Origin of the sequence: Halioxenophilus sp. WMMB6 (assembly GCF_033283405.1) — a bacterium.
Taxonomy (GTDB): Bacteria; Pseudomonadota; Gammaproteobacteria; order Pseudomonadales; family Cellvibrionaceae; genus Halioxenophilus.
Window position 1 is genome coordinate 57,672 of record NZ_JAWMQR010000002.1, and the last position, 115,343, is coordinate 173,014.

Annotated in this window: 104 protein-coding genes (2 of these 104 cut by a window edge); 47 read left to right on the top strand and 57 right to left on the bottom strand. The window is 56.5% G+C overall.

Translation table 11 applies throughout. The features are described from left to right. Both SBL51_RS06030 and SBL51_RS06035 read left to right on the top strand, forming a co-directional pair. Positions 1–31, top strand: partial view of an alpha/beta hydrolase family protein gene (locus SBL51_RS06030; RefSeq protein ID WP_317929994.1) — the end only. The gene continues 2,009 nt to the left of window position 1, outside the view; 31 of the gene's 2,040 nt are visible here — the last part of the coding sequence; its start codon lies beyond the left edge, outside the window; it ends in the stop codon at positions 29–31. Between the two features lie 686 nt (positions 32–717). Continuing rightward, positions 718–2,658, top strand: a complete 1,941-nt coding sequence (locus tag SBL51_RS06035) for an alpha/beta hydrolase family protein (protein WP_317929995.1) — start codon at positions 718–720, stop codon at positions 2,656–2,658. Between the two features lie 67 nt (positions 2,659–2,725). Here the strand turns inward: SBL51_RS06035 and SBL51_RS06040 are convergent, their stop codons facing one another. Both SBL51_RS06040 and SBL51_RS06045 read right to left on the bottom strand, forming a co-directional pair. Beyond that, a complete protein-coding gene (locus tag SBL51_RS06040; protein ID WP_317929996.1) occupies positions 2,726–3,058 on the bottom strand; it encodes a NifB/NifX family molybdenum-iron cluster-binding protein in 333 nt (110 codons plus the stop codon). Between the two features lie 111 nt (positions 3,059–3,169). Continuing rightward, positions 3,170–3,724: a hypothetical protein gene (locus SBL51_RS06045; RefSeq protein ID WP_317929997.1), complete on the bottom strand. Its 555-nt coding sequence runs from the start codon at positions 3,722–3,724 to the stop codon at positions 3,170–3,172. A 346-nt stretch (positions 3,725–4,070) separates the two neighbouring features. Here SBL51_RS06045 and modB point away from each other — a divergent pair, with 346 nt between their 5' ends. From modB to cysE, 4 genes are all read left to right on the top strand, one after another. Next, a complete protein-coding gene (modB, locus tag SBL51_RS06050) occupies positions 4,071–4,784 on the top strand; it encodes a molybdate ABC transporter permease subunit (RefSeq protein WP_317929998.1) in 714 nt (237 codons plus the stop codon). Next, positions 4,777–5,850: a molybdenum ABC transporter ATP-binding protein gene (gene modC, locus SBL51_RS06055; protein WP_317929999.1), complete on the top strand. Its 1,074-nt coding sequence runs from the start codon at positions 4,777–4,779 to the stop codon at positions 5,848–5,850. Before modB ends, modC begins: the two co-directional genes overlap by 8 nt. 86 nt (positions 5,851–5,936) lie before the next feature. Beyond that, positions 5,937–6,923: a serine/threonine protein kinase gene (locus SBL51_RS06060; RefSeq protein WP_317930000.1), complete on the top strand. Its 987-nt coding sequence runs from the start codon at positions 5,937–5,939 to the stop codon at positions 6,921–6,923. A gap of 89 nt (positions 6,924–7,012) precedes the next feature. After that, the gene (cysE, locus tag SBL51_RS06065; RefSeq protein WP_317930001.1) at positions 7,013–7,819 is read left to right on the top strand and encodes a serine O-acetyltransferase; all 807 of its coding nucleotides are present in this window, start codon (positions 7,013–7,015) and stop codon (positions 7,817–7,819) included. 71 nt (positions 7,820–7,890) lie between these two features. On the opposite strand, the gene epmA is transcribed toward cysE, so the two are convergent. Beyond that, positions 7,891–8,850 carry an EF-P lysine aminoacylase EpmA gene (epmA, locus tag SBL51_RS06070; protein ID WP_317930002.1) on the bottom strand — a complete coding sequence of 320 codons (960 nt, stop codon included), beginning with the start codon at positions 8,848–8,850 and terminating at the stop codon, positions 7,891–7,893. A gap of 52 nt (positions 8,851–8,902) precedes the next feature. Further along, the gene (efp, locus tag SBL51_RS06075) at positions 8,903–9,475 is read right to left on the bottom strand and encodes an elongation factor P (RefSeq protein WP_317930003.1); all 573 of its coding nucleotides are present in this window, start codon (positions 9,473–9,475) and stop codon (positions 8,903–8,905) included. A 113-nt stretch (positions 9,476–9,588) separates the two neighbouring features. Between efp and epmB the strand changes: the two genes are divergently transcribed. The 3 genes from epmB (at position 9,589) to SBL51_RS06090 (ending at position 14,809) form a co-directional block, all read left to right on the top strand. Next, a complete protein-coding gene (epmB, locus tag SBL51_RS06080; protein ID WP_317930004.1) occupies positions 9,589–10,590 on the top strand; it encodes an EF-P beta-lysylation protein EpmB in 1,002 nt (333 codons plus the stop codon). A gap of 106 nt (positions 10,591–10,696) precedes the next feature. Then, entirely contained in the window at positions 10,697–12,322 is a 1,626-nt protein-coding gene (locus SBL51_RS06085) for a hypothetical protein (protein ID WP_317930005.1), read from the top strand. Positions 12,323–12,685: 363 nt separating this feature from the next. Continuing rightward, entirely contained in the window at positions 12,686–14,809 is a 2,124-nt protein-coding gene (locus tag SBL51_RS06090) for an EAL domain-containing protein (protein ID WP_317930006.1), read from the top strand. Here the strand turns inward: SBL51_RS06090 and serB are convergent. Further along, on the bottom strand, positions 14,806–16,008 hold the full coding sequence (gene serB, locus SBL51_RS06095) for a phosphoserine phosphatase SerB (RefSeq protein WP_317930007.1): 1,203 nt from the start codon (positions 16,006–16,008) through the stop codon (positions 14,806–14,808). The two genes, SBL51_RS06090 and serB, sit on opposite strands and share 4 nt — an antisense overlap. A gap of 148 nt (positions 16,009–16,156) precedes the next feature. Between serB and SBL51_RS06100 the strand changes: the two genes are divergently transcribed. Beyond that, positions 16,157–17,320, top strand: coding sequence for a hypothetical protein (locus tag SBL51_RS06100; protein WP_317930008.1), 1,164 nt, complete (start codon positions 16,157–16,159; stop codon positions 17,318–17,320). 187 nt (positions 17,321–17,507) lie between these two features. Beyond that, positions 17,508–19,205, top strand: a complete 1,698-nt coding sequence (locus tag SBL51_RS06105) for a lysophospholipid acyltransferase family protein (protein WP_317930009.1) — start codon at positions 17,508–17,510, stop codon at positions 19,203–19,205. 5 nt (positions 19,206–19,210) lie between these two features. Here SBL51_RS06105 and SBL51_RS06110 read toward each other — a convergent pair whose 3' ends face one another. From SBL51_RS06110 to SBL51_RS06120, 3 genes are all read right to left on the bottom strand, one after another. After that, positions 19,211–20,389 (bottom strand): cytochrome b/b6 domain-containing protein, encoded by a 1,179-nt coding sequence (locus SBL51_RS06110; protein ID WP_317930010.1) that lies wholly within the window; start codon positions 20,387–20,389, stop codon positions 19,211–19,213. A gap of 180 nt (positions 20,390–20,569) precedes the next feature. After that, positions 20,570–21,130 carry a YceI family protein gene (locus tag SBL51_RS06115; RefSeq protein ID WP_317930011.1) on the bottom strand — a complete coding sequence of 187 codons (561 nt, stop codon included), beginning with the start codon at positions 21,128–21,130 and terminating at the stop codon, positions 20,570–20,572. Positions 21,131–21,437: 307 nt separating this feature from the next. Continuing rightward, positions 21,438–22,211: a ferredoxin--NADP reductase gene (locus SBL51_RS06120; protein ID WP_317930012.1), complete on the bottom strand. Its 774-nt coding sequence runs from the start codon at positions 22,209–22,211 to the stop codon at positions 21,438–21,440. 109 nt (positions 22,212–22,320) lie between these two features. On the opposite strand from SBL51_RS06120, the gene SBL51_RS06125 reads away from it, so the two are divergent. Next, complete coding sequence (locus tag SBL51_RS06125; RefSeq protein WP_317930013.1) at positions 22,321–23,211, top strand: LysR substrate-binding domain-containing protein; 891 nt, start codon at positions 22,321–22,323, stop codon at positions 23,209–23,211. On the opposite strand, the gene SBL51_RS06130 is transcribed toward SBL51_RS06125, so the two are convergent. The 4 genes from SBL51_RS06130 to SBL51_RS06145 form a co-directional block, all read right to left on the bottom strand. Beyond that, positions 23,164–23,847: an alpha/beta hydrolase gene (locus SBL51_RS06130; protein WP_317930014.1), complete on the bottom strand. Its 684-nt coding sequence runs from the start codon at positions 23,845–23,847 to the stop codon at positions 23,164–23,166. The genes SBL51_RS06125 and SBL51_RS06130 overlap by 48 nt on opposite strands. Positions 23,848–23,899: 52 nt before the next feature. Further along, entirely contained in the window at positions 23,900–25,255 is a 1,356-nt protein-coding gene (gene ppnN / locus SBL51_RS06135) for a nucleotide 5'-monophosphate nucleosidase PpnN (RefSeq protein WP_317930571.1), read from the bottom strand. An 88-nt stretch (positions 25,256–25,343) separates the two neighbouring features. Continuing rightward, positions 25,344–25,907, bottom strand: a complete 564-nt coding sequence (locus SBL51_RS06140; RefSeq protein WP_317930015.1) for an NUDIX hydrolase — start codon at positions 25,905–25,907, stop codon at positions 25,344–25,346. 69 nt (positions 25,908–25,976) lie between these two features. Continuing rightward, positions 25,977–26,561, bottom strand: a complete 585-nt coding sequence (locus SBL51_RS06145) for a uracil-DNA glycosylase family protein (RefSeq protein WP_317930016.1) — start codon at positions 26,559–26,561, stop codon at positions 25,977–25,979. A gap of 127 nt (positions 26,562–26,688) precedes the next feature. Between SBL51_RS06145 and SBL51_RS06150 the strand changes: the two genes are divergently transcribed. Further along, positions 26,689–27,351: a glutathione S-transferase family protein gene (locus SBL51_RS06150; RefSeq protein ID WP_317930017.1), complete on the top strand. Its 663-nt coding sequence runs from the start codon at positions 26,689–26,691 to the stop codon at positions 27,349–27,351. An 11-nt stretch (positions 27,352–27,362) separates the two neighbouring features. Beyond that, complete coding sequence (locus SBL51_RS06155) at positions 27,363–27,746, top strand: MmcQ/YjbR family DNA-binding protein (protein WP_317930018.1); 384 nt, start codon at positions 27,363–27,365, stop codon at positions 27,744–27,746. A gap of 16 nt (positions 27,747–27,762) precedes the next feature. On the opposite strand, the gene amrS is transcribed toward SBL51_RS06155, so the two are convergent. Next, positions 27,763–28,860 (bottom strand): AmmeMemoRadiSam system radical SAM enzyme, encoded by a 1,098-nt coding sequence (gene amrS / locus SBL51_RS06160; RefSeq protein WP_317930019.1) that lies wholly within the window; start codon positions 28,858–28,860, stop codon positions 27,763–27,765. Positions 28,861–29,016: 156 nt separating this feature from the next. Here amrS and amrB point away from each other — a divergent pair, with 156 nt between their 5' ends. Genes amrB through SBL51_RS06175 form a run of 3 tightly spaced genes read left to right on the top strand, consistent with a single transcriptional unit; the run spans position 29,017 to position 31,356 of the window. Then, positions 29,017–29,811 carry an AmmeMemoRadiSam system protein B gene (gene amrB / locus SBL51_RS06165; protein WP_317930020.1) on the top strand — a complete coding sequence of 265 codons (795 nt, stop codon included), beginning with the start codon at positions 29,017–29,019 and terminating at the stop codon, positions 29,809–29,811. Between the two features lie 11 nt (positions 29,812–29,822). Further along, a complete protein-coding gene (amrA, locus tag SBL51_RS06170; RefSeq protein ID WP_317930021.1) occupies positions 29,823–30,374 on the top strand; it encodes an AmmeMemoRadiSam system protein A in 552 nt (183 codons plus the stop codon). A gap of 43 nt (positions 30,375–30,417) precedes the next feature. Further along, positions 30,418–31,356 (top strand): isopenicillin N synthase family dioxygenase, encoded by a 939-nt coding sequence (locus tag SBL51_RS06175; protein WP_317930022.1) that lies wholly within the window; start codon positions 30,418–30,420, stop codon positions 31,354–31,356. A 12-nt stretch (positions 31,357–31,368) separates the two neighbouring features. On the opposite strand, the gene SBL51_RS06180 is transcribed toward SBL51_RS06175, so the two are convergent. The 17 genes from SBL51_RS06180 to SBL51_RS06260 form a co-directional block, all read right to left on the bottom strand. Then, positions 31,369–32,037 (bottom strand): YoaK family protein, encoded by a 669-nt coding sequence (locus tag SBL51_RS06180; RefSeq protein ID WP_317930023.1) that lies wholly within the window; start codon positions 32,035–32,037, stop codon positions 31,369–31,371. 64 nt (positions 32,038–32,101) lie between these two features. Next, positions 32,102–32,446 carry an acylphosphatase gene (locus SBL51_RS06185; RefSeq protein ID WP_317930024.1) on the bottom strand — a complete coding sequence of 115 codons (345 nt, stop codon included), beginning with the start codon at positions 32,444–32,446 and terminating at the stop codon, positions 32,102–32,104. Positions 32,447–32,449: 3 nt separating this feature from the next. Next, positions 32,450–33,706 (bottom strand): sodium:proton antiporter NhaD, encoded by a 1,257-nt coding sequence (nhaD, locus tag SBL51_RS06190; RefSeq protein ID WP_317930025.1) that lies wholly within the window; start codon positions 33,704–33,706, stop codon positions 32,450–32,452. Between the two features lie 417 nt (positions 33,707–34,123). Next, positions 34,124–35,926, bottom strand: a complete 1,803-nt coding sequence (locus SBL51_RS06195) for a carboxylesterase/lipase family protein (protein ID WP_317930026.1) — start codon at positions 35,924–35,926, stop codon at positions 34,124–34,126. Between the two features lie 182 nt (positions 35,927–36,108). Further along, positions 36,109–37,014, bottom strand: a complete 906-nt coding sequence (locus SBL51_RS06200; RefSeq protein WP_317930027.1) for a helix-turn-helix transcriptional regulator — start codon at positions 37,012–37,014, stop codon at positions 36,109–36,111. Between the two features lie 6 nt (positions 37,015–37,020). After that, a complete protein-coding gene (gene smrA, locus SBL51_RS06205; RefSeq protein WP_317930028.1) occupies positions 37,021–37,611 on the bottom strand; it encodes a DNA endonuclease SmrA in 591 nt (196 codons plus the stop codon). A gap of 118 nt (positions 37,612–37,729) precedes the next feature. Beyond that, on the bottom strand, positions 37,730–39,670 hold the full coding sequence (acs, locus tag SBL51_RS06210) for an acetate--CoA ligase (protein WP_317930029.1): 1,941 nt from the start codon (positions 39,668–39,670) through the stop codon (positions 37,730–37,732). Between the two features lie 228 nt (positions 39,671–39,898). Beyond that, on the bottom strand, positions 39,899–40,279 hold the full coding sequence (panD, locus tag SBL51_RS06215; protein ID WP_317930030.1) for an aspartate 1-decarboxylase: 381 nt from the start codon (positions 40,277–40,279) through the stop codon (positions 39,899–39,901). Between the two features lie 40 nt (positions 40,280–40,319). Beyond that, a complete protein-coding gene (gene panC, locus SBL51_RS06220; protein ID WP_317930031.1) occupies positions 40,320–41,204 on the bottom strand; it encodes a pantoate--beta-alanine ligase in 885 nt (294 codons plus the stop codon). Positions 41,205–41,429: 225 nt separating this feature from the next. Next, positions 41,430–42,857, bottom strand: a complete 1,428-nt coding sequence (dnaB, locus tag SBL51_RS06225) for a replicative DNA helicase (RefSeq protein WP_317930032.1) — start codon at positions 42,855–42,857, stop codon at positions 41,430–41,432. A 328-nt stretch (positions 42,858–43,185) separates the two neighbouring features. Then, positions 43,186–43,635: a 50S ribosomal protein L9 gene (rplI, locus tag SBL51_RS06230; protein WP_317930033.1), complete on the bottom strand. Its 450-nt coding sequence runs from the start codon at positions 43,633–43,635 to the stop codon at positions 43,186–43,188. A gap of 43 nt (positions 43,636–43,678) precedes the next feature. Further along, entirely contained in the window at positions 43,679–44,596 is a 918-nt protein-coding gene (locus SBL51_RS06235) for a hypothetical protein (protein WP_317930034.1), read from the bottom strand. 61 nt (positions 44,597–44,657) lie between these two features. Then, positions 44,658–44,885, bottom strand: a complete 228-nt coding sequence (gene rpsR, locus SBL51_RS06240) for a 30S ribosomal protein S18 (RefSeq protein WP_317930035.1) — start codon at positions 44,883–44,885, stop codon at positions 44,658–44,660. Positions 44,886–44,896: 11 nt separating this feature from the next. Further along, positions 44,897–45,337, bottom strand: a complete 441-nt coding sequence (gene rpsF / locus SBL51_RS06245; protein WP_317930036.1) for a 30S ribosomal protein S6 — start codon at positions 45,335–45,337, stop codon at positions 44,897–44,899. A 227-nt stretch (positions 45,338–45,564) separates the two neighbouring features. Beyond that, positions 45,565–46,023 carry a RidA family protein gene (locus SBL51_RS06250; RefSeq protein WP_317930037.1) on the bottom strand — a complete coding sequence of 153 codons (459 nt, stop codon included), beginning with the start codon at positions 46,021–46,023 and terminating at the stop codon, positions 45,565–45,567. A gap of 34 nt (positions 46,024–46,057) precedes the next feature. Continuing rightward, entirely contained in the window at positions 46,058–46,567 is a 510-nt protein-coding gene (locus tag SBL51_RS06255; protein ID WP_317930038.1) for an O-acetyl-ADP-ribose deacetylase, read from the bottom strand. A gap of 3 nt (positions 46,568–46,570) precedes the next feature. Continuing rightward, on the bottom strand, positions 46,571–47,740 hold the full coding sequence (locus tag SBL51_RS06260) for a glycosyltransferase family 2 protein (RefSeq protein ID WP_317930039.1): 1,170 nt from the start codon (positions 47,738–47,740) through the stop codon (positions 46,571–46,573). A gap of 414 nt (positions 47,741–48,154) precedes the next feature. Between SBL51_RS06260 and SBL51_RS06265 the strand changes: the two genes are divergently transcribed. The 3 genes from SBL51_RS06265 (at position 48,155) to rimO (ending at position 52,155) form a co-directional block, all read left to right on the top strand. Continuing rightward, on the top strand, positions 48,155–49,369 hold the full coding sequence (locus SBL51_RS06265) for a glycosyltransferase family 4 protein (protein ID WP_317930040.1): 1,215 nt from the start codon (positions 48,155–48,157) through the stop codon (positions 49,367–49,369). A gap of 424 nt (positions 49,370–49,793) precedes the next feature. Then, on the top strand, positions 49,794–50,669 hold the full coding sequence (locus SBL51_RS06270) for an AraC family transcriptional regulator (protein WP_317930041.1): 876 nt from the start codon (positions 49,794–49,796) through the stop codon (positions 50,667–50,669). Between the two features lie 136 nt (positions 50,670–50,805). Next, complete coding sequence (gene rimO, locus SBL51_RS06275) at positions 50,806–52,155, top strand: 30S ribosomal protein S12 methylthiotransferase RimO (RefSeq protein WP_317930042.1); 1,350 nt, start codon at positions 50,806–50,808, stop codon at positions 52,153–52,155. 24 nt (positions 52,156–52,179) lie between these two features. Here rimO and SBL51_RS06280 read toward each other — a convergent pair whose 3' ends face one another. The 4 genes from SBL51_RS06280 to SBL51_RS06295 all read right to left on the bottom strand — a co-directional run bounded on the left by SBL51_RS06280 (position 52,180) and on the right by SBL51_RS06295 (position 58,891). Then, on the bottom strand, positions 52,180–52,791 hold the full coding sequence (locus tag SBL51_RS06280; protein ID WP_317930043.1) for a hypothetical protein: 612 nt from the start codon (positions 52,789–52,791) through the stop codon (positions 52,180–52,182). 100 nt (positions 52,792–52,891) lie between these two features. After that, positions 52,892–53,959 carry an efflux RND transporter periplasmic adaptor subunit gene (locus SBL51_RS06285; RefSeq protein WP_317930044.1) on the bottom strand — a complete coding sequence of 356 codons (1,068 nt, stop codon included), beginning with the start codon at positions 53,957–53,959 and terminating at the stop codon, positions 52,892–52,894. Positions 53,960–53,962: 3 nt separating this feature from the next. Then, a complete protein-coding gene (locus SBL51_RS06290) occupies positions 53,963–57,268 on the bottom strand; it encodes an efflux RND transporter permease subunit (protein WP_317930045.1) in 3,306 nt (1,101 codons plus the stop codon). 174 nt (positions 57,269–57,442) lie between these two features. Beyond that, positions 57,443–58,891 carry an adenosine deaminase gene (locus tag SBL51_RS06295; RefSeq protein WP_317930046.1) on the bottom strand — a complete coding sequence of 483 codons (1,449 nt, stop codon included), beginning with the start codon at positions 58,889–58,891 and terminating at the stop codon, positions 57,443–57,445. A 148-nt stretch (positions 58,892–59,039) separates the two neighbouring features. Between SBL51_RS06295 and SBL51_RS06300 the strand changes: the two genes are divergently transcribed. Next, positions 59,040–59,333, top strand: coding sequence for a DUF1330 domain-containing protein (locus SBL51_RS06300; protein ID WP_317930047.1), 294 nt, complete (start codon positions 59,040–59,042; stop codon positions 59,331–59,333). Positions 59,334–59,368: 35 nt separating this feature from the next. Here SBL51_RS06300 and SBL51_RS06305 read toward each other — a convergent pair whose 3' ends face one another. The 3 genes from SBL51_RS06305 to SBL51_RS06315 all read right to left on the bottom strand — a co-directional run bounded on the left by SBL51_RS06305 (position 59,369) and on the right by SBL51_RS06315 (position 62,338). Beyond that, a complete protein-coding gene (locus SBL51_RS06305; RefSeq protein ID WP_317930048.1) occupies positions 59,369–59,875 on the bottom strand; it encodes a nucleoside deaminase in 507 nt (168 codons plus the stop codon). A 23-nt stretch (positions 59,876–59,898) separates the two neighbouring features. After that, positions 59,899–60,888 (bottom strand): isopenicillin N synthase family dioxygenase, encoded by a 990-nt coding sequence (locus tag SBL51_RS06310; RefSeq protein ID WP_317930049.1) that lies wholly within the window; start codon positions 60,886–60,888, stop codon positions 59,899–59,901. Positions 60,889–61,840: 952 nt separating this feature from the next. Further along, positions 61,841–62,338, bottom strand: coding sequence for a DUF2165 domain-containing protein (locus SBL51_RS06315; protein ID WP_317930050.1), 498 nt, complete (start codon positions 62,336–62,338; stop codon positions 61,841–61,843). Between the two features lie 385 nt (positions 62,339–62,723). On the opposite strand from SBL51_RS06315, the gene SBL51_RS06320 reads away from it, so the two are divergent. From SBL51_RS06320 to SBL51_RS06350, 7 genes are all read left to right on the top strand, one after another. Then, a complete protein-coding gene (locus tag SBL51_RS06320) occupies positions 62,724–64,070 on the top strand; it encodes an FAD-binding oxidoreductase (protein WP_317930051.1) in 1,347 nt (448 codons plus the stop codon). Between the two features lie 24 nt (positions 64,071–64,094). Further along, positions 64,095–65,336 (top strand): amidohydrolase family protein, encoded by a 1,242-nt coding sequence (locus tag SBL51_RS06325; protein ID WP_317930052.1) that lies wholly within the window; start codon positions 64,095–64,097, stop codon positions 65,334–65,336. Between the two features lie 2 nt (positions 65,337–65,338). After that, a complete protein-coding gene (locus tag SBL51_RS06330; protein ID WP_317930053.1) occupies positions 65,339–66,010 on the top strand; it encodes a cysteine hydrolase in 672 nt (223 codons plus the stop codon). A gap of 7 nt (positions 66,011–66,017) precedes the next feature. Then, positions 66,018–67,595, top strand: a complete 1,578-nt coding sequence (locus tag SBL51_RS06335; protein ID WP_317930054.1) for a hypothetical protein — start codon at positions 66,018–66,020, stop codon at positions 67,593–67,595. Then, positions 67,588–67,785, top strand: a complete 198-nt coding sequence (locus tag SBL51_RS06340; RefSeq protein WP_317930055.1) for an AtzG-like protein — start codon at positions 67,588–67,590, stop codon at positions 67,783–67,785. Before SBL51_RS06335 ends, SBL51_RS06340 begins: the two co-directional genes overlap by 8 nt. Then, positions 67,786–69,195 (top strand): AtzE family amidohydrolase, encoded by a 1,410-nt coding sequence (locus SBL51_RS06345; RefSeq protein WP_317930056.1) that lies wholly within the window; start codon positions 67,786–67,788, stop codon positions 69,193–69,195. It abuts the gene before it with no gap. A 160-nt stretch (positions 69,196–69,355) separates the two neighbouring features. Beyond that, on the top strand, positions 69,356–70,693 hold the full coding sequence (locus SBL51_RS06350) for an MFS transporter (RefSeq protein WP_317930057.1): 1,338 nt from the start codon (positions 69,356–69,358) through the stop codon (positions 70,691–70,693). A gap of 44 nt (positions 70,694–70,737) precedes the next feature. Here the strand turns inward: SBL51_RS06350 and SBL51_RS06355 are convergent, their stop codons facing one another. The 3 genes from SBL51_RS06355 to SBL51_RS06365 all read right to left on the bottom strand — a co-directional run bounded on the left by SBL51_RS06355 (position 70,738) and on the right by SBL51_RS06365 (position 75,391). Further along, on the bottom strand, positions 70,738–72,180 hold the full coding sequence (locus SBL51_RS06355) for an amidohydrolase family protein (RefSeq protein ID WP_317930058.1): 1,443 nt from the start codon (positions 72,178–72,180) through the stop codon (positions 70,738–70,740). A gap of 92 nt (positions 72,181–72,272) precedes the next feature. Continuing rightward, positions 72,273–73,427, bottom strand: a complete 1,155-nt coding sequence (locus SBL51_RS06360) for a HupE/UreJ family protein (protein ID WP_317930059.1) — start codon at positions 73,425–73,427, stop codon at positions 72,273–72,275. A 47-nt stretch (positions 73,428–73,474) separates the two neighbouring features. Then, on the bottom strand, positions 73,475–75,391 hold the full coding sequence (locus SBL51_RS06365) for an adenine deaminase C-terminal domain-containing protein (RefSeq protein WP_317930060.1): 1,917 nt from the start codon (positions 75,389–75,391) through the stop codon (positions 73,475–73,477). 240 nt (positions 75,392–75,631) lie between these two features. On the opposite strand from SBL51_RS06365, the gene SBL51_RS06370 reads away from it, so the two are divergent. Continuing rightward, the gene (locus SBL51_RS06370; protein ID WP_317930061.1) at positions 75,632–77,014 is read left to right on the top strand and encodes an amidohydrolase family protein; all 1,383 of its coding nucleotides are present in this window, start codon (positions 75,632–75,634) and stop codon (positions 77,012–77,014) included. Between the two features lie 101 nt (positions 77,015–77,115). On the opposite strand, the gene SBL51_RS06375 is transcribed toward SBL51_RS06370, so the two are convergent. Continuing rightward, positions 77,116–77,922, bottom strand: a complete 807-nt coding sequence (locus SBL51_RS06375) for a creatininase family protein (protein WP_317930062.1) — start codon at positions 77,920–77,922, stop codon at positions 77,116–77,118. A gap of 18 nt (positions 77,923–77,940) precedes the next feature. Between SBL51_RS06375 and SBL51_RS06380 the strand changes: the two genes are divergently transcribed. From SBL51_RS06380 to SBL51_RS06405, 6 genes are all read left to right on the top strand, one after another. Beyond that, on the top strand, positions 77,941–78,336 hold the full coding sequence (locus SBL51_RS06380; protein ID WP_317930063.1) for a RidA family protein: 396 nt from the start codon (positions 77,941–77,943) through the stop codon (positions 78,334–78,336). 403 nt (positions 78,337–78,739) lie between these two features. Then, positions 78,740–81,190, top strand: a complete 2,451-nt coding sequence (locus SBL51_RS06385) for a TonB-dependent receptor (protein WP_317930064.1) — start codon at positions 78,740–78,742, stop codon at positions 81,188–81,190. A 53-nt stretch (positions 81,191–81,243) separates the two neighbouring features. Next, positions 81,244–82,011, top strand: a complete 768-nt coding sequence (locus tag SBL51_RS06390; RefSeq protein WP_317930065.1) for an ABC transporter ATP-binding protein — start codon at positions 81,244–81,246, stop codon at positions 82,009–82,011. A 1-nt stretch (position 82,012) separates the two neighbouring features. Beyond that, positions 82,013–82,819, top strand: a complete 807-nt coding sequence (locus SBL51_RS06395; protein WP_317930066.1) for an ABC transporter permease — start codon at positions 82,013–82,015, stop codon at positions 82,817–82,819. Between the two features lies 1 nt (position 82,820). Next, entirely contained in the window at positions 82,821–83,813 is a 993-nt protein-coding gene (locus SBL51_RS06400) for an ABC transporter substrate-binding protein (RefSeq protein WP_317930067.1), read from the top strand. Between the two features lie 39 nt (positions 83,814–83,852). Then, a complete protein-coding gene (locus tag SBL51_RS06405) occupies positions 83,853–85,202 on the top strand; it encodes an amidohydrolase family protein (protein WP_317930068.1) in 1,350 nt (449 codons plus the stop codon). Positions 85,203–85,286: 84 nt separating this feature from the next. Here the strand turns inward: SBL51_RS06405 and add are convergent, their stop codons facing one another. The 3 genes from add to SBL51_RS06420 are packed head-to-tail and all read right to left on the bottom strand — an operon-like array spanning position 85,287 to position 89,432. Then, positions 85,287–86,276, bottom strand: a complete 990-nt coding sequence (gene add / locus SBL51_RS06410) for an adenosine deaminase (protein ID WP_317930069.1) — start codon at positions 86,274–86,276, stop codon at positions 85,287–85,289. Next, positions 86,273–87,514, bottom strand: coding sequence for an acyl-CoA dehydrogenase family protein (locus SBL51_RS06415; RefSeq protein ID WP_317930070.1), 1,242 nt, complete (start codon positions 87,512–87,514; stop codon positions 86,273–86,275). The genes add and SBL51_RS06415 overlap by 4 nt, the downstream gene beginning before the upstream one ends. A gap of 58 nt (positions 87,515–87,572) precedes the next feature. Next, the gene (locus tag SBL51_RS06420; protein ID WP_317930071.1) at positions 87,573–89,432 is read right to left on the bottom strand and encodes an adenine deaminase; all 1,860 of its coding nucleotides are present in this window, start codon (positions 89,430–89,432) and stop codon (positions 87,573–87,575) included. Positions 89,433–89,746: 314 nt separating this feature from the next. Between SBL51_RS06420 and SBL51_RS06425 the strand changes: the two genes are divergently transcribed. Then, positions 89,747–91,060 (top strand): NCS2 family permease, encoded by a 1,314-nt coding sequence (locus SBL51_RS06425; protein WP_317930072.1) that lies wholly within the window; start codon positions 89,747–89,749, stop codon positions 91,058–91,060. 150 nt (positions 91,061–91,210) lie between these two features. On the opposite strand, the gene SBL51_RS06430 is transcribed toward SBL51_RS06425, so the two are convergent. Continuing rightward, a complete protein-coding gene (locus SBL51_RS06430) occupies positions 91,211–91,903 on the bottom strand; it encodes a TetR/AcrR family transcriptional regulator (RefSeq protein ID WP_317930073.1) in 693 nt (230 codons plus the stop codon). Between the two features lie 523 nt (positions 91,904–92,426). Here SBL51_RS06430 and SBL51_RS06435 point away from each other — a divergent pair. Continuing rightward, positions 92,427–93,062, top strand: coding sequence for a hypothetical protein (locus SBL51_RS06435; RefSeq protein ID WP_317930074.1), 636 nt, complete (start codon positions 92,427–92,429; stop codon positions 93,060–93,062). 65 nt (positions 93,063–93,127) lie between these two features. On the opposite strand, the gene SBL51_RS06440 is transcribed toward SBL51_RS06435, so the two are convergent. From SBL51_RS06440 to SBL51_RS06455, 4 genes are read right to left on the bottom strand one after another with little or no spacing between them, the layout of a single operon-like run. After that, positions 93,128–94,219: a BMP family ABC transporter substrate-binding protein gene (locus tag SBL51_RS06440; protein WP_317930075.1), complete on the bottom strand. Its 1,092-nt coding sequence runs from the start codon at positions 94,217–94,219 to the stop codon at positions 93,128–93,130. Positions 94,220–94,232: 13 nt separating this feature from the next. Continuing rightward, positions 94,233–95,162: an ABC transporter permease gene (locus SBL51_RS06445; protein WP_317930076.1), complete on the bottom strand. Its 930-nt coding sequence runs from the start codon at positions 95,160–95,162 to the stop codon at positions 94,233–94,235. Then, positions 95,159–96,199 (bottom strand): ABC transporter permease, encoded by a 1,041-nt coding sequence (locus SBL51_RS06450; protein ID WP_317930077.1) that lies wholly within the window; start codon positions 96,197–96,199, stop codon positions 95,159–95,161. The genes SBL51_RS06445 and SBL51_RS06450 overlap by 4 nt, the downstream gene beginning before the upstream one ends. 14 nt (positions 96,200–96,213) lie before the next feature. Then, positions 96,214–97,743, bottom strand: coding sequence for an ABC transporter ATP-binding protein (locus tag SBL51_RS06455; protein WP_317930078.1), 1,530 nt, complete (start codon positions 97,741–97,743; stop codon positions 96,214–96,216). A 393-nt stretch (positions 97,744–98,136) separates the two neighbouring features. On the opposite strand from SBL51_RS06455, the gene SBL51_RS06460 reads away from it, so the two are divergent. The 8 genes from SBL51_RS06460 (at position 98,137) to SBL51_RS06495 (ending at position 105,854) form a co-directional block, all read left to right on the top strand. Next, positions 98,137–99,060: an isopenicillin N synthase family dioxygenase gene (locus SBL51_RS06460; protein ID WP_317930079.1), complete on the top strand. Its 924-nt coding sequence runs from the start codon at positions 98,137–98,139 to the stop codon at positions 99,058–99,060. Between the two features lie 10 nt (positions 99,061–99,070). Then, the gene (locus tag SBL51_RS06465; RefSeq protein WP_317930080.1) at positions 99,071–100,063 is read left to right on the top strand and encodes an ABC transporter substrate-binding protein; all 993 of its coding nucleotides are present in this window, start codon (positions 99,071–99,073) and stop codon (positions 100,061–100,063) included. Between the two features lie 17 nt (positions 100,064–100,080). Then, positions 100,081–100,863, top strand: coding sequence for an ABC transporter ATP-binding protein (locus tag SBL51_RS06470; protein ID WP_317930081.1), 783 nt, complete (start codon positions 100,081–100,083; stop codon positions 100,861–100,863). After that, positions 100,863–101,618, top strand: coding sequence for an ABC transporter permease (locus tag SBL51_RS06475; protein WP_317930082.1), 756 nt, complete (start codon positions 100,863–100,865; stop codon positions 101,616–101,618). Before SBL51_RS06470 ends, SBL51_RS06475 begins: the two co-directional genes overlap by 1 nt. A gap of 2 nt (positions 101,619–101,620) precedes the next feature. Beyond that, positions 101,621–102,982, top strand: coding sequence for an amidohydrolase (locus tag SBL51_RS06480; protein ID WP_317930083.1), 1,362 nt, complete (start codon positions 101,621–101,623; stop codon positions 102,980–102,982). Positions 102,983–103,102: 120 nt separating this feature from the next. Next, positions 103,103–104,107 carry an alpha/beta hydrolase gene (locus tag SBL51_RS06485; RefSeq protein ID WP_317930084.1) on the top strand — a complete coding sequence of 335 codons (1,005 nt, stop codon included), beginning with the start codon at positions 103,103–103,105 and terminating at the stop codon, positions 104,105–104,107. A gap of 60 nt (positions 104,108–104,167) precedes the next feature. After that, the gene (locus tag SBL51_RS06490) at positions 104,168–104,785 is read left to right on the top strand and encodes a class I SAM-dependent methyltransferase (RefSeq protein ID WP_317930085.1); all 618 of its coding nucleotides are present in this window, start codon (positions 104,168–104,170) and stop codon (positions 104,783–104,785) included. A gap of 97 nt (positions 104,786–104,882) precedes the next feature. Next, complete coding sequence (locus SBL51_RS06495; protein ID WP_317930086.1) at positions 104,883–105,854, top strand: sensor domain-containing diguanylate cyclase; 972 nt, start codon at positions 104,883–104,885, stop codon at positions 105,852–105,854. Positions 105,855–106,039: 185 nt separating this feature from the next. Here the strand turns inward: SBL51_RS06495 and SBL51_RS06500 are convergent, their stop codons facing one another. From SBL51_RS06500 to SBL51_RS06520, 5 genes are all read right to left on the bottom strand, one after another. Then, positions 106,040–106,651, bottom strand: coding sequence for a hypothetical protein (locus SBL51_RS06500; protein ID WP_317930087.1), 612 nt, complete (start codon positions 106,649–106,651; stop codon positions 106,040–106,042). A 217-nt stretch (positions 106,652–106,868) separates the two neighbouring features. Continuing rightward, a complete protein-coding gene (locus SBL51_RS06505) occupies positions 106,869–107,330 on the bottom strand; it encodes a YHS domain-containing (seleno)protein (protein ID WP_317930088.1) in 462 nt (153 codons plus the stop codon). A 326-nt stretch (positions 107,331–107,656) separates the two neighbouring features. Next, entirely contained in the window at positions 107,657–108,988 is a 1,332-nt protein-coding gene (locus SBL51_RS06510; protein WP_317930089.1) for a GntP family permease, read from the bottom strand. A gap of 221 nt (positions 108,989–109,209) precedes the next feature. After that, positions 109,210–110,067 (bottom strand): stomatin-like protein, encoded by an 858-nt coding sequence (locus SBL51_RS06515; RefSeq protein WP_317930090.1) that lies wholly within the window; start codon positions 110,065–110,067, stop codon positions 109,210–109,212. A 61-nt stretch (positions 110,068–110,128) separates the two neighbouring features. Then, entirely contained in the window at positions 110,129–110,767 is a 639-nt protein-coding gene (locus SBL51_RS06520) for an NfeD family protein (protein WP_317930091.1), read from the bottom strand. A gap of 114 nt (positions 110,768–110,881) precedes the next feature. Between SBL51_RS06520 and rdgC the strand changes: the two genes are divergently transcribed. Beyond that, entirely contained in the window at positions 110,882–111,808 is a 927-nt protein-coding gene (gene rdgC / locus SBL51_RS06525) for a recombination-associated protein RdgC (protein WP_317930092.1), read from the top strand. 8 nt (positions 111,809–111,816) lie between these two features. On the opposite strand, the gene SBL51_RS06530 is transcribed toward rdgC, so the two are convergent. The 3 genes from SBL51_RS06530 to SBL51_RS06540 form a co-directional block, all read right to left on the bottom strand. Beyond that, positions 111,817–112,254, bottom strand: a complete 438-nt coding sequence (locus tag SBL51_RS06530) for a DUF4124 domain-containing protein (RefSeq protein ID WP_317930093.1) — start codon at positions 112,252–112,254, stop codon at positions 111,817–111,819. A gap of 79 nt (positions 112,255–112,333) precedes the next feature. Then, the gene (locus SBL51_RS06535; protein WP_317930094.1) at positions 112,334–113,482 is read right to left on the bottom strand and encodes a sterol desaturase family protein; all 1,149 of its coding nucleotides are present in this window, start codon (positions 113,480–113,482) and stop codon (positions 112,334–112,336) included. Positions 113,483–113,692: 210 nt separating this feature from the next. Further along, a complete protein-coding gene (locus tag SBL51_RS06540) occupies positions 113,693–114,928 on the bottom strand; it encodes an MFS transporter (protein ID WP_317930095.1) in 1,236 nt (411 codons plus the stop codon). A 203-nt stretch (positions 114,929–115,131) separates the two neighbouring features. Here SBL51_RS06540 and SBL51_RS06545 point away from each other — a divergent pair, with 203 nt between their 5' ends. Continuing rightward, on the top strand, positions 115,132–115,343 hold the 5' portion of the coding sequence (locus SBL51_RS06545) for an EthD domain-containing protein (protein ID WP_317930096.1). Its footprint extends 148 nt past the window's final position; the window shows 212 of its 360 coding nt (coding positions 1–212); it begins with the start codon at positions 115,132–115,134; the stop codon falls past the right edge of the window.

Sequence of the window (115,343 nt, forward strand, 5' to 3'; positions counted from 1 at the left end):
TACAACCACCGATAAAATTGGAGCCAAATAAAACCCGGTTCATCAATATCGCGGATTAACATTCAATGGCTTTACCGTTGGGATAATTGCAAACGGCGCTCAATTAGCGTCGTTTTAGTTAACAGCCAAGATTCCACGATACCAGCTGGACTTCATAAATAGCATTCACCCCCATGCAGGCCTGTGTAGCAGCCAATCCAAGGCGTTCTGCGTTCTGCGTTCTGCGTTCTGCGTTCTGCGTTCTGCGTTCTGCGTTCTGCGTTCTGCGTTCTGCGTTCTGCCAGGCAGCCTAACAACGTTGATTACAGGAAATCAATCAACAAACACAGAACCAACAAACAGGGACACTCTGTTGATTAGCAGATCTGAAATATCCTCCACAATCACTTTTCATGGTTGCGTCAACAGCCATTTCCAAGCAACTCGCAACATGGGCTCCGAGGCCATCCGTGTAACACATCCCCTGTTTTAATGTGAATCTCTTACTGGCTTAATTTTCAGCCATACCAAAACCTGACACTTCTTACACCAAGAATCATTTTATCGCCATCATTTCTTTATTAAACTCTCCACCTCAATGATTTACGCGATACAGGGAGTTTTCCGATGCGTTCGATTGGCCATCCCGGGCAATTCACTATTGCAATTGCAGCACTATTCAATTGTGTAACCACAACCATAAGCCGCTGCCAGCCCAATTGGCTTTGCCGGCTTTTATTGATAGCAGCGCTTTGCAATATTACCTTTGCCAATGCCGCCGATTTAAAGGATTTTGGCAGCCTGCCGGTAATCACCTCAATGGCCGTATCCCCAGATGGCAGCCGCTTTGCCTGGGTGCAAAATATCGATAGCAAAGCGTTAATGGTGGTGTACGACACCAAGACCAAAACGCTGAAAAGTGGCGCACGCTTGTCAGACGACATTAAAGCCCGCGACATTCAATTTGCCACCAACAATCACGTAATTCTAAAAGCCTCTGAAACCCGGCATATCCTCGGCTATCGCGGTCGCCTGGAATATTCAGGCGCCTTCGCCTACAACATTGATAAAGAAAAAATTGTGCAACTGTTCCAGGAACCAGACGGCATCCATGAACGCTGGTCGGAGACCAGCGGTTTCTATCGCGCACAGAGTGGCTTAGGCAAGGTGGTTGGTGTCGATTCAGAAAAAGGCTACGCATTCATGCCCGCCCTAGATGACAGCTACCCACCAAGCCGCAATCTCTATCGTGTTAGTTTAAGCAATGGTCGGCCACGCCTGCTCAGCAACGGCCATACAGATACCATGGACTGGTATGTAAACCAGAAAGGAGAGGTTCTTGCCCGTGAGGACTTTGATCCCGAGAAAAAACAGCATATCTTTTACTCGTATCTGAGTGGTAAAGCCAAGGAGATTTACCGCTATGAAACAGCACTGCCCAGCATCAGTGTTCAGGCCGTGGCCTGGGATGAAAAGGCATTACTATTTATTGGCAAACATAACGACAGCGAAGGAATTTATTCGCTTAGTTTGGTAGATGGCACTATTTCCGGCCCACTGTTTGAGAAGACAGGCAAAGAGATCGATTATCTGATTACCGATATCAATCGAAAATTATTAGCGGTGAAATACAGCGGCTTTCTACCGGAGTACCAGTTTCAAAATAGCGATTTAAACGCAGTATTCGAAGAGCTAGTGGCAAGTTACCCCGGCAGCTCTGTGCATCTGCTCGACATGGATAAACGCCAGGAGAATATGGTTATCCTGGTGGGTGGCAACATCAAACCTCACTCCTATCAAATGTTCAACAGCAAGAACAATACACTGGCATCACTCACCAGTGGCTACCCCAATATCAAGGCCGATGATCTCGGCGAAGTAATCGCCTTTCGCTATAGCGCAAGAGACGATGAGAAAATCCCAGCGGTGCTAACTTGGCCGGCCAATAGCAGTAAGGGTGCAACACGTAAAGGCCTTCCTATGATTGTCATGCCGCACGGTGGGCCAGACAGCTACGACCGGGTGGATTTTGACTGGCTGGCTCAATACCTGGCGCATTTGGGTTATCTGGTTCTACAGCCAAACTTTCGCGGGTCCACCGGCTTTGGCCGAGATTTCCATCAGGCCGGAAAAATGGGCTGGGGGCAGATAATGCAAGATGATATTACCGATGGCGTCACCTATCTGGCCGAGAAAGGCATTGTCGATAAAGATCGTGTCTGCATTCTGGGCGCCTCCTATGGTGGCTACGCCGCATTAATTGGCGGCGCCCTTACCCCCGACCTCTACCGCTGTGTTATCGCTATTAATGGTTTGTCGGATATAGGGAAAGAGCTCAACCAAGATAGGTTCGACCTGCTCGACCCACACAGCGTTGAAAACTACTGGGCAACGGTTTTTGGCGATGATGATCAGTTTAAACAACGCATGGATGCTGCCTCGCCCATCAATCACGTCGACAATTACGCAGCCCCTGTGATGATACTTTATAGCCGAGACGATACCGTGGTGCGGCCAAGGCAATCGATTATTATGCACAACGCACTGATCAAGGCGGACAAAGATTCAACCCTGGTTGAACTGGCCGGGGAGGACCACTGGTTTTCTACCAGCGATATGCGCATTAAAACGCTTAACGAGTTGGAGCGCTTTCTGGCGAAGAATAATCCTTTAGATTAGAAGCCCCTGCGCTATAAGCAGAGCCGGATAGATTCAGAATTAAAAAAAAGAAAATCAAAAAACGGGGCTAGCTGGCGCCGCTCAGGTAGCTTTGCAGAGATTCATCAACTGCTTCGTAGGCATATTCATCGATTGCTGTTACCCCTACTTTGGCCAACTTGGCAATTGGCCCATCGCCAACCTTGGCCACAAACACCGCTTCGCAATCGTTTATGGTGGCCAATATTTTTTGCATGGCACTCTGGTCGCCATGTTGGCCGTGGCAGTAGTGGTCGACCTCGCGCCGCTCCAGCAGGCGGCAGCCATCGTCATCGCAGCCGTAGATCCAAAACTCTTTGGCGTGTCCGAAGTGTAAATTGATGGCAACGCCATCTTTGCTGGCAACCGCTAGTTTACGCATAGAACCGTTTTCTGCCGGGTAAAACACAAGGCACGCTAAGCGTGCCTTGGTGGATCAGATTAATGATCAACAGTACTCTCGATAGCACACGTTAATCAGTACTGCGGAAAATCAGACTGGACCGCGGGCAGTGTGTTTGGCCTCAACGGTTTTAGACAGTGCCTCTTCCCAGCTGACTTCGGGGCCTTTGAACTTGAAGGATTTCAATTCGCCATAAACGGTCTCTACTTTCTCTTCCGCGCTTTGGCCTTTCAAATCGCTCTTCTCAATGCAGAGCAGTTCCAAGGCTTCGTTGAAGATCATTCCGTCGTCGAGGGGGACAACTTTGGCCGTAATACCACCGAAGGAGACAACCATCGCCTCTTTGATGTTGTGCACAAAGAAGAGCGCCTCAAGATCATCGTCACAGTCGGCCTTGAAGTGTTCGGCAACCAGCTCCATGTCCTGCAGCTCATACAAACCGGCAATTAACATTTTGGTTTTACCACCAACAATGTAGAGCACCGCCTGCTTGGCCACTTTGATAGGCGGCATGTAATCACCGCGTTCGGTCTTCTCACCAAACACCAACACCAAGTCACCACGGTAAACCTCGGCGTCGCCGACGGAACCGGTTAGGTTGACGTTGAAAAGATAACCTTCATCTTTGTATTTTTGCACTAACATGACAATAACCTTTGAGTAGAGTGTGAAAAATTGGGTTGGCGCCAACGGGTGTTGACCGATTATTTTCAAATTGGCAATTATTGTACCCGCCACTCATCAAGGCTTTTCCTTTGGTTATTCAACCACTTAGCAGGAAACCACGGCGGGGGATTTGGCCCGTTGTCGGAAAGCCAACAAGGCCGAAGTCAAGCCCAGCTGTCGTAAACCCAACAAAGAGGCAATACGCGCGACACTTTGGCTATACGGGGTTATCTGTTAATTTGCGGGCAGGAGTTCTGTCGGTGTTGCGCCACATTAAGCCAGACGCTGGGAATTTTATTTTTTACTCTATTTGAATTGCGTGCCTATGAGTTTTTGGCAAAGTTTAACCAGCGTTGATCCCGGCCCCATCTGGCTTTCATTGAAATTATCGGCGCTCACAACCCTGCTTTTGCTACTGCTGGTTACCCCAATTGCCTGGTGGCTGGCCCACGCCAACCGCCACACCAAAAGCGTGGTCACCGCTATCGCCACTCTGCCACTAGTGTTGCCACCCTCGGTGCTGGGTTTTTATCTGTTGTTGCTGTTGGGTGCGCAGGGGCCGCTGGCACCAGCCCTGCAAGCGTTGGGCATTACCAGCCTCGCCTTTACCTTTCCCGGGCTGGTGGTGGCCTCGGTGATCTACTCCTTCCCCTTTGCCCTGCAACCGATCCAAAACGCCTTTGAAGCCATCGGTAAACGGCCAATGGAAGTTGCCGCCACGCTGGGGGCATCACCACTGGACCGGTTTTTCTCCGTGGCACTGCCACTGGCCCGCCCGGGCCTGCTGACCGCCGCTGTACTCAGCTTCGCCCACACCATTGGTGAATTTGGGGTGGTGTTGATGATTGGCGGCAATATTCCGGGCGAGACCAAAGTGCTCTCGGTCGCTATTTATGACCATGTCGAGGCCATTGAATATAGCCAGGCACATCTGCTGTCGGCCCTGATGGTGGGTTTCTCCCTGCTGGTGCTCTTTTTCCTCTACTGGCTCAACCACCAGAGCCACCCCATGATCGGGCACACCAACCAGCATGACTGATCTGAATCTCGCTTTTCGTCTAGCGCGACCGGGCTTCAGCCTGGATGTCAGCTTTGCCACCTCAGGCATTGGCATCACCGCCCTGTTTGGCTACTCCGGCTCCGGCAAAACCACCTTGCTGCGCTGTATCGCCGGCTTGGAGCAGGCCGATTACGGCCGGCTGACCGTCAACGGCCAGGTGTGGGCCGACGATACCACCTTCCTGCCCAGCCACCGCCGTCCGATTGGTTATGTCTTCCAGGAGGCCAATCTTCTGCAGCACCTGACGGTGGAGGGCAATCTCAACTACGCCATCGCCCGCCAGCGCAGCCAGAACAATGTCATTCGCAAGCAGGAGGTGGTGCACTGGCTGGCCCTGGGGCCGCTACTGAAGCGGCGGTCGATGCAGCTCTCCGGCGGCCAGCGGCAGCGCGTGGCCATCGCCCGAGCACTGCTCACCAACCCCGAACTGCTGTTAATGGATGAGCCGCTGGCGAGCCTGGATATCGGTAGCAAGGCGGAGATCCTCCCCTACCTGGAAAAACTGCACAGCGAGCTGAAAATCCCCGTGCTCTACGTCAGCCATAGCCCCGATGAGGTGATCCGCCTAGCGGATCAGATTGTCCTGTTAAGCCAGGGACGCGTGCTGGCTACCGGCCCGGTGAATGAGATACTCACCCGCACCGACCTGCCGCTGGCACAATTGGAGGAGGCCTGCGCCTGCGTTGAGGGGGAGATCACCAAACACGACCGCGAGTACCACCTCACCTACGTGAAATTGAAGGGCGGCACGGTGGCCATCTCCTACCGCGCCGCCGAACCGGGCACCCGGGTACGGGTGCGCATCAGCGCCAAAGATGTCAGCCTGGCCTTGGCGCCCCAGCAGCAAACCAGCATCTCCAACGCCTTTCCAGTGCGCATCAGCGCCATTGCTCAGGCCGCCGACCCCGCCAAGGTGTTGGTTAAACTCGATATGGGCGGCGACAGCTTCCTGGCGCAAATCACCCGCCTGTCGGCGGACACCCTCGGCCTGGCGGTGGATAAAATCGTCTACGCGCAAATAAAGAGTGTGGCGCTGATGCGCTAAGCCCCGTAACGGCCGGCGCTAGCCAACCCCTAGCGGCGCGAGTAAACTGAGCCTCCCGCTATGGTGACTGATTAAGGCAAAGTGTTATGAGCGACGACCAGCATCCTTACGCCCGCCTGACACCAGACACCGTCCTCGACGCCGTCGAGTCCCTGGGCTTCTACAGCGACGCCCGCATACTGCCACTCAACAGCTACGAAAACCGCGTCTATCAGGTGGGCCTGGAGGGCGGCACCCCCATCATTGCCAAGTTCTACCGCCCCGAGCGCTGGAGCCGCGAGCAGATTTTGGAAGAACACCACTTCGCCCTGGAGCTGGCTGCATTGGAGATTCCAATGGTGGCACCGCTGCAGGATGCCGATGGCAAAACCCTGCACCAATACCAGGATTTCCTGTTCGCCATCTATCCTCGCAAAGGCGGCCATGCACCGGAGCTCGACAACTTCGACCACCTGCTGGTGATTGGCCGGCTGCTCGGCCGTTTGCACAACTGCGGCCGGGAGCAGAACTTTACCCAGCGGCCAAGCTTCAACCTGTACGATTTCGCCCAGGAACCCCAGCGGTTTCTGCTCGACAACGGCTTTATTCCACCCGGGCTGACCGAGGCCTACCAAACCCTCACCGACGACCTGATTCGCGAAACCGAGCGCATTTGGCAGGGTGTCGATTGCCAGGCCATTCGCCTGCACGGCGATTGCCACCCGGGCAATATTCTCTGGCGGGACGAAAGCGCCTTTTTTGTCGATCTGGACGACGCCCGCATGGGCCCGGCAATTCAAGATTTGTGGATGCTGCTCTCCGGCGAGCGGCAACAGCGGGTAGCCCAGCTGAGCGAGGTACTTGAGGGCTACCAGCAGTTTGCCAACTTCAACTTCGCGGAGATCAACCTGATTGAAACCCTGCGCACCTGGCGCATCATGCACTACGCCGCCTGGCTCGCCCGCCGCTGGCAGGACCCCGCCTTCCCCCACAATTTCCCCTGGTTCAATACCGAGCGCTACTGGGCCGAGCATATTCTGGAGCTAAGGGAACAACTGGCCGCCCTGCAGGAGCCGCCATTGGCTCTGTTTTAAGGGAGGTTGGCATTAACACCGGGAACCGGGATAATAGCCGACCAAACTGCTTGGGCATTATGCCGATCACCAAATCCGAGGGTCTATAGGTGCTTGAATCCACCTGGCAAACCATCCGCAAAGAGGCGCTGTTTCAGGCCAGCCAAGAGCCGATTCTGGCCAGCTACCTGCACGCCACCATACTCAATCACAGCTCACCGCTGTCGGCGTTGAGCTACCTGCTGGCCAACAAGCTCGACAGCCCCACCGCCTCTGCCCTACTGATACGCGAGGTGATCGAAGAGGCGTTTGAGGCCGATGAAAGCATCTGTGAAGCGGCCGCCGCTGACCTGCACGCCATTCTCGATCGCGACTCCGCCTGCCACCAACTGTCGGTGCCCTTTCTCTACTTCAAGGGCTACCACGCCCTGCAGGCGTTTCGCGTGGCCCATTGGCTCTGGCAGCAGGAGCGCAAGGCCTTTGCCTTGTTTCTGCAAAACCGCATCTCGGTGGTCTTTTCGGTGGATATCCACCCTGCGGCCCGCATCGGCAAGGGGGTGATGCTGGATCATGCCACGGGCGTGGTAATTGGCGAGACCGCCGTGGTCGATGACGATGTCTCCATCATGCAGTCGGTCACCTTGGGCGGCACCGGCAAACAGAGTGGAGATCGCCACCCGAAAATCCGTCGTGGCGTCTTGATTGGCCCCGGCGCCAAAATTCTGGGCAACATCGAAATTGGTGAAGGGGTGCAGGTTGGTGCCGGCAGTGTCGTGCTCAAGCCCGTACCGCCACACAGGGTAGTGGCCGGTGTACCGGCGGAAGATTTGGGAGAGGCCAATGCCGACAACCCCGCCGAGGTGATGTGCCATCTTCTGCAATGCAAAAAGGCCAAGGCCAGCGCGGTCAACTCCTAGTAACCTTCACCACCCGCTATAGCGTTGCCCGCCGGTGCACTCCTCGTGCCGGCGAATATCTCTCCGGCAAGTTATTGTCCGGAGAAAGGGGCGAAACTCATCGTTTCAGCCAGAGTTTTTACACCGCTCATCAACAGCAGCAGCCTATCCACCCCCAAAGCAATACCGGCACACTCCGGTAGGCCAGCGTGCATGGCGGCCATAAAGTCCGGGTCGATCGCCGGCACCGGCAAGCCTGCGGCCAGTCGTGTAGCCTGATCCCGCTCAAAACGCGCCTGCAATTCAACTGCACCCGTCGCCTCCCAATAGCCGTTGCTCAACTCCAGACCATCGACGTAGATCTCAAAGCGTTTGGCCACCTGCTCCCCGGCATCGTTAGCCATCACTTTGGCCAAGGCCCCCTGGCTGGCCGGGAAGTCGGCAACCACAGTAATACCGGCCAGGGTTGGCTCCAGGCAGTGACTGAAGAGCAGGTCCAACCAGGTGTTGCGGTCGGCCTGGTGAAAAGCCGGCTGGCAAGTTCGCTGGGCCAGTTCGGCCAACTCCGCTTCTGAAGCGGTATGCGGGTTGATACCAAAGTGTCCGGCAAACAGCTGACCGTAGGTTACCCGGGTAACCGGTTTGGCCGGCAACAATCCAGTGACCAGCGCCAGCGTCTCCTCAATCAGCTGCTGGTCATCAAAGCCCAGGCGGTACCACTCTAACATGGTGAACTCCGGGTGGTGGCGGCGACCGAACTCCTGGTCGCGAAAGGCCTTACCCAGGTAATAGATTGAGCCCGAACCCGCCACCAACAGGCGCTTCATAAAGTATTCCGGGGAGGTTTGCAGAAACGCGTCACCACCGTTGGTATGGCTTGTTACAGGAATCAGGTTGGGGTCGGTAACGGTGTGCCGGCTGAGGCTCGGAACATCCACTTCGAGCACGGCGCGTTCGGCAAAAAAGTGACGGATGTGGGCCAGCAGCGCGGCGCGCGCCTTTATAACGGCCAGGCTGGCCGAGGGTCGCCAGGAGGGGATGGAATCAGTCACGAACAGGGATCAGACTGGCCGCACCCAAGCCAACGTGGGCGCGGCCAGGCCACTACTTGGTGGATGCCCGGCCCAAATACTCGCCGGTACGGGTATCGACGCGCACCACCTCTCCAATCGACATGAACAGCGGCACCTTGACCACAGCACCAGTGGAGAGGGTCGCCGGCTTGGTACCACCCTGGGCGGTATCCCCTTTGATGCCCGGGTCGGTTTCGACTATCTCCAGCTCCACGTGGTTAGGAGGCGTTACCGCCAGCGGTGAACCGTTATAGAGGGTCACCACACAGGTATCCTGCTCTTTCAGCCACTTGAGCGCATCGCCAACCGCTTTGGCGTCCGCTGCATGTTGTTCAAAGCTGACGGGATCCATAAAATGCCAAAATTCGCCATCGTTGTAGAGATACTCCATGTCCTGGTCCATGACATCCGCCCCTTCCAGGGAGTCGCCAGACTTGAAGGTACGCTCAATAACACGGCCGGTGGCCAAATTGCGCAGTTTGACTCGGTTAAAGGCTTGCCCCTTACCGGGCTTCACATATTCGTTCTCGATGATGGAGCAGGGGTCACCATCCAACATAACCTTCAGGCCACCACGAAAATCATTAGTAGAAAAACTTGCCATAAAATCCTCAAACTGAAACTAAATGCGCTGGGCCGCCACCAATTCTGCCGAAATAGAGTCCGGGGCCATGCAGCCACCGCCCAACCAATGATCAAAAGGTGTTCAAAAAAACGGTGCACATAATAACTGATGCCCCAAGGCAGACCAATAGCTGGCAACAGCAGTTACAAGAGCTGATAACCGATCCAGCCGAGTTGGCCAGGCTGCTCAAGCTGCCACCGGGCAGCTTTTCCCAGGCGGCCAACGAAGGTTTTGGCCTGCGCCTGCCCCGGGCGATGCTGAGCAAAATAGAGCCCGGCAACCCCGATGACCCTATCTTGCGCCAGTTCTTGCCCGTTGCGAGAGAGCTCGACGCAGTCCCCGGTTTCCATCGGGACCCGCTCGCCGAGGAGGAGGCCAACCCGGTTCCCGGCCTTATTCACAAATACCACGGCCGGGTGCTGATGATGGCGGCAGGCCACTGTGCGGTGAACTGCCGCTACTGTTTTCGCCGCCACTTCAGCTACACAGAAAATCGTCTGACCGGCCAGAACTTCAGAGCCATCCTAGACTATATTGCTAGTGACCACTCAATTACTGAGGTTATCTTAAGCGGTGGTGACCCGCTCACGGTGAGCAACCGCCAGCTGCAGGAGTGGCTGCACGGTTTTGAGGGTATTGGCCACTTGCAACGTTTGCGTATACACACCCGCCTGCCGGTGGTGATCCCTGAGCGGTTGGATCACGACTTTGTTGAGCTACTGGTCTCCACCCGCCTGCAGAGTGTGCTGGTGCTGCACGCCAACCACCCCAGGGAGCTGGATCAACCGCTCGCCCAGGCACTGGCTGGGCTCAAGCAGGCCAACGTGACTCTGCTTAACCAGGCGGTTTTGCTAAAAGGGATAAATGACCAAGCTGAGACACTGATTGAACTCAGCGAAGCACTTTTTGCTATGGGGGTACTCCCCTACTACCTGCATTTATTAGACCGGGTAGCGGGAGCCGCCGATTTCTGGGTACCCGATGCTGAGGCCAGATTATTGCATCAAGCGCTGCTCACAGCGCTACCCGGTTACCTGGTACCCAAATTAGTTAGGGAAATTGCCCACCTATCTTCAAAGAGCTGGGTAAATTAAGATAACTAGTACACAAGTACTAGATTCCACTGGTGGGAATTGAAAATCACCAGATGAAGTTATCGATTAGTCAGATAAATAGAAGCAAAAACCCCAAGGACTGACGTTGAAATCCAACCTGTTAACAGGCATTTTTAGTCGGCGCCCGCAAACGCCGCACGAACTTGCCAAACTTTTAGACCTGCCGGAAGAGAGCGAAACCCGCTTTCTGTTTTGCGACAGCAATAAATTGGTGCGCATCAAAACCTGGTTCGACGCGCTGCCGGTCACCGACTACGCCACCACCAGTACTCACCTCTATCACGCGCTGCCAGAAATCGCCAAGGTTCGCTTGACCACCAACGTCCGCGCTGAACTGCTTGAACATATTCGTCCACTGGTACTCAACTGCGTCGCCAGTATTATCGACCCGCTCGTTAAAAAGCCGCTAACACTCAACGAAAGTGAAAAAAAGAGTGTGGTAATCAGCCAGGCGCTGCTTAAACATCTGGCTAACGGTTACGCCCGCAATGCCATCAGCGCACTCACCGAGCGCAAACTGTCGTCGCAGGCGGCCAGCCTAGCGCTGCATCGTGCGCTCAGCACACTCTCGCTGTTTTTAGCCACCAACTACCGTTTCTATACCCCCGTACCGCCCCACATTTGGGGCATGTTAAATACTCTTTACCGATTTAGCCGCAGCCACGGGCTGAATGGCAAAAATGTTACCGACCCGCTGGCGGCCGACTTTTCCGGCAACTGTGACCACAGCTATCTATGCAGCTTGGCGTTGGCCTGTGCCCGTCCATTGCAATTGCGCTCCAGCGAAATCGATCTGCTCTACCGCAAGCTTGGCCCGTGGGTAAAACTGCTGAAGCTGGAAACCTACCAAGCTAACAACCAAGCGCTGTTTGCGGTACTCAGCAGTGCCGATGCTGAACCCGATTATCTAGACACCTTTGAGGCGGAGCAGCTGGCGGCCGATGGATTGGTATTTGATTTTCAGGCACTACTCACCAATCTCGAGAAGAAACCCGAAACACCGCTGGAAGAGAAAAACGAAATACCCCGCAACCTGCGCCAGCATCTGTTCCAACACTGGGGATCTCGTGTGCATCGTCGCAACCCGAGAAATCCGTGCAACCATGAACTGGAAGTGTGTGTGGGCCTGGCCAACATTCACAGCCAGCTTATTAAAGGCATCAGTTTCGAAGATTTTGTCTTTGGCGGTGCCAGTAATGACAGCCTGGTGCTTGGTTCCAATTGGAAAACCAACACTCAACGGTCCGATGGCGCTCCGGTCAATAGTGCAACCTACACGGTGGTGATCAAAAATTCGGGTGCCCGGGGCTTCCAGATACAGTGGCAACAGGTGCCGCCGCAACTGCAGGCCGGGGAATTGATCGCCTATCGCGAGGCGGGTAAGCGCCATTGGCAGCTGGCTACCATTCGCTGGGTACGACGCAGTGACAGCCAAGGAGTGCAGTCCGGCGCACAGGCCCTGGCCCACAAAATGGAAGCCTATGGCGCATCGACCATTACCAACAATGGTAAAGATTCCGATTACATGCGTGTATTGCTGTTATCAGAAGGTGGGGATGAGAGCAATTTAAGTATCGTGATGCCCAACCTGGTCTTTTCTGAGCGCCACCCGGTGACATTGAAAAAACGGGGGGTAGTAACCAAAATCCAGCTTACCCAGCGTCTGCTTACCACCGCTTCGTTTTGTCACTTTCGCTACAAGAGCGGTTAAAAAAACGGCGTGATCCATTGCCCATTTTGACCAACTGGCAACTTAACATTAGCACCGCCAGTTGGTTAGAATCGGCGCTTTACCAGCCTGCCCGGGCAATCGGTATTTCACGTTTTTGCCGGCTTTGTTATAGACTTACTGCTACAGTTGTTATTAAACGCGCTCTGAAAGTCGCCGATTAACGCCTTCTGCCAAGCCAGACGGCTTAATCTGCCACCCGCAGCGCTCCCTCCTGCAGGGCAATAGCCTTATTCTGGTGGGCTGATCGATTTAAAAGCGAAAACCTGAACTACACTTCTAAACATGAGCCGACGAGAATACTCCATTTCCTGTGGCTTAAAGATTGATGCCGCAGATTAATTCATGAACCTGACAGAAACCCTCCGCCTTCTTTTACTCAACGACTCCCGCTCTGAAGTAGAGCGCTTGGTGAGCATGTTACGCAATGCCGGTGTGGCCGTTCGTACCCAGCACGCCGAAAGCCTGGAGGCACTGTCAAAACTGCTGCAGGAACAGACCTGGGATCTGCTCATTGGCCACGACGGCACCACCAACCTACCCATTCACCAAGCGTTAAAAGAGATTGCCCGCCTCAATCGGGATATCCCGGTAGTACTGGTTACCGAAGACGAAAGCTCACGGGCAGTGGTGGAGGGGATTCGCGGAGGCGCCACCGATGTTGTGCTGCTGGATGACGATCAACATCTGCTGCTGGTTATTGAACGGGAAGTCAAAAACCGCGAGCAACGGCAAACCCGGCGAGTGGCAGAACGCAAACGGCGCGAAGCGGAACAGCGGGCAATGGAGCTACTGGAAAGCTCACGGGATGCCATCGCCTACATTCAGGATGGGATGTTCGTTTTCGTTAACCAAACCTGGGGCGACATTCTCGGTTACGACGATATCGATGACCTGGCGGTCATGCCCTTCATCGACCTCATTACTGACTCCGACCAGGAGCGTTTTAAAGAGTGTTTGAAAAAGTTTTCACAGCGGTCGCACGAGCCGGAACCGGAAACGCTGCAACTGCGCCTGTTGACCAACAGCGACCAGGAAATCAGCCTGTCGATTACCGTCAGCCTGAGCATGTTCGATAACGAACCCTGCGTACTGATTCAAAGCAGCAACGTGCCAATGGCTCGCAGTGAGACAGTCAGCGCACCGGTGGAAAGAGAGACCAAAACCGACGAGGCCAGCAGCCAGCAAAAGTTGCGGGATCAGGCCACCGGCCTGTTCAACCGCACCGCCATTTACCAGCGCCTGGAAAAGAGCCTGGACGACTGTGCCGGCAGCGGTCACACCCACGCCTTTTTACTGTTATCAATCGCCGACTTTGAGCGCAGAGTCGTTGCTACTCTGGGTTATCGCCAATCTGACCAAGCCGTTAAAGAGCTGGCCAACCGATTGTCCCAAGTACTCGCCGAGCAAGATTTCCGAGGCCGCTTCAGCGACAGCAGCCTGGGTATTCTGCTGTTGAATACCAGCGCCAGCAAAGCCCTGGAGCTGGCACAAAAGATCATCGCTTTTATTGGCGAGCAAATTATTGAGGTGAAAACCAAAACCGTTCACCTGCGCCCGCAGATTGGTATCAGCCTGATCAGTGAAACCATCGACGACAGCGAACAGATTGTCGAACACGCCCGCATCGCCCTGGATGCCGCGCGCGAGGCAGACGCCGAAAATGAGGGCGCCTGTCATCTATTCGAGCTACCAGAGAAAGAGTCCAGCAAAGAAGCCGGCTTGCTGGAGGTGGTGCAACAGGCGCTGCAACAAGACCGCCTGCACCTGCTGTTCCAGCCAATTATTGGCCTGCGAGGTTCCGATGAAGAGCAGTATGAGGTACTGGTTCGAGTGCTCGACGAGCATGGCCAGCAGCTCTCCAACCAGGAAGTTTTCAACACCGTGGACGACCTGCAAACCCTTGGCAAAATTGATCGCTGGGTTGTGCTGGAGGCCGCCAAGCGCTTGGCTGGCCACCGCGCCAAAGGCTATAACACCCGTTTGGTGGTCAATTTAAGCCAGGCAGCTTTCTTCGATACCAACCTGCCTTCCTGGCTGAAAGTGGCTTTGAAAGCGGCAGATTTGTCACCTGACAGCATAATCTTCCAGCTGAAAGAGAGTGATGTTGCCGATCACCTGGGCAAGGCGAAAGCGTTCGTCGACGCCCTAAAAGCCAACGGCACCCCGGTTTGCATCACCAACTTCGGCTGTGTGCTGAATCCGATGAATACCCTCAAGCACATCATGGCCGACTTCATTAAGGTCGACGGCTCCTATACGCGCGAGCTACAGGACAATACCGACGCCAGCGGGTTAACTAACCTGGTGAAAGAGCTGCACAGCCTGAAAAAAATCACCATTGTGCCGTTTGTGGAGAACGCCGCGGCGCTCTCCAAATTGTGGCAGGCGGGTGTGCACTACATTCAGGGCCACTACCTGCAGGAACCGAATTCGCAGATGAACTACGACTTCGAGTCCGACGGTTAATCCCGATAACCAATGAGATAGAGCAGCGCATCCAGCCCCATTTTTGAAATGGCGTGGCGCGCCTTGGCCCGAACCACCGGCTTGGCCCGAAAGGCGATGCCCAACCCGGCAATCGACAGCATGGGAATATCGTTGGCACCATCACCAACCGCGATAACCTGCTGCAGTGTCAGCCCCTCCCGACTCGCCAACTCCCGCAACAGCTCCGCTTTACGTTCCCCATTAATAATTTCCCCCTGCACCTCACCAGTCACCTTGCCTTCCGCCACGGCCAGTTCGTTGGCGTAGACATAATCGATGCCGAGTTTTTGTTGCAGATGGCGGGCAAAATAGGTGAACCCCCCAGAGAGGATGGCCGTTTTGTAGCCCATGGTTTTTAAGGTGGCGATCAATCGTTCGGCCCCTTCGGTAATGGGTAGCGCCTCGGCGATGGCCGCCAGCACCGACTCGTCCAGGCCGCGCAGAGTCGCCAGGCGGGAAGAGAAGCTCTCGTTGAAGTCCAGCTCGCCGCGCATGGCCCGCTCGGTAACGGCGGCTACCTGCTCGCCGACACCGGCGGCCTTGGCCAACTCGTCGATCACCTCTACCTCAATCAGGGTGGAGTCCATATCGAAGCAGACCAGGCGCCGGGTTTTGCGATAGATATCATCCGCCTGCACGGCAATATCGACATCCAAACGGCCAGACAACTCAAGCAGGTCAGTATGCAGCTTGGCCATATCGGCAGGCTCACCCACCGTGGCAATCTCCAGACACTCCCGACCATCACCCTGCTGCTCGGATTGCAGTGAAACCCGACCGCTCAACCGCTCCACCCGCTCAATGGTGAGGCCGTGTTCCGCGGTTACCTCGGCCACCGCACCGATATGTTCAGCGTGAATTTTACGGGCCAGCAGGGTCACCATATGGCGCGCCTCACTGTGCTCAGCCACCCACTGCTCGTAGGCTTCCAGGGTAATATCCTGGAAGCGGACTCTGAGCTCCAGGCCGTGGGCGGCAAACAGGATATCTTTGTGCAAGGCGCTGACCGCAGCCGCCGCCGGCACCTCAACCAAGATGCCTAAATTAACCTGCCGGTGAGTAACCGAAAGATCCATATCGAGCACATTGACGGAATGCTCGGCCAGAATTGCGGCCAATATCGGCACCAGGCTCGGCTGGTTGGGACCGGAAAAAGTTAACAACGATAATTCACGCACTCGTTTTACCCTGCAACAGCAATTAAATAGAGAGACTCTTCAGTAGAGTTAAACCGGCATTATAACTTCCTATGCCATTTCCTCTACAATGGCATACCCTCATTAAGGGATGCCGTTGTAATTAGGGAAATAACTAAAAGACCATTCTATGCCTACCGCCATTGCCAAACTCCGCCAGCTGATTCTAGAAACCACCCGTCAGATCCCCCAACCCGCACTGTTGCTGGGCCTCTCCGGCTTGTTGTGTGGCTTGGGGTTGTGCCTGTTGATTCTGCAGTCCAGCCAGGATGCGGCTATTGCCAGGCTTGCCGATGAACACGCCCGTGATATTGCCAAGCTGGGCGCAGAGGAGTCCGGCCAGGCGCTGTTTAATAACGATCTGCTCAGCCTGCAGGTGTTGCTATCGAGCCTGGTGGAGCTGGAGCAGGTGGACGGCCTAACCGTGCACGATGTCGACAACCGGATTCTGGCCCAGGCCGGTACCATTCTCGACCCAAGCGAGGCGATTCTGCAGAGCGCGGCAATTGCGCAAAATGAGAGTGTGGCCGGTTACTTCACCGTCATTAGCGCCAAGCCCGACACCACCGCCACCCGCAACCTCTGGTTTGCCCTGTTTGCCCTGGCGATGGCGATAGTGGCCGCGGTAATGGCCTGGCGACAGCTGCCCCGGCTGCCACGCCAAGTGGTGTCTGGTGACGACGAGAACTTTGAAGAGGAGGCCTACGACGACGATGACGACCTCTACCCGACGGCGGAAATCCGGCACTCATCGGTGTGCGAGGAGGCTGTGGGTTTAACGCTGCAACCAGAGCGTTTGGCCGCCGCCAGCAAACAGATGGGCGCCGATGCCCTGACCGAGGCTCTGGCACTGGTCGCCCAGCAGTTTAACGCGGTGGCGACGCTATACGGTGCCAAACTGTTGCACTCCGGCCAATCCCTACCCGTGCTGCTGTTTGACTCCGACAGCGCCAAACAGAACACCTTCAACGCCCTCTGCAGTGCCCAACTGCTGCTGGCCCTCAGTTATCGTGCCGCCAACCCACTGGGCTTCCAGGCCCGGGTGCAGGCCTGCGACCTGGAGCGGCCAACTCTGGATGTGGAGCGTCTGGTTAACCAATCACAGGCGGTTGGGGGTCAATTCCTCGCCGTCGCCGCGCCCCTAGCCGAGTTGGTGGCAGACCGTATCAGTTTTCGTCCGGAGCAAGGGTTTTGGCGTGAGGTAGAGGCCTTTGACGAGGCCTATCAACTACTGCTCGACAACCAACTACAGCAGTTGGAGCGGGCCATCACCGGCACCGCCAAAACCTCCTGACCGCTACTGCCTACGGCTGGCAGCCGGCGCAGAGTTAATAAGCTAAACAGAACCACAAACCAATATTGGCAGGAACCCGCAGGCGTGTGCCGGCCGCCGTTTTCGGTCACAATTCTGTCATCGCCAATTCATCCAATTGTCACCCGATCAAAATATTCTCGGCCAATTAAACCCTGCCGAGACGACCATGATCGATACCCCTCGCTCTATGACAGGAAAATTTCCTGCCTTCGACTTTCCGGGCGCTATTTTTCGCAAGCCCACGCAAAAATTTCTTCGCAAAATCACCCACGAAAGTGAGCTGGCCGACATACTGACCACCCGCGCCGGGCTCGGCTCCCTCGATTTTATCGATCAGATTTTTGAGCAGCTCAATTTCACCTACCAGGTATCGGCTCGTGACCGGCAGAACATTCCCGACGAAGGCCGTGTGTTGGTCTATGCCAACCAGCCCCTGGCATCACTGCACGCGCTGGCACTGGTGCGACTGGTGGCCGAGGTTCGCAAAGATATCCGGCTGGTGATCGACGAACAGGAGAGTGAATTCGGCGCCCTTGGCTCACTGATTATTCAAAGCGGCCCGAACGCTGAAGAGGCGATTCAACAGGCCCTGGCGGCGGAGCAGGCAGTGATTCTCTTCCCAACCGGCAACTTCGCCAAAGTACGGCCACAAAACCGCAGTTGGCGGTCCGACCTGCTGCACTACTGCCGAGCCACCAAAACACCCCTGCTGCCGGTACTGGTGCAGGTGCAAAAAAGCTGGCGCACGCTCTCCTCCGGACTGGTGCCCACCAGCTTGAAAAATCTGTTGGCCCAGGCCAAACAGCCACTGGCCAGCATGGTGAAAATCAACGTCGGCGAGCTGATTGCCCCGGGCGCGCTACAGAGCGGCCAACTCAACGACCGGGCACTGTTGCAGCGTTTGAAAAAACATATTCACAAGCTGCGCAAAAACCACAAATCCCCCTTTGAAACCCTCAAAACCATCGCCCACCCGGAGGACCGCTGTGAGTTGCGCAAAGATCTGAAACAGGCTGACTTACTGGGCGAGACGCGCGATAACCAAGGGATTTATCTGGTGGAATACCAGTGCGACACCTTAATGCGGGAGATAGGCCGGCTGCGGGAGTTCACCTTTCGCAAGGTGGGTGAGGGCACTGGTTCAAAACGCGATCTGGACAACTACGACCGCCATTACCAGCACCTGGTGTTGTGGAATCACGAGCAATTGGAGGTGGCCGGCGCCTATCGCCTTGGGCATGTGGCCTCTATTCTGCAAGACCAGGGCATTGATGGGCTCTACACCAGTTCGCTGTTCAACTTTACCGATCACTTCCTACCCCTGCTGCCACAGGCGGTGGAGCTGGGGCGCAGTTTTGTGAATCCGAAATTCTGGGGCAAGAACAGCCTCGACTACCTATGGCAGGGTATCGGTGCCTATTTCCGGCACCACCCCGATGTGCGCTATGTGTTTGGCCCAGTCACCATCAGCGCCGACTACCCCAAACATCTGACCGAAGAGATGGTCTTCTTCTACGAGCACTTCTACAGCCATGGGGCTCCGCTGGCCGAAGGCCGGCTCCCCTTCACCCTGCCCCATCACCGGCAACAGGCGTTACAGGTAAAGTACGGCCAGCACGACAAAGAGAGCGGTTTTAAACTGTTGCAGGCGGAGTTCGCCGAACTGGGTTATAAAGTGCCGGTACTGTTTAAACAGTACGCGGCACTTTATGAAGAGGGAGGCTTTCAACTGCTCGGTTTTAATATCGACCCAGATTTCGCCAACTGTATCGATGGTTTGTTCATTGCCGACCTCAACCAACTCAAGGCCAACAAACGCAAACGCTACCTGGGTGATGAAGCGACCGTAAACGCAGCGGGTTAATAGCCTTACTGCGCCGGCGTTAGCAACAGATTCACCTGCAGCTGCACCTCGAAAGCGATAGTCGGATCATCCGCCCACATGCCGGTGCCAATACCAAACAGGCGCCGGTCAATCACCGCATCACCCACAAAACTGGCCTTGCCATCCGCCTGTGACTGCCACACGAAATTAACAGCCAGTGGTTGCGTTACACCTTTTAAGGTGAGCCGCCCCTGGGCAACAAAGCCATCGTTCTGGGCTTTAATGTCGTTACTGTAATAGTGGGCCGTGGCAAACTGCTCGGTGGCGAACCATTCATCATCCTGCAGAGACGCATCCCACTCTTCGTTGTAGGTAGTGATGCTGCTGGCGGTGACAGTTACATCCAACACCCCGGCTTCGGGTTCGGCCGGATCAAAACGAATGGTCGGGTTGAACTGGGCAAAACTGCCATCAAAAGCTTCGCCAGAATAGGCACTCTGGAATTTGAGGCTGCTGTCTGGCAGAACCATCAGCCAATTACCCACCGTGGCGGTTGTTGTCGGTTCGGCAGCAGGTTGGACAGCGATCGGCTCTTCGGCGGGCACGTCACCGACCATAGACTTTTTAACGGTGAAGGCGATCAGGGCAATGAGCACCAGCGCCAACACCCCCACCGGCCAGGCTTTACCACACGGCAGCATGCGCGGCAAAAGCACCAGCTTGTGGGCGAACTTGTGATGCACCAACATCAGTACGTGGCCAACAATCACCACCGCCAACACCCAGAACAGAGTAACGTGAACCCCTTCAAACAGCTCTTTCGACTCTTTGGAAAGCCCTGGAATAGCAGGTATTGGGAACTGATTAAAGTAGGGTAATGGGTAGCCGGCAGCGGAATTGAGTAACCAACCGGTGAGCGGCACCAACACCATCAACAGATAAATAACTCCGTGGCCCAGGTGTGCCATCTGCTCCTGCTTAGGTGGTAACGATAACGCCGGCGGCTTATTGAACAGCCGCCACAAAAAGCGCAACACCACCAATAACAGCACGGTAATGCCCACCGATTTGTGCAACACAAACAGGTAAATTTTTTCCGGTGAGCGCGGCATCTCCTCGGCAATCATCCCCAAGGCAATTGCCCAGAAAATCAACAGCGCCATCAGCCAATGGAAGCCTTGTGCGACCGCCCCGTAATTTTCTTGATCGTTCTTTAATTTCATCCCATACCCCTGCATTGCTACGCACACAGAGCACGTAACATCTTCAATAAATTTGAACCCAGCTATTATGGTGAATTCGCACCCATGCCACTAGAAAAACAGGTCAATAATTTTATCTCTCGATAAGTTGCAGGCAAAAAAAAGCCGCCCCGGGGGGCGGCAGACGCTGCTTACAAACTATTAATTCTGGGAACCTTCCACCTCAATGTGAATGCTTACTTCTGCACCCACGCCCGGTACACCGTATTTAATACCATAATCAGTACGGTCGATGGTGGTGGTGGCGCTAAAGCCGGCGCGCTCGGCGCCAAAGGCTTTACCGGCTTTGTTGAAAGTCACTGCCAATACGACGGGTTTGGTAATGCCTTTGATGGTCAGGTCACCGGCGACATCCATGGTTTTAGGACCGGTTTGAGTAACGCCGGTACTTTTAAAGGTCATGGTTGGGAATTTTTCAACATCGAAAAAATCGGGGCTGCTCACATGGCCGATCCATTTTTCGTGGTTGCTTAAGTCGATACTGGCGGTTTTGATCGTTACTTCCGCAGAGCCTTTGCTGAAATCGGCTTCGTCAAAGTTGAACTTACCGTCAAAATCGATGAACTGACCAGTTGAATGGCTAAAGCCAAGATGGCTGACAGTGAAAAAGATTTGGGTGTGAGCGGTATCAAGCTGATATTCAGCAGCATTGGCCGACAACGCCGCCAGAAAAAACAGTGCTCCGACAAGGGTTCTTTTCACTCTATAGCTCCTATTGCATAAATTGGTGTACTGCTGTTGATTAGCAGATTATCGGGATTACGGGATTGAACAGGGACTTGCCACCTTCACCAGAGAAGTGGGCACCGGGAGCGGGATTACCAATAAGCTACTACAGGAGGGTAATCAAGCTTCTGGCGGGTAGAAGCCACGGTACTACAGCGTGTGCAACAGCGTGGCTCCCCCGGGCACCAGCCCTTTCAAACTATGCTGCAAAGACTACAAAAGCGACTCGAGAAAGCATATTCAAATTTTTAGAACAAGCCTGTGAAATCGGTCTCCCTACGGGTCATTGCTCAACAAAAGCCCGCTCGATCACATACTCACCTTTATGGCCGTGGCGGGACTCATGGAACCCCCACTCATTCAAAATGAGACAAGTGTCCTTGAGCATGCCGGGGCCGCCACAGATCATGAAGCGGTCATCAGCCACCGTTGGCATCGGCAGGCGCAGATCATCAAACAGCTGGCCGCTGGTCATCAAATCGGTGAGCCGGCCGGTGTGTTCATAATCCTCGCGGGTGACGGTTGGGTAGTAGATCAGCTTTCTCTGCACCAGCTCACCCAGAAACTCGTCCTGGGGCAGCTCTTCGGTGATCAGCTTTTCATAGGCCAGCTCCGATTTAACGCGTACGCCGTGCACCAGAATAATCTGCTCAAACTGCTCATACACCGTTGGGTCGCGGATGATACTGAGAAACGGCGCCAAGCCGGTACCGGTGCTCAACAGATAGAGCCGCTTACCGGGCAACAGGTGGTCGGCCACCAAAGTGCCGGTGGCCTTGGTGCTAAGCAGCACCTCATCGCCCGGCTGTATATTCTGCAGACGGCTGGTGAGCGGGCCATCCGCCACCTTAATGCTGAAAAACTCCAACTCCTCCTGGTAGTTGGCACTGGCGACACTGTAGGCGCGCATCAGCGGCTTGCCATCCACCATCAACCCCACCATCAGAAAGTGGCCGTTTTCAAAGCGCAGTGACGGCGCCCTGGTTGTACGAAAGCTAAACAGGGTATCGTTCCAGTGGTGCACGTGAGTAACGGTTTCGGTGATGATATTGGCCATGGAATCCTCTCTGTGGCGGCGCTACATTAATTTCAGATGGGCAGTTTAATGGTTTGCTCTTAATTCGTATAATGAATTAATTTTCTTTGTTTAATCTAAAAAATCGATTATGCGTTTTACTCTCCGTCAGCTAGAGGTCTTTATGGCCATCGCCCGCACCGGTAACGTCACCCGGGCGGCCGGTGTGCTGTCGATGTCACAATCGGCCGCCAGCAGCGCGCTGAAAGAGCTGGAGTCACAGTATGGTGTCCTGCTGTTCGACCGGGCGGGGAAACGGTTGAAACTAAACGAGTACGGCCGCCAGTTGCGGCCCCAGGTTGAGGCACTGCTCGGCCAGGCCGAAGCACTGGAAACGACCCTGGCCCAGCGACAGACGCCGGGCACCTTGAAAGTGGGTGCCACGCTGACCATCGGCAACTACCTGGCACCGGAGTTAATGGCCAGTTACCTGGCCGGCGAGAACAACGCCCGGGTCGAACTGACCGTGGCCAACACCCGCGCCATTGTTGACCAGGTGCTCCATTTTGAGCTTGATCTGGGTCTGGTCGAGGGGGAACTGAACCACCCGGATCTGGAGGTCAGCCACTGGATGGACGACGACCTGGTGATTATCGCCCCCGCCGATTATCCCAATGCCGACCAACCGTTAACCGACCAGCAGCTGCGGCAACTGCCCTGGATCATCCGCGAACCTGGCTCCGGCACCCGCCAGGCGTTTGATCGCGCCATGCAGGGGCTGTTGAACGAGCTCACAATCCGCCTGGAGCTGCAACACACCGAGGCGATCAAACGCGCCGTGCGGGCGGGCCTCGGCGTGGGCTGTCTGTCGGAGATCACCGTACGGGAGGAGTTGGAGTTGGGCCTGCTTAAGCGCCTGCAGGCGCCGCAGCGCAACTGGCACCGCAAGTTTTACTTCGTGCTGCAACGCCACAAGTACCCAAGCCCCGGCGTTTCAACCTGGTTGGAGCTCTGTCGCCAGTACCCGTTGCAGCCACGCTGAGATATCGGCAATTTCCGGCAGGCATACCGAGTGATCGATGGGGTAGGTTTTGTACTCCACCGGGTAGTTCCAGGCCTGTAGCCGGGCTACGGCACTCTGCCCCAGCACCTCGGGTACCACCGGGTCGTGATGGCCATGGCCGATAAAGATGGGAATCTGGACGTTGGCATCCTTCAGCTGAACGCTGTCGACGGTGGCAAAGTAGCTCGACAGCACCAGCAGCCCCGCCAGCGGCCTGGTGTAACTCAGTGCCGCCTCCAAAACCACCGCGCCGCCCTGGGAGAACCCCGCCAGCACGATGCGCTCGCTGGCAATACCGCGCTCAATTTCCCGCTCGATCAGCTTCATCACCTCCGCCGCCGAGCAGCGCAGTTGGAAGGTATCCACCTCCCGCTGCAGGCTCATCGACAAAATGTCGTACCAGGCGGGCATGCGCATACCGCCATTGATGGTCACCGGCAGCTCCGGCGCGTGCGGGAAGATAAAACGCACCCCCATGGCTCCGGGTAACTTCAGCTCCGGTACCACCGGCACAAAGTCATCGCCGCTGGCCCCCAGGCCATGCAACCAGATCACCGTGGCGGTAACCGGTTGCGCAGTTTCTATCTCGATTGCAGACAGGTAGTTGGAATCCATTGCTCCCCCCAGTTGAGCCTCTACCGTGGCTATCGGCGAAGCTGCTGGCGGGTTATACAATCTCGTAACAGGGGATGTATTGGCTGCCCGGCAACTTCATTCGTTTCTGATCGATGAAGGCCTGCAATAATCTGTCCAGGGCGGGTTTGATGTGGGCATCACCCCGAATTTGGTAGGGGCCATGCTTTTCAATTTCGCACACCCAGTGCGGCTTTACGTTGCCGGCGACAATACCGGAGAAGGCCCGGCGCAGGTTCGCTGCCAGGACGTGCTTGGGAAGTTTGCTGTCCAGCGAGAGGTTGGCCATGTTTTCGTGGGTGGCGGCAAAGGGTTGCTGAAATTCGTGCTCAATGCGCAGCGCCCAGTTGAAGTAGAAAGCGTCGTTTTGGCGGATGCGAAACTCACGCACCTCCTGAACACCCCGCGCCATCTCCCGCGCCGCCTGTTGCGAATTGCCAATAATGATGCGGTACTTCTGCTGAGCCTCGATACCCAGGGTCTGGCCGATAAATTCGTGCAGGTGCACAAAGTAGGACTCCGACGACGGCGGCCCGGTGAAGATCAACGGAAATGGCAGGCCGTTGTTGTCGGGGTGCAGCAAAATACCGAGCAGATAGAGCACCTCTTCCGCGGTACCGGCACCGCCAGGGAAAACAATGATGCCGTGGCCCATGCGCACAAAGGCCTCCAGCCGTTTTTCGATATCGGGCAGAATAATCAGCTCATTGACGATGGGGTTAGGCGCTTCGGCGGCGATGATGCCGGGCTCGGTGATGCCCAGATAGCGGCCGTGGCTGATGCGCTGTTTGGAGTGGGCAATGGTCGCCCCTTTCATGGGCCCTTTCATGGCCCCCGGGCCGCAACCGGTACAGATATCCAGTTTGCGCAGGCCCAGCTCGTGGCCCACATCCTTACAGTAGTCGTACTCCACCTGGTCGATGGAGTGGCCTCCCCAGCAGACCACCAGCCGTGGCCACTCACCGGCGTGCAGGGCACGGGCGTTGCGCAGCAGCTGAAAGACATAGTCGGTAATGCCGGCGCTGGTCTCAAACTCCTCCCGGGAGCGGTCGCGCACCCCCTGCCAGTAGAGAATATCGCGCAGCGCACTGAAGATCATCTCCCGGCTGGAGGCGATCATCTCACCATCGACAAAGGCATCGGCCGGAGCGTTTTTCAGGTTCAAGCGCAGGCCGCGGTCCTGCTGCAGAATATCAATATCGAAGTCGTGGTAGGTCTCCAGCATGGTTTTGGCGTCGTCGTTGGCGGTGCCGGAGTGGAGAATGGCCAGTGCACACTGGCGGAACAGAGCGTAGTGGCTGTTTTCGTCCTGACTGGTAGCGCGAAGACTTTCCACTTCCCGCTGGGAGAGTATCTCGAGGCTGCGCCTCGGTGAGATGGAGGTATCCACCTTTGCTGTCATTTGATTACCTTATTGGTCATTTTGGTCTTATCGGTACACCCTGAATTATAGTTGAGCCGGTGCCGGCCGGTTGCGCTTAACCCTTCTGCTCCAGCGCCAGGCGCAACAACGCCGCCACCGACAGGGAATCGGTAATCTCACCGTCGAGCACCATCTGAACGGCCTCACTCAGTGGCAGCCGACGGCTGGTGATATCCTCACTGTCATCCAGCTCGATACCGCCACACTCGCGAATGCCGCGCGCCACGTAAAGCACCGCGGCTTCATCGGATACCGAGTTGGACAGGTGCATGCGTTGCAGTTCCCGCCACTGGCTGGCCTCCAGCCCCACCTCTTCGCGCAGCTCACGCTGGGCGGTGGCGAGGGTCTCCTCACCGGCCGGTGAGCCGCCTTCGGGAATCTCCCAGGTGTACTCCTGCAGCGGGTAGCGACTCTGGCGCACCAGCCAGGTGTAGCCCTCGTCGTCGATCGGCACCACCCCCACCGCCGTGTTTTTGAAGTGCACCAGGCCGTAGATGCCATCGCTGCCGGCCGGGGTGATCACCTCACAGTGACTGACGCTGATCCACGGGTTGCTGTAAGTCTCCCGCCGGCTCTTCTCAATCCAGCCGCCGATCTTCGCCTCTCCCTTGTCTGACATAACGCTCCTTTGCCCGTTCAGGGCTTTATCTGGGTAATGAATAGAACTGTGCTGATCTGCGCCTGGCTCTCAGCGCTCCAGCACCTCTGCCACCCGCCGTTGCAGGTGGCCAACCACCTCCCCCTCAAACCAGGGGTTGCGCTTCAGCCACAGTTGATTGCGTGGGGAAGGGTGCACCAGGGGCAGAAATTCCGGCAGGTAATCCCGCCACTGCTGCACCCGTTGGGTGAGGGTAAAGCGATCCTTGGGCAGGTAATACTGCTGGGCGTAACTGCCAATCAGCAGCGTTAACTCAATATTGGGCAGCAGCTCGCGTACCGCGCTGTGCCACAGCGGCGCACACTCAGGCCGTGGCGGCAGGTCGCCCGATTTGCCCCGCCCCGGGTAGCAAAAGCCCATGGGCATAATCGCCACCTGGCGGGTGTCGTAAAACACTTCCGGCGTCAGATTCAGCCACTGCCGCAGGCGCACCCCCGAGGCATCGTCCCAGGGCACGCCCGAGGCGTGCACCTTGGTGCCCGGGGCCTGGCCAATCACCAGTAAGCGAGCACTCGCTTCGGCTCTGATCACCGGCCTACAACCCTGTGGCAGACTCAACTCACAAACACGGCAGGCCCGAACCTGGTCTAAAACCGCCGCTAAATTATCCGTCATCGATTACAAAAAACCTGCCGCTGCCGGCCCGAACCGGGCCAAAACCACAAGATAAAACAGTTGACGCTTGCAACCAACCGCTATAAACATTACCGCACTCAATAGAGATACGCTTTATCGGTGCGCTATGAAATTGGTGATTGGCAACAAGAACTACTCCTCCTGGTCACTGCGGCCGTGGCTTCTGCTGAGCGCACACAAAATCCCCTTCCAAGAGGTTCGCATCCCCCTCTATCAGGCCAATTCCAAAACCCAGCTGGCGCAATACTCCGACGTCGGCCTGGTACCGGTGCTGCACGATAACAGCCTGGTGGTATGGGATTCACTGGCTATCTGCGAGTACGTCAGCGAACGTTATCTGCACGGCCGGGGGTGGCCGGAAAACTACCAGGCCCGCGCCCAGGCCCGAGCCTGCTCCGCCGAGATGCACTCGGGCTTCACCACCATTCGCAACCAGCTGCCCATGAACTGCCGCGCCAGCGGTCGGCAGGTGCCGCTCACCGATAAACTGCTGGAGGAGATTGCCCGCATCGACCGCATGTGGGCCCAGTATCGCCACCACAATTCCGCCCATGGCCCCTGGCTGTTTGGTTGTTTTTCCATCGCCGACTGCATGTACGCTCCCATGGCGTTACGCTTCAACAGCTACGGCGTGCAGCTGAGTAACCCCAGCCAGGAGTATCTGCAAACCCTGCTCAACCACCCCGCTATGCAGAGCTGGCTGGCGGCCGCCCGACAGGAGCCCGAGGTGATTGCCGACGCCGAAATCGGCCAAATTACCCCCGCCTGAAGCCACTAGGCATGGATTACCAAGCCGTTAAAAACTACTGTCTGGCCAAGCCGGAAGCCGAACTCGACTACCCCTTTGGCCCCGATGCCGCCGTCATCAAGGTGCGCGGCAAGCTGTTTGCCATCCTTAGCGAACGCCAGGGTGTGGCGCAGGTGAACCTGAAGTGCGATCCCTACCGGGCCCAGGCCCTACGGGACCTCTACCCGGCGGTGATTCCCGGCTACCACATGAACAAAAAGCACTGGAACACGGTGCTGCTCGACCACACCCTGGTAGCAAGCGAAATAGAGCTGATGATCGACCACTCCTACAGCCTGATCATCCGCTCCCTGAAACGGGCCGACCGCCAGTTTTTAAGCCTGCGCTATGGCGATGCCCTGTTCGAACCCATCTAGGATGCGCTCGCCCTACTCAGCTGGCAATGCGCACCGGCAGCCGCTTCGCACCCCAGTCACCGGGTGTTGCTTCAAACACGCCGGCGCAGGCGGTGCCACAGTGGCGACAATGGCCCTGCTCATCCAGATGCCAGCCCAGCAGCCGATACCAGTCGCGCTCTATCAACGCTTCACCACAGTGGTGACAAAAAGTGGTGTCACCCTCAGCGTCATGCACATTGCCGGTGTAGACGTAACGCAACCCCGCCGCCAGGCCAATCTGGCGCGCCCGCTGCAAAGTCGCGGCCGGTGTGGCGGGGGTGGTGTCCATCTTGTAGTCGGGGTGGAAGGCGGAAAAGTGCAGTGGTACCTCCGGCCCCAGATTATCCACCAGCCAGCGGCACATGGCCTCGAGCTCAGCGGTGGAGTCGTTCTCACCCGGTATCAATAATGTGGTGATCTCCAGCCAGGCGTTGGTCTCGTGTTTGATCAGTTGCAGGGTATCAAGTACCGGTGTCAGATGGCTGCCGGTCAGTTGGTGATAGAAGCGATCATTAAAGGCTTTCAGGTCGACATTGGCGGCATCCATGTGGGCGAAGAAGCGTGCCGCCGGCTGCGGGCAGATGTAACCCGCGGTCACCGCCACCGACTTCACCCCCGCTTCGCGGCAGGCGATAGCGGTATCCACCGCATACTCCAGAAAGATCACCGGGTCGTTGTAGGTGAAGGCGACACTGCGACAGCCCATGGCAGCGGCGGTCTTGGCCAGCTGCTCGGGGCTCGCCTGGTCGGCCAGGGTATCCATCTGCCGGGATTTGCTCATATCCCAGTTTTGGCAGAACTTACAGGCCAGGTTGCAGCCGGCGGTGCCGAAGGAGAGCACCGGCGTGCCGGGCAGAAAGTGGTTGAGGGGTTTCTTCTCGATAGGGTCGACACAAAAACCGCTGGAGCGGCCATAGCTGGTAAGCACCACCCGGTCGTTGAGCCGGCCGCGGACAAAACAGAGGCCGCGCTGCCCCTCCCGCAACTTGCAGTAACGCGGGCAGAGGTCGCACTGAATACGGCCATCGTCAAGGGTGTGCCAATACTCAGTGTCGGTGACGCGGCTGGCTGGGTGGATGATGGTATCGCTCATGGGCGCACCTCGCTATACTTTGCTGGTTGTTGCCTAAGCCGGCGTTGCAAACCGGCAATCGGATCTCTTAACTAAGCAGATCTCCTAGCTAGTAGATATTGAGGCACAACACTTTTTGATCAAGTGTTCAAACAAAAATCGCACGCGGAGGATGCCATGGCCACCAGCGTTCGCCCCTCAGCCATCGCCGGCCAGTTCTACCCGGCCGATGCCCACTCCCTAGCCGCCGTCATCAACCACTGTCTGCAGCACGCCAAAACGCACCGCTCTACCACGCCACCCCAAGCGATCATCACCCCCCACGCCGGCCTTATCTACTCAGGCCCCACCGCCGCCGTAGCCTGGAGCCAGGCGCTGGCGCGTACCACCCCCATCCAGCGGGTGGTACTCCTCGGTCCCAGCCACCGGGTCGGCTTTTCGGGTGTCGCCACCAGTCCCGCTCAGGCCTGGCGTACCCCCTTGGGTGAGATAGCGCTCGACCGCGAAGGCGCCGAGGCGCTGCAAAGCCACCCGTTTGTGCAGGCCTTCGCCCTGGCCCACGCCCAGGAGCACTGCCTGGAGGTTCAGGTGCCCTTTATTCAAACCCTCTGGCCCAAGGCCAAATTGCTGCCACTGCTGGTGGGTGACGCCTCGGCTGAGCAGGTGGCAGCGCTGCTGGCTCCCTACTGGGGCGATCCGGAAACCCTGATCGCCATCAGCTCCGACCTCAGCCATTTCCACGACTACGCCACCGCCCAGGCCATCGACCAGCGCACCGCCCAAGCCATTGAAGCCGGCCGGGTGGATGCCATTGGCCCCGAGCAGGCGTGCGGCTGCCGGGCGTTGAATGGCCTGTTGCTGGTGGCCGGCCAGCACCATCGCCCGGTAGTCACACTGGAGCTGTGCAACTCTGGCGATACCGCCGGCGACCGCAGCCGGGTAGTTGGCTATGGCGCTTTTGCTGTGCACTAGCGAGGCCGCTGATGATTGAACCGGAACTGCAAACCCGACTGCGGCAACTGGCGCGGGATGCTATTAACCAGGAGCTGCGCAATGAGACGCCGCCGCCCCTGGCAGTCAACCAATGGCCGGCGGCGGCCAGAGCCCCCGGCGCCAGCTTCGTGACCCTCAAGCGCAATGGCCAGTTGCGCGGCTGCATAGGCAATATCGAGGCACACGAACCCCTGGTGCAATCCATCCGCGACAACGCCATCAGTGCCGCCTTCCGCGATCCCCGTTTTGCGCCCTTGGCAGCCGATGAGTTGGCCGACTTGGAACTGGAGCTGTCGGTGTTGACCACCCCCTACCCTATTTCAGTCGCCAGCTGTGAGGAACTGGCCCGGCAACTGCGTCCCAATATCGATGGTTTGATCCTCTCCGCCCATGGCCGGCGGGGCCTGTTTCTGCCCCAGGTATGGGAGAGCCTGCCCCAGGCCAATGAGTTTATCGCCCAGTTGAAGCGCAAAGCCCACCTGCCCGACGCCATCGAGCCGCCGGAGCTACAGTGCGAGTTATTCCAGGTACAACATTTTTGATACTCTGCCGCCCTGCCACCGTCACCCATTGCAATGAACCCCCATGACACGACCCGCCACGACAACCTCCACCACCATGCTACCGACTATTGACTTCGCACCAGGCGCCCACAGCAACCCCGGCGCGGCGCTCGACCACAGCCTGCACCAGCTGGGCTTTGCCCAGGTGAGCAATATCGGTATTGATCAGCAACTGCTGGCCCAGGTATTTGCCACCAGCCGGGAATTTTTTCTGGGGCCACAAGCTGCCAAGGATGGCTGTCGCTATCGCAGTGCGGCGGAGAATTTTGGCTACCAGGGGCTGTTTGATGAGAACCTCGATCCCGACGCCCCGGCCGATATCAAAGAGTCCCTCACTCTGCGCAATATCATCCACCAGCCACCGAGCCTCGAGCGCTGGCCATCGCCCGCCTTTCGCGATCTGATGCAGGCCTTCTTCGCCGACGCCTTTGCCGCCGCGAAGCGTCTGCAGGTGGTAATTGCCGAGCAGTTGGGGGTAGCCGGCGACTACTTCACCCGCCGCCACTGTGGCGAGTGCACCAGCCTGCGCCTGCTCTACTATCCGCACGATCTCCAGCACCAGCTACAAGCCGGGCAACTGGGGGCGGGAGCACATTGCGATTACGGATTTATTACCCTGTTGTTTCAGGATGAGATAGGCGGGTTACAGGTACAAAACCGGCAGGGGGCGTGGCTCAATATTCCACCCCAGGCGGGCAGTGTGGTGATCAACAGCGGCGACCTGCTGGAGCGTTGGAGCAACGGCCGCTACCGCTCCACGCCGCACCGGGTGGAGGCCAAGCTGGGCCAGCAAGCGCGGCAGTCGATTGCCCTGTTTGTCGACCCGGACAGCAGCACCCTGGTGGCGCCACTGCCCACCTGCACCGGGCCAGATAACCCCGCCCGCTACCCGCCCATCACGGCGGCGGAGCACCTGCACAACAAGTTATCGGCCACCCACAAACAGCGCTTCGAGGCTTGATGATCAGGCGCGCTAGGCTCTGGCCGGGGCCAGGCGGCTGTAGAGCCGGTAGCCGGCCGCCAGCAGCAGGCAGATAGCCCCCGGTACACCCAGGGCAGCGAAATGCCACTGGCCATACAGCAATGCACCCACCACGCCACCGGTTATAAAGCCCAGAATAATCAGAATGAAGAGCACCGCTTTGCGCCGGTCAAAATTGCCGCCGCGCAGGAAGGAGCCGAGCATAATGCCCAGGTCGGTAAAAATACCGGTGAGATGGGTAGTTCGGAGAATGGCGCCACTGTAGCTGGTGGCCAGGGCATTCTGCAGGCCACAGGCCATGGAGGCGAGGTAGTGGCCAAAAAAGAGCTGGTTATTGAGTGCCGGAATGGCCAGGAAAAGCAACGCAGCCTCCAGTACCAGCAGGGTGTCGTAGTGGCGACCCAGCTTCAGGCGGCTACCGGTCAATAGAAAACCGGAGACTGCCGCCCCCACCAAAAACGCCAATAACACCCCCAGCAGATGCAGCACTTCGCCCAACTGACCATGGGTAATGCCGGTACCAACCAGAGTGGCGGTGCCAGAGAGGTGGGAAACGGATTGGTGCTCAAAGCCCAGCAGACCGATGGCATTAACACTACCGGCCACCAGGGCCAGCACAAAAGCCCCGTATTCCACCCATTTTGGTAAACGCTTAATCAAGATGCTTCGATTCGATAATTGAGGAGAGAGAGGAGCATGGGGCGAGAGACCTTAGTACCACAGACTACAGGGTGGCCAGCTGTTGGAAACCGGGGGCGACCTCAGCCGCCCACTCACTCACGGTAACGTCAGCCACCAGCGCCGCCGAGGGACCCTGCCAGCAGTCGCTGATCATCGCCTCAAGAGGCTCAGAGGGGCCGGCCAATACCGCTTCCACCGAGCCATCGCGACGATTGCGCACCCAGCCGGAGAGGCCACGGGCAGAGGCGGCGGTTGCAGTCCACTTTCGGTAGTAGACCCCCTGTACTGTGCCGGTGATGATCAGATGCACCGCTGTCACTCCTTTAGCCTCCCTGTTATGCCTGTTGCTCTGTTGCCGATCGCCCTGCTGCCATTGCTCTTCGGCCAACGATCAGGTTCCCGTTACTATACCCGCCAGCAGCAAGGTTAACGCATAGCCCACGGAGTAAGAAAGAGCCAGGGCCGGCAGAAAGCGGATATAACGGCCAAAGGTCATCCCCTCCAACTTGCTCATTACGATAATCCCGGCGGCGGACCCGATGATCAGCAGCGAGCCGCCCACCCCCACGGCGTAGGTCAAACCCAGCCAGTTGCGCTCATCCAAGGCCGGGTTGGCCTTTAGCAGAGCCGCGGTCAAAGGCACGTTGTCGAGTATCGAGGAGACCACACCGGCAACAAAGTTGGCGTACTCCGGCGCCAGCAGCATATACCAGTGGGCCAGTTGGGTCAGCACATCGATCTGCTGCAACATACCGACAATCAACAGAATACCGAGGAAGAAGAGCAGCGTGTCGTACTCAATCTGGCGGATATACTCCAGTACCTGAGTCTGCTCGCTATCGGTGACACTCATACGGCCAACCAGGAACATCAGCGACAGGCCGGTGAGGAAGGTGAGTACCGGCGGGATCCCAAACAGCACATTGAAGATCATGGTGCAGACAATAGTAGCGAAGAAAATGGCGGTAATGGCCACATCCACCCGGGTAAAGGTGAGCTCAACCGGGGTAGTGCTCACCCGGCCCTTACTGCCCCAGGTAAATATGATGGCCAGCAGCACCACACTCACCAAGGAGGGCACCAGCAGGGTGACCAGCTCCACCATGGTGACATGGCCGGCCAGGAAGATCATCAGCGTGGTTACATCGCCGGTGATCAGCGCCACACCACCAGAGTTAACTGAGAACACCACCAAAGCCGCCATTTTGAACTTTACCTCCCGCTCAACGCTGAAGGCCTGCACCAGCCCCAGGCTCACCAGGGTGGCGGTGACGTTGTCGCAGATGGCGGAGAGCACCAGAGAGAAGATCGCCACCATCAACAGCAGCGCCTTGACCGGCAACTCCGAGGGGAAAATCTTCTGCACCACCGACTGAATCATGCCCTTGGCATTGAGGTAGGCCACGAAGGTCATGGTCGACATTAAAAAGAGCCAAAGGCTGGCAATCTCGAGCAGGTTCTCGTTAAGGGCGTGCAACACCTCCTGCTGCTGCTCGGCACCGGGCGCGGCAATAAACAGAATTATCCAGGCGAGACAGCCAATGAACAGGGTGGTTTTCGCCTTGTTGACGTGGATCACCTCTTCAAAAATGATCGACAACAGAGCCAACAGGGCGAGCAGGATAAGGGCGACGCTTAAAAGGTTCATGAGTACTACCTGGCAATTGCTGGCACCCAGCCAACCAGCCGAGCGCATTCCATGCCCCCCAAAGATTAGGAAGCGGATAAACGGCGAGGACCGGTCAATTGACTATTGGTATTCGGATACCACCGGCAGAACCCCGGTGGCAGCTATTCCAGCAGAAGAGGGCCGATATTAGACACCGGCGGTCTCCGGAAGAAAGCCAACTTTACACCCGAGACACAAACGTGCCATTAACTTCAAGTCAGCTTCCAGGTCGAGGGCGCGAAGGTTAGCACAGCCCCCCTACTGCGTAAATTGGACAAAAGTCTGCCGCTACAGCGGTAAAAAACCTATCTTTGGTAGCGGCTTGCGATGAAAGAAATCGCGACTGCCCGCTGCTGGAAATCTGCCCGGCGCAGCCGATGCTAGGGGCGGGCAGCGCTACATTAACGCCCGGAAGGCGCTGACCGGAAACTCGTCACAGCCCAGCGCCTGGTACTCTTGCGCACTCCAGAAATAGTTACTCAAGCCGTAGTAGAAGAGCTGGGCGTAGAGCTCACAGCGCGCTTCGGTCGAGGCAATCGCCTTATCCCCCCGCAAACGCGCTTTGATATCGGCCACGGTGAGCGCCAGATTGGCGCTGTGCAGCTGGCTGTCGAGGATCATTTTGTGGGCGTCATCATCCGTCCAGGGCTGCCACAGGGGCCAGCGGCCACCACCGCTACCGGGCTGGCCGGTGCGCGCAAATTCAGCCCAATAGCCGCGCATGGCCCGGGAGAGATTGTCCCAGCTGGCGGCATCGTCGACCTTGGCAAACAGCGGCAGGCGGGCCACCTCCGCCCGGCCAAACAGAAACACCACATCAATGCCGTGAGCGGCGCCAAACAGAGTCGGCGCGTCCACTCCCAACTGGCGCGGCTGCTCATCCCATTCGAAACGATAGGTGTAGACTTCACCCGGCTGACTGCGGCTCAAGCGCGCGGCCGGTTCATCGACGCCGTTGGCCTGCCACAGGTTGGAGAAGTAAGCGACTGTGCGCTGGTATTCAGCTGGGGCTTTAAGCTCCGGTAAAATTCCCCAGCGGCGCCGGGTAAAGCGTTCAGAGGACCAGAGGAAGAGCTTAAATTCATCGCGGTTGCTGCCCAGAATCACCGGCACCGCGTTGTAAGCGCCCGGCTCACCCAACACCTCCAGCAGGGGTGTTTTGGGCAGCACCACACCATCGCGCAGATTGACCGGCGTCTGATAACCGAGGTCGCCCCGGGGCTCCACACCGCGAAAAATCTCTTTCGCGGTTTTGCCGCGCAGGTAGGCGGTAAGCTCTGCGCTACTCATCTGGTTCTGCAACGTCTTGGCCGCGGCCCGGTCCGCCGCCAGGCCATCGATCACCAACAAACGGTTGATCAGTTCACGAAAGCTGTAGGGCAGGCCCGGCTCCGGGTCATCGCGGTAATTTTCCGCGGCCGCCAACGGCACGGTTTTGGGGTTGCCACTCTGGGCGATGGCCTTATGGAACAGACCCTTGGCGGCGGGGGAGCCCAACAGGGCGAGGACATCGGCACCGCCGGCACTCTCGCCAAAAATGGTGACGTTGTTTTTATCACCGCCAAAGGCTTCGATATTCTGTTGCACCCAGTTGAGGGCGGCGATCATATCCAGCAGGCCAAAATTACCACTGGCATCAAACGGCGTTGGCGCCGCTTCACGCAGAGCGGGGTGGCTGAACCAGCCAAATACCCCCAGGCGATACTGCAACGCCACCACAATCACCTTCTGCTCGCCGGCCAGATTGCGCGGTACCGCAATCTGCGCGCCGCCGAGGGTGTTGGCGCCACCGTGAATCCAGACCATCACCGGCAGTTTGCTCTCGGCCAGTTGCGCCTGGCTCAACCTGGGCGACCAAACATCCAGGTAGAGACAATCTTCGTCGCCGTAGGGAATGGGGCCGCCGCCCAGCTTAAACGGCAAAATCTGCGAACACATGGAGGGTTGCTTGACCGCCGCCAGGGTGCCACGCCAGGGCAACGGCGGCTGCGGCGCCCGCCAGCGCAGATCGCCCAAGGGCGGTTCTGCAAACGGAATACCCATCCAACCGTAGGTATCGCTGACATCGGCAAAGCCAATCACCTCACCGGTGGCCAGCTGCCGGCGTGACTCGTCGACGGTAGCGGGAGTACGTGGGTAGAAGTAGATAACCGCGGCGATAATCGCCACGAGCAGGATAATGGTCTTTTTTCTTTTCATTGTTATTGAGTCGCTTGGTCTTTTAGTTGTTGTTATTGGTGCCGCGGGAAACCTGCCGCCAGGCGCCAGACAGTTGGCCGCGGAAAAGCCGGTGGTAACTATTTCAAAATTTGGCGGCTGGAACAGCCATTGGCGGGGAATCAGGGCCAGATCTCAATGAAAATGGCCAGAATCAAAAGACGTTAAAACCCTAGCCCCCTTGGGGGGCCGACAATCACCTGCCGAAAGCGCGAGGGCGGCATACCCACCTGCCGGCGAAACGCCTGGGCAAAGTTGGCCGGCTGGCGATAACCCAGGCGTGTCGACACCTCGGTAATTGCCACCCCCTCCTTCAAAAAGCGCTTGGCAGCCTCAAAGCGCTGCTTCTCCACATAGTGGCCGAGCGAAAAGCCCCGGCTCACCTGAAACCCGCGCGACAACTGCCGCACCGAGATTTTGCACAACCCGGCCAGCTCGTGCAGGCTGGGGGACGGGCCCAAGGCCTGAATGCGCTCGTCGATCAACCTCAGGCGCCAGCTGGCCAGGCCGCCTTGCAGGGGCGTCAGCGCGGCGTTGTTGAACAGCCGGCCCAGCTCTATCGTCAGCTCCTGCAGGCCCAGTTCGATCAGGGCGGCGCTGGCGTGGCGCGGGTACATCATTTCACGCACCAGGCGCAGCATCAGGGTTTGCAGGCTGCGGTCGGCCAGATCCAGGCAGTTGGCGAACATCCCCTCCTGCCATTGCAGTGGTGCCTCGGCCCACTGATCCACCAGGGCCGTCGGCAGCTGCGCGACCAGCGAGTCATAGGGGTGAGCATCGCTCACCGGCTCGCTGACGGCCAGTTGCAGCGGTTGCTGGGGCGGCTGCAGAAAGAGGTCGCCCACCTGATCCCAGCGGTAGTCCGGCCAAAGCCCGGAGAAACGGCCCTTGAGGCCGTTGGCGCGGGCGGTGATTTTGATATCGAGACGGTAGTGATCGGTGGCGGGGAGGAGTATCTCCGTGGTCGCTGCCGCGACACGCAGCAACATTACGGTGCCGTGGCCGGTGGCCAACTGCTCAGTAGCCAGCAGGTCGGCCGACTCAGCGCCGGCCATCGCGCGACTCGCCACCGCTGGTTATCCGCGACGCTTCTGGTGGCGCTCCAGGTCATCCTGACGCTTGCGGTCTGACTTTTTCAGCATCACGTAGGTGGCACCGGTGCCACCGTGGTGTTTTTGGGCGCTGTGGAACGCCTGCACCTCCGGTAGCTGTGGCAGCCAATGGGCCAGGCAGCTTTTGAGGATGGGCGGCTGCTCCCGGCCCTCGCCTTTGCCGTGGCTGATCAGTGCGCAGCGCACCTCCTGAGCCAGGCAGTCCTGCACAAACTGGTAAAGCGCACGGCGCGCCATCTCCACCGTGTGCCGGTGCAGATCCAGGCGGGCATCAAGGCTGTACTTACCCAGGCGCAGGTTGCGGTAGACGCCGTTTTGAATGCCGGGGCGCTTAAACTCGAGGATATCGAACGGCGACAGCATTTCGATGTGCTCTTCACCACCGGTGAGGCCGCTGCGTTCGACGATAGCTTCCGCCATCGCCGCTTCCCGGCGGGCAGATTGGTTGAGACGATCTTTACTCTGTTTCAGCTCGATGCGATCGGGGCGGGAGATCGGTTTGACATCGGCCATCGCCTGACGGAAAAAATCATGGTCAGTGTGTTTCGTTGACATGTCTCCTCCTGGATACAACCGGTAACTCGCCAAAGGTTCCGAGTTTAGTGGTTTTTGGCCGAAGGAGGCAATGCCACCGGCGGTAACCGGTGGCATTGCGGAGGCGAGGCAGGAACGGTTAGCGGTTTACCCGGTCGTCGATCAGGCGTTCAACCACAGTGGGGTCAGCCAGGGTGGAGGTATCGCCCAGGCTGTCGATCTCGTTGGCGGCGATCTTGCGCAGAATACGGCGCATGATCTTGCCGGAACGGGTCTTCGGCAGGCCGGGAGCCCACTGGATGATATCCGGACGGGCAATGGCGCCAATCTCATGGACAACCATCTTCAACAGCTCTTTTTTCAGCTCTTCACTGGGCTCGACCTTGTCCATCAAGGTGACGTAGGCGTAGACCCCTTGACCCTTGATGTCGTGCGGGTAGCCTACCACTGCGGCCTCGGCCACCTTCTCGTGCAGCACCAGGGCGCTTTCGATCTCGGCGGTACCCAAGCGGTGACCGGAGACATTGAGCACATCATCAACTCGACCGGTAATCCAGTAGTAGCCATCTTCGTCGCGACGGGCACCGTCACCGGTGAAGTAGTAGCCCGGGTAGGTGGAGAAGTAGGTGTCGATCAGGCGTTGGTGATCGCCGTACACCGTGCGGATCTGGCTCGGCCAGCTGGCTTTGATCGCCAGGCTGCCCTCACCCGGGCCTTCAATCTCTTTGCCCTCGCCATCGAGCAGAACCGGCTGCACACCGAAGAAGGGCTTGGTAGCGGAACCGGGTTTCAGCGCGGTGGCACCGGGCAGCGGCGTTAACATATGAGCGCCGGTCTCGGTCTGCCACCAGGTATCGACAATCGGGCAACGGCCGTCGCCCACCACTCGGTAGTACCACTCCCAGGCCTCTGGGTTGATGGGCTCACCGACGGTGCCGAGCACACGCAAGCTCTTGCGTGAACACTGTGTTACCGGGCCATCGCCGGCGGCCATCAGGGCTCGAATGGCGGTGGGGGCGGTGTAGAAGATGTTGACCTGGTACTTGTCGACTATCTCCCAGCAGCGACTGACGCTGGGGTAGGTGGGCACCCCTTCGAACATCAGCGAGATAGCGCCATTGGCCAGGGGGCCATACACAATGTAGCTGTGGCCGGTTACCCAACCGACATCGGCGGTACACCAGTAGACGTCGCCCTCGTGGTAATCGAACACCACCTTATGGGTAAACGCCGCCTGTAACAGGTAGCCGGCGGTGGTGTGCAGCACCCCTTTGGGTTTACCAGTGGAGCCGGAGGTATACAGAATAAAGAGCGGGTCTTCGGCGCCCATCTCTTCCGGCTCACACACCTCAGACTGTCTGCTGACCGCTTCCCGATACTCCAGGTCACGCCCCTCTATCCAGGCACCCTGGGGGGATTGGGTGTGTTTAACCACAATACAGGTGTGCACGCCTGGGCATTGGCTTAAGGCTTCATCGACACTGGCCTTCAGATGCACATGCTTGCCACCGCGCACCCCTTCGTTGGCGGTGATCACCACTTTACAGTCACTGTCGAGGATGCGGTCTTTCAAGGCATCGGGAGAGAAACCACCAAACACGATAGAGTGCACCGCGCCCACCCGGGCACAGGCCAGCATGGCGTAGGCCGCTTCCAGGATCATCGGCATATAGATGCAGACCCGATCACCCTTCTTCACCCCACGCTCGCGCAACAGGTTGGCGAGTTTGTTTACCTCAATCGACAGCTGGCCGTAGGTGACCAGGGCATCGTTACCCGGCTCATCACCTTCCCAGATGAGTGCGGTCTGGTTGGCCCGGGCGGGCAGGTGACGATCGATACAGTTGACGCTGACATTGAGCGTGGCGCCATCGAACCACTTGGCGATGCCCTTGTGGAAATCGTACTCGCAGACACTGTTCCAGGGTTTGCTGAAGGTGAGGTATTTATCGGCCTGTTCCGCCCAGAAGCCGGCTGGATCGTCAACGGAACGACGGTAATCGGCCTCGTAGGTTGCCTCGTTGATGAGCGCGGATGCCGCAAATTCGGCGGGAACAGGACGGGTTGAGGATTCAGCCATCGGTGAGTAGCCTCCATCTGATTGTTATTGGTGTGTTGTTGGTTAAACCGGGGCTACCCTCTGTGACTAATAATTAGCGGGATAGGCCCTACGCAACACGCATTTATGATGTTCTGGACGGCATGTTATGCCAGGTCTTAGCGCGAAAAAATTAGACTATAGTCTTTGCGGGGCGGTGAACACCAGCCCCAAGGTATCGGATCTTCGGCTACGCCCGGGTGAGAGGGGTCAGGCGACCTGCATGGGAATGGTGTTGGTGCTGCGCTCGACACTGTTGTCCGCGTTGAGATAAACCAGCTTGGGTTTGAATTGATCCGCTTCCGCTTCTGACAACTGGCCAAAGGCGGCGATGATCACCCGGTCACCGACCTGCACTTTGCGTGCCGCAGCGCCATTCATGGAGATGGTGCCGGAACCGGGCTCGGCCAGAATGACATAGGTGGTAAACCGCTCGCCATTGCTGACGTTATAGATATCGATCTGCTCAAACTCCCGCAGACCGGCCAGTTCCACCAGATTCGCATCAATGGCACAGGAGCCGTCATACCACAGTTCCGCCTGGGTGACACAGGCCATATGTAGTTTGCCTTTCAACAAGGTGATCTGCATAAGACTCTTCCTCTATTAGTTGTGGTTAGGCTAATTGGCGTTAGGCGCTGACGGGGGTTCCCGGCGCCATCTCCTCACCCAAGGTAAAGGAGACGTTATCGATCAGGCGGGCGCCACTGGTGTACATGGCCCCCAGAATAGTGATCGCCTGGTCATCGTTGGCCGCCGGCTCCAGGGTTTTGCTGTTGCAGACCGAGAAGTAATCGACGCGAAAACCGGCCGCCTCAATGGCCGCCCGGGCTTCCGCCTCAATGGCGAAGTAGTCGCGCTTGCCGGCCTCGATATCGGCCTGGGCCTGGTTGAGCCGCTGGTTAAGAATATTCACCTTGGGCCGCTCTTCGGCGGTGATAAATCCATTGCGGGAGCTCATCGCCAGGCCATCGGGCTCGCGGAATATCTCCCCGGCGATAATCTCCACCGGAATACAGAGGTCCTCCACCATGCGCCGGATAATCGCCAACTGCTGGAAATCCTTGATGCCAAACACAGCCAAATCGGGCTGTACGATATTAAACAGCTTGGAAACGACGGTGGTGACCCCCTCAAAGTGGCCGGGGCGGCTGGCGCCACAGAGCACGTCGGTCATGGTCGGCACCACCACCCGGGTCTGTTCGGCCATGCCGTTGGGGTAGATCTCTCCTTCGTCGGGGTAGAAGAGATAGTCGCAGTTAACTTCCCGCAGGCGGTTGGCGTCGGCTTCGAAGGTGCGCGGATACTTATCCCAGTCTTCGTTCAGGCCAAACTGCAGTGGGTTAACAAAGATACTCACCACCACCACGTCACACTGTTGCTGTGCCGTGCGTACCAACTCGATGTGGGCATCGTGGAGATTGCCCATAGTGGGCACAAAGCCCACCCGCTTACCCCGCTGGCGCTCGATGGCGAGCGCTCCGCGAATAGACTCAATGTGATGGAATATCTGCATAAAGCCTTACCTGCTTGGTTAACCCGAGGCGACTCGGCGGCCCAACACTGCCCAACGGCAATCGGACCCCGAAAATTAGGGGCGCGATGATACACAGATAAACCGGGGATGTATATCAACAGAACTGTTGAAAAGATGTATAGATGATTGACAAAAATGGCGGAAAAAGACCGGATAAATCGCCAAATTGGAGGGTATTGAACTCGGCCGCCGAGGGTGCCTGGTTTAGTAGTCGGACTGACTGATGTACTCGGGTGCCAAGTTCTCAAAGCGGGTGAACTTGCCAACAAAGGCCGCCCGACAGGTGCCGATTTCACCATTACGCTGCTTGCCGATAATCAGCTCGGCGATACCCTTGTCCGGACTCTCTTCGTTGTAGTACTCGTCGCGATAGATAAACAGAATCACGTCGGCGTCCTGCTCGATGGCGCCCGACTCCCGCAGGTCGGAGTTCATGGGGCGCTTGTTGGGCCGCTGCTCCACCCCCCGGTTGAGCTGGGAGAGCGCAATCACCGGGCATTCAAACTCTTTGGCAATGGCCTTCAGTGAGCGCGAGATCTCCGAGATCTCCTGGGTTCTGCCCTCACTTTTGCCCGCCACCTGCATCAGCTGCAGGTAGTCGATCATGATCAGGCCGGGGGAGCCGAACTCACGCTCGATACGGCGCACCCGGGCGCGAACTTCCTGCGGAGTAAGACCAGCCGTGTCGTCGATAAACAACTGCTTGTCTTTCAGCTTGCCCATGGCGGCGGAGAGCTTCGGCCAATCCTCCTCGGTTAAGCTGCCGTTGCGGATCTTGCCCTGATCGATGCGCCCCACCGAGGAGAGCATCCGCATCATCAGGGCGTTGGCCGGCATCTCCAGGCTGAACACCAATACCGGCTTCGATTGGGTAAACAGGCCCGCCTCAACAAAGTTGAGCGCCAGGGCGGTTTTGCCCATGGAGGGACGCGCCGCCAGCACGATCATTTCGCCACTCTGCCAGCCGGAGGTGCGTTGATCCAACTCCTCGAGGCCGGTGGAGAGGCCGGTGATATCTTTGTCGGAGCGAAACAGCTCATCAATGCGCTCCACCGTCTCTTTCAGCAGGGTGTTCATCTTCTGGAAGCCACCCTGCTTGGGCCGGCCCTCGACAATCTCGGCCACCCGCTTCTCCGCCAGCTGTAACAGCTCGTCGGCACCGAGGCCGGCGGGGTTGAAACTGGTGCGGCTGATTTCACCGGCGGTGTCGATCAATTTGCGCAGGGTGGAGCGCTCCGCCACGATGCGGGCGTAGGCCACCACGTTGACCGCACCGGGCGTGTTGGCCGCCAGCGCGGTCAGGTAGCCGATGCCACCGACGGCATCGAGCTGCTCGTGCTTCTCCAGCTCTTCCGCCAGGGTGACCACATCCATGGGCAGCGAGGCCGCCTCCAGGCGCCCCATCATGGCGTAGATGGTGCGGTGATTGGCGGCGTAGAAGTCCTCTTCGGTAATCACCTCGGCGACACTGTCGAAGCGGTGATTCTCAAGCATCAACGCCCCCAGCACAGCCTGCTCCGCCTCCAGCGAGTGCGGCAACACCTGCGCGGCTTCGATAGTGGCAGGCGCCTCCAGCTCATCGTAGGCGGAGTCGGGAATGGGCTCGAAAGGGATGGGCTCGGAGTCGTTCATGGGTGCTTAAACAGGTTCTGGTCGCCAATAAATCTGCTGCAAAGCCGGGTAGCTTACCATCGAATCCGGCGCTTTGAGAGGCCTAATTTGGCAGGCCAGGGTCTATCGCCCGCCAGCACAGCCCCTTAGTCAGACCATTAATTCGCTGGCTGGGCGAGCTGCCGTTCGCGGGCAGAAACGAAAAAAGCGAATGGCCGAAACCATTCGCTTTGGGTCTTGCACGTTTGCAATCCGACGACTGCAACCAAGCGGCTAGTTGCTCGGTAACTTACTGAGTAACTTACTCGGTAACTTCCCCGGCAACGTAATTTCGCAGTTTACTTGGCGCTTACTCGGCAACGACAACGACTTTGAGAACTTGAGTCACTTCGGTGTGCAGTTGCAGGTCGATATCGTACTCACCCAGGTCGCGCAGCGCGCCCTCGGGCAATTTGACTTCGGCTTTGGCAACGGCCACGCCGGCAGCGGTGATCGCGTCGGCAATGTCGCGAGTACCGACAGAACCGAACAGTTTACCTTCGTCACCGGCTTTGGCGGTGATGGTTACCTGTACCAGTTCAGCCAGCTTCTCGGCACGTGCAGTGGCTTCAGAAGCCTTTTCAGCGGCAGCCGCTTCCAGTTCAGCACGACGAGCTTCGAACTCAGCCACGTTTTTCTCAGTGGCTGGCAGAGCCTTGCCCTGAGGCACCAAAAAGTTACGACCATAGCCGGCTTTGACAGAGACCTTGTCACCAATCTTGCCAAGCTTGCCCACTTTCTCGAGCAGAATAACTTCCATCTCGTTTACCCTCTGTTAAATAGTCGGTCGCAGCTACAGTGCGCTACGACTTGGGCGTAAACCGCCCGCGTAAATTTAAGAAACTGTCCAAAATTGCCAGCAGTGCCAGTAGGGTCCGAACCGGAGCCACAAAAATCAGCACTGCGTAGAACACCACCAGCCAATGGCCGCCAAGCCCGCGGGCTTTAAACAGCCAGTGCATCAACCCCAACCCCACCAGGCAGGGAGGGGTGATAAACAGGGCCGACCAGATGAGATAGTCGTTCCCTGCCCAATAGCAGTAGAAGGTCGCCGCCATGCAGGCCAGGGCCATGGGCAGGCCCATGCGCAACCCGTGAAACTCCTGCTGGAAGCCACCGGGGTTATAGAGCATCGCCTGCCACCAGCGCGCCATGAGTAACCCGGGTATTGCCGAGGTTAAACAGGCCAGCGCCATAGCGCCCAGAGTATTGCGGTTGGTTAGCAAATCCAGCGTGGCTCGCAACTCGGCCACACCCACTTCCCCGCTCTGCAACTCTGGCGGCACACCGCCGCTTTCCCAGGCAGCAATCACCTGCTCTATAGCCGCTCGCCAGGCGTTGGTGATTTCGGTAACCGCCGCGGGTACCAGCCAATAGATGACCAGAACCGCCAACAGGGTACTGCCGATAATCGCCGCCAGGGCGTGATTCCAGGAGCGGCTCCAACGCAGTACCAGCGCTGCGAACACCAGTGCCGGAAAGGTGGCCAGGTAAACCAGCATCACCAACTTGGTGGCGAAACTGGTACCAAACAGGCCATCCGCTGCGTTGGGTGCTATGGCACTACCGGTGAGCAAAATCACCGTCGGCGCAATCGCCGCCAGTAACACCGTTACACCCCGGCTACTGCCCAGGCGCAAAAACACCAGGGCGACCGCCGCGTGGCTGACTACGGGAATCCCCAGAATCGCCACCAGAGCGGCCTGAAAGCGGCCTCGCATTATGTATTGTGCTAACGCACGAAAAAGCTGTGCCAGAGCACGCTCCCTGTTCTACTTTTCTCTATTCGTGGCTGTCAGTGTATGGCAGCAGTGCCAGGTAGCGAGCGCGTTTGATCGCAGTCGCCAATTGGCGTTGGTATTTCGCCTGAGTACCAGTGATACGGCTGGGCACAATTTTACCGGTTTCGGTAATGTAGGCCTTCAGGGTATCCAGGTCTTTGTAATCAATCTGATCGACACCTTCAGCGGTGAAGCGACAGAATTTACGACGTCGGAAAAATCGAGCCATGGATATCCCCCTTACTCTTCTTCGTTTTCTTCAACAGCGGCATCTTCATCTTCTTCAGATGAGTCATCGTCGCTGTCGTTGTCTTCACGGGCCTGGCGCTCTTCGCGGCGAGACTTACGCTCGCGGCTCTCTTGCTCGGCCTTCATGATGGGGGATTCGCCGGTGATGGCTTCGTCGCAACGGATAACCATGCTACGCAGAACGGCATCGTTGTAACGGAAGTTGGTGGTCAGCTCTTCCAGAACTTCATTCGAGCACTCAACATTCATCAGAATGTAGTGGGCTTTGTGAATTTTGTTGATGGAGTAAGCCATTTGACGACGGCCCCAGTCTTCCATGCGGTGTACTGCACCGCCGGCCTCTTTGATTGAGCTGGTGTAACGCTCAACCATGCTGGGCACCTGCTCGCTCTGGTCAGGATGGACCAGAAACACAATTTCGTAGTGACGCATGTATGCTCCTTACGGGTTAAGCCTCCCATCCGCGGGTCAGACCCGACGCACAGTGAAGCAAGGAGGGCTGCCCTCAGTAGCCTGTGACAAGCACAGCAACCACCAAATAGCAGCCATTAAGGGGCGCGGATTGTAGATAAAAAGAACAGCCAGCGCAATAGTATTGCCGCAATCAGCGGCAATACCGGGCAGTTTTGGCTCAGAGGGGTGGGGTTTGGCTGGCAGGATTAGGGATTGGGGACGGCACCGATGCACTCAACCTCCACCCGCGCGCCCAGGGCCAGACCGTTGGCCCCCAGAGCACTGCGCACCGGGTAGGGATCGCTAAAGTAGGTTTTATAGATGGCGTTGAACGCGCCCCACTCGGCGATATCGGCCAACATCACCGTGCACTTCACCAGGTCGCTCATGGCGTAGCCTGCGGATTCCAGCGCGGCTTTCACGTTGTCCATGGTCTGCTTGGCCTCCGCTTCCATACCACCTTCAACCAAAGTGAGCGTGCCTGGCTTAACGCCAATGGTACCGGCCAGATAGATGGTGTCGTTCACCACCGCCACTTCCGAAAAAGGGACCCCCTGCGGGTAAACAGCCCCCTTGTGAATCAGTGCCACATCGGCTGCCTGGGCAACCCAGGCGCTACTGGCGGCGAGGGAGATGAGTAAAACACGACAAACTTGCAAAAACATAACGGGGGGAGTCTCCAATCTATATAAGGATGATTTAACGCTCGCTGAGCACCTGCTGCCAAACCCGGAAGAGTTCCGCATCGAACAGATAGAAGCTCAACACCAACTCGGCAAACTCTGGCTCGCAGGCCACCGCCAGGGCGATTTCCGCCGCCTCTTGCCAGGGATAACCGAAAACGCCACAGGAGATGGCCGGCAGCGCCACCGTCTGACACTGGTTCGCTAACGCCAGCCGCAACGAGTTGGTGTAAGCGTCACGCAAAGATTGCGCCGGATTGGCGGAGTGTTGATAGACTGGCCCCACCGTGTGAATCACATAGCGGGCGGGCAGCTGAAATCCGGGCGTGATTCGCGCCTGCCCGGTGGCGCAGCGCTCCCCGTCGATAGCCGGAATCGCCCGGCAGGCGGCCAGCAGTTCGGGCCCCGCCGCCCGGTGAATAGCACCATCGACGCCACCACCACCCAGCAGACTGGGATTGGCGGCGTTAACAATGGCATCCACTTCTGCCCGGGTGATATCACCCTGCAGTAGTTGAATAGTCATAAGCTACTCGCGTTCGGTACGCTTCCACTGCGTCTGTTTTTTCTTAAAAAAGCCGGTATAGAGCCCCAGTTTCGACACCACATAGACAGGCAGAAAGAGCAACTCTTTGGGGCTGAGAATAGAACGCCCCAGTGCCAGCCAGATCACCAGAACCGAGGTGATTACCGCCGCCACCAGCGCCGACACCAGGTAAGCGGCCGCGCCCACCTCAAGCACCAGGCCGAGCAGGGTAAAGGCCACAAACACCGCCACCGAACAGAGCAGCAACAGCGACAGGGGTGGCACGGTCAAGTCCAGCATAAAGGCAAAAATCGCCGGCGACTGCCGCTGCAGCGCAGCCTTAAACAGTGGCGGCGTGAATTTCTGGATCATCCCCATATGGCCGTGCTCCCATCGCTCCCGCTGGGATTGCAGTGCCTCTTTAGTGCTCGGCAGGCGGCTTTCGACCCGGGCGTCGTTCAAAAACAGGGCACCCTTGCCCAGGCAGGTCAATTCGATGCCGAGCTTCATATCCTCGACGATTTCACCCGAGGCGATAGAAATAGTGGAGATATCCGGCCAATTAAAAGCCATTCCGGAGCCCAGCAGCGGCACCGACATACCCAGGGTGGTTGCCCCTTTACAACGCACCTCGTTTTTCACCAACACGGCAAACTCAGAGATTTTGATCGGCAGGCTCGCCTCTGGCGGCGCCTTTAACAGGTAGCTCGATTGCACAGGGCGCTGGTACTGCCGGGCGGCGCACTTCAGTTTTTTAATGGCGCCGGGTAGCGCCTGACAATCGGCATCGACAATCACCACCACCTCGGGCGGGTCGGCGCGCAGATACTCAATACCGTGGGCCAGGGCGTAACCCTTGCCCCGCTGCTGATCATTGAAGCGCTCGAGCACCACACAGCCGGCCTCGCGGGCGATGTTGGCGGTGTTATCGCTGCAGTTATCGGCCACCACCACAATCTCATCGCCGGGCTCCAGTTGCGCCTGCAAAATTTCCAGCGTCGGCAACAAGCCAAGCTCTTCGTCGTGCGCCGGAATCAGTATCGAGCAGCGCACACTCTGGCTCTCATCCACCGGCCGGCAGCGGTAGCCGAGGGCAGCCACACACTCCACCACAAACATACCCAAGGGCACAGCCACAATCAGAGCTATCACCCAACAAACGAGTGCCACCATGTTGACTCCATCAACTCAATTAATCCTCGGTGCCAACAGCCAGAGAGCTGCCGGACATCCGCAAAGAATAGCAATACCCAACGCCGCATCGCCACCTCTAACTGCACCCGGATTACCCGAGCCACAGCTGGTGACCGTTAAACCGACAATTAGCACGGCTCACCATTAAAACTTTGAGTTCTGTCGGGCTTGCCCGTAAAGTATGGCGAGCCAAAGCACCCGAAACCAAAGGATGGTTAACCTATGTTGCTCACCTGTTACGCAACACCCCCGCAGGACTCGCCACCCGTAGCCACCACTCGCGCTACCGCTTATCCCCCAGGCCCCATTGCCCTGTTCGGCTTGGCTTTATAAATCCCGCGCTGTTGTGCGAACCCCCAACTCACTCCCCGGTAACTCAGCTACCTGCAAATTATGAAAATAGGCTACCTAAGCAACATCTACCCGGTCACCAGCGGTACCTTTATTCGCCGTGAAATACACGCCCTGGAGCGACAGGGCGTCACCATCAAGCGTTTCGCCTTCCGCACCTGGACGGAAGAGCTGGTCGACCCGGCCGATATCGCCGAGCGCGAAGTCACCCACTACCTGCTCTCCGGCAACAGCAAAAATCTGCTCAAGAATGGTTTAAAAACGCTGCTCGGCCGGCCCAAATATTTCTGGCGGGCGCTGAAGATTGCCCGGGAATTAAACCGCAACGCCAAGGGGCCACTGGTCCACCACATCGCCTATTTTCTGGAGGCCTGCAGCCTGTTTGTCGAAACAGAAAAAGAGGCCATCGACCATGTACACGCCCACTACTCGACCAACACCGCCGCCGTGGCGATGCTTTGCCGGGAGCTGGGCGGGCCGACCTTCAGCTTCACCGTGCACGGCCCGGATGAGTTCGATGCCCCCTACCACTCCAGCATGCCATTGAAAGTGGCCAAAGCGGCATTTGTGGTAGCGATTACCGACTTTTGTAAATCCCAAATCGTGCGCTACAGCAGCTACGACCACTGGCACAAAATTAAGGTGTTCCGCTGTGGCATTGCCACCGACGAATTCACCCCCTCCAATCACACCTTTGACGATAACTACCAGTTAGTGTGTGTTGCGCGCATGTCGGGGCTAAAGGGCCAGATGCTCTTCCCCGAGGCGATCGCCCCGCTCACCGAAAAATATCCCAAGCTAAAAATTGTATTGGTTGGCGATGGCGACATTCGGCCACTGCTGGAGGCAAAAATTAAAGAGCTGCAACTGGAAAACTTTTTCGACCTGTGCGGCTGGCAATCCAATAAAGAGGTACACCGCATTGTTGGTGAAAGCCGGGCACTGATTCTGGCGAGTTTTGCCGAGGGGCTGCCCATCGTCTTTATGGAGGCCTTCGCTCTGGGGCGACCGGCAGTGGCCACCTATATTGCCGGCATCCCCGAGCTGATCGATGAAGAGTGCGGCTGGGTGGTACCGGCGGGCTCTATTCAACGGCTGACAGAGGCGCTCGACAAAGTACTCGCCGCCAGCCCGGCCGAGCTGGAAGCTAAGGGCGCCGAAGGACGCCGCCGCGTGGAACAACAGCACGACATCAACGGCCTGGCCAGTAATTTAAAGGCCGCCTTTAGCGAACAGATTGAGCGCAATAATAGTTAGCGTTTTTTACCACCTGAACAACGCGCCAGCGCATCCCCAAGGCCCTTAACCGGGCCTTTTTTATGGCTGACTCCCCACCCGAAGAGCGCTAAGCCAGCGTTAAGATTCGGCGCTATCTCGCCCCTGTCGTCACTGATTCTTGCAAAAAAGTACTACGCGCAACGCCATCAAAACACAATCCACAAGCCGAAAAGAGTGGTCGAAAATGACAACAAAATTGACGGATTTAGCCATATAAAACCCAGCGACATATAGTAACGTCTCGATCGCTGAATAAAGCCGTGAAAATGGTCGATTAAATACCAATAAAAACAGAAGCAGCAAACTACAAGAATAGAATCAATCTCCAAGCGAGAAGGACCTCATCCGCTGTTTGAACCCAACGGATCGGACAACACTAGCCCCTTAAAAATAGGGAGTGATTATGTCTGCCATTGCCAAACTCTATATCTGGCGCAACCGGGGCCTCTTCCTCGGTACCCGAGAGATGCCCGCGCGCGATTTCACCACCGGTTCCGACCAACTCATTGTCTGCCTGAAAGGCACCATGACCCGCCGCTTTCCGGGTGGCAAAACCGTCGCCTTTCGCTCGGTGCTACTGCGCGCCGGCACCAAAGTACCGATGCAACAAGTCACCGCCAGCGGCACCATCATCGCCATCTGCCATTTGGACCCGGTCGGCCAGGACTACCACGCCGTCGCTCAAAAAATGGCGATAACGATCGAGAACAACGCCTTCCACCACCAGGATGAAGATCTGATTATTCAGGAGTTGTCACGCATCGTGCGTAACGACATGGGCGATTCTGAAGCCTACCACTGCCTGGATAATCTGCTGCTGCCTGCACCGCTCCAGCGCCAGACCTTTATTCAGTTCGACCCGAGAGTAGTGCGGGTTTTACGCCACATTGAAACCACCGTGCGCGACAACATTGAAATTGCGCAATTAGCGGAACAGGTATTTTTATCGGAAAGCCGGTTGGTGAAACTCTTTAAAAATCAGGTGGGCATTCCCATCACCCGCTACCGAATTCGATTTCGCGTTTACGTGGGGTTAATTTATCTATCCCTGGGTTTTTCTGTCACTGATTCGGCTCTGGCAGCCGGCTTTTCCAGCACCGCACACTTTTCAAAATGCTTTAGTGCTATTCTAGGCATCCCGCCATCATCCAATCTTTTGCAGCCGCCGTTTATGGAGGTGGTGTTGGCCGAGGAGATAGTGGCCGCGATCCGGGCAGAGCAGGGAGCGCCACTGACCAGCACTATGCCGGCGGCCCCGGCAAGCAGAGTGGCAACTTAGACCAGCCCACCACCGAACCTGCCTCCCCGCCAGGCCGGAACCCGCTCATGGGCGACCGACACTCGGCCAGCGCCACCCGCTCATGCTAGAATGCCCGACCAAAATTCCTGCAAGCAGCGTTAGAGACCGAGTCAGAATGAGCGATACAGAATCCCCTAAAAAAGTCGGCATGATCAGCCTGGGCTGCCCCAAGGCACTGGTGGACTCCGAACGCATTCTCACTCAGCTCAAGTTGGAGGGATACGAGATCAGCGCCGACTACGAAGGTGCCGATGTGGTGGTGGTAAACACCTGTGGCTTTATCGACTCCGCCAAGCAGGAGTCGATGGATGCCATCGCCGAGGCCATGAAAGAGAGCGGTAAGGTGATTGTCACCGGTTGCATGGGCAAGGGCACCGATGCTGAGGCCATCAAGGCCGCCAACCCCGGCCTGCTCAGCATCAGCGGCCCGGCCGACACCAACAGCGTGATGAGCGCCGTGCATGAGTTCATCCCACCGGCCGAACACAACCCCCTGGTCGACCTGATCCCGCCCGAGGGTATCAAACTCACCCCACAGCACTACGCCTATCTGAAAATCTCCGAAGGCTGCAACCACCGCTGCACCTTTTGCATTATTCCCGATATGCGCGGCGACTTGGTCAGCCGTCCCCTGCACGATGTGCTGCAGGAGGCCCGCCAGCTGGTGGAGGGCGGCGCCCAGGAGCTGTTGGTCATCTCCCAGGACACCAGCGCCTACGGCGTCGACACCCGCTACAAGCTGGACCTGATCGAAGCCCGCGAGACCCGCATGCAGGATCTGGCCGAAGCCCTAGGCCAATTGGGTGTGTGGGTGCGTTTGCACTATGTCTACCCCTACCCCCACGTCGACAAAATTATCCCGCTGATGGCCGAGGGTAAAATTCTGCCCTACCTGGATATCCCCTTTCAGCACGCCAGCCCGCGCATCCTCAAATTGATGGAGCGCCCGGCCCACGCCGAAAAGGTGTTGGCACGCATTAAAAGCTGGCGCGAGATCTGCCCGGAGTTAACCATCCGCTCTACCTTTATTGTTGGCTTCCCCGGTGAAACCGAAGAGGACTTCCAGATGCTGCTCAACTTCCTGGAAGAGGCCCAGCTCGACCGGGTCGGCTGCTTTACCTACTCGCCAGTGGAGGGTGCCCGCGCCAACGAACTGCCCGACCCGGTACCGCCGGAAATTCAAGAGGAGCGCCTGGAGCGCTTTATGACTACCCAGGCACGCATCTCCGCCGCACGCCTGCAACGCAAAATCGGCACCGTGGTTGAGGTGTTGATTGATGAGGTGGATGAAGAGGGGGCGATTGGCCGCACCTGGGCCGATGCGCCGGAGATCGACGGCATGGTCTATCTCAATGGCGAAACCGAATTAATGCCCGGCGACATCTGTTACGCGCGCATATTCCAGGCCGATGAACACGATCTGTGGGCAGAGCTGGTCCAGCCGGAGGAGTTTGGCAGCCACTAGCCTATTTTCAGACGTGCGCTTGAGCTAGTCGGTGCTTACGGAATAACCCTGGCTATCGGTCAACTTCACCAGCCACCACTGGGTAGTCGAATCCCCGGCGACAAAGCGCATATGAGCCGCCATATTAACCAGTGTGGCGGCATCGGGCTGCAGCATAGAGGCGATAAAGCTTTCAATGTTGTTGGCGAGTTTTATAAACTCAAAACCGTCGTGCTCAAACTCAAAAATAGCGCCGGCACTGGCACCACTCACGGGCATTAATAGATAGTTGCCCGAGTATGGAATCTCGCCTATCACCACACAGGCATCGATCCACTCGGGCAGTAATTCACGCGCTTCCCGCGCATCCAAACCGAGCAGCCACTCCCGAAAGTAGGACTCCAGGGTAGTCCACTGCGCAGGCTCGGCGATATAAAAGGCGGCGTCGCCGCTCTCTGGCTCGTGGAAGAGTGTGAGTGAGCCAAAGGTCTGATAAAAAGCCCCGAGATAATCTGCCGCCGGGCAGGCCTCCAGACCAATGGGGTCGGTGCAGTGGTGGCTAAATTTAACCACCTTGGTGTTGGCCGCATTGTTAATCTGGCGGCACTGAAATTCACCCCTATGGGCAACCACCCGCTCTTTTAACGCTGTTAGCACCGCTTCGCCTCCCTGCTCGATTACCGATTTACGGCATGATCGGATTTACTACCCGCTCACATTTACTGCGCTGCCTACAATTCGCTGGGCTTTTTACAATTTACTGGGTTGCGCTGCCCGGCGGCAGCACCTGCTCGCCGGCTTGCAGCCCGGCCACCACCGCCACCCGGCCATCGGCGTAGCGCTGCCCCAGGCGCAGAATACGGCGCTCTATGCCGTCGTGGCCGACCACCCAGGCCAAATCCAACTGGCCCACTTCGGCGATGCGATCGGCGGCAATCAACAGCACTTCACTCTCCCCGGCCGGCACCTGTAAACGGGCATAGAGGCCTGGCAACAGGCCACTGCCCTGGTCTAATCGGCACTTGATCAAAAAGCTGCGCGAGCCGGGGTTGCCGGCCGGTACCAGCTCTTCGATAACGGCGGTGCGTTCACTGTCGAGGGCGGGAATGGTAACGGTCAGCGACTGCCCAAGACTTAGCGACAGTGCCAGTGCCTCGCGCACATTGGCCTCCACGCGCAGGTAGTCGGGGTTGTAGAGCGACAGCAGCGTCATACCCGGCTGCGCGGTATCGCCGGGCTCGGCAAAGCGATCGACAATGCGGCCAGCAATGGGCGCGCGCACCTCGGCGAAGTCGAGCGCTGTTTTGGCCTCCTGCAGGGCCTGTTCAGCACTGGCCTGGCCCGCCTTGAGCGAATCGTGGTTGGCCTGGGCCCGGTCCAGATCCGCCTGCGCCAGCAGACCGCGCTCGGCCAGATCGCGGGCCCGTTTTAACGCCTGCTGCGCCTCGGTGTAACGGGCGCTGGCCGACTGCACATTGGCCTCTGCCTGAGAGACACGCGACTGCAGGTCGCCCCGCTCCAACACCACCAACAGATCCCCCGCTTTAACGAGGTCACCAGCGCGCACCTTGACCTGCTCGATGCGAGCCAACAGGCGGGCTGCGATTAACGTGGCCTGCTTGGCCTCCACCGAGGCTGGCACCGCCTCAAAAAGCGGTAGGCTCTGCAACTCAACCACAACGGCATCGCTGGTATCGGGCGCACTTACCGCGCGTTGCCCGGGCGGCACCTTGTCGTCGAAACTGCCCGCCATCCAGGCCACCATCACCAGCAGCACAACCACGGCCGCGACAGGAAAAAGCCACTTTGTTATTGATTTGTTCATCCATCAGGCCTCATTGACTGGTGGTTTATCGGCGGGGGCTCGGTCGTAGACCAGCAGGTAAACAACCGGCACCACCAGCAGCGTAAACAGGGTGGAAGCGAGTATGCCGAAGATAATGGCCAGCGCCAGGCCACTGAAGACTGGGTCGAGGGTGATCACCAGGTTACCCAACAGCGTGGTACCGGCAGTAAGCAGAATCGGCCGCATGCGAATGGCACCGGCGCGCAGCAGGGCCTGCTGAATGGGCGCCCCCTGGGCTCGCTCCTGGGTAATAAACTCAACCAGGATCAGCGAGTTGCGCACCACAATACCGGCCAGGGCGATCATGCCGATCATGGCTGTGGCAGTAAACAGAACCGGGTCGGGGGCGCCGGCCACCTGCCGCTCGCCAAACTGGTTGAGCAGCCAGAAGCCCGGCATGATGCCAATAATGGTCAGCGGAATGGCCGACATAATAATGAGCGACAATCCCGCTGAGCTGGTCTGTATTTTTAATACGAAAAAGATACCCACCAGAGCAAAGGCAAAGGCCAGCCCCATATCGCGGAAGACATCGACGGTGATCTTCCACTCTCCCTCGCCGGTCCAGCGCACGGAAATATCTTTCGGCAGCTGCCAGCCATCGCCGGCACCCATAGCCAGGTAGGTGCGCGACTGCCAGTCGCTGGCCGCCCCCTCTGGTGTCCCCAGGTCGGCGTTGACATCGGCAATCACCTCGGCCGGGGTACGGCCGGAGAGCTCGGCCGTAACATAGACCACCGGCTGCAGATCCTTGTGGTGAATGGTCTTATCGGCCGGCAGCCGTGCAAACTCACCCAGCTCACCCAAGGCCACCAATGGTTGCGGCGCCACCGCCAGGCCACTGCTGCTCGACTGCTTGGCGATACCGGGCCGGCCGCGCACCTGCAGGCTGACCAGATCGTGCTCGGAGGTGCGCCCCGCCACCGGCAGGCGCAGCTCCAACGGCAGCGGTTTCGCCTCCCGCGCCAACTGCAGATAACCGGCGGTTACCCCCTGGTTGGCCATCAGGATCACCTGGTTGATGTCGGCGGTGGCCACGCCGGAGAGTGCCGCCTTCTGTTTATCGGTAACAAAGCGCAGCCGCCAGGAGTCTGCCTCCACAGTGCTGTCGACCTCGGTCACAAACGGCTCCCGTTGCAGGCGCGCCATCACCTGGGAGGCGGCGGCCTGCAATTCGCGGTAGGGGGTCAGCGGCTCACCGTAGACCTCCGCCACCAGGGTGCTCAACACCGGTGGCCCTGGCGGCACCTCCACCACCTTGATGGCGACGCCCTCACCGGCCAGCGGTGCCAGCGCCGCGCGCAGGCGCAACACCACACTGTGCGACTGGTGCTCGCGCTCGGTTTTATCGAGTAGGGTGATACGCAGGTCGGCCATGTGCGGCTGCAAACGCTGGTAGTAGCGGCGCACCATACCGTTGAAGTCGATGGGCGAGGGATTGCCCACATAGGCGGCCACCGCTTTCACCTCGTTAAACTGGCGGACCTTGGCAGAGATGGCAGTAGCCATGGCTGCGGTCTCCTCCAGGCTGGTCCCCTCCGGCATATCGATCACCACCTGCACCTCATTCTTGTTATCGAAAGGGAGCAATTTCAGCGGCACCAGGCGCAGCATGGGCAAGAGCGCGGCCGCCAAAAAGAGGGCCAGCACCGCCCACAACACCCACTTGGCTTTACGGCGACTGGTGAGCAGGGGGCGCATAATGCGTTCGTAAACTGCCGAGAGCCCAGAGCTCTCCTCTGTTACATCCGGCGGGCAGCCGGCCAGCAGTTTCATGGCCAACCAGGGGGTCACCACAAAGGCCACCACGGTGCTGGTGATAACACTCACCGGTACGTTGAACGCCATCGGCGCCATGTAGGGCCCCATCATACCGGTGATAAACGCCAGCGGGATAAAGGCCAGCACAATAGTGACGGTCGACATCACCAGCGGGGTGCGAATTTCGCTGATGGCGGCGATGATGCGTTCTTTCAGAGAGCCCGATTTCTCGCGCAGGTAGCGCTCGATGTTGTCGACCCCGGTGATCGGATCATCCACCAACAGCCCCAGGGAGAGAATCAGGGCAAACAGGGTGACGCGGTTGATGGTGTAGCCAAAGAACATATCCAGCGCGAGGGTGATGCCGTAGCTGATCGGCAGTGCCATACCCACCACCAGCGCCGAGCGCCACCCCAAAAAAACCGCGATAAAAACCACCACGGTAAAGATGGCAAATACCAGGCTCTGCGCCAGATTGTTGACCTTCTCATTGGCGGTCTGGCCGTAGTCGCGGATCACCTCCAAGTGAATATCCGAAGGCAGAAACTCGCTCTGCAGGCGCGCCATCATGGCGTGAATCTCCTGTGCCACCGTCACCGCGTTACTGCCCCGCTGCTTAGCGACACTGATGGCGACCATGGGCATCCCTTCGCGCCCATCCTGGTAGCCCTGGGCGAAATCGATCCAGGTGTAGTTGTCCGGCTCGGATAGGCCATCGATCACCTGGGCCACCTCTTCCAGCAGCACCGGTTGGCCATCCACCACATTGATTACCGTCTGCCGCAACTCGGCCAGGGAGCGGATAAAGTCACCGCTCTCCAACTGCAATACCTCGCCGCCCAGAGTCCAGTGGCCGCTACTCTGCAATAGGTTGGAAGCTTGCAGGGCACTGATGATATCGGCAACCGAGCTGGCGCGGGCGGCCAGGCTCTCTGGGTCGGGTAGGATCTGGATGGTACGCGGGCGGCCGCCGACGGTGGCGACCACACTGGTGTGGTGCACCGACTGCAAAAAGGTGGTGACCTCCTCGGCCACCCGACGCAGTTCGTAATCGCCGGTCTGTTGCGGGTTGCTGCTCCATAGGGCCAGCAACAAAATGGGAACGTCGTCCACCTCTACCGGGTTAACCTGCCAGCGGCTCACCACCGGCGGAATCTTGTCCTGGTTGGAGTGCAGTTTGTTGTAGGTGTTGAGGATTGCCTTCTCGCGATCTTCACCCACATAGAAGCGCAGGGTCACGCTGCTTTGACCAGCCTGGCTGGCGGAGTAGACATTCTCGACCCCGGGAATCTGTGCCAGCAGCTTCTCCAGGGGAATGGTCACCTGCCGCTCCACCTGCACCGAAGAGAGCCCCGGCGCGGCCACCAGCACATCGACCATGGGCACCACAATTTGTGGCTCCTCCTCGCGCGGCGTCAGGCTCAGGGCCAGTACGCCCAATACCAGCGAGACAAACAACAGCAACAGCGGCAGTCCGCCGGCGAGGCTGGTGCGGACCAATTTATCCAGGGGCGATTCTGAGTTCATGATTTTGAGTTCATGGCGGCTTCCGGGCAAACGGGTTAAGCCCTAATTAGGGCGCGGCAAGCATAGCACAAGCGCTTTGCCGTTCGCCCTACCCAAACCGTTACCAACACCACCCGTAAAGCCATTGCGCATTACTGATTTATTCGTTGCGCAAGGCAGCCGCTCGCTTATCGGTCAGTTACTGGCGGCCGCCTCACACAGCTGGTAGGTGCGGCAGATAAACCCTAAAGGCGCTGGCGTGGCGCTCTTCTGCCAGCTGTTGGAGCGCATCGCCCGAGCGATAAATTTCTCGCTGTTGCTGGCAAGCCTGGACAACAGTTTGGCTTTGGTTTCGGCATCCAGAAAACTGTATTGCAGGGAATTATTATGAAGGGTTTGCAGCTCCTCCCAAGAGAGATCGAACTCCTTAACCGCGACAAAGAATTCATCGGTAAGCCGGCTGTCCCACATGCCGCGATCATCGGTCGATAGGGCCACCGGAATATCGACCCGCAGATACTCTGGGAAGGGGTGCTGGGCGTAGTTCTGCACATACTCCAGTAATTTATTGCTGATTAAATTGATCTCCACCATATAGGGGCCGTGGCGCATCAGCACCATGGTCTCCGGGTCGGTAATTAAATTGACTCCGTGACCAATGCGGTCGGCGCCCAACAGCAGGGTATCTTTCACATGGTCGTTGGGCTCATCCACCTCACCGGCGTGGATCGATAATTTCACCCCGGAATAACGTTGGCGCAACTCACGCAGCGTCGGCAAAAAGCGCAGCGGGTAGCCCTTGTCGTTATCCTCCCGGCCCACCATATTGACCCCAACCCAGAGGTCGTTGTGCTCATGCACAAACTGGTAAACCCGTTTCAAGTCCTGCTCGGCCGAGGGCAAAAAGCGCAAAATAGCCGACTGAAAACGGACCGTCACACCCGTGGCCAGGGCATCCTTGCGATTGATACGCTCACGAAAAATCGCCACCACTTCGTCGGCCGCGAAAAGAGTACCATCCGCCTTGAGATAACCGTCGGCACCGGCCTGGGTCTCCAGGTAGAGCATCCCCTCGGCACCAAAGGCGGCCATATTTTGGTAGAGAATTTCGGCAATCAGATAGGGGTTGGTGGTCAACTCATTCAAGCGCTGCCAGTGGGTTTCAAAAAATTCGTTGCGCCCCTCGTGCAGCTTGTCGAGCCGAATACTATCGAGCCAGGCGGCCTTCTCCTCGGCACTCAGTTCGACCAGCGGCTTGTACTCGGCTTGTTCACAGGCCGGCAGCTTGGCGAAAGTACGGGCGCTGATATTGCGAAACATCAGGTAGTAGCGATCACCACCAAAAGCATTGCCACCGTAGCCCCGGCAGTTTTCTATTTTGATTTTTGTGTAATAGTTATAGCCTTTGGTGCTCTGAGCCAGTGCACCGTCGTACCACCACTGGGGCAGACCAGAGCCGGATAAGTGGTTGTGCAGATCGCCGCCTTTGGGCATCAGGTAAAGGAACTGGTAGAGCTCAGCATCACTGGCGCTGGCTTTAAACTGTTCAAACCAGTCGTGGGGAGAGGCCGCTTCCACTACCCGGCCCAACAACAGACCAGGCACCAGCACTAACAGTAAAAGGTGTTTTTTAAATTTGTTCATTAATGCCGCCCTTGCAGAAAATGAAATGCATTTAACAGTATGATGGCCACTTAAAAACAGTACCAATCTTTGGCTAAAATATTGCACCAATTCTACGCCGATAAAATTCCGGCATCGTCTTTAATTTAAATTACACCGTGCAATAGTTATGAAAGCAGCCGTTATTGTTGATATCGAAGTTACCAATCCCACCATCTATAAAGAGTACATTGAACTGATCACCCCCTCCGTTTTCGCCCGTGGCGGCCGTTATCTGGTGCGTGGCGGCAACCCGCAAACATTGGATGGCAATTGGCAATCCAGCCGTATGGTGGTAATGGAATTTCCCTCCCGGGAGGTAGCCGTTGGTTGGCTAGAGGATGAGAGTCTGAGCGATATTCACAACATGCGCCGCAATAACTCTTCCAAGTGCAATATGATTATCTGCGACATGATCGAGTAGCGGCCAAAGCCGCCACTCGCTGCACCACCAACTTGCTAAGGGTGGTGCTGCCAGAACTGCTGGTGTACCGCCAGCAGCTCCTCTTTCATCGCCGCTACCGGCCCCCAAACGCGCACCGGCTTCTGGCCCGCGTTAAAGACCTCGCGACAGGGAAGATTCATGGTTGGATTGGCGTCGTGAGCGCCGGTAATCGCCAGCAGGTCCGCCTCGGTCACACCAAAGACAATGCGCCCGATATTGGCCCAGTAGCTGGTGGCCGCACACATCGCGCAGGGTTCCACCGTGGTGTAGAGCGTACAGTTCCACAGGTAGTCGGCATCGAACTGCTCCGCCGCCCGCCGTGCCAGAGTCGACTCGGCGTGGTTAACGGTATCGATATTGCCCTGCTGCAACAGAACGGTGTGATGGTCCGGCGCCACCAGCACCGCGCCAAACGGGTGCTTACCTTCGGCCAGCGCCTGTTGGCAGACGGCCTCCGCCGCCAACAGGTTGCTGTGCATTTCGCTCTCCGTGGGATCCGGATTACCGAACTGCCAACTCATAAATACTCCTTAACAACAACGGCTCAGTAGGCAAAATTGGCGGCGATGCGCTGCTTTAAATACTCCTGAGCGGTAATGGGTTCATAGAGCTTGTTGGGCCCCTGAATCACCATGGGTTTATTAGCCTGACAGAAAAAGGCAATGCTGTAGCGGGAGCCCAAGTATTCCTCGGCGGTGGGCATGCGCACGCGATGCAGCGTCGACTTCAACTGGTCGTCACTCCAACGCATCAGCATGTCGCCGATATTGCAGGTGACCAGATTATTCTTCGGCACCACACTGGTCCACTCACCACTGTCGGCCTCCCGTCCCGGGCAAACCTGCAAGCCCCCCTGGCCTTCACGCTGGAAGAGCAACGTCAGGCAATCAAAATCAGAGTGGGCTCCGGCCCGCCACTCACCGTTGGTAGTATCGGCTTTACTCATTGGGTAGTAGTGCAGTAAGCGCAAGGTGGATTGATAACCTTCACCTTCCGGGTTGTGTGCTTTGGTGAAAAAGTCTTCCGGGAAACCCAACTTCAGCGCAAAGCAGGAGAGTACACGCATGCCCAAGGCCCACGCCTCGGCTTCAAAATTGAGACTGGTGGCTTGAAAAGCGGGCAGCTCCTCTTCACTTGGCCAGAGATCATCCATATGCGGTCGGGTCACCTGGAAGGACTCCTTCTGATCGGCCATGCGGGTGGAGGGGCGCACCTGAGCTTTGGTCTCCCAGCCAGCATTCAAACCGCCACCCTTTAATGGGTATTGCGCTTTGATGGCGTCATCCAGGGCAAAAAACTGTTCGGCAGAGGCGAACATGCCATCGATGGCATCCTGATCGATACCGTGGTCAGACAGTTGGAAAAAACCTACATCAGTCGCCGCCAACCACAACTGATCGGCGATCTCGGCTTTGCGTTCGGCGAAGTTTTCTAAACTGATAACTGGCAGGGTGCGTTTGGAGGTTTCTCGACCCTGGCTGCCCAAGGTGCTTTCGAGATTTAATTCATCTAGCGGGTAATTTGACTTAGTCATACCGTTCTCCTCAATAATAATTGAAGGAGCAATGACCCAACCGAACACGTCGGCTTGACAGCTTCTACTCCGGATTGGTTTTTTATAAGTAAAAAAATCGTCCTGATTTTTTTACTTACGCTACGCGAAAAGCTGGCACAGACGCGTCGGTCTGCTGGCTTTCACTTCGCGCTCTTCTTGTAACCCAATAAATCGTCCTGATTTTTTGGGTTAACGCTCCGCAAAAGGCTGGCGCAGACGCGTGGGTCTGCTGGCTTTCACTTCGCTCCCATTTTGCCTACCGGCAAAATGATCGGGCTCCTGCCCTTGTTCTATAAAGTAAAAAATCGTCCTGATTTTTTTACTTACGCTACGCGAAACGCGGGCGCAGACACGTGGGTCTGCTGGCTTTCGCTTCGCGCTCTTCTTGTAACCCAATAAATCGTCCTGATTTTTTGGGTTAACGCTCCGCAAAAGGCTGGCGCAGACGCGTGGGTCTGCTGGCTTTCGCTTCGCTCCCATTTTGCCTGCCGGCAAAATGAGCGGGCTCCTGCCCTCTTTCTATAAAGTAAAAAAATCGTCCTGATTTTTTACTTACACTACGCGAAACGCGGGCGCAGACGCGTGGGTCTGCTGGCTTTCGCTGCGCTCCCATTTTGCCTACCGGCAAAATGAGCGGGCTCCTGCCCTTGTTCTATGAAGTAAATAAATCGTCCTGATTTTTTTACTTACGCTTCGCGAAAAGCTGGCACAGACGCGTCGGTCTGCTGGCTTTCGCTGCGCTCCCATTTTGCCTACCGGCAAAATGAGCGGGCTCCTGCCCTTGTACTATGAAGTAAATAAATCGTCCTGATTTTTTTACTTACGCTTCGCGAAAAGCTGGCACAGACGCGTCGGTCTGCTGGCTTTCACTTCGCTCCCATTTTGCCTACCGGCAAAATGATCGGGCTCCTGCCCTCTCGTTATTACAGGTTCAGTTCTCTTCGGCCGGCTCCGGGGTGTGTAGGAACAGGAGCACGGCAAATATGATTACGATAAACCGGAAAGCGGCGGATTGGCCGTTCCAGCTGGGGCTCTGCCACATCAGGAACCACTCGGCACCCACGGTCATAAAGCCGGTAAACCAGAGGGTGATACCCAGCACTAAACCCAGGGTGGCCACCTGCTTGGCGGCAGCAAAGCTGGCATTGGCACCCCGCCCGAACCAGAGCTTGGTGGCGGCGAAAAGGCAGATAATACCAGTTGCGCCCTCAAAAGCGATAATTATCCAGTAGGCAAAATGGTGGAATGCCGGCAGGCCGATGGCCCGCCACATGGCGGCATTGCCTTCGAAAGTGGTATCCATCATCAGCACATGCTGCACAAAGTTAAAGTTGGAGTAGTAATCGGTAATATTGTTAAAGGCCACCAGGGTGGCAAACAGGCCCACTTGTGCAACCAGCACGGCCTTGGCAATTCTCAGGTAGTTCATGCGCGACTCGACATCCACTTTCGTAATGCACCTTCCATAGCAACTTTAATACCGACACTCACACAAAATCGTCCAAACGGTCAAAATTTATCACGCAAGCCGAGCTGGTGTGGTGGTGCTGGTCGGCGCAGCCCCTGAGAGCGGCTTTTAGTCTATGCCAAAGAGAACTACCAAGCACCAAAGATGACACTCCCGCCGGCAAATGCACAGTAAAAGACCACATTTAGTGCCGTTACTGGCCATCCTTACCCAACCGGCGCCTCAACCACCCACCTGGAACGGCTTTTGTAGCCGTTCGGCCGCCCACACAACCGTTTTACTGAAAGATAATAGACGGCATATATATTGCTGGCCAATCAGTCAGGTTTTTCAACAAGATAGGCTCATGACCACTAACACGCTTAAATCCGATATCACCGCCATCGTTGGTGATGCCAATATCACCTTTGAAGCCGCCGCCTTGGCCTCAGGCTCCAAAGACAGCTTCCATTTCTCGCCAGTGCTACTGGAGGATCTCGACGGCAAATCCGCTGATCTCATTGTTCGGCCAGAGACCCAAGCGCAGCTGGTTGAAATTGTGCGCTATGCCGTCGCCAACCGAATCCCCATTACCCCCCGAGGCGCCGGCACCGGCAACTATGGCCAGGGGGTACCCATGCAGGGCGGCATACTGGTCAACACCAAGAAGCTGAACCGAATAATCGAACTGACCAGCGACTACGCCCGCGTCGAGTGCGGCACGGTGCTCTGGCAAATAGAGAAACAAGCCGCCCAGGTAGGCGCGGAGCTGCGCATATTCCCGAGCACCATGCCCACCTCCAGTTCGGCCGGATTTATCACTGGTGGTTCCGGCGGCGTGGGCTCCATCACCTGGGGAATGCTGTCGGACAACAACAATGTGCGCGCGGTTAAGGCGCTCACCATCGAAGCCGAGCCGCAGGTGCTTGAGCTCACCACCCCGGAGGAGATTCGGGATGTGCTGCACAACTGCGGTGTCACTGCCTTTGTCACGGAAGTGGAATTTGCCCTCGCCCCCAAAACCCAATGGCATCAATACGCCTTTGCTTTCGATGATCTCTACAGCGCCCTCGCCGCCGGTGAAAAGTTGGCACACAATACGCACATACTTAAACGCCTGTGCAGCGTCTTTGAGTGGCCAATCCCCTCGTTCTTTTTACCACTGGTAAAGAAAGAGGCCTGCCCGGAGGGTAAAGCCCTGCTGCTGTTGATGTGCAACCTGGAACCGAGTGAATTGGTGGCACAGCTGGGTGACTTCGATGGTCGGTTGACCTTTCATGCCCCGCCGGTGGAAGAGAGCGGCCGCGGTTTTCAGATATATGATTTCACCTGGAACCACACCACCATGTGGGCCATGAAAACAGACAAGCAGTACACCTATCTGCAGGACTCGTTCGACAAGGACAACTACATGGAGCAGCTTCGAGCCCGCAAGGCCAAGTATGGCGACCAAGTGTTAACCCACGTTGAGTTTCTGCAGTCCAACGGTGAAATTCGCCCGGGAGGCCTGAGCCTGGTGCATTACCAGAGCCGGGAACAGCTGTTTGGTTTGATCGACTACTGCGAATCGATCGGCATGCGGATCTCCAATCCGCACACCCACTTTCTGGATGCCGATATTCGCTGGTATGGCGACTACCTGCTGGCCGCCCGCAAGCGCTGGGATCCGAACAGCCTGTTAAACCCCGGCCATTTGCGGGCGCTGGAAGAGTAAATTTTCTCAAGTTGAGTACGCAAGATGAGCAATGGCGCAGGCGGGCAACACGCCATCACAAAAATATGGAACGCCAAGCTCAGCAATGAGCCCGGCTGGAGCCACATCGAGATCGTCGACGGCACCATCGCCAGTCTAACCACCAGCAACACCCTGGCCGATGCACCGGAAGCCCCCGGCCAACTCAACGCGGCTGGCCGGGTAGTGCTGCCTGGCCTGATCGATGCCCACACCCATATCGATAAAAATTTCAGCCCAGTGGCCAACACAGCTGGCACACTCGCTGGTGCTATCGAGGCCATGGCCGAGTACAAACAGCAACGCACACTGGTTGAGGTCTCGGCGAAGGCGGAACAGGCCCTGCAACAGGCCATCAGCCACGGCGTCTGTCTGCTGCGCAGCCATTTTGATCTGGGCAGTTTTTCCGACCTCGATATTCTGGCCGCGCTGGTAGATCTTAAAGAGCGCTATCAAAATCGAATCGACCTGCACATCACCGCCATGGGGCCCACCGAGACCCGCGACAACATTATTCTAATGCGCGAAGCGCTGGCGCTCGGCGCCGATTATATCGGTGGCGTACCGGCACTCACCGGCAACCCCTTCCAGGCTATCAACCACGCAGTGGAGTTGGCCCTGGAGTTGGACAAAGGGCTCGATCTGCACATCGACGAAAAAGAGGGCACCGAATTTCTCACCCTGGAGATGCTGGCTGACCTCTGCCTGGCCTGTAATTTTCAACTGCCCGTGGTCGCCAGCCACTGTGTCAGCCTCGCCTTTTTACCGGAGGCGGCCCGCGATGCCTTAATAGAAAAGGTGGTCGCAGCCAACATTGCAATTATCGGCCTGCCGGTTTGCAACCTGAATTTAATGAGCCGCCAGCTCTGGCCCGCTGCACGCGGCATCACCCCCATTAAACGGCTGCAGCAACTGGGCGCCACCGTCTGTGTGGCCTCCGATAACGTGCAGGACCCATTCAACCCGTTTGGCAATTACGATCCGTTATTGGCCAGCCATATCGCCTGTATCGCCGGCCAGCTGACCGCCACCGAAGAGCTGCATAACGCCGTAGACCTGGTGACCAACAACCCGGCCAAGGCCTTCGCTCTAGCCAATTACGGCATTGCCCCCGGCAACCCCGCCAGCCTGGTGATCACCAATGCCGAGAGTTACGAGCACTGCAACCGCACCCTGCCTGCCCGCCTGGCCACCGTCTTTAAGGGCAACCTGGTTTATCAAAAGGAAATTATTGAGCACTGGTTTTAACTATGAAAATTACCGTACCAGCCAAACCCTACCCGGCGGAGATCGACCTCACCGAAACCGCCGTGGTCATTATCGATATGCAGAAGGATTTTATTCTCCCCGGCGGTTTTGGCGAATCCCTGGGCAATGACGTCGCCCTGTTGGGCGCCGCCGTACCCCCCTGTGAGGAGCTGTTGGCCCTCGCTCGCGCCAACAATCTGTTGGTGATTCACACACGCGAAGGGCACCGGGGCGATTTAAGTGATGTCTTTCCCGCTAAATTGGAACGCTGTAAACCGAGTTGCAAAATCGGCGACCCGGGCCCCATGGGCCGCATTTTAATTCGCGGCGAAGATGGCCACGACTTTGTCGACTCTCTCAAGCCCCTGGCCAATGAGGTGGTGATCGAAAAGCCGGGTAAGGGCGCCTTCTACTCCACCGAGCTGGATCTGATATTACGGCGCCACCATATTAAAAATCTGTTGGTCGCCGGCGTCACCACCGAGGTCTGCGTCAGCTCCACCATTCGCGAAGCCAACGACCGCGGCTACAACTGTGTGGTGGTGGACGAGTGCTGCGGCTCCTATTTTCCCGAATTTCATCGCGTCGCCCTGGAGATGGTCGCCGCACAGGGTGGTATTTTTGGCTTTGTCTGCCAGCTCACCGATTTAACCGCAGCCATCAACAAGGATTGATAAACCTATGAGCAGCGCAACCTTTAAACCCGCCCTCTGGCACAAAGGCGATTGGAACGCCTATTTCGGCTTTGGTACCAATATTCTGGTCAACATGCTGGTACTCACCAGCCTGCTGCGCTACGTGGTAAAAATGCCCGACGAACTGGTGTTCGGCCGTATATTACCGGCCACCGGTTTAATGCTGCTGCTCTCCACCGCCTACTACGCCTGGCTCGGCTACCGACTTGCCCAAAAAGAGGGGCGCAACAATGTTTGCGCGCTGCCCTCGGGTATCGGCGTCGGCCATATGTTTATCGTTATTTTTGTCATTATGCTGCCCATTCTGGATAAAACCGGCGATCCAGTAAAAGCCTGGGAAGCGGGCCTGGCCTGGGTATTTATCCAAAGTGTGATTTTAATGTTGGGCGGCTATCTCGCCCCCTATGTTCGTAAAATCACGCCGCGCGGTGCTCTGCTGGGCACCCTGGCGGGGGTCTCCATCACCTTTATCGCCATGCGCCCGGCCATGGAGATCTACACCACGCCGTTAATCGGTGTGGTCTGTTTTGCCTTTGTACTGGCCAGCTGGTTTGGCAATGTGCGTTTTCCCCTGGGGCTACCAGCCGGCCTGATCGCCATTTTGTTTGGTACCGCTTTCGCCTGGGGCAGCCAACTGTTTGGTTACAACCCGGCGCACATGGATGCCAACGGCATAGTTGCAGCGTTAACCGACTTTGGTTTTTCGCTACCCATTCCCGCCTTCGGCCACGTCTTCAGCGGTTTTGAATTTATCGGCATTCTGTTAGTAACGGCCATCCCCTTCGGCATTGCCGATCTGGTCGAGGCGATGAACAACTGTGAAAGTGCCGAAGCCGCCGGCGATAAATACCCAACCCACCGCGTGGTCACCGCCGATGGCGTGGTGAGCATGATCGGCTGCCTGATGGGCAACCCATTTATCAATGCCGTTTACATTGGCCACCCGGGCTGGAAATCGATGGGCGGCCGCTTCGGCTACTCGCTGGCCACCGGCTTAACCATTTTTGTGTTGAGCGTGTTTGGCCTGCTCTCTATGATTTTGCAGATTATCCCGGTGGTGGCAATTCTGCCAATTCTGCTCTACATCGGCATGCTGATTGGTGCCCAGGCGTTTCAGGAGTCACCCAAATCCCACGCCCCGGCGATTATTCTGGCGTTAATTCCGCACCTGGCGGCGTGGGCACTCAATTTAATCAACAGCGCCCTGGGTGCTGCCGGCACCAGCCTGGCGGCGATTGACCCCGCCGCTCTGGCCAACAGCGGTATCTTGATTCACGGCTTAGAGACCCTCGCCGGCGGCGCGATTTTGAGTGGTTTGATTCTCGCCGCCATCTCAATTTTTATTATCGAAAAAGATCTCTTTAAAGCCATGCTCTTCTCCCTGGCCGGTTCGGTGTTGAGCTTCTTTGGTTTTATGCACGCCGAGAGTGTTGGTGTAGGTGTGGCCCTCACCCCCGCTATCGCCTACCTGGTGGTGGCCGGCTTTCTATTGCTGATGAAATTTGCCCACCAAGCCAAACAACATGAGCCGGTAGCCGCCGAACTGGGAGCCGAAAATGAGTAACCCTTTTGATCTCGACGCCTATTACGAACTGATGAAAACATTGGTGGATATTCCCATTCAAGCGGAGTGGGAAGCGGTAATTAAAATGCACCTGGCCACGGCCGCCAAGATGGCCGCCATCATCGAAGCGGCACCGGTCGACCCCAACAGTCTGGAGCTGGCCAGCGTCTTCCACCCGGGAGGAGCCTAAATGTTTAGCTTACAAGCCGCCAGCAGCGCGGCCGAAATCGCCAGCGCGGTAAAAGCACAACAGATTACCGCGCAGGCGGTGATAGAGTTTTTTCTCGAGCGTATCGCACGCCACAACCCAACACTGAATGCCTTTACCGAGGTGCTCACCGAGCGGGCCTTGGCCACCGCCGCCGCCATTGATAAAAAGATTGCCGCCGGCATCAATCCAGGTGCACTGGCGGGCGTGCCTTTCTCGGTAAAAAATCTGTTCGATGTCGCTGGCATCACCACCCTGGCCGGGTCAAAAATTAATCGCAGTAATACCCCGGCCAGCCGCGATGCGGTATTAATCGAACGATTGGAGGCCGAAGGCGCAATTTTAGTGGGCGCGGTAACCATGGGCGAATACGCCTACGACTTCACCGGTGAAAACGCCCACTACGGCAACTGCCACAACCCCTGGGATACCAGCCGTATGAGCGGTGGTTCCAGCTCCGGCTCCGGCGCCTGCGTCGGCGGTATGCTGGCCCCCCTATCGCTCGGCTCCGACACCAACGGCTCCATCCGTGTACCCTCGTCTCTGTGTGGTTTGGTGGGGCTGAAGCCCACCTACGGCCGCCTGCCGCGCACCCGCAGTTTTCCCTTTTGCGACAGCCTCGATCACCTTGGGCCATTGGCGCGCAGCGTCACCGACCTCGCCCTCAGCTTCGACGCCATGCAGGGTTATGATGCCGGTGACCACGGCTGTGCCGACCGGTCACCGGTCGCCACCCTGGCAACACTGAACGATGGTATCGAAGGGCTCACCATTAAAAAGGCGGCGGGCTATTTTGACTGCCAGGATTTCCCCCAGGCCGAACAGGCGCTGGCAAAAATCAGTGCCGCACTGGGCGCTACCGAATCGATTGCCGTACCGGGCGCGAAAGAGGGGCGCTCCGCCGCCTACTTAATCACTAATGCCGAGAGCAGTCGCCTGCATCTGCCGCGCCTGCAAACGCAGCCGGAAAATTTCGACCACGATACCCGCGACCGCTTTATCGCCGGCACCATGCTGCCCGCGTTGTGGACCACCCGCGCCCATCAGGTGCGCCACTGGTATCTGCAACAGGTGCTGAACATGTTTCAGGAGGTGGATGTTATTCTGGCGCCGGCCACCCCCTGCGTGGCTCCGAAAATTGGCGAAAAAATTCTGCGTATTGGCGGTGAAGATCTGCCCCTGCGACCGAACCTTGGTTATTTCACTCAACCCATCTCGGCCATTGGTCTGCCCGTTTGTGTAGTACCAACCATCGATGATGATTCCCATCTGCCAATTGGGGTGCAGATTATTGCTGCACCCTGGCGTGAAGACCTCTGTCTTCGCGTAGCAAAAGTCTTGGAAGAGAAAGGCTACACCGTGCTCGAGGCAGGCGCTTTTGGTAACGATTAACCCGGCGTTAGTTGTTGTTGAGTTAATCGCGGCAAAGGGTGTTGCCGCTTAGGTCGAAGACCATTACCAGCCCCACAGATACTGGCAAACCACCCGCCAGGTTGGGGCATCTATTGCTGGCGATAGGAGATCGCCTGCGATGCCTGGCTAGTTGAAGTTTATGTCTCGAAAATTATTGCTTGGAATTATGCTGGTGATCGGCGTGCACGCGTTTGATGAACTGGTACTGGTTATCTCACTGCCCTCGATTGCCCCCCAGCTCGGTTTGCAGGAGACCTACGGCCTGACCATCGCCGCCTATATTTTAGCGGCGATCACCGGCATGAGTTGGTCCGGCCGGTTGATCGACAGCCTCGGCCCACAACGGGTGCTGGCGTTCGCGCTCATCGTATTTAGCAGTGGTATTGTGCTATCGATCATCGCCTGGAACAGCCACTCGTTTATTTTCGCCCGTACCCTGCAGGGCTTTGGTGGTGGCATAGGTAACACCTGCGCCTTTGCCTTGATTAATCTGCTCAATACCGGTCGTAATCGCGGCCACGCGGTAATGGCTATTGACCTCTCCTGGGTGGTGCCCTCAGTGGCGGCGCCCTTGATTGGTGGTCTGCTGGTCGACCACCTCAGCTGGCGCGCGATTTTTATTCTGCAAATACCCATTATTGCCACCATCGCCTGGCTATTGCTGCCCAACCTCGGCCACCTCAATCGCCAGCAACCACTGCCCAGCCTGCGCAATTTTATCGATGCCCTGCGCGTCGCCTTCGGTACCGGGCTCTTTTTATACCTGGTCGCACAACCGCTCAGTTGGTTGTGGCTGGCAATAATTCTTGCCGGTTTTATTATGCTGCCCGCCTTTAACCGGGTAATGCCCCAGCTTTGGTGGAAAGGCGGCACGCCGCTAGCGCTGCCAATTTTGGTGGGGCTGTTAAGCTTTACTGCCTTTTACGGCATGGAGGCCTATCAACCACTCTTTTTAATTGACTACGCCGGCCTCTCCACCAGCCACGCCGGGTTTATTGTCACCTTTGCCAGTGTCAGCTGGTTATTCGGTTCGCACTGCTCGGCCAGAATTTATCCGCGCCTGTCGCGTCTGCAGTTGATGACACTGGGTAACTCACTCCTGCTGGCGGGTATCACCTGCCTGGGGTTTATTTCCCTCTCGGAATGGGCTATCGGTTGGATGTACCCCAGCTGGGCGCTGGCAGGCCTTGGCATGGGCTTTACCTTTAATGCCTCGCGCACTTCGGCCATGGAGAACACACCACCCAATCAGGAGGGCTTTGTCGCCACGGCGTTGACTCTGGCCTCCAATATGGGCATTGGCTTAAGTTCCGGTATTGGCGGGGCGATAAAAAACCAGGTGTTTGCCGGTGCTGGCGATATGCGGCAGGTGCTTTTGTGGGTGGTGGCCTTGGGCTTTTGCGTGGTGCTGTTCAATCTGTCTATGATGGTCCGCCGCGCCCGCGGCTTCTCACAGAAGCCAGCCCGGCAGCCCTAATTAAGTTATCGGGCTGCTGGCTGGAACTAGCTGAAAATACCGCGCTATTCGGCGGTGTCGGCCACCTGCTGAATGCGGGTGACGCGCTGGTCTATCTCTTTGCGTACCTTTTTCTCATCAAAGGTAAGCAGGTGGGTGCCATCGGCCACCTGCTTACCCCCTACCCAAACCTGTTTTAAATTGCGCAGGCTGGAGGCCAAAACATAGGAGGCCAATGGTTCGTAAATGGGGCCAGTATCCGGGTCGCGTAGGTCGACCACAATAAAGTCGGCAAATTTACCCGGCTCCAAACTGCCAACATCTTTATCGATACCCAACACCTTGGCGCTGCCTAAGGTGTGCAGGTAGAGCATATCCTGAATGGATAAGACATCGGACTTCTTGTAAAGACCACGCATGGTGTACAACCCGATACGCAAATTTTGAAAAGGGTCGCTGACGTCGGTGCAACTTTGATCGTCGAGCCCCACGGCAACGGGAATTCCCAACTCACGATACTTCACCACATCGGCAATGCCATCGGCCAGGCGGCCATTGGAGGTGGGTTGCCAACTCATTTTTGCGCCGGTCTCCACCACCTTTTGCAAAATGTAATCGTTGGTGTGAATAAAATGGCCAAAAATAAAATCTGGCCCTAACACGCCGGCATCAAGATACCAGTCAAACTTTTTCTGCTGCTCCTCAACCGCACTTGGACTCTCTAGAAAGTGGCTCTGATTGATGACTCCAAACTCGTGCATCACCGTCCCTTCCAGCTTGGCGGTGCGATTGGTGGGATTAAACTGCTGGGCACCAGAGACCGCCATCTTTAAAAACAGCGGGTTCTCGGCCATCAATGGCTTGGCAAAATCGTACACCGCCTGATAGCGCGCAATAATCTCCTCGTCGCTGCCCACCTCCGACAACCACGGGCTGTTAATAAAACGCAGGCCGGCATCAAGCTTGGCTTTTATCTGATTCTCTTCAAACGGGCCAGGTTTGATAAAGGTCGGCGCTACCGCGGTACTGGGATCATCGGAGAGACGGTCCACCGCTGGTGGATAGGTAAAATCGTAGGCGGTGGTAATACCGTTGCGTAAAAAGTCGAGACTGCCGTGCAGGGTAAACCAGTAGATATCGTCGGCATTGGTGTGGCGCAGGTAGTAGTCCCAGGCTTTAAACCAGCCATAGAGGTTTTGATCGTGGCCAAGGCCGCGCAACGGGCTCATATAGATATGGCTGTGGGCGGAAATAAAACCCGGGGCCACCACGGCGCCCGCCAGGTCGATCACCTTTTTGGCCGACACTGCCGGTGGTTCACCCGCCGCCACCGCCACTATTCGGCCATCGTCCGCCACCGTCATATAACCGAGGAAGGCATCGGGTTGATCCTCGGCGACGGTAATTAGCGTGGCATTTTTAACCAGCAGTGCCACCGACTCCTTGGCCAGCACCGGCTCGGTTAAAAATACGGCCACTAACAATAAAATTCGCCAGTGTTTGTTCATACGGGTTACCTCTTTATAACTGTTAGCGGCCGTTAGTGCGCGGATTACGGCCATCAGCGCGAATTTTTTATCAGCGGTATTGAGGTTGGCAATTAGGCCAGCACTCTTAACAGCACCCAAGCCAAACCGAGCGAGGTAATGCCAAGTCCCAAGCCGGTTTTAATATCGTCCAGGTTCCACTTACAGCGCACAAACAACCAGGTAAGGAGCGCACCGATCAACACCACGCTTAATTGGCCAACCTCGATGCCGGAATTAAACAGCAACAGCGCCAGAATCGTCTGATCCACCGGCAAGCCCAGTTCCGAGAGGGCACCGGCAAAACCGAGGCCGTGCACCAGGCCAAACAGAAACACCCACACAAAGCGCAGCCAACCGGTGGGCCTGTGGCGAATTAACTCGAATCCGGCCCAGGCGATGGAGAGCGCAATCAATGGTTCAACAATGGCGCCGGGCATACGCACCACGCCGTAGGTACTCACCACCAAGGTGAGGCAGTGAGCGACGGTAAACACCGAGAGCAGCGAAACCAACGACTTCAACCGCATACGGCAAAACGCCAGGGCAAAAACAAACAGCAGGTGATCCACCCCCCAGGGCAGAATATGTTTAAACCCCTGGGTGAAGTAGAACTGCCAGGCGAGAGATTGCTCCTCAGTGGCGCCAGCAGACGTTGTCGAGCCGGAAAAGTTGAGCCTTGGGCTCGACTGCATGGCAATCAGCCAACGGGTTTTACCAAACTCCTGCTGGGCCTGCTGCAAGGTGAGCGAGATCGGTTCTTCGAAAACAAAATCGGGTAGAAAAACCACCGACAAGGCACGGCTGGCCGGCGGCAGTTGCTGTCGGGCAGTCAGGGTGACCTTGGGCCACTTTAGTGGGTCGAGATAGTCGGCGTGGCTGGCATCGGCAAAGGCGAGCTGCCAATCCCGCCAGAGGCTGGCGTCATTGCGTACCTCAGTGGCGCCACTCTCATCCTCCAGTTGCAGCTGAATAGCCGCCAGTGCCTGCTGCACAATGTTTTTTAACTCTGCGTCAGTCAGGGGCTCTGGCCGCAGGCTGGCCTGGTAGTAGGCCGAGCGATCAGGAAAATAACGGGAGGGGTCGAGCTGCAGAGTCAGCTCGGCGACATTGGCCTCGGTGACCAGGATTTTCGCTTCCGTCATATTGAGCAGATGCGCCTGCGCCGTGCTGGCCCACAGCACCAGTGACGCCTGCCAACAGCGGGGCAGAGTCTGCCAACAAACCACTGACATCGCCCGCAAACAATACCGGGCAGCTCCTGCCAAATCGCCCATTACCAAACAACCGGATGCGTTTCACCCGTGGTGACATTAACAAAACCGCCCGGGTTCTCCTCATACGGGGCCACCAGCTGCCACTTCCAGGGTGAGGCGGTTAAAAAGGCAAAGCGCATACGATCGGGCAGGCCGGGGCTGGTTAACCACTGCAGGGTGTCGGCGGCATCGTGCAGGGCTTCCACCTCAGCCGCCACCTCCGCCACTGGCCGTTGCGAGACCAAACCAGCAATCTCCAGCTGTACCTTGGCAACCACCTTGCCCTCTTTCACCAATACCCAGCCGCCCTGCATACCGGCCACGGTATTGGCGGCCAGTGCCATCGCCTGATCATCGTTACCCAGCACCCAGATATTGTGGATATCGTGCATCTGCGAACTGGCCAGTGCCGAACCCGCTGTTACCGGGCCAACATTTTGCCAAAACATTTTCGAGACCGCCGCCGTGCCGTGGTAGCGATCGATCACCGCCACCTTGTTGATACCCAGGTCCGGCCGGGCCTCTACAGTACCCCTGGCCGTGACCGGCAACTCGCCGGTGATGAAATCTGGCTCAAAATAGAAGGGTTGCATCAAGGCCACATTGACACTGGTGCGACCGGCCGGTGCTTTAATGGTGAAGTCGTCGGCGGTTAAAGCGCGGCCGACATTCATGGTCTGTTTCACCCACTCGGGGTAGGTTACCTTGGCAATCGGCAGCAGGTACTCTTTGCCCTTGGAGGCGAGCTGGCCGTTGGCGATAACCTTATCGATCACCACCTTGTCAACATCGGATAAAAACACCAGGTCGGCGTAACGCCCAGGCGCGATAGCACCGACAAGATGGTCGATATGAAAGTGGCGGGCGGTGTTGTAGGAACCCAGGGTGTAGGCGATGGCCGGCTCCACACCGGCTTCGATCGCCGCGCGAATATTAAAATCCATGGAACCCAACTGTTGGGTGGCGTGCACGTCGCGATCGTCGGTGGTGACACTCACGTTCGACCAATCCTTTAACCCCTGCTCCAGTAAATAGGGGAACAGAATTCGAATGGTGTCGACCCGCACCTCCAGAAAAACTCCGCGCCGCAACTTTTCCAACCCCTCCTGCAACTGCTTTACCTCGTGGTCAGAGGATAAACCGGCCGCGGCAAAGGCGTTGATCTCATTAACGCCGGTGAGACCACTGCCATGCCCCTCAACGACACCGCGTAGCTCCCAGGTGGCTTCAATCATCTCCCAGATACGCTCATGGCCTTTAGTGCCGGGAGTGGTCACGGCGGTCCAGTCCATCACTTCTCCCAGTGCCACCACCCGCTGATCACTGGCCAGAAAATCTTTCATCTCCTGATAACCGTAGTAGCCGCCACCCAGCTCGTATTGGGTGGGCGGTGTGGCCGAACCGATCGCGGGAAAGATTTTTAGCGGGCTGCCCGCCGCCTCCGCCTTTAACCAGTACTCGGCGTTGTGCTCGCCGATCACATTGGACATCTCGTGGCTGCCCTCCACCGTCCAGGTGTTGCCATAGGGGATCACCAGCGCCGCTTCATACTCCGCTGAGAGGTAGGAACTCTCGATATGTTTGTGGGATTCACCAAAGCCGGGAACCACCGTTTTACCCTCGGCATCGAGTGTTTTCGCCGCCTGGCCCGGCCAGGTGCCGGTGGCACCCACCCAGGCGATGCGCTTGCCGGCAATCACAATATCCTGGGCTGGCAGCCACTCCCGCGTAAAAACATTAAGGATGGTGGCATTGCGAACCAGCAGATCCGCTTCGCGCCGGGCCAGCGCCACCTGCAGCGCCTGTTCGCGCTCCACCAGTTCCGCCTTTAAAGGCCGCTCTTCGGCCTGTGCCCAGTCCGCACCCAGAAACAGCAAGGTCAGCGCAGCTAACCGCCCGCGTGCTGGATAACTAAAAATTTGACTGAGCTTAACCATACGACCACCTCGCTAACCACTATCTGGAAACAATTACGCAACAAAAAATTGCATTGTGATTAACAATGCAATTAGCTTACCTTTTCTGACCAAGCGGCCAATATTTGGATTAAAAATTGCTAAATTAAAAAATACCAAGAAACCCAATTGGCAATGGCTAATTGATACAGACACGAAAACCACACACCCAGCCCAAGCACCACCCGCCTAGCGGCGCTATAACAGCAAGAGATACCCACCATGCTTAACAAAATAAAAGTATTGTTTTCCGCGGCGCTGCTGGCCTGCATGGCAGGCTATGCACAAGCGGAGGTCCTGTTAATTGAAAATGCCACAATATTGACCCTGGCCGCCGGCGAAGACCAAGCCTATAGCGGCTATATCTTGTTTGATGACAATAAAATTCTCGCCGTCGGCGCGGGCGCGTTTAGCGATAGCAAAACCAAGATTGACCAGAGTATCGATGGCAGTGGCAAAATTGTGATGCCGGGGTTTGTCTCTGGCCACAACCACTTGTGGCAGTCGGCTTTTCGCGGAATCGCCGCCGATAAAGAGCTCTACGGCTGGTTGGAGAAACTGCACTTTACCTACGGCAACTCGTTCAGTGATGGTGACTTTTATGCCTTTACCCTGCACGGTGCGTTGGATCAACTGGCCAAGGGCATTACCACCAGCTACAACCACAGCCAGCGGCTCAATGCCAGCGAAGCCCAATATATGGAGTCGCTACAGGCCGAGCTCGACGCAGGCCAGCACTTTATCTTCTCCTACAACACCAACTTACATCAGGACGACAAAGCAATCCGTAACGATGTAAAAGCGCTGGTAGACAAGGGTAAGGAGCTGGTTGGCCACTCGGCCATGCTGGGCGTTTCGCTGCACTCAACCGGTATCTACGCCGGGGAGGATAAATTAAAGCTGGAGATGGAGCTCAGAGAGAAGTATCACTTAACGGCACAAATCCACTACCTGGAAGAGTACAACCGTCGCTTTATTGATCGTAAAAAGTGGCCTATGTTGATGAGTACTAACGCCGTCGCCGACGGTGTCTCTTTTGCCCACTTTATTCAGACCACCGACCAAATATTAATGGATACCGCCAAGCGCGGCGGCGCCATGATCTGGAACCCACTCTCCAATGGTCGCCTCGCCTCCGGTCTCTCCGATATTCCCAAATATCGGGCCATGGGTGTAGCCGTGGGCATGGGCGTTGACGGTGCAGCCAGTGCCGATATTGCCGATCCGTTTGAAAATATGCGCATGGGGATGTACGCCCTGCGTATGCAGGAGCACAACGCCAACGTCATGCTGCCCATCGAAATCTTGCGTCTGCACACCTTAAATACCGCCGAGGTATTAAAAGTAGACGATCAGGTCGGCAGCCTGGAGGTGGGCAAGCAAGCCGATATTCTGGTGATCGATACCAAAACGCCACTCACCGGTGCTATTTTTGATGTACCCGCGCACCTGGTGTTTGCCTGCAACTCGGCCAATATCAGCCAGATTTACGTGGCTGGAAAATTAATGGTGGAGGATGGTGAGGTACTGGGTCAGGATCTCCCGGCTCTGGCAGAGGAGGTGGCGACCCGTGTTGAGCGGATTCGCACTGCGGCGGGAAAATAGCCGCGCCTTGATAGTGATTAACCGCTGCGGATTAGTCATTTTTAGCTAGCCTTCAGGCAACCTGGCCGCCGCCGTTAACTTACGGTTGCGGCCATAAATAACTACCAATCTTCGCGATTTCTTATCCAATCCAGCGGATAGCTGGAGACTTCCGCTAACATCTCTGCCAACGAGTTAATATAGTGGTCGCAATAGAGCTGACCAATTTCCGCGTTGGCTTTGGTGGCATCGCCGGAGCAACCACACTCGTGCAGATCCTGCGCCTGCCAGCCCATGTAGGTACTGCCAATCACCCGCAGCCAGCGGTAACGCTCCTCAACTTTTGCCAACAGCCCTTCGTAGCGTCTGGCTTTTTCCATTTTCACCAGGTCTGGTCTTAAATGGAGCATCATTGAGGTCTCCACCTGGCCGGCATGAATACCAAACTTACGTTCGTCTTCGGGCACTTCCGGCAGATCGGGCTTACCAAAACTCCAACCACTACAGCCCACCACCATCATGTCGTGCTTGATGCGCAACTCACGACAGCAGATCTCCATAATTTGCGGTTGGCCTCCGTGGGCATTGAAGAAGACCAATTTTTTAATACCGGCGCGATTAACGCACTCGCCAATTTCCATCCACGATTTCAACAGGGTCTCTGCCGTATGGGTAAGCACACCGTCAAATTGCAGATGCTCGGTGGATTTACCAATGTGTTGAGTTGGCAAAACCAAAAGGGGGATATCGTCTGGCACCAGGTTTGCTGCCCGACGACTAATCTCTTCGGCAATGGTGGCATCGGTGGAGAGAGGCAGGTGCGGACCATGGGGTTCAATAGCACCCACCGGTAGTAGCGCAACCGTCGTCGACGGGTCAAACTCGCTAAATTGATCGGTGGATAGATCCTGCCACAAAACTATAGACATAACTGGAACACTCTTAAAATGACAAACTTCAAGACCGTCAACCCAACCACCATCCGCGCTCCCTTCGGAAATTACGTGCATGGTATTGAGGCGCCCGCCGGGTCTCGTCTCTTTTTTACTTCGGGCCAGCTTGGCACCGGCAAAGATGATGCCACTCCCGAATCAATCACCGAGCAGGCCACCATCTGTTTTACTAATATTCAAGAAATATTAAAGGCCAACGCACTGACCATGGCCGATGTGGTAAAAGTCACTGCCTATGTCACCAGCCGCGACTATTTCCCAGCCTACATGGCTGTGCGCGATCAATTTCTGCCCCAGCCTGTAGCATCCACACTATTAATTGTGGGCGGCTTTACCCGCCCGGAATTTAAAGTAGAGGTGGAGGTGATCGCCGTGACCAGTGAGATCTAATTCACAGACCAGCATCATTTTTGGCCACTCAGTCAGGTTTATGTGCCACGGATGAGCATTTTTAAATTAAATATCGCACTGCACCACGCCCGCCGCTGCCGGTAGCGCCACCTACCTCGCAATCACAAGCCGAGGTTATACGGTTAACCTCGCTATCCTATTGGTGATTACCAAGAAAAACCCAACGCCTCTGCACCAGAAAACCGCAAGCCGGTAGCAAACCGCCCCCGAGATATCCTGACCAATTGGACAAGATCGATGGTATAGCTCTTGCTAACACAAATCACGACAGGTGGCTTAAGCCGCGCTGCTATGGACTGGCACAGTTATGCCCACACATAACTGGAAGCTGCGGTTCTATAGGATATTTATTTGCACGCACTTTTTTGTTTAGGGGTTTTGTATGAAAAGAAGTTTTCTTGCGAGTTCCATCGCCGCTGCTTTAGCAACCTTGGCCGTACCAAGCGTCTTTGCTGAAGACGATGGCACTATGGAGACAGTGTCTGTCGAGGCCAGCGCCGACGACAAACTGGGCATCCTCTCCTCCGAGCCGGTCGACTCAGTATTCGGCTTCGGCAAATCCGTATACGAAACTCCACGTTCGGTCAGTTCCGTTTCGGCTGAATTCCTGGAGGAGTTCAACATTACCGGTATTAACGATATTGCCACCTTTATTCCTGGCTCCTTCACCACCTCCTTCTTTGGTGTTGCCGGTTCGCTCGATATTCGTGGTACACCAGCCGATAACTATTTCCGTGGTGTTAAACGCTTAAACAACGACGGTATCTTCCCAACACCCATCGGTGCCAGTGACCGCATCGACGTTATCCGCGGCCCCATGTCGCCTATCTCCGGCCCAAGCCGGGTGGGTGGTGCGCTGAACTTTATCCCTAAATCCGCCCGCGCCGATACCGGTGCCTATATGGATGATGCCAGCGGCCAGTTTGGCTACACCTTCGGCAAGTGGGACAAGAGCGTAATCCGCGCGGAAGTGGGCGGGCCAATGACCGTCGGCAGTAAGAAGGCGGGTTACTACATCTTCGCAGAAGTGGAAAACTCCGGCAGCTACTACGAAAATGACTTCAACGATCAAACCCTGGTGCAAGGCTCGTTCAACGTCGACCTGAACGCCACTACCCGGATCGAGTTTGGCGGCATGTACCAAAACTGGGATGGCCACGAAAACGGTGGCTGGAACCGCGTCACCCAGGACCTGATCGATAACGGTACCTACATTACCGGCCAGCCCAACTACACCCCGCCCGATGTCAATGGTGATGGCCTGATGAACGACGCCGAAATTAGCTCAGGCTTCACCGACAGCGCATTTGGTCCTGGCGTTACCTGTTTTGGTGGTTCGGTACAGCTCTTCTGTGTTGACTCCACCACATTTGGTGCAGCCGACCCAGCGGACTTCACCGCAGATTCCATTCCAGCCCAATACGGCATCACCCCAACCGGTACCGCACACCTGGATCACAGCCAGGTGCTGATTACCGACGAGGATCTCTATAAAACCGAAGCCACCACCCTCTACTTCGACATCATCCACGAGACCATGTCCGGTTGGACCTTCACCAACAAGTTGTTCTACGATTCCGCCGAATCTCGCAATAGCGACTCCTACGGTTTCTCCAAGGCGGGTGATACCTACGTTATTGAAGATCAATTCATTGTTGCCAAGAAATTTGAAAGCGATATGGTGACTGCCGATGTTCAGTTCTCGCCTTCTGTTCGTTACACCGATGCCTGGTACGCCAACGACTTCGTGCATGAGATCTTCGACCGTACCGACTTGACGGTCGGCTTCCTGCCCGCCAGCCAACAGGCCTCCAGTGTTAACAACGGCACTGTCTCTGAGCCCTGGGGTATTAACGACTACTCTGAAGCCATGCAGTATGGCCTCGCCTTCCTCACCGACATGAGTTTCTTTAAAGATCTGAATGTGTTGGTCGGCGTACGCTACGACTATGTGGAGATTGAAGGTCGCACCGGCACTCCGGCGGCGTTCTTCTCCCGTACCCCCGGCGCCAAAGCCTCGGATGAAGACGATGCGGTCTCCTACACCTTTAGTGTCTCATACAACCTCCCCTTCGGCGTTAACATTTACGGTACCACCGCCAAACAGTCCACCATTCTGGCCGGTACCCACGACGCCGTGGAGCTGGGCCTGATTCAAGATGGCAACTGGTTGGGTGAGTCGGAGATGAACGAGATTGGTATTAAAGGCCAGCTCTTCAGTGATCGCCTCTTCTTTGGTATTTCTACCTTTGATCAGGAACGTGTCTCCATTAACAGCAACGTGGCCGAATCCAACGAAGCACTGCAATCCGAAGGTTACGAGGTTGAGCTGCGTTGGGTACCGATCGATCCGCTCTCCATTATTGCCACCTACTCCAACACAGAAGTGACCCGCACCGACCTGGGCGGCGCCATGTTCACCTACCTGGGTGCGGCGGATCTGCCACAACTCGATCCAACACTCATTTGGGGTGGTGCAGTGAGCGGTGTCTTCTTCACGCCTGAAGATGAACCATCGCGTGGCGGTGTGCCCGAGAACGTCTACAGCTTGTCAGCGGCTTACCGCTTCAATGACAACTGGGCAGCCAACGTCAGCTGGACCAATGTCGACTCGGTTGAGCCTTCACCCATGGGTGGCCTGGTACTGCCCAGCTACGACATTGTGAACGCCTCGGTCTCTTATGTATCCAAAGAGTTTGAAGCCAGACTGGCGCTCAACAACGTTACCAACGAGGAGTACTACCGGGCCAACTTCCCAGGCTTGTACGGTAACCTCTCGGTACTGCCTGAGAAGCCATTCAGCTACACTGTTGATCTGACTTATAAATTCTAATCGCCATCGAAAGACCCCGGGCTTCGGCCCGGGTTTGACTACCGCAAACGACCGTGACTGCAACCATACCTTTTATTCAGATAAACCAAGTTGGTAAAACTTTCTCTGGCACTACGCCGGTACTGAAAGATATTAATTTCAATATTAACCGTGGCGAATTTATCGCCATTATCGGCCCCAGTGGCTGTGGTAAATCAACGCTGTTAAAGCTGATTGCCAATCTGATTTCCGCCACCACCGGTACCATTATTGTCGGCGGTGGCAAGAGTGATTTCTCTCCGGAGAAGTTAGGGTTTGTATTTCAGGAGGCCAACCTGCTGCCCTGGCTCACCACCGAGCAAAATATCGCGCTACCACTGAAACTGCGCAAAACCCCCAGCCAAGAGATTAAAACCAAGGTTGAGCAACTGCTGCAGCTGGTCGGCCTGAGTGACCGCGCCAAACACTTCCCCCGGCAGCTATCAGGTGGTATGCGCATGCGCGTCTCCATCGCCCGGGCATTGAGTACCAACCCGGAGCTGTTGCTACTGGATGAACCCTTTGGTGCACTGGATGAGATGACCCGCGACGACCTCAACGAATCGCTGCTGTTGTTGCGTGAGAAAAACCCCTGGACAGCCGCCTTTGTGACCCACTCCATTACCGAGTCGGTCTTTTTGGGTTCCAAGGTGTTGGTGCTCTCCGCCAACCCCGGCCAGATCTACCAGGTGATCGACGTCCCCTTTGCCTATCCGCGTACGGCTGAACTCAGAACTACGCCGGAATTCCAGGCCAAGGTAAGTGAAGTGACCGCCTGCCTGCACAGCTTGAGGGCCCTATAAGATGAGCCAATCGCTTAGCCTCAAACAGCTCAATGTGATTGTGCTGCCGCCCATCGTGTTCGGCGCATTAATGTTGGCTGTCTGGTACCTGTCGATCTATCTGTTCAATATTCCCGACTACCAGCTGCCCGCCCCTCACCAAATTGTGGAGGCGGGTATGGAGGAGTCGAGCACACTCTGGTCGGGCACCTTACAAACGGCGCTGGCCTGCGTCATCGGCTTTATGACCTCGGCAATTATCGGTGCAGTATTATCACTGGCGCTCGCCTCCAGCCGCTGGGCCTATAACGGTATCTACCCCTATGTGCTGATATTAAAAATGACACCGGTAATTGTGCTGGCCCCCATCATCACCCTCTCCTTCGGCCAGGGGTTAACCAGCATCACGATTATCACTTTTTTAATCTGCTTTTTTCCCATTGTCGCCAACACCACCATGGGCCTGATCACCATCGATAAAAATCTGGAGGACCTGTTTAAGGTTTACCAGGCCAGCGCCCGGCAGAAGTTGATTAATCTACAAATTCCCAACGCCATGCCCTACTACCTGACCGGGTTAAAAATTGCCGCAGCGTTAACGCCCATCGGCGCACTCTATGGCGACACCATTGCCGGTATGGGCTCCGGCGATAAAGCCGGCCTCGGCTTCGTGGTGGTGATCTTCAGCACCCAGTTAAAAATTCCGGCGCTCTACGCGGCGGCCTTCACCGCCTGCACCATCGGCTTCGTCTTTGTTGGCTTTGTCAGTTGGCTACACTGGTGGCTGCTGCACAATTGGCACAACTCTTACTCCTTGAAAGATGATTAATATGAATTCACTGCTGAAATTAGTCGGCCTGGCAGCGGCCGCGGTTGTGCTTAGCGCCTGCAACCAGGAAGCGACAGAGACAAGTTCAGGACCGGAGCTCACCAAAGTGGTGTTAATGAGCGACTGGTACCCACAGCCGGAACACGGTGGCTTTTATCAGGCTCTGGCCAAGGGTTTTTATAAAGATGCCGGCCTGGATGTGGAGATCCGCTCCGGTGGCGGTATTCGCGATATACGCCCGCTGGTGGCACTGCGCAAGGTCGATATCGCCATTGGCACCAGTGACACCACCTTAATTGGCGTCAGTCGCGGCCTGCCCCTGGTCTTTTTAGCCCCCTATTTTCAGCACGACCCCCAGTGTGTGATGTTCCACCCGGAGCTCGGTGTGAAAACCCTGGCCGATCTGGATAACAAGGTGGTTATGATGCAGGCATCACTCTCGCACGCAGAGTACATGACCAAAATCATGAAGCTGAACCTCAACTTCATCCCACTCGATTACAGCATCTCCCGCTTTGCCACCGACAAGAGTTTTGCCCAGCAGTGCTTTTTAACCTCAGAGCCGGTACACCTGGCCGCCCAGGGTATTGAGGCGGAGGTAATTCCCCTGTCGGAGTCCGGCTTCGACCCCTATCGCCATCTCTACACCTCCAAAGCGTTTCTGGACGAGTACCCCGAAGCGGCCAAAGCCTTTACCGAGGCCTCTATCAAAGGCTGGGTCGACTTTATGGAGGGTGACCCAACTCCCGCCTTGGAAGCCATCACCGCAGCTAATCCACAACAGCAGGCCGAGCTGATGACTCAGGCCATGGCGGCCATGAAGAAATATCACCTGGTGGATGGTTTCAGCGAGCGCGGCGAAGTGACTGGCACCTATCAAAAAGTCCGGCTCAACGATCAAATTAAGGCGCTAAAAGCGTTGGAGTTAATCGACCCGGAGCTCGACTATCAAAGCGCACTGCCCGAAGCGGAACTGCCCAGCCAGTATCAGTAGCGCCAGCAATCAATCGCTCCAATTATCGACAGCCACAGCATGACTCAAACCTTAATTAAATCCGGCCACCTCTGGGGCCATGGTGTGGCCGATCTCTTGATCGATGGCAACACCATCATCGCCATTGCCGCCAACCTGCCGGCGCCGGAAGGCTCCTGTGAGGTAATCGATGCACGCAATAAATTTATCTATCCGGGTTTTGTAAACACCCACCACCACCTCACCCAAACCCTGGCCAAGGCGATGCCGGCTGGCATCAATTCCGATCTCAACCACTGGCTGGGTGCCGTGCCCTATGCACTCTTGCCCAAAATTACACCAGAGGTGATGTACCACAGCGCCGTGGTTGGCTTTTACGAGCTGTTGCGTTCCGGCTGCACCACCTGTGCCGACCACTTTTATATCTACCACCAGGATTTTAATCCAGAGCTGGAGGCCGCCCTCTACCAGGCTGCCGAAGATACCGGCATTCGCTTTGTCCACTGCCGTGGCGGCTCCACCCATCTGGGTACCCACCGCGGCACCAGCAAGGCCCGTCAGATTCCTGAAGATATCGATCTCTTCCTAAAACGTTTGGATGAGACCCGCAGCCGCCACCATCAAACCGCAAGCGATGCCATGCACAAACTGGTGGCCGCGCCCACCTCCATTGTCCACACCAGTCCGCCGGAAGATCTGCGCCAGATCGCCGCCTATGCCCGTCAGCACCAGCTGCGCATGCACTCGCATCTGCTGGAGGTGCCGTTCGATAACGAAGCGGCGCAAACACGCTACGGTTTAAGCGCTATCGACTACGCCGAAGCCGCCGACTGGTTGGGGCCGGATGTCTGGTTTGCACACCTGGTGCACGCCGACAGCAGTGCTATCGCCAAACTGGCGGCTACTGGTACCGGCATCGCTCACTGTCCCACCTCCAACTGCCGCCTGGGCAGTGGTATTGCGCCGGCCGCGCTGATGGCCAACCAGGGTATGACCGTCAGCCTGGGTGTGGACGGCTCCGCCTCGGCCGAGTCGGCCAGTATGATGAACGAGATGCTGCTCGCCTGGTTGATTCATCGCGCCGTTGGCGGCCCCGAGGCAACCACCGTTGAACAGGTTTTTGATTGGGCCAGTATTAACGGCGCCCGTCTGTTGGGTTACGACACTTTGGGTAAATTAGAGGCCGGCTGGTTGGCCGATTTCTCCATTATTAATCTGGATCAGCCGCGCTTTTGGGGCGTGTGGGAGAAACCCTGGGCACCGGTAACCTGTGGTGAACCCATTGCAGTGGAGCAGGTATTTGTCAACGGCCGGCGGGTACTCAATAACGGCCAGGTCGGCAAGCTGGATTGGCAGCAGCTGCAAAACACCACGCAACAACTGGTCAGCCAACTGATGGCGGGCGATTAATTCAGCCCTCGTAAAATAGGCCTTATTAAAAATAGATCTTCGGATACTCACCAGAGCGCGGCCACTGCTGGCCGCGCTCTGGGTTTAGGCGATCTGTTCGGCCAGCTTGGCTTTGGTTTCGGCATCGCAAAAGCTGGCCGCCACCGCATTTATTTGCAACGCCTTTAAATCACTCAAACTGAGATCCAACTGCTCCGCCACCCAGCAGAGCTCCTCAATTAAGGTTTTATCCACCGCCTCCGGGTCATCTGTGTTGAGGGTCATTTTTACCCCCCGCTCGCGCAGGGCGGTAAAGGGGTGCTCCTCGGCGCTCTTGTACAGATGCACACAGTTGCTCGAGACACAGACGTTAAGGGTAATCCCCTCGCGGACTACCCGCTCGGTTAGGGCGCTGTCTTCAATCACGCGTACGCCGTGGTCGAGGCGATGGACTTTTAAATCATCCAGGGCACTCAGCACCCCCGCCGCCCCCGATGACTCACCGGCATGCGCCGTACAACCGAGGCCCGCAGCACGCACCAAATTGTAGGCCGGCGAGAAGCGGTCACCGGTAAAGCCGGCGGCTGCTTCGTTGCCATCCACCGACAAACCCACCACCCGCTGGCTGCGATTGGCCACCATCCACTGGGCCAGGGCCAAAGCTTCCATGGCCGTCTGTTGGCGCAAAATAGAGGGCAGCAAACGCACATCGACCCCCAGCTCCGCCTCCACCCGATCAAAGCCGGCACTTAATGCCGGAAACAGCTGCTCATAGCCGAGGTTGGCCCAGTGGGTTGGGTTAACAATCAGCTCGCAGTAGATAATATTTTGCGCAACGCAGTAGCGGCCAAATTGCCAGGCCAGTTCGGCCGCCACCTCGGCACTGTCGACCAGTGAACAGATCCAATCCAGCGTCTCCAAAAACTGGCTGAGATCCGCTGTGTCGAACAACGTTTCCAACGGCCGGGGCGGGGTAATATTTTTCGCCTGGCACTGGGCGGCAATAAATTCCTTGGAGATACACCCCTCCAGGTGGATGTGCAGCTCCAGTTTGGGCATCGCTTGAATAGCGGATTTCAATTCACCACTAATCATTGGTAGATCCCCGGCTCCGGCTCCCAACCGGTTAACAGATGGCGACCAATTTCGTGCATCTTCCACTCCACCGGGTCGTGCAACGATAGAGTACGGGCATTGCGCCACCAGTAGTCAAACGGTTGCTTGCCGGCGACACTGCGGGTGCCCATTAAACCGTGAATGGCACTGGTTGCCGCCAGGGCCGATTCATTGGCGGCCACCTTGGCGGCACTGATCGGCATGGCCAGCTGGCCGCGATCAATCTCGCCACGTTCAAAGCTATCCAGCAGGCGGCCACAGCGTTGCACCAGGGCGTATGCGTTGGTGAGGTCGGCCACATATTTACCAATATTGCGCCTAATAAACGGGTCGTTCACGGCCTGATCCACACCGGTGGCGGCCCAGGGCCGGGATTTCTCCTGAATAAAGGGCAGCGCCGCGGCAATCGCCCCCAGGCCCATACCCACCAACAGCGCGGAGAAACCCGCCTGATAGCGCAGGCTTGAGTGAATCAACGGTGCCTTGCCCGGAACCGATGCCACCCACTCGGGCGGGCAGACCACTTCGTTAAATTGAATGGAGCCGGAGTCGGTGGCGCGCTGGCCGAGGGCATTCCAATCCCGCTGAATATCGACCCCCGGCGTGCCCTTGGGAATTAACAGCAGTTGCATACCCAACACCGGATTCTCTTCGGTCGCCGCAGCCGGATTAAAACCCCAGGTGGCAATCTGGTCCGCCTCGGCGGCGGCCGTGGTATAGATCTTCGAACCGGTTACCACAAAGCTGCCATCCGCCTGGGCAATGGCGCGGGTATTAAGTGGTTCCACCGCGCTGCGGCCGGCCTCCGCCACCGCCAAACCCAGAACGTGGTTTTCATTTAAAATCGAATTGGCCAGGCGCGCCTGTTGAAACTCTGGGCAGTAGGCAAAAATTTCCCGCACCAGCTCGTCGTGCACTTTGAAAAGCTGCGCTACCGAACAGTCGACCATGGCCAGGCGCAGTTGTGCTTCCAAGCTGCAGGCGTGCGACACGCCGTAACCACCCAGGCTCTTCGGTACCGCCAATTTAAACAGCGGCGTATGGCGCAGGCAGGCCATGCTCTCGGTGGGGTAGCGGCCGCGCTGATCGTTGCTGATCGCCAGCGGCGCCAGCTGTTCACTGATTACCGCCTCGGCTTCAGCCAATAACGCCAACTCACTCTTCTCTAATTCCGGTGCGGGTAATACTTTACCCAGCAGGGGCGATAACGACTCCACGATCTTCTCCCAGTCTCTACTCTTTCACTAACTTCAATTCGGCTAAACCCTGCACCACTCAGGTGAGTGGTGGTGGCTCTTGGTGGGCGTGCTGCGGGCAGCGGCAACAGACCACCACCGGAATAAATTCCTGTTGAAAGCTGTCGATCAACCCCAATTCGGTGAGGCCGTAGTCGGGTACCCCGGCCAGGCCGACAAAAGCCAAAATCATAAATGGGCTGGGCAGCTGGCTGCCCAGACTATGGGCGGCGGCATCCACCTCATCGGAGGCCTGCAGCACGGATTCCCAGGGTTGGTCCGACATAATGCCCGCCAGCGGCAGCGGTAAGGCGGCGAGTACCTCGCCATCGGCCACGGCCACGTAGCCGCCGCCGTTATCGCGCAGGCTGTTGGCCGCCAGCGCCATGTCGGCATTGTTGGTACCCAACACCACCATATTTTGGTTTTCGCAGTTGGTGGTGCTGGCAATGGCGCCACGCTGCAAGCCAAAACCACGGACAAAGCCGCCCGCTTTTTTACCCGTAGCGTGGTGCCGGTCGATCACAAAAATTTTCGCGGTATCGGAGCTAGGCTCGGCCAGGACATCGCCAGCCTCAACCGGCAACTCAATTTCGAAGGCGCGTTTAAAGTAGCCGTCGTACATCTCCATGGCCCGTACCCGGGCACTGGTCGCATTCGCTTCGGCCTGAATTGCAAAATCGGCGGCGGTCACCGGGTAGCCAAAGTTGATGGTGTTGTAGAGATAATCCGGCAGCGGGTCGTTATTGCCAAACAGCACCCTGCCGCTTTCTGATGTGCGCTGACCATCCTGGTAGGTGGCGACAATGTTCACCTCGGCCAGGTTATCCAGAATCAACAGGTCGGCGCGGCGGGCGGGCGTGACGGAGCCAATAATATGGTCGAGCCGGTAGTAGAGCGCGGCATTGAGCGAGGCCATGGCGTAGGCCTCCAGCTCCGGAATGCCACAGCCGATGGTTTTGCGCACGTGGTGGTCAATATGGCCGACCCGCTGAAGATCATCCACGTGGCGGTCATCGGCACAGAAAGAGAAGAAGGGTAACGCCCCCTGCACGGCTTTCGGGTCGGCAAATACCGAGGCGATGTTGTCGTTCATGGAGCCGGCCATCACCGTAATAGCCACACCGCGGCGAATGCGGTCCAACACCTCATCCACCTCAAAGGCGTTGTGGTCGTCGCCAATGCCGGCGGCAATGTAGCCATCCAAGGCGTCGCCGCCCACCCGTGCGGTGTGGCCGGTGTTGCGCCGCCCCAGCTGCAGGGCCGAGGCAAACAGGCGCGACGCCCGTTCATCCACGGCAAAGGGGTTGCTCTCGCCCACACTCACCGCATTGCAGCGTTGAATGCGCTCCATCTGCTCAACCTCGGTGACCGTGGCACCGCCCAACTCCAGTTTCGGTGAGCGCGGTATACGGCTGGAGATCTGTTGGAAAATTTTCAGGGGGGTTCCAGTTTCCGCCACCCAATCCATCGCCCTGGCCCCCAGGACATTGCCAATGCAATTGGGGTCGGCCAATACCGTACCCGTCCCCTTGGGAATCACACAGCGGGCAAACTCACCCGGGGTGAGCAGCGTGTATTCAATATGGAGATGGGTATCAATAAAACTGGGGGCAATAAATTTTTCGTCCAGGTCGATGATGGTGGTCGCCTGATAATCACTGCCACGTGGCTTGAGCGCGGCAATAAAGGCCCCGGAGATCAACACATCCAGCGGTAGTATCTCTTTGCTGTGCAAACAGAGCACGCGGCCACCGCGCAGCGCCAGGTCCGCGGGGGCCTGGCCGGCGGCCACCGCGTTAAGCCGCATTAAATCTTCCGCACTCGGTGCATAGTGGGCGCCCAGCGCCCCCGAATTGAGCGCGGCATAGGGGTTGCCGGCTGTAGGGTCATTAGCCATTAGATGAATGGAACCTGTACTTTGCCAAATTCGTGTATAACCAAATAGTCAAAATTTTGGGTAGCCACAGCGGCCGGCCAAAACTCAGCGGTTTAAGGCAAAGCAATAGCCAGACCAATCAGAATTGAGCTCGACTAAAGCCTAGGGAACGCTATTTGCTAACCACTAAGTCAGGTTTTTTGAGAGGAGCCGCAGGGTGTTGTCCCGCAAGAGCCCAGGTTCAAGCAACGCACCCTTACGAAGCACAGCAAAGCAGAACGCACGGCTTTGGATAGACCACCCGACAAGTTGAACGACCCGTTATGAGATCGAGATTGGACCAATTTTTCAAAATCAGCCAGCGGGGCTCCTCGCTGCGCCAGGAATTCATCGCCGCACTCACCACCTTTGCCACCATGTCGTATGTGTTGGCTGTGCACCCGAGCGTGTTGGCCGACGCCGGCATGGACCGCGCCACCATGATCACCTGCACCGCGCTGGCCGCTGGCATCTTCTCCATCTTAATGGGCGTGATGGCCAACCTGCCGATTGCCCAGGCGCCCGGTATGGGCTCCAACGCGCTGTTTGCCTACACCATCATCCTGGTGATGGGCGTGCCCTGGCAGGCCGCACTGGGGTTAACCTTCTGGAGCGGCGTGATCTTTTTTCTGATGACCGTCACCGGTGTACGGCGGTTGTTACTCGAGGCCTTCCCCAATGACCTGAAAACCGCCCTGACCGTGGGCATTGGCCTGTTTCTGATGTTCATCGGCCTGAAGAACGCCGGCATTGTTGTCGCTGCGCCGGCACCGGTATTAATTGCCGTGGGCGACCTGAAAAACCCGGCGGTACTGCTGGCCGCTATTGGGGTACCGGCCATGGTGCTGCTCGCACACAAAAAGGTACCCGGTGGCATTCTCATGGTGATCGCCGCGATTACCGCCATTGGCTGGTTTATTCCCAACAGCAGTGGCGGTACCTTAACCGCCGTACCGGATGCCATCGTCTCAAAACCCGTCTCCTCTACTTCGCTGTTTATGGCCTTCGACCTGGGCTACCTGTGGAAGAATTTTGCCTTCGCCTTTCCCGTGTTGCTGTCACTGGTTTTTATTGATCTGTTCAGCTCTCTGGTAGCCATTCGAGCCATGTGTATCCGGGCTGGAATCAGCGAGGGCGCCAATAACAGTAAGCCGATCTATCGAGCGCTAGCCGCCGATGCCATCGCCACCATCGGCGCCTCTGCCATCGGCACCTCCACCACCAACGTCTACGGCGAATCCGCTGCTGGTATTGAGAGCGGCGGTCGCACTGGCTTGACGGCGATATTTGTTGGGCTCTTTTTTCTGCTGGCGCTGTTTGTGAACCCGCTGCTGATGATTATCCCCGCCCACGCTACCGCACCGGCGTTGATCCTGATTGGCATATTGATGTTTACCGAAGTCCGCCATATTCAGTTCGACAATCTGGCGCTGGCCGGCCCGGCAATTTTATGCATGATTTTAATGATGGTGACCTCCATCAGCGATGGCCTGGCCCTGGGGTTAATCTCTTACGTGATAATTCGTGTACTGTCTGGCCAAGTTTTTAAAGTGAGCCCAATGTCCTGGTTATTGGCCGCCTCGTTTGGCCTTTACTACCTACTTATTTAACGCTCTCACGTCTGACTCTGTGGCAGATAAGGGGGGCTGAAACAGGGAGGGGGAACGCTTATCAGGCAGTGCGGCGCTCACGCGACCTGATAAGCGATTAGAGGCGGGCCTCTATCGGGGAAACAGCAAAGACTTCAATCAACCTATCAATCAACTTGCCACCGACTGACTGCCCCGAACCGGAGGCGTTAAACCCACGCCGCGCAAAATGGTGGCACTTAGGAAATTGGCAATCTCGTCGATCATCTCACGTTCGTACTCGGCGCGATTCATAATAGTCAACACCTGAATGTCAAAATCCGCGTAGTGCTGGGTCGACGACCAGATTAAGAAAATCAGCAGCGTCGGGTCCACGGGTAACATTTTGCCTTGGGCAATCCACTGCTCCATAACCTCGGCTTTTTTACGCACAAACGGGCGCATTTTATTGCGCATATAGTCGCGCAAGCGGGGCGCACCGGAGATCATCTCCCGGGCAAACAATTTCGACGATTGCGGGTGGCTGTAGGAGAGCTCCACCTTCTGACGGATGAACTTATCCAACACCACGCTGGGGTCGTCATCCTCTTCGATCTCATCAAAATAGTCATTCCAGAGATCGATAATTTCATCAAGCACCGCCACATAGATATTGGCCTTGCGCTTAAAGTAGTAGTGCACATTGGCCTTGGCGATACCGGCCTTATCGGCAATCGCCTGAATACTGGCACCTTCATAGCCTTTCAACACGAACTCCTCTCGTGCCGCGTTCAAAATCAGCTCCTGATTTTTATCGCGGATTCGGCCACGCTTGTACTTTTTTTTGCTGTCGAGACTAACACTAAGCTCGATGTTATCGGTCATTTAACGTTTCCTTTTACCAGGCGTAAAAATAGATTTCCTATCTATTTTTACGCACGTGAATTAAATACTGACGCAAAGGCGTCGCTTTGCTGGATTTTCTTCACTCCCATTGCCTTGCGGCAATGACGGCACTTCCTTGTGCCGTGCTTACCAGGCGTAAAAACAGATTTCCTATCTATTTTTACGCACGTGAATTAAACAGTGACGCAACAAAGGCGTCGCTTTGCTGGATTTTCTTCACTGCCATTGCCTTGCGGCAATGACGGCACTTCCTTGTGCCGTGCTTACCAGGCGTAAAAATAGATTTCCTATCTATTTTTACGCACGTGAATTAAACAGTGACGCAACCTTTTGTCATAACTAGGGCGCCGCTTTGCTGGATTTTCTTCACTGCCATTGCCTTGCGGCAATGACGGCACCTCCTTGTGCCGTGCTTACCAGGCGTAAAAACAGATTTCCCATCTATTTTTACGCACGTGAATTAAACAGTGACGCAACCTTTTGTCATAACTAGGGCGTCGCTTTGCTGGATTTTCTTCACTGCCATTGCCTTGCGGCAATGACGGCACCTCCTTGTGCCGTGCTTACCAGGCGTAAGAATAGATTTCCTATCTATTTTTACGCACGTGAATTAAACAGTGACGCAACCTTTTGTCATAACAAGGGCGCCGCTTTGCCGGATTTTCTTCACTCCCATTGCCTTGCAGCAATGACGGCACCTCCTTGCGCCGTGCTTACCAGGCGTAAAAATAGATTTCCTATCTATTTTTACGCACGTGAATTAAACAGTGACGCAACCTTTTGTCATAATAAGGGCGTCGCTTTGCTGGATTTTCTTCACTGCCATTGCCTTGCGGCAATGACGGCACCTCCTTGTGCCGTGCTTACCAGGCGTAAAAATAGATTTCCTATCTATTTTTACGCACGTGAATTAAACAGTGACGCAACCTTTTGTCATAACAAGGGCGTCGCTTTGCTGGATTTTCTTCACCGCCATTGCCTTGCGGCAATGACGGCACTTGCTTGTGCCGTGCTTACCAGGCGTAAAAATAGATTTCCTATCTACTTTTACGCACGTGAATTAAACAGTAACGCAACCTTTTGTCATAACAAGGGCGTCGCTTTGCCGGCATCTCTTCACTGCATCACCCTGCTTTAATAGTGGCGCGCCCAACTGTCACGGCATAGGCAATCTATTGACTTGCAACTAAAATTTACCCACGACTAGTTGGCATCCAATTGGCCATTAACCCCTTTCACCAACCACTGCATGGAGAGCAGGTAGGCATCATCGGCGCTTTCGCCAGCGGCAATTTGTACCACGCTCGCCTGATCGGTAATTGGCCCGCGAAACACATTGACTTCGCCACTTATCATGGCCGCCCGCGCCTGATCAATCAGATCCAGGGTCGCCTGCGGAATATTGGAATTTAGGCTCACCAACTGGCTCGCATCTTTCTCCACACCGACCCAACGATTTTTACTTTGCCAGGTTCCAGCCAACTTCTCTTCGATAATCTCTTTATAGATGGGGAACCAGTTGTGTACTACCGAAGCAAGATGGTATTCACCCCCGGCTGCCGCACGATCGGATTGATAACCGATACCATAAACTCCGGCCTGGGCAGCGGCCTTAATCACCGAGGCGGACTCGGTATGGTGGGTGATCACATCAGCTCCCTTGGCAATTAACAGCTCGGTCGCCTCCTTCTCTTTGGCCGGGTCGCTCCAACTGTTGGTCCAGATCAGCTCCACCTTGGCATTCGGGTTTACCGACTGCACCCCCAGGGTGAAGGCGTTAATACCGCGCAATACCTCGGGAATGGGAAAAGAACCCACATAGCCAATGACGTCGGCTTTGGTGGTTTTACCAGCGAGGATGCCGCTCAGATAGCGGCCCTGGTAAGCGCGAATCTGGAAAGTACCAACATTGGCCGCCTGCAGATAACCGGAAGCGTGTTCAAAAGTGGTTTTACGATAACGCTGGGCAACCTTTTTAACCGGATTTAAATAGCCAAACGAAGTGGCAAAGATCAGATCCTTACCATCGCGCGCATACTTGGTAAGAATGCGTTCGGCATCCACACCGGGAGCAATGCCATCAATAGCGGTGGTCACCACCCGTCCCTGAAAGTATTCATCGACTTTCTTCCGGGCCAGTTCGTGGGAAAGGGTCCAACCGCCCTGACCAACGGGGTTTTCGTGCAGAAAGCCGACCTGCAAAGGCTCCTCGGCCAGAGCCTTGGTGATTGGTAGCGCGAGCGTCGCGACAACGGCAACACAGGCTGATACAAATAATTTTTTTATCAATCTCATGTTTTCCTACTCTCTAATGGCTGGCACTAAAGTTGTGTCCCAGCGCCTTGGGTGCAGACTCAATACCACGGCGCCGATCACGAATACTCATAATCACCAAGGCCACAATGGTAATGATGTACGGCATCATCGCCAGGATGCTGCCGGGAATTTGAACATTCATCCCTTGTAAAACCAGATGCATTATCGACGTAAAACCAAACAGCAACGCCCCCAGCACCAATCTCCCCAAGCGATGGCTGGCAAAAACCACCAGCGCCAGGGCGATCCAGCCGCGACCGGCGGATAACCCTTCCGACAAAATAGGGGTATAGACCAGCGAGAGATAACTGCCGGCAAGCGCCACCAGCACCCCACTAACCACCAATGCCAACAAGCGCACCTTATTCGGGGAATAACCCAGCGCGTGAGCCGCTTGCGGGTTTTCACCGACACTGCGCAAAATCATACCGGCGCGTGTGCGCTGCAAAAAATAGAGGGCAGCAACAAACAGCACCAGCGTGGCATAGGTCATTGGGTCCTGGTTGAAAAGTACCTTACCAATGACGGGCATTGAACTTAACCCAGGAGTTACAAGCGTTGGCATGCCCTCAATTGACAGCCCGATAAAAGGCCCACCAATAAAGGCTGAAAAACCAATACCAAATATACTCAGTGATAATCCGGTGACCACCTGATTGGCATTACAATAAAGCACCAGCCAGGCGAAGATTAAAACCAAAAGCACACCCGCAGCGGCGGCGACCAGACAAGCCAACAGCAGCGAACCACTTTTATAGGCAACAATAAAAGCAACCACCGCGCCCACCGAGAGCACACCCTCCTGGCCCAGGTTGAGCACACCTGATTTTTCCAAAATCAAAATACCGATACCGGCAATAATGAGCGGTACCGCCGCGCGCAACGTGGCAAACAGCAGTGTATCCAACAGTTCGATGGTCATCGTTCCACCTTGGGCTGCAGTTGGTTGATCAACTTATCCGCCGCCAATAGATAAAAGAGAATCAGGCCCTGAAACGCCGCCGCGATAGCGCTCGGCAGCTCATATTGCAACTGCACCGACTCCGCGCCAACATAGGTGACGCCGAGCAACATGGCCGCCAACAACACGCCCACAGGGTGCATTCGACCCAAATAGACACAAATAATTGCCGTGTAACCGTAGCCCACCGATAACTGTGGGATCAGTTGGCCAACCGGGCCGGTTACCTCGGCTGCCCCCGCCAGGCCGGCACAAGCCCCACTGATCAGCAAAACCAAAACGACATGTCGATTAATACTGATGCCGGCATTTTGCGCAGCCGCTGGATTATTACCCACCACGCCCAACTCAAAACCAAAGCGCGAACGCTTTAACAGCAGCCACAGCAACGCCACCAACACGAGCGGAAAAAAGATGGAGATATTCAAACGGTAGCTATCACTGAGCACGGGCAACATCACCTGCCCGGCAAAAATGGCCGATTCGGGGAAGCTGAAACCACCCGGGTCTTTTAACGGCCCATTGACCAGGTACATCAACAGATGGACGGCAATGTAGTTAAGCATAATGGTGGTGAGAATCTCGTTGGCACCCACCCGAACCTTGAGTGCCGCAGCCATGGCGGCCCACAGCAGGCCACCCAACACGCCGGCCAACAGCACCAACGGCAGACACCAGAAGCCTTCGCTGTCGGCCAGTTGCAGAGCGCACCAACCGGCGGCCATACAGCCAGCCAGGTACTGTCCTTCAGCACCGATATTCCACACCCCGGCTTTAAAACAGAGCAATAACCCCAGCGCACACAAGACAATTGGAGAGATCTTCAGCAGCAGTTCGCTAACGCCGTAGCCATCGCGCAGAGGATCCAACAGAAAATAGTAGAGGCCATCGAAGGGCGCGATATCGAAAAAGAGAAACAGGACCCCGCCGGTGGCGATGCTCAGCAACACGGCTATCACCGGCGCGGCCAACGCCAGCCAGGCCTGTGATTTAAACAACGGCCTAACCATCATCAGCCCGCTGCCTCCACCGGAGCACTATCGTGCAGGCCCGCCATCCAGTGTCCCACCTCCGCAACACTCCACTGGGCCACCGGGCGCACCTGGCTCAGCTGCCCTTCAAACAGTACCGCCAGGGTGTCGGCCACCTCCAACAGTTCGTCGAGATCCTCCGAGATCACCACCACCGCCGCGCCCCTCTTGGCGAGTTGCTGCAAACGGCTGCGAATCAGCCGCGCCGAGTGGATATCCACCCCCCAAGTGGGACTGTGGCAAACCAACAACTTGGGTTGCATGGCCAGCTCCCGGCCCATAATAAATTTTTGCAGATTACCGCCGGAGAGCGACCCGGCAATCGCATTGGCACCACTGCAGGACACCTCAAATTGTGCGATAACCTGTTCGGTTTGCGCGCGCATGGCCCGCCACTGTACCCACTGCCCCGGGCGCGCCAGGCGGGCTTTTAAATAATAGTTCTCGGTCAGAGTTTGGCCGATGGAGACCGATCGGGTCAGTCGCTCGGAGGCGACCGCCGAAATACCCCGCGCGTAGCGCCAGGCCAAACTTTTTTTGCTGATATCAGTACCGGCAAAATGAACCTCACCACTTTGCAACTGCGACTCACCGCTGATAGCGTCGACCAGGGCATTCTGTCCATTGCCGGCAATACCCGCCACGCCTAGCACCTGGCCGGAATAGACCGACAAATCCACCGTTTTTAATCGATCGGCATCGCGATAGTGGCGGGTGCTGCTGGCCTGCTTGAGCTGTAAGACACAATGACCCTGGCCCGCAGCCGAGTGCTGGTTCGGCTTTTCGGCCAATTCACCACCCATCATCAACCTGGCAATGGTCTCTTCGCTCACCTCAGACGGAATCACCTCCGCCACCACCCGCCCTTGGCGCAATACGGTGGCACGGTCGGCCAGGGCGGTGATCTCTTTTAACTTATGGCTGATATAGATGATACTGGTGCCCTGCGCCGCCAGCTTTTTGAGGGATTGCAGTAAGGCGTCGGTCTCATCGGGACTGAGCACCGCGGTGGGCTCATCCAGAATCAGCAACTTCAACTGCTCCTGTAACAGACAACGCAGTATCTCAATACGCTGCTGCTCACCCACACTCAGGTGCGACACCACGGCCTCCAGGTCGAGCTCGAAGCCAAACTCCGCCGCCACTCGGCGGGCTTGCTCCGCCAGTGCCGCCCGACTGATAGTGCGCGTAAGACTGGTATGCAGGTATAAATTCTCCAGCACACTCATGCTCTCAAATAGGGCAAAATGCTGCATTACGATGCCAATGCCCAATTTTCGTGCATGCTCTGGGTTTTTAATGGACTGCTCGCGCCCCTCCCAGACGATGCTGCCGGCGTCGGGCTTCAGCAAGCCATAGATCATCCCCATCAGGGTACTTTTACCCGCACCGTTCTCGCCTACCAAGGCGTGAATCTCGCCGGCTGCGATATTAAGGCTAACCGCCTCGTTAGCTCTTTTCTCGGCAAAGCTCTTCGATAAGCCAACCAGTTCTAAGCGGTAGTTGTTCAATTTTCCTGACCAATCGGACAATTTGAGTTTGGAGTTGCACCGCAACATATATGCCAGCTACCAGAGTCGATTATCCATTACACCGATAGCGTCATTATTGACTCACAAAAGACGTGATCAAGCAAAGCCAAAAACAGGCTAAATGTTCCATAAATATGCACAGTTTGGCTACTTATACGATTTACGCACGACAATCTCCCACACCTGTCATCAATATCAGGTGGCGTCATAAACATAAGTATTTGGTAAACAACCCCACACTTAGTTATATAGCCCGACAAGAGGGAAAAATATTATATCTGGCCAATTGGCCAGGTTTTTGCTGGCAGAAACGCGTAACGAAAACGTGAGCCGCAACAACCAGGGGAACAATGCCTGGATTGAGGAGAATTTGTGGAAATTACCAATATCGATTTCAGCAGCTACGACGAAAGCCAGCCTGCCACGCTTAAAGCACTGGGCGATCAGGTCTATGCAGCGTTGACCAGCAGCGGCTTTATGACCGTCTCCAATATTGGTATCACACAGGAGCTGCGCGATCGCATTTTCGCCCTAAGCCGCGACTTTTTTGGGCAAGCCGAAGCCGATAAGCATCAAGTTGGCTATCGTACCGCCTCGGAAAACTTTGGTTACCAGGCAATGCTAATGGAACACCTGGACCCAACCAAGCCCGCCGACATCAAAGAGACCTTTACCATGCGCAACGTCGAGCGCTACTTTGATGACCCCAGCCGCTGGCCTTCACAGGAGTTTCGCGACCTCATCCTTTACTTTTACGATGAGGTCTTTAAAGCCGCACAAAAGTTGATGCGGGTGTTTGCCGCAGTGTTGAAGACAGACAACGACTTCTTCATCCAACGTCACGCCGAGCGCAATAACGTCACCCTGCGCCTGCTGCACTACCCAAGCTTTGACGCCAACCAGGTCAATGATGAACAGCTGGGCGCCGGCGCCCACACCGACTACGGCATGATCACCTTACTCTTCCAGGATGGGGTTGAAGGGCTGGAGGTGTGCGATAAAGACGGCAATTGGTTATCGGCACCGGCTTACACCGATCGAATTATTATCAATACCGGCGATTTAATGTATCGCTGGACCAACGATCTGTTTCGCTCCACGCCGCACCGCGTGCGCCCGCAAACAGAAGGCCGGGAGCGCTTCTCCATCGCCATGTTTATCGACCCGGATGAGCAGGCTATGATTGAGACCCTGGCCAGCTGCATCACCCCGGATCGCCCCAACCGTTATCAACCCATTCGCGCTGGCGAACATATTCTACAAAAAATACAAGCCACTCACGGCACAGCCTATTGAGCACTTCAGTATGAGAAAATTAAGCACCTGGTTTTTTACCTTAACCCTGTCTGCACTACTCGGTAATAACTGTTTCGCCTTGGATAAAGTAGTGTTCCAACTCGATTGGTTACCTGGTGGCGATAAAGCCCCCATTTACGCCGGCCTGCAGGAGGGCTTTTTTACCGCCGAAGGGCTGGAGGTGACCATCTCCTCCGGTAAAGGCAGTACTGACGCCCTGACCAAATTGGCCACCGGCCGCGCCGATATCGGCTCCGCCGGATTGGGAGCGCTGCTGTCGGCACAGGCGCAACACAAAATACCGGTTACCGCCGTGGCGTCGATTTTTAATAAAGGCCCCCACGCCTTTATGACCGTCAGCGACAGCGATATTAAGAGCGTGGCAGACCTGAAAGGTAAAAAGGTGGCCACCTCGCCATTTACCTCCTCCAATATATTTTTACCCATCGTTTTGCAGGTTAATCAGCTAAAAGAGGATGACCTGCAGCTGATCTACAGCGACCCGGGCGCCTTGGGTCCAATGCTGGCCACCGGTCGCACCGACGCCATTATTGCCTGGAGCACCGATCGCGAACGCTACGACTATCAATTGCAGCAGGCCGGTAAAAGCCTGCGGCTACTCGCCTGGTCGGATGCGGGCATGGATATTTACGGTATCTCTCTGGTGGCGGGTAACCGCTTTTTAAAACAACGGCCAGAGGTGGCTAAACGCTTTGTGCGGGCCTACCTGAAAGCACTACAGTTTGTTAACCAGCAGCCGCAAAAAGCAGCGCAAGATGTTCACGCCCTGGTACCCGAAGTCAGTACAGAGGTCGCCTACACCGCCATAGTGGAATTTAATAAATTATCCGACAACGAGATCAGCGCTCAGGAAGGCGTTGGCATCTTTACGCCCGCCCGCTTGGCCAACACCTGGCACTCCGTCGCCCAAGCGCAGAAATTGATTCCGGAAAGCTTGGATCTCACCACTGCCGTCACTGCCGAATTTTTACCTACTAATTAATCAACAGCTTTTTAACGATGATCTCTCTTAACACTATTAGCCAACAATTTACCCGTGCCGACGGCACTATTCAGTCGGTCTTTGACAATCTTTCGCTCACCATACCTACAGGCAATTTTGTCTCCGTGGTTGGCCCTTCGGGCTGTGGCAAGTCAACGCTGCTCAAAATCATCAGTGGTTTACTCAAACCCACTAGCGGTTCGGTAACTATCGCCAATGAAGCCATTACCAAACCCCACAATCGGGCGTCACTGGTTTTTCAGAAGCCCAATTTATTACCCTGGCTAACCACCCTCGAGAATATTCTGTTTCCCATCAAACACCGCCACGGCAAAGTGAGCGAAGAGCAGACTAGCGAGGCCCGCTACCTGCTCTCCATGATCGGCCTGGCTGAACACGCTGATAAACGGCCGCAAGCACTCTCTGGCGGCATGCAACAGCGTGTCGCCATTGCCCGAGCACTGATCTCCAACAGTGACATTTTGCTCATGGATGAGCCTTTTTCTGCCCTGGATGCCATGACCCGTGAACGGTTGGGTTTTGAACTACAGGCACTGCTCAGCAACAGCAATAAAACCACTCTGTTTATTACCCACTCAATCCCGGAAGCGGTTTTGCTCTCGGATAAAGTCATTGTGCTTGATGCCGGGCCCGCCCGTATTGTTGATGAGATCGACATCAACCTGCCCTCCGAACGCAACATCGAAACCCTTAACGACCCGAGCTTCACCCACTACTGCGATCTGATTCGCCATTACTTCTACCAAACACCGGCACAAGCTGCGGCTGGAGCTCACTGATGAACCGACAACAACTCCCCGCTCTGCTCGCATTGGTGGTGTTACTGGTGGTCTGGCAGGCCGCCTGCAGCCTGTTTGCAATACCCGATTACATACTGCCGGCACCGACTCAGATTTATGCCGCCATCGTCGATGTCGGTGGCGCACGCTGGCTGGAGAACCTGTGGGTGACGCTGCGCATCTGCCTGTTGGGTTTTGGTGCGGCGATTGTTATCAGCCTGCCACTGGCGGCACTGATGACCGCCTCCTCCTGGTTGCGCAACGCCCTCTATCCATTGCTGGTGGTGATTCAATCCACCCCCATTGTCGCCATCGCCCCGCTGCTGATTGTCACCTTGGGCACTGGTGATCTGCCGCGGGTAGTCATCACATTTTTGATTACCTTTTTCCCGATTGTGGTCTCCGCCACTACCGGCATGCTCAATACCCCAGAGGAGCTGATTGAACTGTCGCGCACCATTGGTGCCCCGCGTTATCGGGAATTTACCCAAATACGGCTGCCGCACTCCATCCCCTATATTTTCAGCGGCCTGCGCATTGCCATTACTCTGGCCATTGTCGGCACTGTGGTGGCGGAGTTCGTGGCGGCGGAGAACGGCCTGGGTTACTTTATTCAGTTTTCCACCTCCTTTTTTGCCATCCCCAACGCCTTTGCCGGCTTGGTAATTCTGTTGTGTCTGAGCCTGGCACTGTTTTTTACCGTCACTGTGTTGCAAAAACTGCTGTTTCCCTGGAGTCTGCCCGAGGAAAAATAGTCATGCTGGTCAAAAATATTCACAGCCTGGTCACCTGCGACGATCACAATCGCGTGCTGCACGATGTCGACCTGCTTATTGAAAACGGCATCATCAAAGCCATTGGCAACAATATTATTGGCCATCCGGAGGATACATTAATCGATGGCCGCCAGTTGCTGGTCTACCCCGGGTTGATTAACACCCACCACCACTTTTTTCAATCGCTGGTGCGCAACCGGGTGGATCTCGACTGGAGCCAGTTGTCGCTGCTTCAGTGGCTGCAGAGCATCTACCCCATTTTTGCCAAAATGGATGAGGAGTGTATCTACCAGGCAACCATAATCGCCCTGGCGGAATTGATTAAATCGGGCTGTACCACCGCTTTCGACCATCAATACAACTACAGCAAAAATGCTGGCAGCCGGGTGATCGACCGGCAATTCGAAGCCGCGCAACTGTTTGGTATTCGCCTGCACGCCGGGCGCGGCACCAACACCCTGCCCATGCACGAAGGCAGCACCATTCCCGATTTAATGTGCGAAACCACCGACCAGTTTATCGACGACTGTGAACGCTTGATTGGCCGCTACCATGATCCGCGTTGGGGCTCCATGCGGCAGGTGGTGGTTGCTCCCTGCCAACCCATCAACTGCTACCCCGAGACCTTTCGCGAAGCGGCGGCATTGGCTCGCGCCCACGACGTGAGCATGCACACCCATTTAGGCGAAGGCGAAAAGGCGGCGCTGCAGGCACGCTCCGGTTTGTCGAGCATCGACTGGTGTATCAAGCAGGACTTCTTCGGCCCCACCTGTTGGTATGCCCACGGCTGGGAATTCAGCGAGCCCGAGATCGAGCAATTGGCCTCCAGCAATACCGGTATCAGCCACTGCCCGGCACCAGTATTTTTGGTGGGTGCCGAAATTACCAATGTCTCCTACATGCAACGTCAAGGGTTACGCCTGGGTCTGGGTGTGGATGGCGCCGCCTCTAACGACAACTCCAATCTGGCCGAATGCCTGCGCAGTGCCTATCTGCTGCAGTGTTTAAAAGCCAAGGAGTTAAGCTACCCTATTGCCGAAGCCCGCGAGTATCTGACCATGGCCACACGAGGCTCGGCCGCCTGCTTGAACCGGCCGGACCTCGGTCAACTGAAGGAGGGGCTGTGTGGCGACTTCTTCGCCATCAACTGCGACCGCCTGGAGTACGCCGCCACGCTGCACGACCCAATGGCGTTGCCGGTTAAGGTGGGCATCAACGGCCCGGTGGATCTGACCGTTATTAACGGCCGTATTGTTTGGCAGAACGGCGAATTCCCTTATTTGGATGAAGCTCAGCTGGTGGCCCGCGCCACCGAGGTGGCCAACGCATTGATGGCCCGTTAACACCTCGTCTGGGACAAATTTGGTTTAACCTTGCCCACAAGATCCCGGTAACTGTTGTCCCACTCAGCCAAAGCTCCCGGTTCAGCAGCTTTCACAAACTCATGCTCACCGGCAACAGCGTTGAATCAAGGCTGGTACCCGGTCACAACCAATGCCAAAATATTCCGCCGACCAGAAATCGAGCTGGAGACCTTTGTGCTGTATTGGCCGCAACCCCGCCGCACTTACCTGGCTGCCTGCTATGGCCTCTGCCAACTGACCCTGTTGCTGATAAGCCTCGGCACTAACCACGCCCATGGTGAGATAATCATCGACCAAGAGATCGCCTACGGCAGCCACCCCCTGCAAAAGCTGGACGCCTACTACACGGCAGAGAGTCACGACGCCATTGTTATCCTGGCTGTGCACGGCGGAGCCTGGTACCACGGCGATAAGGCCGGTGACGGTTTTGCCCAAGCCAAAAGCGATTATTGGGTGGGGGAGAAACTGATTTTTGTTTCGGTGAACTACCGCCTGATGCCCGAAGTTAATCCGCTCGACCAAGTGCAGGATATCGCCAGCGCCCTGGCATTTGTTCGCCAGCACGCAAGCGAGTGGGGCGGCGATGGCGAGCGGATTGTACTCCTGGGCCACTCGGCAGGAGCACACCTGGTTTCGCTACTGGCCAGCCGCGCCGATCTGGTAGCACGCCCATCACCCATTGCAGGCACCATCTCACTGGATAACGGTGCCTTCGATATCTACCGGGTAATGCGCCTGCGCCGCCACGCCCCCTTCTTTGATGCCGCTTTTGGCACCATCCCTAAAGTTTGGTATGACGCCTCAGCCTCCAATTTTGTTACCAGCGCCATGGCGCCACTGCTCGCGGTCTGCTCCAATCTGCGGCCCAATGCCTGCGACCAGGCACAGAGTTTTGCCCAAGCCGCCCAGGCGGTGGGAGCCCAGGTTCAGGTTGTGCCGGTGGCCAAGACTTACCAACAGGTCGGTTTGGATATTGGCGTTGATCTGAGCTACACACAGATGGTGGATCAATTCCTGGCAAGGGTCGCACCTGAACTCGCCGAGCTGGTCGGCCAGCCACACACTCCCCAGCCGACGAGCAAGCGCTCGCCACCAGCAGAGTGATAAGCGCTATTAACGGTACCGCATTAACCACCACCATTTTAAAAAGCAGCACACCTCTCTATGAGCAATGACCAACACATCCGCGAGGCCTTTGGCCTGACACTTTTGAAAAACAGCCACCCGGATATTCGCCGGTTAAAACGGCAAACAGCAAATACCACACTGCACGGTAATAAATTTTGGCAGGCAGCCAGTGTCTTAATCGACTACCTGCAGGAGTTCCCTCCCGAACCCGGCAGCCGGATACTGGAAATTGGTTGTGGCTGGGGGTTGGCCGGCATTTTCTGTGCGAAGCAGTACGGCTGTGAGGTGGTGGCACTTGACGCCGATGAATCGGTCTTCCCTTTTTTGGAACACCACGCGCTACTGAATCAGGTACAGGTGGATACGGTACAGATGGGTACCGAAGCCGTGACCACCGAACAGTTGGCTGGGTTTGATCTAGTTATCGGCTCGGATATCTGCTTTTGGGAGAGCCTGACGCAGGCGCTTGGGGAATTTATTGAACGGGCCATCGACGCCGATATTGAGCGTATGGTCATTGCCGACCCCGGCCGGCCAACGTTTCGCACACTGGCCGAAGCCTACGCTGGCCACGATTATGTGCGCTACACCGATTGGGCGGTACCCGAACCACACAACAGCTGGGGCCTGATATTGGATTTGGGCGCGCCATGAAATAAACTCCCCAGCGGTAATACCACCAAGCCACACAGCTCAGATACGCTGTTAATACAGTTCGATAACAAAAACAGCCCCGACAGGAATCGATTGCATGGCAGAAGACGCCGCTAGCCGTAACGACCAGGATAACCCCTACAAAATACTCCTTGAATCCACCAAAGCCATCCCCTGGAAACTCAACTGGGTTACCAAACAATTTGAATACATAGGCCCACAAATTGAAAAGTTGCTCGGCTGGCAGCAGGACAGCTGGCAAACCGCCCAGGACTGGATCGACCGCATTCACCCGGAAGAGCGCGAGCAAACCGCCAATCTCTGTATTTCCCAATCGGAACACGGCATAGACCACGAAGCAGACTACCGCGCGCTAACCGCCGATGGTGGTTATGTCTGGGTGCGGGATGTCGTGCATGTACTGCGCAGTGAAGGGGTCACCACCGCCCTGGTCGGCTTTATTTTTGATATTTCCGAACGCAAGAAAATGGAAGATGTATTAATGCATCTTAACAAGCAGTTGGAATCACTCTCCTTTCACGATGCCCTCACCGGCGTGGCCAATCGCCGCTTGTACGATCAATCCATGGAGGCCGAGTGGGCCCGGGCACAACGCAACCAGCTACCCGTCTCACTGATCATTATCGATGTCGACCACTTTAAACAGTACAACGACGTTTATGGTCACGTTGCCGGGGACCAGTGTTTGATTAAAGTGGCGGAGACATTAAAAGGGATCACTCGGCGCTCATCCGACCTACTGGCCCGTTACGGCGGTGAGGAGTTTGTTTTGATGCTGCCGGATAGCGACCGTAAATCGGCCCTGGTGCTGGCGGAAAAGTGCCGGCACGCCATTGAGGCGTTACAGATTCCCCACGCCGGCTCCGCCTCTGCCGGTGTAGTTACCATCAGTGCCGGGGTCAGCAGCCAGGTACCGTCAGAGTTGTTGTCGCCCACCAAGCTGTTTGATACCGCCGATAAAATGCTCTATCTCGCCAAAAGCAACGGCCGCAATCGAATTGAGAGCACCGGCCCGAGAAGTGAGCCCAGCAGCAAACAATCCGGTTAATTTTTGTCGATTACCCGCAACAGGTTATCGACAGCTGATAATCAACCATTTATCAATTGTCTTTTGAGCGCACACCTTTTTTTACACTCACCTTTTTTACACTCACAATCGAAACAACCCAAAACAGTAACTCCCGGCACAGTTAATAGCCGTGCCGGGAGTGTAATTATTAAGTTTATTCTCTATTAAAGTTCCACCTTAATTTTTACGTAGGGCACCGGGGTGCTACTGCCGGAATAGGTTTTCTCACAACCCTTGCCTATCCAACCTGTCCAGGAGCCCAACAGGCCGACATTGTGGCCAAGGCACTCCAGGCCAGCCAGGTCAAAGCTGTCGAAATAATTGGGCGATTCACTATTGCCTTGGTAAGCGCGAATTGCAGCGAAATAGGTGGGGGTATCGTAGGCGCCATCTTGATGCCAACAACTGGCGGGCAGACTCCGTTTTAACGAAGCACCATACATGGCCAAACCATTGGTATCATAGTTGGGCATAGTGGAGGGCATTACGCTTCCCAGGCTTACCCAGGTCTCGCCACCATAGGGCGGATAGGTACCTGCGTGATAGGCCTGGGAACACTCAAATTTTACCGGCTGTGTACTGGAGGTAACCCAGGTTTGAATAGGAATCAGGGCGCTGGTACTGTCGAAAGTCTGCACCCAAAATGGTGAGGTAATCAGGCAGCCACTGAGCATTGCCGTGGCTCCGGCCATACCGGCGGCAATGGTTAGGGTTTTAATTCTAGCGGCGTTTTTTTTAAGACAACGGGCAATCGGGTGAAAGGTTTCCATATTCATGACCTACTCCTAAACGCAGTGTTGTTTGAAATTTTTTATCAAGCACTTACGTTCAAATAGTGATGTCAAAAACAGAACCATCCCATAACATTTTTTCTACCCGCCGGTGTACATTTTTCGCCACCCGCTTAAACAGTTGATTTTATTTTATATATTCGGTCGATTTATTTTTATAAAAATAACGAAATTATCATTAACAACAGCGTATAAAAATCAGTTACTCCGCCATCTCGCTCATTAACTGCCACTGTTTATCGGCTTTATTGATCAGTTCCTCCTCGGACGTCTCTTTCGTTAACTGATCCCAATGTTTAAGCGTATCCAACCAAAATTTATCGTAAAAAAGATAGAGCTTACCCTCTACAATTTTATAGCGTTTTGGGTTTACATCGACCTTTTCGCCTTCCAACATTGCATAAGCACACCAACCGCCATACTGCGGAAGATAGTTTTCAGGCGCCTCTAAAAAAGCGGATTTATTATCTTGATTGGTAAAGTAGTAGGTGGCCGTTTTGTACACCGTTGTTATTGACTTGGAACCAGGCATTGGCCCCTGTTGAAAATAGGAGACGGGATCATAGCCCGCCAACGCCACTCCTTTTTTAAGGTTTAATGGTTCACCCGCCAGGGCGATTTGGGAAATAAGCAGCAGGGCGACTAGCGAGAGAATTCTTGGCATAACAGACTCCTTAGCAGCTATTCAACACCATATTTCCGGTGCGAACTCTTTTCCAAGCAGATAAAAAATGTGGCGACCGTGGAATTTCAAGCCACGACTTGTGTGTACGCGGAAGGAAGTTATCAAGCTTGCTGTGCAAGTAGAAGCACCGGCCTTAAAAGTGATCTTTTTGTTATTTTAGTGGCCGGAAGATGCAACGGGATATCATCTTTAGCTATCGATATAACCTTGGCTATTAATATAGTGATGCGGGTCATAAGATCAACGGGAGCGATTGCCACTGGGCAAACCGCCCCGTTTTGCGAAGGAGGGCGTTAAAACAGCGGCTAAAAAATCGTGAAGGCAATCAGGGCCAAAACCAAGCCGGCAAAGGGTACCACTACCGTCAGCTTAGCCAGCGGCAGGTAGGCATCTTTATGCGACTCACCGCAAATAGCCCGGATCAGAGTCACCACGTAGCCATTGTGAGGCAGAGAATCCAAGCCACCGGAAGCAATGGAGACCACCCGGTGTAATGCCTCCGGGTCCACCCGATGATCGGCCGTGACGTCCGCGCCGGTATAAATAGGTGCCAGCAGCGGCAGCGCTATCGATTGCCCACCAGAAGCCGAACCGGTTAATGCACAGATCACCGTCACGGCAATCGCAGCGCCAATCAGGCCGCCACCGGGAATATCGGTGATAAAGGCCACCACGCCGGCAAAGGCCGGCGTCGCCTTGGCGACCGTGCCAAAACCCACCACCGCACAGGTATTGGCGGTGGCAATCAACGCCCCGGTCGCCCCCTCGGCAAAGGGCTGGCTTAGGCTTCGGAAGAATCGGTAATTGAGCAGATAGGTGAGCAGTAAACCACTGAACAGCGCCACAATCAGCGCTGCGGTACCAAATAGCTGGTGGCAAAAAAAGGAGACACCCAGCACCGCCACCAATGGCAACAGGCATAAAAACGGGTTGGGTAGGGTGGTGCGCTCAATCTCGGCCACATCCCCCTCGCGCTCTTCAAAGCGTTCACCCCGGGCTACCGCCGTGGTGATCATCCTGCGCATCCAAAAATAGCCGGCCACGGCCATAAACAGCGCCGCTGCAATACTCACTGGCCATCCGGCGTAGGGGGTGGTGCCCAGGTAACGAATGGGAATCCAATTTTGAATTTCCGGTGAGCCGGCGGAGGTCATGGTAAAAGTGACCGAGCCAAAAGCGATCACCGCGGGAATAAAGCGGCGCGGCAGATCGGCTCGCCGCCACAGACTCAACGCCATGGAGTAGACACAAAAGGCAACGATAAAAACGCTGACGCCACCGTAGGTGAGAATGGCACAGGCAGTCAGCAGTGCCAGTGCTGCATGCTGCATACCGATACGACCGATTACCCAGTTGGCGATACTTTCGGCGGCATGGCTGTTCTCCATGGCTTTACCGAAAATGGCGCCCAGCAGAAACATAAAAAACCAGTCTTTAAAAAAGCCGGTGAAGCCATCCATAAAGGTGCCAACATAATTGGCTTGCCCTTCAGCAGCCAACTGCGCAAACAGCGGCAGTCCACCGGTGACGGCAATTAACAGAGCAGCCAGGGGGGCCGCAATCAGCAGGTGCATACCACGAATGGCAAACACCACCAGCAGAACAAGTCCGGCGACTAGACCAAATAAACTGAGCATAGGAAGATTCTTATATTATTGGGTGGTTTTTATTTGGGGTTCGCCCGAGTCTAGGCGAAGTTGTTAGGGGGGATCAAGTTAGCCAGCCTCAGGGGCAACCTCCGCCACCAATGACTCTTACCATCGAGAAAACTTTCGCGGTATTTATTGCCACTGTGGCGCTTGGCAAAATTGGCAGAGAAGCGCCCGATAAGCGAGTGTTTATCGGGCAGTAAAGCCCCTTATTTATTCATCAGGCCGCGAATAGCAGCCGGCAGATCCGCTGGGAAGACCACGGTTTTACTGTTGGCCGACTTGGACAACTCGCCCAGGGATTTCACGTATTTTTCACCGAGCAGATAAACCACCGGTAGCTCCCGCTCACCGATGGCGGAAGTCACCATCTCAATCGCCTGCTGGCTGGCCTTGGCCAATACCACTTGGGCTTCGGCGTCGCGCCGGGAGGCTTCCAGGCGCCCTTCCGCATCCAGAATGGCGGCCTGTTTGTCACCGTCGGCGCGGGTCACCGTCGCTCGGCGGGCACGCTCGGCAGCCGCCTGCTCCTCCATCGCCGCCTGCATGGTGCCAGAGGGATTAATATCCTGGATCTCCACCGTTTTCAGGGTAATACCCCAGTCGGCGATATCGTCTGAAATGGCATTCTTCAGCTGCGCTTTGATTTTGTCCCGCGACGAGAGGGCATCGTCCAGATCCATCTCACCGATAATGGAGCGCAGTGTGGTTTGCACCAGGGTTTGAATGGCGATGCGGTAATCCTCTACACCGTACACGGCTTTTTCCGGTGAGATGATATTGATGTAGGCCACCGCGTTGGCAATGATCACGGCGTTATCGCGGGTGATCACCTCCTGAGAGGGAATATCCAGCACAATATCTTTAGTGGTGACTTTATAGGCCACCTCGTCGATGTAGGGGATAACAATATTCAGACCCGGGTTAAGTGTCATGTGGTATTTACCCAGGCGCTGCACCACCCATTTATAACCTTGCGGCACCAGCCGCACCCCCTTGGCCAGGGTGACCAATACCAAAATCAGTATGGCAATCACCACATACAAACCTGCATTCTCAATGCCCATTGCTTAACCCTTTTTTAATTAATAAATTTATTGATCGCTCACTGCCGACGCCTAACTGGTGTTATACCTTTTCCACCACCAAGGCATTGCCAACCACATCGACCACCCGCACCCGGTCGCCGATGGCAACGCCCTCATCGACAATAATCAGCCACTCGTCATCGCCCAAAATAGGCACTGGAAAACGCATGCGCCCGCGCCGCTCGGCATTGGGCAGCAAAATAACCTGGCCAATTTCACCGAGGATGGCTTCGCGCGATAACCCCGCTTTGGTTCGATCAACAGATAATGGTTTCAAATATTTAAACCAGGCGAAGGCCAAAATAACTGAGAGGATCGTCCAGAGCAGTATCTGCCAGGTGAGCGGAAGCTGTGGCCAGAGCAGTAGAATGCCACCCACAATAATCGCGGCGACACCAAACCAGAGAATAAAAAAAGTGGTCAACGCCAGCTCACTGAGAATCAGTGCGACACCCATCACCACCCAATGCCAATAGACTATTTCCATTGCGGCTTGCTCCAAAAGCTCCGACCCAAACAGCTGGCGGCCGGATTCAAAATTATGATCATAGTCTGCCGCAGGCAGGCCACGGCAGTAATTTACTGCGGGCCAATCTTGGCACAGGCGGCCGGGAGGGTAAACATTGGCCACGATGGGCACTGCGGCCACAAAGACAGTGTGGCCAGGATTATCGATCATCTCCCACGCCTGCGAATTAGCCCTGTTCAAGCTGCGCTAAATTGGTCATTATCCTGCCCCCCTTGCCCGCCACGGCGGCGATCAACTTTTAATCAACCAAAGATAGTTAAGGTTATGTGGTTCAAAAACCTGCGCGTTTATCGCTTTACCAAACCCTTTACCCTCGCACCCGAAGCGCTGGCGGAGAAGCTGGCCGAACAGCCCTTCCACCCCTGTGGCAGCCAGGAGTTGACCCGTATCGGCTTTGTGCCGCCACTGGGCGATGAGGGCAGCGAACTGATCCACAGCAGCGCTGGCTACACCATGCTCTGCTGCAAAAAGCAGCAAAAGGTGCTGCCGGCGGCGGTGGTCAACGAGGCCCTGGAGGAGAAGGTTAAGGCGCTGCAGGCGGAAGAGGGGCGCAAGCTCGGCCGTAAAGAGCGGCAACAGCTGAAGGAGGAGCTCACCCTCACCATGCTGCCCCGGGCGTTCACTAAATCGAGCAAACTGTTTGCCTACGTGGCGGCCCCCGAGGGGTTGTTGATCATCAACAGTGCCTCAGCCAACCAGGCCGAAGAGCTGCTTATTACCCTGCGCGAACTGCTCGGCAGTCTGCCGGTGGTGCCGATCACCTGTCGCCACATTCCAGTACAAGTGATGACCAACTGGCTGCTGCATCAACAACCGGCCGATGGCTTGCAACTGGGCCAGGAGTGCGAACTGCGCGACCCGGGCGAGGCCGGCGGCATTATCCGCTGTAAAAACCAGGATCTGACCGCAGCCAACATCATCAACCACCTGCAGGAGGGGATGTATGTGGCCAAACTGGCGCTGATCGCCAGTGCCGGCATTGAGTGTATCGTCGATGAAAACCTGGCGATCAAGCGGCTGGTGTATGGTGATCGCATTCAGGAGAAACTGGACCAGGAGAGCCCCGAAACCGCCGCCCAGCAATTTGACGTCGATTTCAGCTTAATGACACTGGAACTGGCCAGCTTCCTGAAGCAGCTGTTCGCCGCCTTTGGTGGCGAGGACCTGAGCCAACTGGAAGAGGCGGAGTAAACCGCCACTCAGTGGCGCTTCTCCAAGGTCTGCACCAGACCACTGGTGTTGACCTTCATGCTGTAGCCGGTGAACTCCAACACCCGTATCTTGCTGTAGCCCAGGTCGATGACATCGCCCTCCACCGTGAACGGATCCGGGCTCAAACGATGGCCGGAGGAGATTACCGTCCACTGGTTGCCGTTGAACTCCCAGACATCCTCACCGACCCCCATCTCGTCGGCCGAGAGCCCCCCCACCTGGGTGATCAGCCAACTGCCTTGCAAAGAGTCACTGGAGAGCTTGGCATCGGCGAACCCTTCCGGCGGCAGGCCGCCGTCGCAGGGCATATCCTGGAACACGGTTTTACCGGCCTCGTTCTTACACTGGTAAACCGGCCCCGCCTGGGCCTGGGTCACTAAGGCCGCCGCCAACAGGCCGGTGGCAATCGCTATCGATCTCCTCATGAGTGCTCCTTTTTATTGTTAGCGCCGTTGTGGTCAGCACTTCTGCTGTCAACGCAGTTATTGTTTACGCCCCCGCCCATCAACTTGCCCGCTTGGCCAGCAGCGCCGTCACGGGGTAGAGCAGCTGCCCCCAGAAGCTGTTGGGCAGGGGCTGGGTGGTGCCGTAATCGGCCGGCCACAGATCTTTGGGCATATGGTAGGTGCCAAACAACTTATCGAAAAAGACAAAGTGGGCAGCGTAGTTGGTATCGATGGCCGGCCGTTCCGAGCTGTGGTGCCAGTGGTGAAACTGCGGTGTGACAAAAATGGCCGCCAATGGCCCAAACGACAGCTTCAGGTTGCAGTGGATCAATACCGCCTGCAGCGCGGCGAAGGTGACATAGATATTAAGCGCGCTGGTATCCGCCCCCAGCAGGTAGAGCGGCACCATCACCATGGCCCGCTCGGAAAAGACCTGAATAAAGTGGCCACGGGAGCCGGCCAGCCAATCGAGCTGCTCGACCGAATGGTGCACGGCGTGAATTGGCCAGAGGGGTTTCACCTCGTGGTAGAGGCGGTGCTCCCAGTAGAGAACAAAATCGGCGCACAGGGCAATCAGCACCACCTGCAGCCACAAAGGCATGGCCTGTACCGCCGCCTGCAGTCCTTCGCTCACCGCCCATTGGAAATGGGCAGCGTGGTAGTTGGCGTAGATTAAAATCGCCGAGATCATCAGGTGGTTAAAGCAGAAGTAGGCGAAGTCCAGAGCCCAACCAGAGCGCAGAATCACCTGGTTTTTGTACTTCGGGAAGAGCTTCTCCAGGCTCATAAAAATAGCCACCGAGCCGAGCAGGGCCAGCACCAACCAATCCACCCCCAGCGACAACTGCTTGGCTTCAACCGGGCCTACCGGGATGGTATAGCCGCCCAGGGCAAAGGCGATTAGGGTCAGGCCAATACCGGTTGCCCCCAGCCGCTTATAACGCCCCAGCAGAAAGGTCATCACGCCAAAGAAGAGCGAGAAGTACATACCGTATTTAAGCACCTGTTGCAGCTCTTTGGCGTCGTACACCCGGCGCAATTCGGTGGTGGTTAGGTAGGAGGGGTAGAGATAGGCCAGCACGGCAAGCAGGCTGAGGGCGCCAAGCAGAAGTGCGGCATAGCCGCTGATACGCCCCTCACCCAGGCGAAATTCACGGGCTCGGTCCAGGGGCACCTGGCGCGCCCGGTATTGATACTCTTCATCCATAACTGTCTGCTCTCCTGAGAAAATCCAGCCAACACCAAGTGTAGGCCGGGGCTGCGCCCAGTAACGATCTGCGGCTCGACTATCAGCCACTCAATCCTCAACCGCTCGGCAGACAACGGCCAGGCGCTACTATACAAACAATCGCGGGCCTGGCCGCCCTGTCTGTTGTACCGCTGTGAGTCGCTTCTCACTTTGATGGCCATCGGCCGACTAGCGGTGCTCGGCAACCCCCAGCTCACTAAACAGCGCTCGTTTGGACCACAAGCGCAGCACCACCAACAGAGCCACACCTCCCAGGCCTGCCAGGGTGGCGATAAAGCCGACTAAATCGGCCAGGGCGCCCAACAGAAAACCACCCACCGCCGGCGCCCCCATGGTCATCATGGTCCACAGGCTCATCACCCGGCCGCGAAACTGTTCCACCACACTCAGCTGCGCCAGCGCCTGGCTGCCAATGCCGGCCATGGTGGTCGACAGGCTCAACAGGCCCACCATAAAGGTTAATAACCAGGGCGAGACCAACCAGCGCAGGGGCAGCAGCATCAGGCTGGAGGCGGTCAGGCTGACCAGCACCCAGCGCAACAGCGCCGTCTCCTGATCGCTCTGGCGGGTGAGCAGCAGGCCACCCAGAATCGAGCCCGCTCCTGCAGCGCCAGTCAACCAGGCCAACTGCGTAGCGCCACCGGCCAGCAGTTTACCGGTGATGGCCGGCAACAACTCCAGCACACTGCGCCCCAGCAGGCCGTTGACCATGGTCAGGGTGAGAATCAGGCGGATGGCACTGTTGCCCTTTGCAAAGCGCAACCCCTCCACCATCTGCGCCCAGACACCTTGGCCGCCAGCGCCGTTGGCCAGTGGTAACAGATGCACCCGTAACAGCGCCGTCACCGCGCCCAAAAACAGTAGTGCAGAGACCGCAATCGCCACCGCCGCCGAGCTGTGGGCGATAATCACACCGGCAATGGCCGGCCCAACAATACGGGAGGTGTTGTAAACAATGGCAGAGATACCGATGGCACTGGGCAGCCGCTCGCGAGTCACCAGGCGCGGAATAAACGCCAGCCGCAACGGCTGGTGGGCGGCGGTAATGAGGCCGATGATCAGCGCGCTGCTGAGCAGGCCGAACAGCTCTAACCAGTTGTTAAACAACCCCACGGCTGTCAGCGCCGCAATCAGGGCATGGCTGCCCAGGGTGAAGAGCAACCCGTTGCGTGGATTGATTCGATCCGACACCACGCCAAACACCGGTGCCAAAACAATGGCTGGCAGCAGCAGACAGGCACCGAACACCCCCACCCAAAAGGCGGAGTGAGTCAGTTCCCATGCCATCCAGCCCAGTGGAAAGCGCAGCATCCAGGTGGCCAGGGTCGACTGGCTGGTGGCGATAAAATAACGGCGGTAGAGGGGCTCGCGCAGGGCGGAGTTGGGCTGCAGGGCAAACGGCATAAGAGAACTTAAGTAACCACAGAGAAAAACGGCCCCATGCTACGCTATTCGCCCACAAAAAGCGCACACCATTCCGGATGACGGCCTGCCCATTTGAAATTGGCCACCGGCGGGTATTACTATGCCCAACGCCCATCATAAAATAACGAACTTCGATAGACCCTAGCCGGAAGGGCCAGGCCAGGACCAGCGATTAACCACCTATGCCAACTTATAAAATTCTGCTCTTTATGAAACGCAAACCCGGCCTTACCCCCACCGAGTTTCGCGACTACTACGAACAGCAGCATGTCCCGCTCTGCTCAAAATACATCAAAGGCCTCAACCGTTACCTGCGCCGTTACCTTGAGCCGCTGCCCAACCCGGAAACCGGACAGTGCCTGGAACCGGAGTACGATGTCATCACCGAGCTCTG

Excerpts from the sequence above, each read along its gene's own strand:
- SBL51_RS06270 (WP_317930041.1), top strand. The coding sequence starts at position 49,794 with ATGTCTGCCATTGCCAAACTCTATATCTGGCGCAACCGGGGCCTCTTC.
- SBL51_RS06140 (WP_317930015.1), bottom strand. The coding sequence starts at position 25,907 with ATGTCAGACAAGGGAGAGGCGAAGATCGGCGGCTGGATTGAGAAGAGC.
- SBL51_RS06125 (WP_317930013.1), top strand. The coding sequence starts at position 22,321 with ATGCGTTTTACTCTCCGTCAGCTAGAGGTCTTTATGGCCATCGCCCGC.
- SBL51_RS06440 (WP_317930075.1), bottom strand. The coding sequence starts at position 94,219 with ATGAGATTGATAAAAAAATTATTTGTATCAGCCTGTGTTGCCGTTGTC.
- nhaD (WP_317930025.1), bottom strand. The coding sequence starts at position 33,706 with ATGAACCTTTTAAGCGTCGCCCTTATCCTGCTCGCCCTGTTGGCTCTG.
- SBL51_RS06540 (WP_317930095.1), bottom strand. The coding sequence starts at position 114,928 with ATGCCGTTTGCCCTGCAGCCCAACTCCGCCCTGCGCGAGCCCCTCTAC.
- amrB (WP_317930020.1), top strand. The coding sequence starts at position 29,017 with ATGGCCACCAGCGTTCGCCCCTCAGCCATCGCCGGCCAGTTCTACCCG.
- SBL51_RS06335 (WP_317930054.1), top strand. The coding sequence starts at position 66,018 with ATGAGCAGCGCAACCTTTAAACCCGCCCTCTGGCACAAAGGCGATTGG.
- SBL51_RS06175 (WP_317930022.1), top strand. The coding sequence starts at position 30,418 with ATGACACGACCCGCCACGACAACCTCCACCACCATGCTACCGACTATT.
- SBL51_RS06475 (WP_317930082.1), top strand. The coding sequence starts at position 100,863 with ATGAACCGACAACAACTCCCCGCTCTGCTCGCATTGGTGGTGTTACTG.
- SBL51_RS06045 (WP_317929997.1), bottom strand. The coding sequence starts at position 3,724 with ATGTTAGTGCAAAAATACAAAGATGAAGGTTATCTTTTCAACGTCAAC.
- SBL51_RS06400 (WP_317930067.1), top strand. The coding sequence starts at position 82,821 with ATGAATTCACTGCTGAAATTAGTCGGCCTGGCAGCGGCCGCGGTTGTG.
- SBL51_RS06345 (WP_317930056.1), top strand. The coding sequence starts at position 67,786 with ATGTTTAGCTTACAAGCCGCCAGCAGCGCGGCCGAAATCGCCAGCGCG.
- SBL51_RS06430 (WP_317930073.1), bottom strand. The coding sequence starts at position 91,903 with ATGACCGATAACATCGAGCTTAGTGTTAGTCTCGACAGCAAAAAAAAG.
- modB (WP_317929998.1), top strand. The coding sequence starts at position 4,071 with ATGAGTTTTTGGCAAAGTTTAACCAGCGTTGATCCCGGCCCCATCTGG.
- SBL51_RS06320 (WP_317930051.1), top strand. The coding sequence starts at position 62,724 with ATGACCACTAACACGCTTAAATCCGATATCACCGCCATCGTTGGTGAT.
- SBL51_RS06300 (WP_317930047.1), top strand. The coding sequence starts at position 59,040 with ATGAAAGCAGCCGTTATTGTTGATATCGAAGTTACCAATCCCACCATC.
- SBL51_RS06405 (WP_317930068.1), top strand. The coding sequence starts at position 83,853 with ATGACTCAAACCTTAATTAAATCCGGCCACCTCTGGGGCCATGGTGTG.
- SBL51_RS06235 (WP_317930034.1), bottom strand. The coding sequence starts at position 44,596 with ATGCGAGGCCGCTTTCAGGCCGCTCTGGTGGCGATTCTGGGGATTCCC.
- acs (WP_317930029.1), bottom strand. The coding sequence starts at position 39,670 with ATGGCTGAATCCTCAACCCGTCCTGTTCCCGCCGAATTTGCGGCATCC.
- SBL51_RS06505 (WP_317930088.1), bottom strand. The coding sequence starts at position 107,330 with ATGCCAAGAATTCTCTCGCTAGTCGCCCTGCTGCTTATTTCCCAAATC.
- SBL51_RS06350 (WP_317930057.1), top strand. The coding sequence starts at position 69,356 with ATGTCTCGAAAATTATTGCTTGGAATTATGCTGGTGATCGGCGTGCAC.
- SBL51_RS06465 (WP_317930080.1), top strand. The coding sequence starts at position 99,071 with ATGAGAAAATTAAGCACCTGGTTTTTTACCTTAACCCTGTCTGCACTA.
- SBL51_RS06535 (WP_317930094.1), bottom strand. The coding sequence starts at position 113,482 with ATGGATGAAGAGTATCAATACCGGGCGCGCCAGGTGCCCCTGGACCGA.
- SBL51_RS06480 (WP_317930083.1), top strand. The coding sequence starts at position 101,621 with ATGCTGGTCAAAAATATTCACAGCCTGGTCACCTGCGACGATCACAAT.
- SBL51_RS06395 (WP_317930066.1), top strand. The coding sequence starts at position 82,013 with ATGAGCCAATCGCTTAGCCTCAAACAGCTCAATGTGATTGTGCTGCCG.
- panD (WP_317930030.1), bottom strand. The coding sequence starts at position 40,279 with ATGCAGATCACCTTGTTGAAAGGCAAACTACATATGGCCTGTGTCACC.
- SBL51_RS06520 (WP_317930091.1), bottom strand. The coding sequence starts at position 110,767 with ATGATCGATAATCCTGGCCACACTGTCTTTGTGGCCGCAGTGCCCATC.
- panC (WP_317930031.1), bottom strand. The coding sequence starts at position 41,204 with ATGCAGATATTCCATCACATTGAGTCTATTCGCGGAGCGCTCGCCATC.
- SBL51_RS06295 (WP_317930046.1), bottom strand. The coding sequence starts at position 58,891 with ATGAACAAATTTAAAAAACACCTTTTACTGTTAGTGCTGGTGCCTGGT.
- efp (WP_317930003.1), bottom strand. The coding sequence starts at position 9,475 with ATGGCAAGTTTTTCTACTAATGATTTTCGTGGTGGCCTGAAGGTTATG.
- SBL51_RS06120 (WP_317930012.1), bottom strand. The coding sequence starts at position 22,211 with ATGGCCAATATCATCACCGAAACCGTTACTCACGTGCACCACTGGAAC.
- SBL51_RS06365 (WP_317930060.1), bottom strand. The coding sequence starts at position 75,391 with ATGGTTAAGCTCAGTCAAATTTTTAGTTATCCAGCACGCGGGCGGTTA.
- SBL51_RS06130 (WP_317930014.1), bottom strand. The coding sequence starts at position 23,847 with ATGGATTCCAACTACCTGTCTGCAATCGAGATAGAAACTGCGCAACCG.
- SBL51_RS06260 (WP_317930039.1), bottom strand. The coding sequence starts at position 47,740 with ATGGTGGCACTCGTTTGTTGGGTGATAGCTCTGATTGTGGCTGTGCCC.
- SBL51_RS06340 (WP_317930055.1), top strand. The coding sequence starts at position 67,588 with ATGAGTAACCCTTTTGATCTCGACGCCTATTACGAACTGATGAAAACA.
- SBL51_RS06310 (WP_317930049.1), bottom strand. The coding sequence starts at position 60,888 with ATGACTAAGTCAAATTACCCGCTAGATGAATTAAATCTCGAAAGCACC.
- SBL51_RS06105 (WP_317930009.1), top strand. The coding sequence starts at position 17,508 with ATGATCGATACCCCTCGCTCTATGACAGGAAAATTTCCTGCCTTCGAC.
- rplI (WP_317930033.1), bottom strand. The coding sequence starts at position 43,635 with ATGGAAGTTATTCTGCTCGAGAAAGTGGGCAAGCTTGGCAAGATTGGT.
- SBL51_RS06445 (WP_317930076.1), bottom strand. The coding sequence starts at position 95,162 with ATGACCATCGAACTGTTGGATACACTGCTGTTTGCCACGTTGCGCGCG.
- SBL51_RS06515 (WP_317930090.1), bottom strand. The coding sequence starts at position 110,067 with ATGGGCATTGAGAATGCAGGTTTGTATGTGGTGATTGCCATACTGATT.
- add (WP_317930069.1), bottom strand. The coding sequence starts at position 86,276 with ATGATTAGTGGTGAATTGAAATCCGCTATTCAAGCGATGCCCAAACTG.
- modC (WP_317929999.1), top strand. The coding sequence starts at position 4,777 with ATGACTGATCTGAATCTCGCTTTTCGTCTAGCGCGACCGGGCTTCAGC.
- SBL51_RS06375 (WP_317930062.1), bottom strand. The coding sequence starts at position 77,922 with ATGTCTATAGTTTTGTGGCAGGATCTATCCACCGATCAATTTAGCGAG.
- SBL51_RS06500 (WP_317930087.1), bottom strand. The coding sequence starts at position 106,651 with ATGAATATGGAAACCTTTCACCCGATTGCCCGTTGTCTTAAAAAAAAC.
- SBL51_RS06325 (WP_317930052.1), top strand. The coding sequence starts at position 64,095 with ATGAGCAATGGCGCAGGCGGGCAACACGCCATCACAAAAATATGGAAC.
- rimO (WP_317930042.1), top strand. The coding sequence starts at position 50,806 with ATGAGCGATACAGAATCCCCTAAAAAAGTCGGCATGATCAGCCTGGGC.
- SBL51_RS06110 (WP_317930010.1), bottom strand. The coding sequence starts at position 20,389 with ATGAAATTAAAGAACGATCAAGAAAATTACGGGGCGGTCGCACAAGGC.
- SBL51_RS06195 (WP_317930026.1), bottom strand. The coding sequence starts at position 35,926 with ATGAAAAGAAAAAAGACCATTATCCTGCTCGTGGCGATTATCGCCGCG.
- SBL51_RS06305 (WP_317930048.1), bottom strand. The coding sequence starts at position 59,875 with ATGAGTTGGCAGTTCGGTAATCCGGATCCCACGGAGAGCGAAATGCAC.
- SBL51_RS06100 (WP_317930008.1), top strand. The coding sequence starts at position 16,157 with ATGCCTACCGCCATTGCCAAACTCCGCCAGCTGATTCTAGAAACCACC.
- SBL51_RS06315 (WP_317930050.1), bottom strand. The coding sequence starts at position 62,338 with ATGAACTACCTGAGAATTGCCAAGGCCGTGCTGGTTGCACAAGTGGGC.
- SBL51_RS06090 (WP_317930006.1), top strand. The coding sequence starts at position 12,686 with ATGAACCTGACAGAAACCCTCCGCCTTCTTTTACTCAACGACTCCCGC.
- SBL51_RS06150 (WP_317930017.1), top strand. The coding sequence starts at position 26,689 with ATGAAATTGGTGATTGGCAACAAGAACTACTCCTCCTGGTCACTGCGG.
- SBL51_RS06060 (WP_317930000.1), top strand. The coding sequence starts at position 5,937 with ATGAGCGACGACCAGCATCCTTACGCCCGCCTGACACCAGACACCGTC.
- SBL51_RS06420 (WP_317930071.1), bottom strand. The coding sequence starts at position 89,432 with ATGGCTAATGACCCTACAGCCGGCAACCCCTATGCCGCGCTCAATTCG.
- SBL51_RS06385 (WP_317930064.1), top strand. The coding sequence starts at position 78,740 with ATGAAAAGAAGTTTTCTTGCGAGTTCCATCGCCGCTGCTTTAGCAACC.
- SBL51_RS06255 (WP_317930038.1), bottom strand. The coding sequence starts at position 46,567 with ATGACTATTCAACTACTGCAGGGTGATATCACCCGGGCAGAAGTGGAT.
- SBL51_RS06380 (WP_317930063.1), top strand. The coding sequence starts at position 77,941 with ATGACAAACTTCAAGACCGTCAACCCAACCACCATCCGCGCTCCCTTC.
- rdgC (WP_317930092.1), top strand. The coding sequence starts at position 110,882 with ATGTGGTTCAAAAACCTGCGCGTTTATCGCTTTACCAAACCCTTTACC.
- rpsR (WP_317930035.1), bottom strand. The coding sequence starts at position 44,885 with ATGGCTCGATTTTTCCGACGTCGTAAATTCTGTCGCTTCACCGCTGAA.
- SBL51_RS06155 (WP_317930018.1), top strand. The coding sequence starts at position 27,363 with ATGGATTACCAAGCCGTTAAAAACTACTGTCTGGCCAAGCCGGAAGCC.
- SBL51_RS06265 (WP_317930040.1), top strand. The coding sequence starts at position 48,155 with ATGAAAATAGGCTACCTAAGCAACATCTACCCGGTCACCAGCGGTACC.
- SBL51_RS06470 (WP_317930081.1), top strand. The coding sequence starts at position 100,081 with ATGATCTCTCTTAACACTATTAGCCAACAATTTACCCGTGCCGACGGC.
- SBL51_RS06290 (WP_317930045.1), bottom strand. The coding sequence starts at position 57,268 with ATGAACTCAGAATCGCCCCTGGATAAATTGGTCCGCACCAGCCTCGCC.
- SBL51_RS06490 (WP_317930085.1), top strand. The coding sequence starts at position 104,168 with ATGAGCAATGACCAACACATCCGCGAGGCCTTTGGCCTGACACTTTTG.
- SBL51_RS06530 (WP_317930093.1), bottom strand. The coding sequence starts at position 112,254 with ATGAGGAGATCGATAGCGATTGCCACCGGCCTGTTGGCGGCGGCCTTA.
- SBL51_RS06250 (WP_317930037.1), bottom strand. The coding sequence starts at position 46,023 with ATGTTTTTGCAAGTTTGTCGTGTTTTACTCATCTCCCTCGCCGCCAGT.
- SBL51_RS06330 (WP_317930053.1), top strand. The coding sequence starts at position 65,339 with ATGAAAATTACCGTACCAGCCAAACCCTACCCGGCGGAGATCGACCTC.
- SBL51_RS06040 (WP_317929996.1), bottom strand. The coding sequence starts at position 3,058 with ATGCGTAAACTAGCGGTTGCCAGCAAAGATGGCGTTGCCATCAATTTA.
- SBL51_RS06355 (WP_317930058.1), bottom strand. The coding sequence starts at position 72,180 with ATGAACAAACACTGGCGAATTTTATTGTTAGTGGCCGTATTTTTAACC.
- amrS (WP_317930019.1), bottom strand. The coding sequence starts at position 28,860 with ATGAGCGATACCATCATCCACCCAGCCAGCCGCGTCACCGACACTGAG.
- amrA (WP_317930021.1), top strand. The coding sequence starts at position 29,823 with ATGATTGAACCGGAACTGCAAACCCGACTGCGGCAACTGGCGCGGGAT.
- SBL51_RS06510 (WP_317930089.1), bottom strand. The coding sequence starts at position 108,988 with ATGCTCAGTTTATTTGGTCTAGTCGCCGGACTTGTTCTGCTGGTGGTG.
- SBL51_RS06495 (WP_317930086.1), top strand. The coding sequence starts at position 104,883 with ATGGCAGAAGACGCCGCTAGCCGTAACGACCAGGATAACCCCTACAAA.
- dnaB (WP_317930032.1), bottom strand. The coding sequence starts at position 42,857 with ATGAACGACTCCGAGCCCATCCCTTTCGAGCCCATTCCCGACTCCGCC.
- SBL51_RS06145 (WP_317930016.1), bottom strand. The coding sequence starts at position 26,561 with ATGACGGATAATTTAGCGGCGGTTTTAGACCAGGTTCGGGCCTGCCGT.
- SBL51_RS06285 (WP_317930044.1), bottom strand. The coding sequence starts at position 53,959 with ATGAACAAATCAATAACAAAGTGGCTTTTTCCTGTCGCGGCCGTGGTT.
- SBL51_RS06370 (WP_317930061.1), top strand. The coding sequence starts at position 75,632 with ATGCTTAACAAAATAAAAGTATTGTTTTCCGCGGCGCTGCTGGCCTGC.
- rpsF (WP_317930036.1), bottom strand. The coding sequence starts at position 45,337 with ATGCGTCACTACGAAATTGTGTTTCTGGTCCATCCTGACCAGAGCGAG.
- smrA (WP_317930028.1), bottom strand. The coding sequence starts at position 37,611 with ATGTCAACGAAACACACTGACCATGATTTTTTCCGTCAGGCGATGGCC.